The following is a 113,389-nucleotide window of genomic DNA, read 5'->3' as shown; positions in this document are numbered from 1 at the left end:
TGAGTAGTTGATGTGGTTTCCGCTCTTAACGATACCGATTCACCGCGCTGTTTCAAATCGATTTAGCTTTCACCAATCTTACGTTATTGTAAGGTAGGGATTTCCGTTGTGAAGAGGATCCGGACGATCGTTCCTTTGCCTGGTTCCGATTCCAGTTCGACAGCGTGGTCGAGACGGCTGCATATCTCACGCACGAGGTACAATCCCATCCCTGTCGACTCCGTATACTTCCTGCCGTTCTCGCCGGTAAAATAGGGCTGAAAGACGCGCTGCAGATCTTGTTTGGGAATTCCAATCCCATAATCGATGACTTCCAACGCCACGCTCGTTCCCCGTCGATAGGCGACAAAGCTTACCTTCCGGCTCTTGCCGGCTGAGTAGCGGACGGCGTTGGTGATTAACTGATTGAGCACGAAGCTCAGCCATTTCTCATCCGAAGCGACCAGCCACTGCGCGTCTACTCTCAGCTCGGGATATACCTCGTTGCGAATAAACAATCGCTTGTTTTCGGAGAGCACCTGCTGAACCAGCGAGCGCAGCGAGACCGGTTCAATCACAAAATCGCGGTCGAACCGGTCCAAACGGGATAAATAGAGGACTGTCTCCAACCCACGTTTTAGTCGGTCCAGCTCTTCACGGACACTGTCGGACTGGCTGTCGTCTTGGTCCTGCAGCAGCAGTTGGATGACGGAGAGAGGGGTTTTCATCTGATGCACCCACTGCTGGATAAAGGTATTGTGCTCTCGCTGCTTCTGCTCATAGCGATGCAGTTGTTCGCTGTAGAGGCGATAGTGTCGTTGATACGACTCATCCAAGGCTCTGGCTAACGGAGCATTCCCCAACGGCTGCATCACTTCTTCCAGAGCGTCAACGGGTGTACTCAACCGCTGATAGATGAGGCGATGAGTGAGATAGCGGATGAGCAGGTAGACAGCAGCGAAAAACAGACAGAGGAATCCCGCGTAGGCGACAACCCATGGGTTCCAATACCCGTCCAACCAGAAGATCAGCAGCAGAAGAGTGAGCTGGAACACGAACAGCAGCAGAAACCACAACTGGTCACGAATGAAGAGGCGCATCATCGTCCCCCCATGTCACCTTCAGCCGATAACCGGCACCGCGCACCGTCTCGATCACACCGTCCAGGTTTAATTCCTTCAGCTTTGCTCGCATGCGCGTAATGTAGACATTTAACGTGTTTTCATCGACAAACTGCTCGTCCCACAGCTTTTCCAACAGCCGTTCCCGACTGACTACACGAGGAGATTGGGAAAGCAGCAGTTCCAGCAGCAGCGCTTCTTTTTTGCTCAACTCCACCTTTTGCTCTTGATAGCCCAGTTCCAACCGCTCCGGATAAAGTGCCAAACCGGCCACTTCGATTTTCCGCTCTTTATTCGGGGATGCGTACATCCCGTAGGCCCGCCGAAGCTGACTGCCAATCTTAGCCAATACAACATCGTAGTCAAATGGTTTCGTGATGTAATCATCTGCACCGTTCTCCAAGGCCATCACCTGATCCATTTTGCTGTCCCGTGCAGAGATAAACAAGATCGGACAGGTGGAGACGGAACGGATCTGCCGACACCAGTAAAAGCCATCGTACTTGGGCAGATTGACATCAAGCAGCACCAGGTCCGGATTTCTCTCCGTAAAATCTTCTAAAACGCGGTCAAACTGCGTTACTTCAGCTGCATCATATCCGTACTTCTCTAACTGGGCTTTCAGCAGTTGGACGATTTTGGGATCGTCCTCTACAATCATAATGGTCGACATCGCCAGAAACTCCTCCTTACTCGCGACCGCTACGTCGAAATGCTTCCATGCAGGAGCGAGAACGTGTGCCCTTTGGGTGCTCCTTACTCGCGACCGCTACGTCACGATTTGATTCTTACTCTTACTATACCAAAAAGGGATGGCATTAGGTCTCCATCCCATATTGCTGACGTCGAAAGGCCAGCCGTCTTTGCAATTGTTTTAATGCCCGATAGTGACTCACTTTAATGGAGTTGACGCTTTTTCCGAGGATGGCTGCGATCTCGCGGGTTTTGAGACCGCGCTGATACTTGAGCGAAAGAAGCTTCGCCTGGTCGGTGGTCAAACAATATACCTGTTCCCATAGCTGGCTTCGCGATTCTTTGATTAGAAGCTGCTGCTCGGGCAGCAGGGCTTCATCCATTTCTGTCGTATCAAAACCATCTGTCCCGATGGGCTGTTCCCGTTTTTTTTCGCAAAAAATCAATCAAGGTGTTGTGGGCGATGCGATAGATCCAGGCACCAAAGGGATACCGGCCATCGTATTGCGCTCGTTTGGAATACACCTTGAGGAAAACGGTGGAGGTCAGGTCTTCCGCATCCCAATCGTTTGGTACCCGGCATCGAAAGTAGCGATATATTTTATTGGAATACTCCATGTACATTTGCTGGTATTCTCGTGCGGTCTCCATCACTGTAATCTCCCCTGGTCTCATGTCCTTGTATGTCTATTGTAGAGAAGAGGAGGCGAGGGAAGCCATTTCGTTTCATTTCAGTTTCCTTACACTTTTGTAAGGTAAGCAGTTCGGATCGATAGGCCAAATGGTTCATTCTTCCTATTAACCAGCTATCAGCGGTTGGATACAATGAGGTCGATCTATCCAATTGTTTGCGATTATGGGAGGATGTAACACAATGAGCCAGAATGGCTCTAGCCCCAACAGAAAGAGATCATATAGAGAGGTGGGGTTTCATGAGAAAAACGGCTGCCAGCTTGCTGTTTGTTGTAAGTTGCTTTGTATTGGTTTTACAGGTTGCCTTTGTTCTATCTCCCGCCGAATCGGTAGAGATGGTAGAAAATCCGATTCCTGTTTCATCCATAGATGAGGCGGAACAGAGATTGCAAGATGGTGGGATCGTCATGTTTGAGCCGCAAGTGGGAAAGATATCTGAGCTGGAAGAGGCAGGGTATTTGGGACTGAGCATCATTCAGCATGACGTGCAAATGGAATGGTTGGCTTTGGCAATGTTCACCGATCAAACCGGGTATGTACCCATTTATGTATACGCCAAGAAGGATGCTGATGTATCGCGACAAACTATTCAATCAGCTATCGCAAAAGGTGTGATTAATTCCAAACAAAAGGGGAAGAAATCCAGCGAAGCGACAAAAAGAATGGCGGACAACCAATGGGGTAGAATTCTGCGGAACGGCTTCGATGATCAGCCACAAGCCAAAGTATTGGCATTATGGGTCATGCCGGATGAAAAGGCAGCGTTTTGGCAGACAGAATATCGTGTATATAAACAGGACGAGAGTTCATCTAAGATCGATTATTATCAGTTGCGTGCTGATCATACCTTTGAACCGGAGCATGCTGCCTATCCTAACCGCATTCTATTTGGCCTCAAGGCGCAATGGTGGAAGCAGGATGCCAATCTCGATTTACTCGATCCAGAGCCTTCCGATGCGGCAGCCAGCAAAGTAAGCCTTTCGTTTGGTATCATGGAAGATGCCCGGGAGCAGGCAGATTATCCTCCTGTGCAGATTGATCTTGATTTCGAGCTTGACGATGACCATGTTGTCTGGAACTTACAGAATGACTGTCTCCTGTGCGATGTAAACCTTCCTCTCCACGTCGGGGAGTTCTTCTTTTCGCATGGCGTCTATATCGAGTCAGAACCGCAGAACGACGGATTCGAGATGAATGTCTGGTACGAAGGATGGTCATACCCCAATTTTCACTTTGATGAAGATCCTAGTTGGCGGATCGATCACAGTGTGCGATACGTAGATGATGACCCTGATCTTCAGGGTGGCGCTCAGTAGTCTGCATCTCCCGCGACAATGGGAACGGCTTTCTATACCGCGCCAATGCCTTTTGCACGTCCAGTGTCGCTTGCATTCGTCCCCTTACATACGGGCACAGTGGCAGTTGTGTCGGCAGTGATCAATGGCACGGGCCGGGGGATGTCCGCCGGCCCGCTGTCAACTGCGAATCATCGCAGCGTCAATCACGTTTGTTTACAACTGGTATATCGCTTTGTACTTGCTTTGCAGGTAGTCTACCAGATAATCGGCGTTTACCGATTCGCCAGTTACATCTTGAACCAACTGGCTTGGGCTTTTCAGTTTGCCGTACTGGTGGATGTTCTTTTTCAACCAACTGCGAATCGGCTCGAACTGGCCGTTTGCAATCAATTGTTCGTATCCGCTGATCTGCTGCTTCATTGTATGGGCGAACTGAGCCGCGTACACGTTGCCCAGCGAATAGGTAGGGAAGTAGCCAAAGCTGCCGCCTGACCAGTGTACATCCTGCAGTACACCATCGCTGTCATTTTGCGGAACGATGTCCAGGTATTCTTTCATCTTGGCGTTCCAGATCTGGGGCAGTTCGCCTACTTCGATCGTCTGATTGATCAAGCCTTTTTCAATCTCATAGCGGATCATGATGTGCAGGTTATAGGTTAGTTCATCTGCTTCTACGCGAATCATCGACGGGGTCACTTCGTTGATGGCACCATAGAACTGCTCGATGCTAACGCCTGAAAACTGTGCAGGAAACGCCTTCAGCAGGTCGGGATAGAAGTGATCCCAGAAGCCGCGGCTTCTTCCTACCATGTTCTCCCAGAAACGGGATTGAGACTCATGAATGCCCATGGAGGCACCGTCACACAGCGGTGTTCCAAACAAATCCATCGAGATGTTCTGCTCATAGATGGCGTGACCCGCCTCATGGATGCAGCTAAACAGTGCTACATTGAAGTGATTCTGGTCGTAGCGGGTGGTAATCCGCACATCCGTCGGAGCGAAGCCGGTGGCAAACGGGTGGACACTGCGATCTATGCGTCCTGCTTGGAAATCGTAACCGATCTGTTCTAGTATGTAACGGCTGAAAGCTTCTTGCTCAGCGAGAGCGAACGATTGTGTCAGGCAGCTGCTATCCGGCTTATGTGGCGATGCGGCAATGGCAGAGACAAGCGGAACAGTTTTTTCCCGCAGCGCAGCAAACATCTGGTCAAGCTGGTCAACGGTCATGCCAGGCTCGTAGATGTCAAGCAGCGTGTTGTACTTGTTGCCCTCGTAGCCCCAGTAATCGACGAATTGAATGGACATCTGTACGATTTTTTCCAGATAGGGGCGGAACAACGAGAAATCGCTCTTCTCCCGTGCTTCTTCCCAGATCGTTTCCGCCTGGTTGGTCAGCAGAACGAACTCCTTGTACAGGTGCGGTGGAAGCTTGCGGCTGCGTTCGTAATCTTTTTTGCACTCCCGAACCGTTCCCTGCAGAATCGGGTCCAGTGTATTGTAAATGGCCGGATCACTGAGCGCCTCCAGGTACTCCCCGAATTGAGGGGCAGTGGACAGGGAAAAATGTTCGCCCGCCAGCACACTGATCAATTGGGCGCGCGCTTCCATTCCTTTGCGTGGTGCCTGTGTGCGCATATCCCAATGCAAAATGGAAATGGCTTGCGTATAGCTCACCATTTTTTTCACGTATTCCTGAAAATCTCGGACCAGTTTCTCCTGATTGCCAGATGACATATGTATCCTCCTCGGTTAGTTGTTCAAAAATATTTTACCACTATTATAACGAAAGCGGTTAAAAAAACCAGTTCAGATCTCTCGGCAGTTTTTGTGTCGCTGCAGCGGAGGCAATATGACGTGATCACCTCGTGTCGATTGCAAATCCTGACGCTTTTACAGGAGCGAAAATCCCTGTATAATCGTATGCATATTACGATAAGTAGAATCGATCACATAGGAGAATGAGGATGAGTACTGAACAGGCGAAGTGGAAAGAAGAAATCGCCAAACGGCGTACATTTGCAATTATTTCCCACCCCGATGCAGGTAAAACGACCATGACCGAAAAGCTGCTCTACTACGGTGGAGCGATTCGTGAGGCGGGGATGGTGAAGGCGCGCAAGAACAGCAAGTTCGCTACCTCGGACTGGATGGAAATCGAGAAAAAACGGGGTATATCTGTCACCTCCAGTGCGATGGAGTTTTCTTACAAAGGACATCACATCAATATCCTGGATACACCGGGCCACGAGGATTTCAGTGAGGATACTTATCGGACTCTGACAGCAGCCGATGCGGCCGTGATGATTATCGATGCGGCCAAAGGGGTAGAGGCTCAGACGATCAAGCTGTTTAAGGTGTGCCGGATGCGTGGCATCCCGATCTTTACTTTTATCAACAAATTGGACCGGCACGGCAAAGATCCGTTTGAACTGCTGGAGGAGCTGGAGAGGGTGCTTGGCATCCGATCCTATCCGATGAACTGGCCGATTGGCATGGGCAGTCATCTCTGTGGCGTGTACGACCGCCAGAAATCCCGGGTCGAATTGTACGAGGAAGGAAGCGACCATCGAGAGATCTCGTTCGTTGAGGTGAGTGGTCCGGATGATCCGCGGATAGGGGAGCGTGTGGGAAGCTCACTGTGCGAGCAACTGCAGGAGGAGGTCGGACTGCTTGACGTCGCTGGAGATGCTTATGATGCTGAGCTGATAGACAAGGGAGAACTCACCCCAGTTTTCTTCGGCAGTGCGATTAACAACTTCGGCGTGCAAACCTTTCTCGACAATTTTCTCTCGATGGCTCCGGCACCTTCTGCCAAGAGGAGTTCGATTGGCCCGATCGATCCGTATACGCGGCCGTTTTCCGGGTTTATCTTTAAGATTCAGGCTAATATGAACCCGGCGCACCGCGACCGTGTCGCTTTTCTACGCATTTGTTCCGGCCGTTTTGAACGGGGCATGGCGGTTCGACATGTCCGACTGGGACGGGAGATCAAACTGTCTCAACCGCTGCAGTTTATGGCGCAGGATCGGGCGATTGTGGAGGAGTCGTATGCGGGCGATGTGATTGGCCTGTTTGATCCGGGGATCTTTCAAATCGGAGACACGCTTTGTATCGGGGAATCGTTTGAATACGAGGAGATGCCCCACTTCTCGCCGGAATTCTTCGCCAAGGTGACGGTGAAAGATGCGATGAAGCACAAGCAGTTCCAAAAAGGGATCGCGCAGTTGACGGAGGAAGGGACGGTTCAACTCTTCCGGACGTACCCGATGGAAGAATTGATCGTCGGCGTGGTTGGCGTACTGCAGTTTGAGGTGCTGGAACACCGCCTGCGGGCAGAGTATGGAGTGGAGATTCTGATGCAGCGCCTCTCCTATCAGATCGCACGCTGGCTCGACGGTGACAAGGCAACGATCGACAAGCTGCTCAACCGCAGCCAGACCATGCGCGATCGCTACAATCGTCCGGTGATGCTGTTTGAGAGTGAGTACCAGCTTCGCATGGCGCAAGAGAAGTATCCCGATCTCGCGTTCCATGAGAGTTCGCTGGGTTTGAAAGCGGCTCCGGTATAACGGTGCAAAGAGTCAGAGCTGAACGCTCCAAACGAATCTATTCAAGCTTCCCTGTTTCGCAATAATGGGGACCAGTGTGACAAGCATCTCCGCACGGATGGCGGCAGATGCTTTTGTTTTGTGCTGAGTCACAGCAGTTGAGTTGATACAGATGCTGAAAAAAAGAGAGCGTCTGAAGCGGCAGCGGGAGCGGTACGCATGCTACCGCTCTATTTTTTGAACCGGATTATACTGCTTTTTTTGCCCTCCGCCACATATACTTGGGACGAAAGCGACATAGACAAGGGGTGGAAGAAATCGTGCAGAACCGCGTCTGGCTGCTGTTTGCCATTTTGTTTCTCGCGTCGTTCGACATGCATGCTCAACTGCCGTTTCTCTCTCCGTATATTGCCTCGATGGGAGCGACATCCGTGATGATCGGCATCCTCCTGGGAGCCTACTCTATGAGTAATTTGGCGGGTAATCTCGTAGCCGGGCCGCTGTTGGACCGGTACAGCAAGAAACGATGGATTAGTGCAGGTCTGATCGCCGCTGGATGCTTGCTGGCTGGCCATGCCTATGCGACAACGCCACAGGCATTGTTTGTGCTTCGTCTTCTGCTCGGGTTTACGATGGCGTTTGTTACTCCCGCTTGTTACGCCCTGCTGGGTGCGATCGGAAAGACGGAGGAGGAGAAAGGGAGGGTCATGGCCAAAAACGGCATGGTGATCACGATAGCCTCCATTGTCTCGCCTGGCATAGGCGGGTTCCTGGCCGCTCATGTAGGCTATATCGGTTCGTTTTATACGCTTGGCGGGGTGATGCTGCTGGCCGGTCTGATCGCAGTGATGCTGCTGCCACAGGAGAATCGATACGAGAAAAGACTCCGGCGGCATGACTCGAAGCTGCAAGGGGAGAGAAGCCGGGTTGAGCCACCTCGACGGCGATCACCACGACCTGTGGAGCCTTCCTGGTTGGGGACGCGTGTTTCTCCAGCAACGATCCCAGTGTTTGCCAGCAGTTTTGCCATAACCTACGCACAGGGGACGATTATGTATGAGATTCCGCTGCTGATTCACCGTCAGGGACTGCCACCGACTGTGACCGGACTGTTGTTTAGCCTGATGGGGGTTGGCTCGTTAGCGGTATTAAGCCAGCTGTGGATCAATCGGCTTTCCACGACCTGGCGCAGTTTCATCGGGCTGGTTGGATTGGGGTTGGTTCTGTACGCATTGGCAGTTGAATCACCCCTTACGCTGCATCTGACCATGTGTCTCTTCGGAGCCGGTCTCGGTCTGTTGTTTCCGGCGATGACGACCAAGTTGATGCAGCACTCCAGCACGGAGAGTTATGGCAGTGCGTTTAGTCTCTATTCTGCCGTGTTGTCTGTAGGGGCGATCGCAGGTCCGCTCGCTGCCGGCGCACTCGCCAGCAGCAGCGACTCCTTTTTTCTCAGCTTTCTCGTGATGTTTTTGGCGGCGATCAGTCACCTCGTCTGGTTTGGCGAACAAAACGGGAAGACTGCTCCGCTGATTCGCTAAGTAAGAGGCCCCACCCGATGCAGCCATGGAATTAGGCCTTATGAACGGGAGGTGTGGCAGGGTCTCGCTGCAAATGGGCTTTTACGTGTTTGAGCTGAGCGACAATGATAAAACTGACGATGATCAGCAAAAACCACGAACTGATTTTACTCGCGTGCACCAGATCCCAGCCGCTGCGTTGGTTGGGATACTGCCAGGCACCGAGAAAAGTGGCGATGTTCTCCGCAATCCAGACAAAAAAGCCGATGAGGAAAAAGGAGAGCGAGAGCGGCATCGAAAAGCGTTGACCGGCCACCGAAAAGAGGACATGCGACCGCCAAAAGACCACGAACATCAGCAGGATCAACAACCAGCGAATATCCCAAATGAAGTGATGAGTAAAAAAGTTGAGGTAAATGGCCGCTCCCAGCGGAACGGTGAACGTCGCGACAGGCCAACGGAGAATGGCCACGTCAAGCCTCCGCTAGGCCTGACAGAGGTAGCTGGCGACGCTGGCGTACATAAAGCCGCTGTAGAGCGGGACGCCCAAACAGCTTGCTGTAGGCTGCCTCTGGATACGACCACGACCCCATGTGCACCTTGAAAATCTCCAGACCAAGACCGATCAAGTGGAACAGGGTGATCACCTTCAACTCGTCACGTGTCTCCAGCCCGCTTTTGACCATGTAGACCTGCATCCCGATGCAGAGCAGCAGCAGAAGGTCATAGCGAGGCAGCCCCGGGATGGTGATCAGTTGGGAGATGGCCAGGGACAGGAAGATAAAGGCAGGAAACAAACAGGATAAGGCCTCTTGATAGCCAAACCAGAAAAGAAGCTTGAAAAACCGCTTCATCTATACTCCTCCTTGAGATCAGTAGATATGGCAGCACAGACGAGAATGAATGGTGGCAGGTGGTACATCGATCGGCAGGAGGAGAAGACAAAGACGGCACTCCATAGAGGGGCTGGCTATTCGATGGGTAGTCAGGCGATTTGACTTCTATGGTTGGTCGCCGGTTGCCACCGGGTTGTCATACGAACACCAGTCACTCCAACTGCCGAGGTATAGTCTGGCATCAGGTCGTCCGATCTGATGCAGGGCGAGCAGATTGACACAGGCAGTCACCCCGGAGCCGCAGTAGATGATCAACTCCTGCTGATTGGCGAGAGGGGTAAACCGCTCACGCAATTCAGGTGTGGAGCGCAACGTTCCGTCTGCAGTCAGATTTTCTTTGAAGAAGTAGTGCAGTGCACCTGGGATGTGCCCCGCTTTGCGATCGATAGTCTCCTGCTGACCGCTGTAGCGTTCTTTTGCCCGTGAATCAATAAGGGCTGCCTGCTCACTTCGGTGCTTGACATCCTCGACAGTAGCCAGCATTTCGGGGCGCGGACTGGCCGTAAATCGGCGGGCAGGTCTTGTCGTGATCTCAGACGTTACGGGATACTCTTTTCGCTGCCAGGCCTGCCAGCCACCGTCCAATACGACTACTCGGTCATGCCCCATGTAACGGAGCAGCCACCACAGGCGTGAAGCCATGGCCAGATCCTGATCGTCATAGGCCACAACCGTTACCGTTTCATCAATGCCGGCACTAGAAAAGAGCCGCGACAGCGATGCGGTGTCAGGCAGTGGATGACGGCCGCCGTGTCCGTCCGCTGATTTCGGTCCGGACAGATCGTGCTCCAGGTCGAAGTAGAGTGCGCCGGGAATATGGGAAGCGGTGTACGCTTGCAGCCCTGCGCCAGGCTTGCCCAAGACAAACCGGCAGTCAATGACTGCTACATCGGGATTACTCAGATGTTCTGCCAACCAGTCTGTGGAAACGATCTGTCGATTCGTGTTGGTTTCCATGATAGATCCCTCCCTCACTTGCCTTTATAGTAGAAACGACGAGTGAAACCGTCATCGCCCTCCAACTGCTTGTAATGAACCTTGAACGTATGTTACGGGCTCTCTTTTTGCCGTTTTTCAGATTGTTGCGGGGCCTGTTTAACCATCCGAAAATTGCCTAGCTGTGAAACGTTCAGCAAACCCTAATTATTTGAAGGCCTGTGATAGCATAGAGTATTATGGAACATAAGAGGTAATCCTGCATGATTTGTTGACTATCATAATTGGGAGGACCGCGAGTGATAAAAGCAGTGCGGTTATTAATGTGCAAATGAATCTACAGGAATTGTCCTCAATGACGCTGCCCGTGAGTTGATGGAACGACCTAGTATCGGCAAACAGATCGCGGTCAGGTAGCGCTTGGACTGGCTTTAGTAAACGTGAGCGGACACACTGGCTGGAAAGGTAATATGCGGACCTATTGAAGTAGCGCGTCCATCATCTGCCAGCAAAACGATCCCAGCGTTGATCCAACGCCGAGTCGGGAAGATAGGTGTCGTGAAAGCTACAGGAGACTCCACTTTCCCGCTTGAAGACGTTGGAGTCGTAGAATTTACCCATGTACTGAATGGAAAAGGATTGAGTGAATAGTCCCCTTGCTCTAATTCAACAGTAAATCTTGTGTTAAAGGAGCTTAATGAATGGTATTAACTAATTTACTGAGCAACTCACCTTGTGGAAACACTTGAAAATAAATGATAAATACTGTAAAATGAAATAGACATTTCTAAAAAAGGTGGGGTAAAGGGTGTTTGAAATAAGACCACTTTTTGCAGTAGACATCGCTTGCATAGCAGGTTTATAGAATGATATATGACAAGCGTGACAAAAGTCAACTATGTTATCACTGAAATATTGCACGTAGGACTTCTTGTCTTATTTCTCTAAAGTTGCTATGCGGGACTGCAATTAATAACATCTATGACTGTTTCCACAGAACATTACCTCCTGTTAACCTCTATTGTTCACTTGATATAGTCTTCTACTCCCAGTTATTCAACTAACATTTGAAAATGAGAATTCCTTTACAAATTTTATAGATTAGGATGGTGTTTGCTTATATGCTATACGCACATTCTATGAAAGATACCACTTTACTTGAAGAGTTTCGGTTATATGAAAAGGCACGCGAGGCCTATGCATGGGATCCCAAAATTGACATACCATGGAACAGGCCATGGGGGTTGAGCAAAGATCAGGAGGAATTGGCATGGAAAATGGCCAGTCAGTCTGTTAGTACTGAAGAAATCGGTTTACTTATATCTGCGAGGCTTTTACAAGAGGCTGAGGATGCGCCAACTCGATTATGTCTGGCAACAGCGGTGTCTGATGAAGCTAAACATTGTGAAGTGTTCGCAAGATTTTCAATTAGTTGCGGAGGTTTTATTGAAAAACCCGCTCAATATGCTGATAATTTGCGTAATGCCCCCCCAAAAGTCCAGACAAATTTTTGCTGTTTTACGTTAGAACGTTTTCCGACCACCTGAATCGTAGGATGATCTGCGATATGCGTCAAGGAAGGCACTTGACCCATATCGCAGATCACCCTCTGTCTCGGATAGGTCGGAAAAAGCATCGTTATGCAGCATGAGCCATCTGCGACTTCCGAAACTCGGTCGGTGATTGGTACCGCAAAGCAGAGTGTGGACGCTCCTCATTATAGAATCGGATGTATTCCTCAATGTCTTGTTTCGCCTCGGAAAAAGACAGGTATTCTTGCACCCAAACCGTTTCTTCTTTGAGCGTACGAAACCATCTCTCGATGTAAGCGTTTGCATCGGGATTGTTGTAGCCCGTTCGTTCCTGTTTGATCCCTGCATCCTTGAGAGCATGTACATAGCGTTTGCTGGTCATCTGGCAACCGTTATCACTGCGAATACGTAATCCTTGCCCCTTGACACCCGTTGGAAACCGATAATCAATGGCCATGTTCACTGCTTGAAGCAGTTCATCCGTCCGGCAGAAGCGAGAAAAGCTGTAGCCAACAATCTCTCGATCATAAGCATCAATCACAGCAAAAAGGTATCCCCATCCGTCTTTCCCGCACCACACCTTGGTCATATCTGTTTGAAAATGTTGGTTGGACCGTTCGACGGGGATCTTACCTTTCTCTTTTTTACGCCGTGCGGCGTATGCCTTGGTGGCGACCAACAGATTCAGTTCTTTCATGATCCGGTAGACACGCTTATGATTGATGACACGCTGGTATTTTTTCTTCATCCACACCCGGATGCGACGATAGCCGTTGGTCGGGTGCTCTGTGCACAACTGGCGTATCTCGGCTTTGATTTCGGCTTCATCAGGACGTTAGCGCTTTTGTGTCCGCAAGGGCTTGAGCAGAGCGTAGCAATACGTTCGATTCAGTTGAAGGGCAGAAGCAATGCGCGGGATCGGATGCCCTTCACGATGGAGAGCCTGAACCAACTGACGACTTCCTACTTCCGACCCCAGTTCGTCTTTTTTCGGAGGATCTCGATCTGCATGGCTTGATCGCCCAGCAGTTTCTTTGCCTCCTCCAGCTCTTTCTCCAACTGTTGCTCACGGGTAGAAGGACCCGCGGAAAGGCCAGAAAGCCCCGCTTGGAGGAATGCTTCACGCCAACGATAATAAAGGGTTTGGGCAATGCCGTGGTTGCGGCATACCTCGGAGATGTTTGCGCCAGGAGCCATTCCCTTCAGGACGATATTCATTTTTTCTTCGGCTGTCCATTTTCTTCTCGACATAACAAAGACCCCTTTCGACCCTTCCTTGATTATAACTTACATTTTGTCTGGGGTCTTATGGGGTCAGTATATTAAACAGATACAATTAATGAGAGATAGTCAGTCCCTAGGTATAAAAATGTATTGGGAGGGAGTAGTGACGGAAAAGTTTGATTTTTACCAATTGTTTCATATGGTGCCACCAATCAAACTAGATGTGCCTGGTTACACAAATCTAATTGAAGAATGGCATCAAAATTATAGATACGGCTCTTTTTATTATCGTAAAGGCCCATCATTTCTCTTAATAAAAGACACAAGATTACCGGAAAACTCTTGCAGATTTGTAATTGATGAGTTACCACTGTTGAACATTGTTTATCAATGTCTAACTCCTCAACATCGAGATCAAATAAACGAAGGAAGTTCTTATGTGGAGCAGCTTGTTAATGAAGGAATATTGTTAGAATATCATGACTACCTAATTACATTGCCTTATAGAGTTTTAAAATGGCCAATTCCTTATGATGCAATATAACAAACTGTCATTGCTTGATAAGACCAATTAGGAATTAATAAAGAGAGGCGATATTTTTATGTGGCAAGCTCTAAAACATAAGAACTTTAGATTATTATGGCTTGGACAAAGCATTTCCGCACTTGGTGATAATGCCTTTCAGATTGCAATGAACTGGCTTATCGCCACCAATTTTGGTTCTGTCGGCTCCATGGCAATGGTTCAGTTGGCTAAAGACATCCCTTCTGCAATTACCCGCCCAATATCTGGATCTTTTATTGACAGATATAGCCCTAAAACAGTTTTTTTCTGGATTAATTTCGTTATGGCAGCTGCGATGGGGATTTTTACAGGTTTGTCAATTGGGGATTATACTAACTTCGGTGTCATTGTACTCTTTGCGGCTTTTTTTGGGATTATAGGTTCAACTATTGAACCAGCTTTTTTTACAGCAATTCCAAAGTCAACTAATAATTCAGATCTTGAATCTGCAAACGCACTGGTGATTTTTCTTTACTCTTTAACTGGTCTTATAGGTCCAGTATTTAGTGCATTCCTCATTGAAAGTTATGGGACCGCCTTTTCATTCGGTTTTAACGCATTCAGTTTTGCTGTTGCTGCAATCGTAACACTTTTTGTAAGTTTGTCGCATCAGGTTAAGACTACTTCCAAAAATCTCCCAAAACTAAAGGATGCATGGCTATGGATCCGTCAAAATCCGTGGGCAGGACGACTATTTATTTCTGAGGCACTGGCCAATTTTGCCTTAGGTTTTTTCTGGGTTAGCTTACCCATACTCCTTCATAATTCAATACAAATCAATGTTATGAAATTTAGTATTGTGTATTCACTTGTATTCCTGGGTGTAATAATCGCGACAATTTTGTCAGGGTACTATTTAAATAGGGTCAAAGATCGTGGATTATTAGCATACCTTAGTTTATTAATATTAGCGGTCTTGATGTTATTGGTTTTAATACAATCTGATATAACCTCAATCATGACCCTTGCAATGTTTATTGGTCTCAGCCTACCATGGTTTGATTTAATAACTCGCCAAGCACTCCAAGAAGTGGCGCCGGAGGAATTACTTGGCCGTCTTACATCTATTGGAGCTTTCTTAACTATAACTCCACGTTTAATGGCATATACTTTGTTATTGATCTGGAACGTTCCTCTCATGTTTTTGTCATTTGCAACGTTATTAATTTTTATATTTGTCTTTAGGTTTTTAATTACCAGGAAAACCACCAAGACTTCTCTTTCGGCCAGATTATAAAATATTCCTATTTATTCTTCTCTTATAAAAATTTATCAAGGGGATAGATATGAAGAATTTATTAGATGGAAAGATAGCAATTGTTACTGGTGGTGGGCAAGGGATTGGAAAGGCAATTTGTTTGCGACTTGCCCGAGATGGAGCGAAAATGGTCATACTAGATGTCAATGAAAGGACTGCTCTGGAAGTTGGCAAGGCAATAGAAAATATTGGAGGTGAAGTTCTAGTCATAAAAGCTGATGTTCGCGATCGAAGTACTATAAAGAAGAGTATTGCTGATGTGGTGTCCGCTTGGGGGAGTATAGACATAGTAGTAAACAATGCAGGAGTAGGGATCTTCAACCCATTGTTTGACATAACAGAAGAAGAGTTGGATGTTCACTTTGCCGTCAATGTGAAGGGATTATTTTTCACCTTGCAAGCAGCATCTGAGTACATGGTGAAGCAAGGCAGCGGCAAGATCATTAACATCGCATCACAGGCAGGGCGGCGTGGAGATGCGTTCTGTTTGTCATATTGTATGAGTAAAGCAGCCGTTATCAGTATAACACAGTCAGCAGCACTTGCCCTTGCGCCTTACAATATTAATGTCAATGCTATTGCTCCAGGTGTAGTAGACACTGACTTTTGGACACAAGTAGATAAAAAGTTTGCGAAATTACTTAATTTACCTGTTGGAGAACCTAAGCGCCGTGCAGTTAGGTCTATTCCTTTAGGAAGAATTGAACAGCCTGAAGATGTAGCTAATGTTGTATCTTTTCTTGCGGGACCAGACTCTGACTACATAACAGGACAAACATTAAATGTGGATGGAGGTAATATACTGAGTTAAGACTAAGCCAAGTATGCTCACGGTAGACTAATGTGTTTTATCTACGGTAGCAATGAGAAAAAAGCCGGATTTAAACCGGCAAACCAACTGAGTAAACCAAAGATTCGTTATGATCTGATTGATCCAAACCCTTATTATGGAGTCCATAAAATTTATTTTAAACTCTCAACCTACTAATTTCGGGTTGCTGAACATTAAATTTTCCCAGGGTTTACAAGGGTTTCAGGCTTCTTGGGTCGAATTCAAGTGTAAGGAAAATATCGTTTTCCTGCCAAAATTCGTGCACGTGGAGAGAGAAGCCATGTACCATAGACCTGAGAGTCAATTACAACTGTTTGAAGATTTTTTCTTGCCGTTTGGCGGCAAATTGAATAAAGAGAACCGCGGGGTTCAGCTCGCTGCTATGATTCCATGGTGGCGCGCAGAAGAGAAGTATGCCAAGACGTTCAGAAAATCAATGCGCGGTCAAAAGCCGAATCGGTTCGTGTTGCCCTCGGCACCTTGTACATTCAAGAGCGCCAGCAGCTAGACGACCGCGAAACGGTACAACAAATCACAGAAAACCCGTATTATCAGTACTTCATCGGTTTACCAAGCTATCAGGATAAACCGCCCTTTCATCATTCGCTCATGACGCATTTCCGTAAACGTCTCGGAGAAGATATCATCAGTCAAATCAACGAATGGATTTTGGAAGAAGAAGCACAGCGCAAACAAGGTGACAAGGATAAACATGATCCGCCACAGGAGGGTTCCTCTGACTCGGGTGATTCCTCGTCAATGCCTCCAGATAAACAAACCACGCCCATTGCCCGTAAGGGCAAGCTGTTGCTGGATGCTACTTGTGAACCTGCTGACATCACGTATCCGACGGACTTGCATTTACTCAACGAAGCACGCGAAAAACTGGAGAAAATCGTTGATGCAAGCACCAACAATACAACAAACAACAAGGCTACAAGTTCATAAAGATGATGTACAAAGGGCATACGCTATACTTCAAAATTATAGGTCATAGATCTTTACCGATGATTGGGGTGGATAATTAGGGTTTGCTGAACGTTTCATAGCTAGGCAGTTTTGGGATGCTTAAACAGGCCCCGCAACAATCTGAAAAACGGCAAAAAGAGAGCCCGTAACATACGTTCAAGGTTCATTACAAGCAGTTGGAGGGCGATGACGGTTTCACTCGTCGTTTGCAGGCGTGCTCGAATACGGCCAAGCCCATACTTGCGCTTGCCCTCGCCGAATTTGCCTTCTATAGCATTGCGTTCGCACGCATCTTGCTTTTCGACTCGCCGTTGTTCTGCGGCTGCTTCTCCTTGAGCTGGACGACCAAGCGCAGGGCCGCTCAGGCGAATGCCATGTGCCTTGCAGAATGCCCGGTTCTCCCGCGTTCGGTAAATCTGATCGGCCAGTACGGCCTTCGGGTAAAACCCAAAGCATCTCCTGTGTGCTTCAACCACTTCAACTAACGTTACACCTTCGTTGAAGTTATCCCACGACTGGCGCTCCAGAATGGCATAGCCGTTCACCATGCTTACGGATACCTTGGCACCAAACTCTACGCGAGCTTTCGCCTTACCGCGTACCATCGGGCGAACGTGTGGCTGACTGATGCGATCTTCAATCTGATGCGTCTTGCGCTCGAACATGAGGCACTGTTGTCGATACAATTCCTGAATCACAAGCAAGTCACGATACTGTTTCCGGCTCAAAAGCGTCAACGACTGCCGTAAGGCAAGGTTTTCGATGATTCGAAGGTTACGTGCAACATACTGAAGTTGCTTGCGGATGGCACGACGAATCACCTTGCCACTCGCCCGCCGTTGTTTGGCCACGGCCAGGAACGCCTTTCGCGCCTTCTCCCGATAGGTTCGTGGCTTGTGGGCATAGCCAACCAACGGAGCATGCAACGTGTCGATGACCCCCTCCAATTTCTCACGCGCTTCGTTCAGCAAGTTCAAGTCGGTCGGGTACGCCACATCCGCCGGAGCACATGTAGCATCCAGTAGCAAGACGCCCTGATTCTGATCTTCTTCGGATCCTGACTGACGCTTCGCCGTACGTTTGCCTTTCGGTTTTGTACCGGATTTCGGTTCATCGTCACGGTCAGTATCTTGGGACGTTTTAGCAGCTTCGACTGCGATGATCTCGTTGATTTCACAAAGCACTTGCTCGCCCAGACGCTTGCGAAAATGCGTCATGAGCGACGGATGGAACGGCGGATGATCCTGATAGCCTTCCAACCCAATGAAATATTGCAGATACGGGTTTTCTACGATCTGCTGAACCGTTTCCCGATCCGACAATTGCAAGCGTTCCTGAATGATGAGCGCACCAAGAGCAACGCGAATCGAAACGGCCTTTTGGCCACGAAACGTGTCACGGAAAGACTAGGCGTACTTTTCTTCCGCATACGCCCAAGGAACCCACCCAGCCAGCTTAACCCAGCGATTTTCTTTATTCAACTTGCCGCCAAACGGCAGGAAAAAATCATCAGGAAGAACCAATTGGTTTTCACGATAAGAGACGAATTCGTACATCTAGATACGCTCCATGTGCAAGGAATTTGAGGGAAAATAGTTGATTTCCTTGCACATGAATTCGATAAAAACGAGACAAAACCCTTGTGGTTACTGGATTTTTAATCTGTTCAGCAGACCCTAAGTAAGAGCGATCTACCCCTTTGGCTCACCCTGGTCAGGGAATCAGACCTTATGAGTGGGAGGTGTGGCAGGGTCTCGCTGCAAATGGGCTTTTACGTGCTTGAGCTGAGCCACAATGATAAAACTGACGATGATCAGCAAAAACCACGAACTGATTTTACTCGCGTGCACCAGATCCCAGCCGCTGCGTTGGTTGGGATACTGCCAGGCACCGAGAAAAGTGGCGATGTTCTCCGCAATCCAGACAAAAAAGCCGATGAGGAAAAAGGAGAGCGAGAGCGGCATCGAAAAGCGTTGACCGGCCACCGAAAAGAGGACATGCGACCGCCAAAAGACCACGAACATCAGCAGGATCAACAACCAGCGAATATCCCAAATGAAGTGATGAGTAAAAAAGTTGAGGTAAATGGCCGCTCCCAGCGGAACGGTGAACGTCGCGACAGGCCAACGGAGAATGGCCACGTCAAGCCTCCGCTAGGCCTGACAGAGGTAGCTGGCGACGCTGGCGTACATAAAGCCGCTGTAGAGCGGGACGCCCAAACAGCTTGCTGTAGGCTGCCTCTGGATACGACCACGACCCCATGTGCACCTTGAAAATCTCCAGACCAAGACCGATCAAGTGGAACAGGGTGATCACCTTCAACTCGTCACGTGTCTCCAGCCCGCTTTTGACCATGTAGACCTGCATCCCGATGCAGAGCAGCAGCAGAAGGTCATAGCGAGGCAGCCCCGGGATGGTGATCAGTTGGGAGATGGCCAGGGACAGGAAGATAAAGGCAGGAAACAAACAGGATAAGGCCTCTTGATAGCCAAACCAGAAAAGAAGCTTGAAAAACCGCTTCATCTATACTCCTCCTTGAGATCAGTAGATATGGCAGCACAGACGAGAATGAATGGTGGCAGGTGGTACATCGATCGGCAGGAGGAGAAGACAAAGACGGCACTCCATAGAGGGGCTGGCTATTCGATGGGTAGTCAGGCGATTTGACTTCTATGGTTGGTCGCCGGTTGCCACCGGGTTGTCATACGAACACCAGTCACTCCAACTGCCGAGGTATAGTCTGGCATCAGGTCGTCCGATCTGATGCAGGGCGAGCAGATTGACACAGGCAGTCACCCCGGAGCCGCAGTAGATGATCAACTCCTGCTGATTGGCGAGAGGGGTAAACCGCTCACGCAATTCAGGTGTGGAGCGCAACGTTCCGTCTGCAGTCAGATTTTCTTTGAAGAAGTAGTGCAGTGCACCTGGGATGTGCCCCGCTTTGCGATCGATAGTCTCCTGCTGACCGCTGTAGCGTTCTTTTGCCCGTGAATCAATAAGTGCTGCCTGCTCACTTCGGTGCTTGACATCCTCGACAGTAGCCAGCATTTCGGGGCGCGGACTGGCCGTAAATCGGCGGGCAGGTCTTGTCGTGATCTCAGACGTTACGGGATACTCTTTTCGCTGCCAGGCCTGCCAGCCACCGTCCAATACGACTACTCGGTCATGCCCCATGTAACGGAGCAGCCGCCACAGGCGTGAAGCCATGGCCAGATCCTGATCATCATAGGCCACAACCGTTACCGTTTCATCAATGCCGGCACTAGAAAAGAGCCGCGACAGCGATGCGGTGTCAGGCAGCGGATGACGGCCGCCGTGTCCGTCCGCTGATTTCGGTCCGGACAGATCGTGCTCCAGGTCGAAGTAGAGTGCGCCGGGAATATGGGAAGCGGTGTACGCTTGCAGCCCTGCGCCAGGCTTGCCCAAGACAAACCGGCAGTCAATGACTGCTACATCGGGATTACTCAGATGTTCTGCCAACCAGTCTGTGGAAACGATCTGTCGATTCGTGTTGGTTTCCATGATAGATCCCTCCCTCACTTGCCTTTATAGTAGCTTCGTAAACAGTACCTCTCTTCATCATAACAGAATGTTCCCAATACTGCCTCAGCAGGCATGAGCCCATCATAGGTAACCTTTCAAGCGGGCCAGCAGCATGCTGTGGGCAATCTCACTATCCGGCCATTCTCCCTCTGCGATCAATCGAAAAACCTCGTCTACCTCGTAGTACCGTACCTCGATCTCTTCATCGGTGTCGAGTGATTGCGGCTGTTCTGCGATGATGCTGTCGGTAAAGAAGATGTGCAGCTTCCGATTGGTCAGCCAAGCCAAAGATTGAATGGTGCCTAACGGTTTCACCTCATCACAAGCCAATCCAGTCTCTTCCAACAATTCACGGCGAGCCGCTGCCTCCAGCGTCTCGCCGGGTTCTACGGCACCTCCGGGAAGTTCGTATGTATTTTTGCTCATCAGCCTTCGATACTGCTTCACAATGGTGACTTTGCCCCGATAGAGACAGATGACCGCTACCACTTGGGCATGCTCGCTGTGCAGATAGAGTGAATCTCCGTCACAGGCATAGATTTCGTAATGGCCATGTGTGAGCAGAACCTGCTTTTTCATGTGCTTTCCTCCTCTGGGTGACCCCAATCCTTCTTAGCGTAACACACTTTTTCGCAGATGTGTCTGTGAACTCTTTTCATTCCCGAAGAAGGCCAGTACAATCGCTGATAGGAGGAGGGAAACGGTATGAGACGTTTGGCAAGGTATTTTCTGGAGGGACTTTTGTATTCCGTGCCTCTGGCTGTTACGATCTTTGTGCTGTACCAGGTATTTATCACTGTTGACAGTTGGCTGGGATTTACCGTACCGGGTTTGGGTTTCGCCGTGACTATCGTGGTTATTACGGCAATCGGCTTTCTCGCATCAGGAGCGCTGACGAAAAGCGCACTTACGCTGGTGGAACGTTTGTTTACCCGTGTACCGCTGGTGAAACTGCTGTACAACTCGCTCAAAGATCTGATTGGCGCTTTTGTAGGGGAGAAAAAAAGCTTTGACCAACCGGTGTTGGTGCGACTTAGTGCAGACAGTCAAGTAAAAGTGATCGGCTTTATCACGCGCGACTCGCTGGAAACGTTTGGGCTGCGCGATCACGTTGCCGTATACCTGCCCCAATCGTACAACTTTGCCGGAAATCTGCTGATTGTGCCCTGTGAACAGGTGGAGCAGCTTGAAGCGGACAGTGCAGATGTGATGGCCTTTCTGGTTTCAGGCGGGGTATCGGGGAAATGAGTTGTTCTTTTGACGCACAGCGTGGTTTCTTGAGATCCAAACCCACCGTATGCAATAAAAAGTTTTCTTTTTTCTTGAGCCTAACGTGACGTCATGCTATATCATACAATCACCGGTAAATAATCGCGCGAAACGAGGAGATGATCATTACAAGCAATAAAAACTGGAAGGTTGGAGAACTTGCAAAGATAACAGGACTAACCATTCGGACTTTACGATACTACGACCAGATCGGCTTGTTTTCTCCGTCCGGATATTCTGATTCCGGGTACAGGCTGTATCACGAAGCTGACATTTCGAAATTGCAACAAATCTTGGCCTTGAAGGACTTGGGATTATCTCTGGAGGAGATTAAATCGATTCTCGCGGATGAACAATACAACCCGATCGATGTCATATCACTTCAAATTGATAGGCTTAAACAAAACATCAGTGCTGAACAGATCCTTTTGAAAGAATTGCAAAATGCATTGAGAATTATGAAAATGGAACAACCATTGACGGTTGAAAATTTTACCCGATTATTGCGAATGATGAAAAAAAGCCACGAAAACTATTTTGCTGAACGACAGGCGAGAATGGAACGCCCATTTTGACCAGCTTGCAGACTTTCTCGCCAACTATCTAGAGAAACCAAACCTAGGAGAGGAATAACAGTATGGAAAAGCGATTTGTTACCCATGACACTTTTGTTATCGAAAGAAACTATGACGTCTTGCCATCACAGGTGTTCGCTGCCTAGGCCGATCCCCTACGAAAGTCTCGTTGGTTTGCGGAAGCAGATCATTTTGACTTTCGAGTTGGCGGACGTGAGACAAATCAGGGTGGCCCCCCGGAAGGCCCGATCTTCACTTTTGAGGCCCAGTATCAGGAAATAGTCCCTAATCAGCGCATTGTTTATTCTTACACAATGGACCTGGGGGAAACGCGGATATCGGTATCAGTGGTAACCGTAGAATTCCATCCACATGGAACCGGAACTCAACTTGTTTTCACCGAACAGGGTGCCTTTCTCGACGGACACGATACGCCAGCCGTTCGTGAGCATGGGACAAAACTCATGCTGGATAAGCTGGGGGAAGCGCTGCGCAACGAGTTTTAAAAAGCCAATCAGATTAGGAGGCTTTGCCATGACATTCGAGGATGCAAGCACCACTCCTTCCTCTGTTGAAGCGGTCGCAGACGGCGAGATCGTCAACACACGCATTTTTCATACTCCGCGAGCGTTGCTATTCAAAGCATGCAGCAAGCCCGATCTGCTTGCGCAATGGTGGGGGCCGAAAAACTTTACGAACACGTTTCATCAATTCGAGATGAAGCCGGATGGCGTCTGGCACTATACGATGCATGGACCTGGCGGCGTTGACTATGAAAACAAGAGCATTTTTGTCGAGATTGTGGAACCTGAACGGATCATCCTCCGTCACCTAGATCCGGACCATGAGTTCTTGCTAACGATAATCTTTGTCGAGCTTGAGGACAAGACCGAACTCACGTGGCGCATGCTCTTTGCCTCGGCGGCCGAATGCGAAAAGGTCAGGGAATTCGTTACCAAAGCAAATGAACAAAACTTTGATCGCCTGCAGGACCTGCTATCATCAATACGGCCAGCAGATACCACCGAATAAAAAAACTGCCCCTTGGCAATATAGCCTGTGAAGCAGTCGGTCCTAAAAACGGAGCAGCTAGTGTGAAACCGTATTGAAATGGAGCGTATCACAGTGTTCCTCCATGCAGGTTTGTTTAGCATCTGATGACAGACAACCACCCTTGCTGAACCCGAGCAAGGGTGGTTGTCTGCGTCTGTCATCGGTATTGGCTGCTTAATGGCCATTATAAATCATAGGGGCGCGGAAAGGATGCGGAATCTAGAGCTGAGCTTGCGACCCCTTTTGGCGTCAACTGCTCCGAATGAATATTGCCCGTCGTCCTAGGGAAAATAACGGAGGTACAGCAAAAGTGGACGGGCGGGTGATGATTCATGATCAATGTTACGCCAGAGTTCTGGACCGCACTGCTTTCGATCATTGTGATTGACCTGGTCCTGGCGGGAGACAATGCAATCGTGATTGGACTATCGGCCAGAAACGTACCGAAAGAACAGCAAAAAAAGGTGATTTTTTGGGGGACAGCGGGTGCGATCGTGATTCGCGCCCTGCTGACATTCATTGCTCTCTGGCTGTTGCGCATACCCGGACTTCTCCTTGTGGGCGGGGTATTGCTGATCTGGATTGCTTATAAACTTCTTGTCGAAGAAAAAGATCACGGGGACCTCCAATCGGGAACAAGTCTATGGGCAGCGGTCAGGACAATCCTCGTCGCCGATACCGTGATGGGGCTGGACAATGTATTGGCCGTCGCCGGCGCCGCCCACGGAGACTTTCTGCTAGTGGTGCTTGGGCTGCTGATCAGTGTGCCAATCGTGATCTGGGGCAGTACGCTGATCCTGAGATGGGTAAAGCAATATCCGATCATTCTCTATGTAGGGGCTGGCGTCCTCGCATGGACAGCGTCCAAGATGATCATCGACGAACCGTTTATCCATTCCTTTTTCATCGACTATCCACTGCTCAGATATGGGTTCAGCATAGTAATGATAGCAGGTGTACTTCTGCTTGGATTGAGGAAGAACAGAGAAAGAGAGCCGGCATAGGTATGTCCCCAGCATCGACTGCGAGTGGGTAATGTCCAACAAAAAACTGCCCCTTAAAGTACAGGGCAGTTTTTTTGGTGATCAACTGCTGAAAAAACCGCTGTGGCTGGTATATTTATGACGGTAGTGTTTGTGTCCGTAGTGATGGTGGCCGGGACCGCCACGGCGGAACTTGTAATCGCTGCTGCTGAAACGGCGACGGCCAGAGTATTTCAGGAACTTCACACCCTTTTTGAGAATCAGTCCAGCAATCGCAATGATTGCAACCAAGATCAGAAACCCAATTATCAAGATCGTAAAGAAAGCTGTCATCATCGTTATCGTCTCCTTTAGAGGAAGTCTCCTATTCTCTACGTTCAAGAATGGAGATGGTTTCATTATTTTTGTGCCGATTAGGACGCGCCGTCAACGAGGAAGCGCCCGAGTGAGATATCAGCACGTTTACGCCTTGAGCAGTTTTTCATAGGCGGAATAGTCGATCTGCTTTTCCTGCAGATGGGAGATCAGCCACTTGTGGTCGCGTTTGGGAGTAGCGATGATATACCCTTTTATGATAAGATCTTGTGTAATCTGATCTGCCTTTTCATGCAGAGCCAGTTCTCCGATCTTGGCGGCAATGCTGCGGCGAGCGACGTCCCGGAACAACTGCGGTACCGGTTCAACCAGTTCATTCAGGAAAGCTAGGCCTTCTTCGGTCCACAAGGTGCGGGTCTGATCGATATAATAATCTTGCCAATCGAGATCAGACTTGCCGTCTGCTTTTGGCATCGATTTGAGAAACTTGCGAAACATGAAGTAACCGCCTATGGCGACTAGCCCCAGTAACACGAACATCCAGAACATAATAAACCATGAAAACCATATCGACATTGTCGTCAGCACCTCAACTTTTCGTTCTGCCTGGTTTTGACATCTAGGTATTTGCACTCTGATGGGAAGCTTTGGTATTTTCCACTTCCCACGGGCTTCCTTATAAAGTATCATAAAAACAAGAGCGTATGTAAAGTCAAGAAAGGAGGATGGCGCACATGTTCAAACTTGGACAACGCGTTGTGATCGTTGCCGACTCCTTTGAGCAGGGTTTGCCCATAGGCGAACACGCTTACATCATCGGTCGCGATCGGAATCCGGACAGCGCGTTTGAGTGGATTGTCCGCGTTCCGAAAACAGATAAACAATATCCTCTTGTTGAGGCTGACATGGCTTTGGAAGAGGAGCTGCTGAGGAGGGAAGCGGAGAGAGTTCAGCGTGAGTCGTTGCTTGATCATGCGTTGGCAACTCGCAATGAGGCCCTTTTCCGGCAGATCATGGGCATTGATGAACCGGCATCCAAAGATGGCGATGCTGCCGTGAAGGAGACAGCAGAGGAATTTATCCGCAAAGTAAACATAAAAGCCTGGATCTAATAAAGGCGGTTTCCGTAACTGGAAACCGTTTTTCCCTGTACCCCTGCACAGAGCAGGGATTTCCCGCTTGTCCGCGAAAAGAATAGCGTAGGCTGTAGGTTGGAACGGAAAGAGAGGATTCGAATGTCGGAGTATATAGAGTTTACAAACGAGCATGGAGAAAAGGTTCAGATCTCGCGTGAAGAATACCAGAAAAACGTGATTCCCCATCAGCTTCACCAGTATTGGGATGACAAGGAGGCATTGCGTCAGTTTGCCATGCAGTTGGTCCAGGACAAATTTACCACAGAAGCGGCCCAGGCAGCTGATCGGCTGCTGGAACTGTACGGACCGATTGAGGGTGCGCTTGTCTTCCGCGCAGTCGTTCATATGCAGGCAGGGGAATTCCAGCGGGCCAAGGAACTGCTGAGCACCTGCATCGAGCGCTTTCCTGCTTCCGGAACCTCGTATACTAATCTCGCCAAAATATACGCTTATGAGGGAGCAGGCGAGAAGGCGTTTGAAACACTGGAAGCAGGCTTGATGAAGGAGCCGAATCAGGAAAACGGACTTGATTGGTATGTTTCCCACTTTCAAGAAAGCAACAGGAGAGACGAACTGCTGCAGCGGCTTAAGGTATTAGCTGAACGCGAGGGGGCATGGCGGCCGCAGCTGATCCTGGGTCGGCTCTTTCTGCAGGATGGCAATCTGCACAAGGCGATGGAGTTTTACCGTCAGGCGATTGAGCGTTCCGGACAGATGGAAGACGTTGTGATGAAAGTGACGGGCGAACTGGGGCAAGCCCAGTACGTCTACCAGTTGATCCAGATTGCGGAGCAGTATTGGCAGCCTACCTTTCAATTCCCGTTTGCCGGATTTAACTACGCGAATGCACTGATCGTCACGGAGCAGAAGGAGCGGGCAGCAGAGGTGTTAGAAGCGATGGAGCCGCATGTGCGGGAAGAGTACCGTCCCGCGGTAGAGAAGCACCTGGCACAGTTGACTGCTGGGAACGCTGAGCCAAGTGAGATGGAGCAGCCGCAGCAGGCGGATTCCGAGAAAAAACCGTGGTGGAAGCGGTGGAAATAGGCAGCAATGGATAAAGGTCACGCCGATAGACTGGCGTGACCTTTTTAGGTGGGCCGCACCTGGTCAGCGTGAGCTGGGTCTGATGCGGCCACTGGGGAAGGCATCTCCCCGCATCTATTTAAACTGGCTGGTAAGCTTGCGCTCCAGAATGGCAACCAACTGGTACATCACAGTTGCCACGACGGCGATGACAGCCAAGCTTACCATAACCAGGGTAAAATTAAATACTTGGAAACCGTAGACGATGAGGTAGCCCAGTCCCTCCTTGGAGACGAGGAATTCCCCGACAATGACCCCGATCCAGGATAGACCGACATTTACTTTTAAGGTAGATACGATGGTCGGAATGGTTGCGGGCAGAATGACCAGCGTAAAAATTTGCTGCTTCCCTGCGCCAAAGGTTTGCACTACTTTAATATAGTTGCGGTCAACCTCTCTAAAGCTGGTGTAGACGACGATCGTGGTGATGATGACAGAAACCGCACAAGCCATTGCGATGATCGAAAGGGCTCCTGGCCCGAGACCGACGATAAACAGCGGCCCAAGGGCAACCTTTGGCATGCTGTTCGCAATGACCAGGTATGGCTCCAGCACATTGGAGAGAAACGGAGACCACCAGATCAGCGTGGCGATCAGCGTTCCTAGCAGTGTCCCCAGTATAAAGCCGATGATCGTCTCGACAACCGTGGTGCTGACGTGAGGCAGCAGACTGCCATCCAACACTTTTTGTACAAAGAGCTCCGCAATTTTTGTAGGATGACTAAACAGCAGTACGTTGATCATCCCGGTACGTGCGGCCCATTCCCAGGCTCCCAGGAAGAGGAGGAATAATCCCAGTTGGCTGGCTAGCACGATCTGGCGCTGTCTGGACCGTCTTTTGAGGTACTCGCGGTGGATCTGATCAGGATTAATCGTCAGCATCGGCGTTCCTCTCCATTTCCATCCAGACTCGTTTAAACAGCGCGTTGAATCCTTCCTGGTTACGTGCTTGAAACGGCAGTGGTTCGCGGATTTGGTCGGGTATCTTTACCTCTGCACGGATCTTCCCCGGATTTCGCTCCAGGATGTACAGGCGATCGCCCATCGCCACTGCTTCCGAAAGATCATGGGTGACGAGAATCGCCGTTTTATTGTGATAGCGGCGCAGCATCTCAACCACCAGATCTTCCAGTTTGAGCTTGGTTTGATAATCCAGAGCGGAAAACGGTTCATCCAGCAGCAGGATGTCTGGTTGACAGGCGAGCGTGCGAACGAGTGCGACGCGCTGACGCATTCCGCCGGAAAGCTGATGAGGATATGCCAGTCGAACGTCAGCCAGCCCCATCTCATCGAGGAGGTGAAGGGCGTATTGCTCGTTCTCTTTATTGCGAATGCGCTGAATCTCCAGTCCGAGAAACACATTGTCTTGAATCGTTCGCCAGTTGAACAGGTAATCTTGCTGCAGCATGTATCCTACTTTGTTTGTAGGACCGGTCACCTGCTCGCCGTCGATCAACACATGACCGGCTGTCGGCTTCTCCAGACCGGCGATCAGCGAGAGCAGTGTCGTCTTTCCGCAGCCGCTGGGGCCGACCAAACAGATAAATTCTCCTTCCTCTACTTGCAAGTCGATCCCTTTGACGGCCGTAAAAGCGTTTGTCGGTGTGACATAGAGATGGGTGACATGACGCAGTTGGATCTTGGCAGGCGTAGCAGGAAGTTGGCTCATCGGTCAGTTCCCCTCGATGGCTGCTTTTGCAAAGGAAGTATCAACCAGTTTCGCGTAATCAGCCCGCTGCTGAAGTTCGCCTGCTTCTTGCATGATATCTTGCAAATTGTTCCATTCTTCTTCATCCAGAATGGGATCGGCTGCGTAAGAACCCTGTTCCTTGTAGCGTGCTATCGAGTTTTCCAGAATGTCCGGATCAATCTCTTGGAAGTAGGGGGTGATGACCTGGGCAATCTCCTGGACGGAATGGGATTCTACCCACTGCTGCGCCTTGTAGACGGCACGAGTGAACTTCTGTATGATTTCTTGATTTTTCTCGATATAGCTTTGTTTTGCCATAAATACGGTATAGGGAACTTTTCCGCTCTCTTTCCCAAACGATGCAATCACGTGGCCGATCCCCTCCCGTTCAAACTGTGAGGCCGTTGGCTCAAACAACTGTACAAACTCGCCCGTACCGGAAGAAAAAGCCGAGGCGATGTTCTGGAATTCCACGTTTTGGATCAACTCCAAATCTTGATGTGGGTCGATCTGGTGCTTTTTCAAAACAAACTCTCCGACCATCTGCGGCATGCCGCCTTTTCGCTGGCCAAGAAATACGGTTCCCTTTAGCATATCCCATGAAAAAGACGGGATTGGATTGCGAGAGACCAGGAAGGTTCCGTCGGTCTGCGTCAGTTGGGCGAAGTTGATAACCGGATCTTCGGCTCCTTGTTGGGCGACGTAGATACTTGTTTCTGAGCCGACCAGGGCAACGTCAATTCCGTCTGACAAGAGAGCGGTCATTGTTTTGTCTCCGCCCCAGGTAGTAGTCAGTTCCACATCCAGACCTTCTTCTGCAAAAAAACCTTTCTCCAGCGCTACATATTGTGGTGCGTAAAAGAGTGAGCGCGTCACTTCACCGATGCGCACTTGATCGCTGCTGTTGGAGCAGCCTGCAAGGATTGCCATTAGCCCCAGGGCGGTTGCCAGACCCAGGGAGATCAGTCGCTTCATCTTTTTCCCCTCCTTGGTGCTGTTCTGATGTAGGCTATGCAGAAATGAAAAAAAGGGTGAATGCCTATTGCAATTGGGAAATACTCATGAATGAAAGAAAGAAGTAGTGTTGATCCCACAGGACAGATGTGGCTGTTTTCTCGTGGTCGGGGGGCACAACAGCAGATTATGCGTTCCACACTAAAGATGAACCGACTGGAGAGGAGTGCCTTCACCCATTTACATCAAAACGATCTATATGCGGATGGATCGGCCGCTTTGCCAGCGTTTTCTGGCTTGGCTGGCACTTTAGATTATCCATCAGAATGCGGTCCACGCTGAGAGGAGCATTGTGAGAGGGAATGTGAGCAGTCGGGTTCCCCCGCAGGAGGGGTATCGCAGAGAGAGCAGGGCTCGAGAACGGGCTTTCTCTCGCGTGGGAAGACGCCCGTCACTGGGGTTATGCCTGCCCATATATGACAGAAATGCCGGAACTGCCTAGGCAGTTCCGGCCCAATGATGAAACAGCATAAACAGAAGAGACAGGATGGAAGTACTCCCGTCATTGATGAGAATGGGAAGAGGTTGTGGGCAGTTGTGACTTTGGCTGTTTCCACCCCATGAAATAAAAGCAGACAAACAACAACATGCTGGAAATCACAATCGCCAAAACCATGGGCAGGTGGGTGTGTCCCACGAACGGATCAACGATTACGTTGCACAAGGCGCCCGCAATCATCTGAATGAAAAAAAGCAAACCAGAAGCTGTCCCTGCGATTGAGGGGAACGGTTGCATGACCGCGGCGTGGCAGGCCGGAAAAATCGCTCCAACCCCGACCATCACTACCATCATAGGTAAAATGATCGCGGCGACGGACAAACCGACGAGTTCGATCACGATCAGCAAGAACAGGGAAGCAATCATGCTCAGGAGGCTGCCGTACAGAATGATGCGGTTGAGATCCCATTTACCGGACACTTTTCGGGTTAAGGTCGTGCCGGTGATATAGCCGATGACCACAAGAGCAAAACTGATTCCGTAAAAAACAGGGGTCACTCCCAACAGATTCTGCAACAAGTATGGGGAGTAACTGATAAAGGAAAAATAGGCGCACCAGGCTAAACTAATCGCCAGGCTATACGCCAAAAAATGGCGATGCGTCAGCAGATAGCCGTACGAGCGAATAATCGTGCTCAAGTTAAGGGAAGAGTTGCGATCATGATGCGTCTCCGTAAAACAAAAACAAAGCACGGCCAACATGCCGATTGAAAGAACCAACAACAGACTGAAAGGGAGTTGCCAGCCATAGTACGTTTCCAAAATTCCGCCCACGATTGGGGCAATCGCCGGGGTAATGGCGATTGCCGTTGACAGATAGGTTAATATGCGGATCTGGTCATGGTGCTGATAGATGTCCTTGGTGATCAAGCGAGCGACTACCGTTCCGCAGCAGCCGCCCAACGCCTGGAAAAACCGGCAGACGATAAACGTCTCTACTGATTTGGCATACAGGGCAACGAATGTAGCTGCTACGTAGATGACTGTACCGCTGATCAAAATCGGCTTTCTGCCAAAACGATCCGACAAGATGCCGCAAATCAACACGGAAATGGCGTACCCCACAGTGTATAAGGTGATGGTCAGCTGGATCTGGGAATGGGTCGTGTGAAAATAATGGGTCATTTTGGGTAATGAGGGGGTATACAAGCCGATTGACGCCTGCGGAAGGCAAACGAGAGCGATCAGCAGCAAGAGTAACATCGGTTGGCGTCGGGTATTTGTTTCGTTCATCGTCCGTATTCCTTTCTACACCAGTTGAGCGGTTTTTGTGGAGTGTTCAAGCAGTTCAATGGTGTTCCTGGCGATCTCTTTACACTTTTTGGCGATCATCTCAAGAGAGCCGGTATAGTAATAGTTGCCGCATGTGATGTGGCCTACTGCACGCAGGTGCAGATCAGCCTGACCATGTTGATCTACTACGGCTCCCGTCTGAAAATCTACTACGATTCCGCCATGCGGATGTTTCTGAGCATAACCGTTGTGCAGCAGAGACAGCAGCAAGCTGGAGCAATTTCCACGTTCCAGACTGTGGCTGGAGCCAGTGCCATTGATCACCCAGTCGTACGATTGGAGTTCTTCTTCGTCAAACTGGGCAAAAAAGGTGCCGCCACTAAAGGCATCCATGCCAATCTTCACCGTGTTGTCGTAGTTCCCTGCGCAACAGGCGGACAATATCATATAGTTTCACGACACCGCGTTTTTGGAGGATGTCGGTAATTGCTTGCTTTGTGAGAAATCGCGGCTGGTAGGAAGTTTGGTCATTGTTGAAGTAATCGATTGGTGAAGTATGACCAATGCAAAGAATCACCAGGTCAAACGCAGAACTCTCTCCATCACGGGTCATCAAGTGATATTGATCTTTTTTCTGGATATGGATGACCTCCTTGTTCACAATTTCTATGGGTAATGATTTTTGATCTGCCTTTAGAAGGGTTCGTTCAAAAACGTCCCGCAAATAGGTGCCGAACAAACTGCGTGAGGGGAATGATTGATGGATCCCATCGTAGAATAAATCGTGAATCGAGCGGGAACACAACCACTTGCGGAAGTGCGCCGCGTCTTCAGCTATGACGGACATACTCTGGGCCACCCTGTTTAGTAATAAAACATGGCTGTCCTGCTGGTACGCTACTCCGGGACCCACTAGCCCGTTCGCTTCAAAAACGGTAACCTGCAGTAATCCGGGACTTCCATTCTCTACTAAGTAGTGAACAAGCGAGACGCAGGCAGCACCTCCTCCTACCACAGCAACAGAAACTGGTGAATGATGTTTCACAGTTTTCTCTCCCTCCAAATTGTATCTATTTAGTTTTTCATGAAAAAATATCTATAAATAACTGTATTTGAAATTATTATGCAGGATATTCCAATCGTCAACCCATTCAACAAGATCTTAAAGAAAATGTAATAAATAGCTGGTGGGATGTAGGCACGGGGACAGCAAGGGGAGAAATAGCTGCAATGGGGAAAACTCACCAATGATAGGAGGCAGATGGAAAGGGGGAGGAGCAGGATGATCGTCACGTTTCTTGGTACCGGTTCAGGCGCCCCGACGCTGCGGCGCAATGTGAGTGCGATCGCACTATGGTTCATCCAACGAGGCAAATGGTGGCTGTTCGACTGCGGCGAGGGAACACAACAGCAGATTATGCGCTCCACGTTAAAGTTAAACCAACTGGAGAAGATCTTCATCACCCATTTGCATGGAGACCACCTCTACGGGTTAATCGGGCTTCTCGCCAGCCGCTCCCTGCGTGGCGGTGCACTTTCGCCGGTCACGGTGTACGGCCCTCCTGGGTTGGATCGTTATATTGAAGGAGTTATGATGACCAGCGGGGTGCATTTGCAGTACCCTCTCAAGGTGGAGATCGTCTCTGCGGGAAGGCAGGTTATGGAGAATGGGATTGCTGTGGAGTGCGGAGAAGTCAGTCATCGAGGCCATGCCCTTGCCTATGCAGTAGTGGAACCGGAGCAGCAGGGAGCGTTCCGGCAGGATTTGGCCAAGCAGGCAGGCATCGCTCCAGGACCGGTCTATGGCAGACTGAAACGGGGAGAGACGGTACAACTTCCAGACGGTCGGATTGTTCATGGAGATGCATTCATCGGGCCTCCACAGAGAGGCAGAAAGCTGGTTTACAGTGGGGATACTGCTCCATGTGATACGGTTGTCCGTTTGGCGGGGGGAGCGGATCTGTTGATTCATGAAGCCACCTTTGCTCATGCGCATTTGGAACTGGCGGAGCGAAGCGGCCATTCAACTGCTTTGCAGGCGGCCCAGATTGCAGACTCCGCGAAGGTACACAGCCTGATCCTGACCCATTTTAGTCCGCGATATGATGGGGAGCGAGCAGAGGTGGGGATGGCTGAATTGCTGAGCGAGGCGCAGTCGGTCTTTCCCAACACCCGATTGGCTGCTGATTTCCTATCGGTACCCATCAGGAGAAACCGAATGCAGGACAACGAGTATTCGGCCGGCTCCACAGGTGACGAAGCGGTAAAAGTGTGATAGAACTAGAGATGAACCATAGAGAAACATCGACGATGAGGATAGGAGATGGTGGAGCAAGGTGGGATCACGGGGGAAAGAGAGAGCACTGTTGATCCGGTACACGATGTTTACCCTTGGGCTTGCGGTGATGGCTTTCGGGTGCTTGTTGATGATTCAGGCCGATATGGGTGTTGCCTCATGGGATGTGCTGCATATAGGGTTGACCCAGACGCTTGGCCTAACCATTGGGATCTGGTCGCAGATCGTCGGGGGGATTGTCATTTTTCTCTCCTATTTCATTGCCAGAGTGAAGCCAGGGGTGGGAACCGTCCTGAATATGCTGTTGTTTGGACTGTTTATTGATCTGTTTGTGTGGCTCGACTTCGTCCCACGAGCAGATCGGCTTCTGCTGAAGGGATGCTGGTTCGGCGCAGGACTGCTGCTGTTTTCGATCGGGATCGGCATGTATATCTCACCGCGACTTGGCGCCGGACCGCGAGACAGTTTGATGCTTGCCTTAAATGAGCGAATGGGCTGGAGTATCCAGCGTGTTCGTTTCACTATTGAGCTGTTCATGCTGACGGTAGGTTGGCTGTTGGGTGGCCCTGTATCGATCGGAACACTGCTGGTTGCCGTCTTCACTGGGCCGTTGATTCAACGAACGATTCCGTTTTGGGAGCATCTGATGAGGGAGCCGTACGGCATGACGAGGAAGGAACAAATTCATGCGTAAACTGACGGTGGACCTAATGATGGCGGTGGTGGTCCTGGTTTGGGGAGCCAGTTATACCATTGGCAAATACGGGATGCAGTCCCTTTCTCCTGAGGTATTTACCCTTACCCGCTTTTTATTGGTCATTCCTGTACTGCTGGTGATCGTGAAGTGGAGAGACGGCAACCTGGCCATTGCAAAACGAGATATTCCCGCACTATTGTTTGCTGCTTTGGTGGGGATTGCCCTCTATCAGACGTTGTTTATTTCTGCGGTCAAATATACGACCGCAACAAACAGCTCGCTGCTCATCTCGATGGCACCACTGTTTACTGTGATGGGAGCAGTCATTGGCCGACAGGAGAAACTGGGCATTACCCTGCTCGTCGGCTCGGTATTGTCTGTACTTGGGGTCTTCTTGATCAAAGGCTTGGGAGCAGAGGCCATTTCATTTGAAGAGGATACCTTGTTTGGCGATCTGCTCGCGCTGACTGCAAGCTTGCTGTTCGGACTCTATCCATTTACCATCACCGGCCTATCAAAACGGTACTCCTCGATCAAACTCACTTTTTACACTTCTGTATTCGGAGCTGTGATGCTGGCCGTATACTGTGGGCCAGAATGGTTTCAGGTGGACTGGAGCCAGCTCCCGGCGGCAGCCTGGTGGTCTCTTCTATACGCTGCTTACCCGGTTACCGCTTACGCACTGGTTGCATGGAACTATGGGATTGAGGTACTCGGCCCCTCACGAACGATGCCCTATCTGTATCTAGTGCCGGTAACCGCGATTCTGATCGCCATGCTCTGGCTCGATGAGCAGATGAATGGCTGGCAGTGGCTAGGGGCTGGTCTGATTCTGTTTGGGGTATTTCTTGTTAGACAAGGCCACATGGTGGTGGAGATGTGGCGGAAAAAATGGAGCATCCGGGATGAAAAAAGTGCTTGAAAAAGCAAACACCACAACGTCCATCCAACCGCAGTGGTGTTTGCGTCACGATATGATTACTGGTGGGTATGCTGTGTAGCATAGTCCTGTTGAACGCGAAACCAGATATTCAAGTCGTTTATGATGCTTGCCAACTCGGCAATCTCGCTGTTGAGTCGGCAGCAGTGCCCAAAATCTTCTTCTTCCGCCAACTGCTGCTGCTTTTTAGCAATGATTGATTCCAAGTGCATGATGCGGTCGGGAATTTTTGCTCTGATCTCTTCCCAGGTAAACAGCATGTCGGCGCGTTCTTCCGCCGTATACTCGTCCCAGTCGTGGTAGAGCATGGGCAGTCTGATGCCGAGCCGATCATCGTGGACGAATTCGTAGCGCAACGCTTTTCCCCTCTCTTTCGTCTTATTATCATACCAGAAAAGGGGAAGACGTACATATTGTTCACAGATACACGTTGTTCACAGATACACGGGAGGAAGCAAATGAGCCGACGGGTACTGATCGACGCAGACGCCTGCCCTAGACAGGCGCTGAGGATTGCTGAAGAACTATGTGCAGGGAAAGGCTGGAGATGCATCACGTATGCAACCATCGATCACTACCAGGACAGGGCAGACCACATCGTGGTGGATCCTGGGCCGGAGGCGGTCGATCTGCGACTTGCAAACGATGCGACAGCAGGAGATATTGTGATCACACAAGATATTGGACTAGCCGCACTCGTCATGGGCAAGAAAGCGAGGGCGCTCTCCGTTCTTGGCCATTTGTACGATCCAGATACGATTCCGTTCCAATTGGAAGTACGCCATGAACGAGCGCGGCATCGGCGGGCGGGCGGAAAGACACCCGGTATACCTCCCCGTACAGCGGAAGACGATCGGCAGTTCGCCTTGGCGCTTCGCCAACTAATGGAAGAGGGAGGGAATAGGGAACCATGCAAAACAATCCCCACATAAGGCCGTTGGTCGGTTGGATATTATTCTGTTTGCTGATGTTTGTCACAATTGCCGTATTTGCATCACGCAGCAGCTTTGACTGGTTGGATCGTACGGGCTACAACCTGCTTTCCAGCTTGAGCACATCATTCACGACGGACGTAATGATTTTGTTTAGCACCTTGGGGAATGGCAAAGTGGTTGCCCCCATCGCGGCCTGCCTGGTCATCGCCGCCGTCGTGCTGCGACGTTTTGCAGAAGCGTTGGCGGTAGCCCTGCTGCTGCTGTTGGGGGAAAACCTGAACGACCTGCTCAAAGACTGGTTTGCCCGACCACGACCAGATGGCATAAACTTGATTGACCTGCCCGAGTCTTATTCGTTTCCAAGTGGACATGCGATGGTTAGTGCTCCCTTTTACCTGCTTGTCGGCTATCTGCTCCATCGACTGTATGGAAACCGGCTGCTGGTACGCATCCTGCTCGCTGCAGCCATCGTTACAGCTCTGCTCATCTGCTTAAGCCGGATCTACCTCGGAGTCCACTACACCAGTGACGTTCTCGCCGGCATGTTCGGGGGAGCAGCCTGGCTTCTAATCATCATCGCACTTTATGAGACAGTGATACGGAACTTCTTTTCTCGATCCCGGAAACCGAGTGCTCCCATCTCGGTTCACAGAGAGTAGCCGAACTCTCGCATCAGACCCAGCCACTTTTCCACGCTGGGTCTGTTTTTTTTCTCACGCGGCAGGACGACGTATGCCGGTCGCTGCGGCGGTTTGCTTCCGGAGATGTCGATTTGCACCAGCTCTCCTTGGGCCAGTTCCACTTTCACCGCCGAGCGGGTCATCAGGCTGACTCCGACCCCTTCCTTCACGAGATCAATCGCCAACTGAGCTTTGTCTACTTGCAGTTTTGGCACGTAGCCGGGTGGCAGGGTTTGTGATATCCATTGTTGAAAGGGTTGTCCCCAGTTGACGAACAGAAGCGGCAGGGTGGCAATCTCGCTGATGTCGATCACACCGATGCGGGCGATCGGATGATCCGGGTGAGCTACCAGAACGATTTCGTCATTGTAGAAGGGGATGACTTCAAAGTTGGGCAGGGTTGGCGGGATGTAGACGATCCCGATCTGAATGATATGGTCATGAAGATATTGAATGACATCAGAAGAGTGCCCTGTTTTGGTACGAACAGCAATTTTGGGATAGCGCAGATGGTACTCTTTGAGGATCGGCTCCAGCAAAAAGCTCCAGATAGAGTCGAGGCTGCCAATGGAGAGTCTGTCCTCGTAAGGCTGTAAGGCTGCGACTTCGCTCAACCCCTCATGGGCCAGCTTTAGAATCCGCTCGGCATATGGCAAAAGCGCCCGTCCAGCCTGGGTAATCTCCACACTCCGTTTATCCCGTATAAACAGCGGTTTGCCCACTCTCTCTTCCAATTGTTTGATACGCATGGTGACCGTCGATTGTACCAGATGCAGCAGTTCAGCTGCTTTGGTAAAGTTTTTAGTCTGAGCCACCGTGTAAAAGGCACGTAATTGATCAAAGTCCATCTCGGTTCTACCTCTTATCGTATTTATTGATTACTGTATGCAAAAACATTCGTTTCCCAAATCATAATCATTCTTTTATGCTGATCATACCGCGAAATCGTCAAATGAGGAAGAGAGAGGACCATTCATGAAGAGAGAAATATGGAAGCTGACACCTTCGTCTGTCAAGTGGCTGTATGTGCTGTCGTTTTTGATGAATATGGGCTTCTATGCTTTGATTCCCTACCTGACCCTGCATCTGACTGACAGTTTTGCCTGGACAGTGGCGATGGCTGGGCTTGTACTCGCCGTCCGTCAGTTTTCTCAGCAGGGTTTTGCTTTTCTGGGTGGGATCACTGCCGATATATTTGGCTATAAGGGGACGATGCTGCTCGGGCTAATCGTCCGTGGCGCAGGGTTCCTGCTATTCGCCTTCTGTACGGAAACCTGGCAGTTCTTCGCTGCAGCAGTACTATCCGGATTGGGCGGTTCGTTGTTTGAGCCTGCCTGCGCAGCCAGCTACGCCATCTTAACCCCGGAAACGATTCGGAAAGAGGTTTTTGCCTTTCGCAATGTGCTGACCAATATCGGTGTTGTTGGCTCCCAGATCGCTGGCACGATACTGGCTGGTGTTGACTTTTTCTGGTTGTCGATCTTTTCCGGCACGCTGTACTTCGTTGCCACACTGCTGGCGCTGGTGTTTCTGCCGCCGGTTCAGGCACAAAACACTACAGGCAAGTGGAGTGACGGGATTGTACATGTTTTGAGAGACCGACCGTTTCTGCGCTACACGGTCATCCTGATAGGCTTTTACTACTTGAACATGCAAATCTTCCTCGCTGTGCCCCAGTTTACGGAAGATGTCCTGCACAGCAAGGAAGCCGTGGGGATTGTCCTGGCTACCATCTCGATTTCGATCATTTTGCTTCAGATGAAGGTGACGCACTGGTTGGAGGGATATACTCGTCGTTTTACGTTGATCGGGATCGGAGCACTGGTGATGGGTATTGGTTTGTTCTTGCTCTCATTTGCCGATTCATTGTGGTTCATCATGCTGGACGCCTTTATCTTCGCTCTGGGAACGATGATCTCTGTTCCATACCTGGTCGACATGGTACCGCGTTTTGCACCAAAGGAACACATCGGGGCCTACTACGGATTTAACGGCTATTCCCTCGCATTTGGCGGTTCAATCGGCACATTCCTTGGCGGCTGGATGTACGATCTGGGCCGGGAGATAGGGTTTGACTGGCTGCCGTGGATGATCTGTCTCCTGGTTGGCATGGCAGTCGCGTGGAACCTGCATCAGATGGAGGAGAAGGAGAGGAACAGGGTGAATCTACCTGGCCATACGGCATGAAAAAAGGCGAACATTGTCTAGAAATTTTTCCAAAAGATTCAAGTTGGTTGTAACCTTTTAGGCGATTATCCCGTATAATAGAGTAGAGACAGATTTCTTGAAAAAGAAGGAGATGGACAAGAACATGGAGGAGCGTAAAAAACTAAAGCGTATGCTGCTAGTTACAAGCTCTATCGGATTCGTCGTCTTCACCATGGTTGTCATAACAGAGATTGTCCGGTTGTCCGTTCATACGTAATGTCGGGGCAGAGCAGAGACGACAACGAGTTCGTATGATAGGAACGAAGGACATACTAGCTAAAAATCCCCGCAACGGGGATTTTTCTATTTTGAGCAGCATCCCGCATTATATCTTTCGACAATTATCGGGTTGTTGTGGATAAGTGAATGATCATAATCCACATTGACAGAAAAGGGAAAGAGACTTTTGTACACAGATTGTACACACCTTGCTAACACCTTTTACACAGCCCTTGTGGATATCCATGTGGTTGTTCGACCTTGTGTTCCATGCTACAATGCCCATAAAAAAAGGTGGTGACAGACGTGAGATACGTAAGTGATTCGCTTCTGCTGGAAGTATATGAGCGTGCTGTCAGCCTGCAACTTGAACCAGCCTTTATTGAGCTGTTATCCAACGAGATCGAACGGCGCAATCTGCAGCGGCGTCAGGCCAGCACCCATGATCCAGCGACGAGGCCAGCATAAACCGAGATGATTGACGTCAGACCGTGACTTCACTTGTCGCTTCGCCACCCTGCGGGGTGGCGTTTTCGTTTTTTGCCGGTTTGCTGGCCTCAGGCTGGCGGCACGAGGTGAAAGGGCTGCGGCTTTCAAAGAGAGATGAGCTATGCCTCGTCTATCCTCACTTCAAATGAGGTGATGGCGTCAAGCGGCTCTTCGCCGTTTTTCACTTGTTCCGGCAAATACATTAAGACCGGGCCATTGTCACGGATTGGCTTGCCCCCCTTGGCAAACTGCAAAATGGCCCGTCGCGCTTCCTGGAGCGGCAGGGTAACCGGCTGCTTGCCTTCCCGGTGAATCACGACGGTTGTCGCCCCAGGCAGCGGTTCGGCATGATCCAGAAAAGGTGCCAGATTGATGCCATAATCACCTTCCAGCACTTTTCGTTCTGCTGCCAAGCTGCGTTGTTGATGGCTAGGCAGCGGAGCACCTTCCTGCAGCTCCTTATCCCATTGGGCTCCTGCTTCCGATGCGTACCTTTCTTGTTCGTTCTGTGACGATTCTTTTGTGAAATCATAAGAACGGAGGTCAATTTTTCGCTCATCAAAGATCCAAACACTGGGGTCCAAGGTAATGGTGTAGGCAACGGCACCACGGATCACTATCACATCGCTCATCTGCTGGTCCTCCTATCGAGATGGCCTTCTTCTCTATTTGCCTGTATCATTGTATCGCAAACCCCTCTCTCTCAGCAATCAGGCTACCGTTTGACACGTGATTTTTCCTGGACGTAGAATAGAAGAGGTTTACCCTAACTGGAAAAGGAGTGCTCGGATGGAAGGACTTTACTGGAACGAACATCAGATTATTCCTACCCTTCAACAGATAAGAGAGCGGGTCTCTCCGTACGCTGAGAAAGGAGAAGTTGCTGCATACATCCCGGAATTGTCGAAGAGCAGTCCACGCGATTTAGGGGTAAGTGTTACGTTCCTCAATGGGGCCACTTATTCCGTGGGTGATAGTGCGAAACGATTTACGCTGCAAAGCATTTCCAAGCTGTTTTCGCTGTTGATTGCCCTGATGGATCGAGGTCCTGATGAGGTCTTTGCTGTCGTCGGCAAGGAACCTACCGGCGATCCCTTCAACTCGATCGTCAAGCTGGAGACGATGACACCGCACAAACCGCTCAATCCGATGATTAATGCAGGGGCAATTGCGGTCAGCAGTCTGATCAAGGGCAGAGACGTACAGGAGCGTCTTGACAAAGTTCTTGATCTGTTAAAACAGATGTCGGGAAACCACACCCTTGGAGTCAATCAGCATGTGTACAAATCCGAGCGGGCAACAGCGGACCGCAACCGAGCGTTAGCCTACTTCATGAAGGACAGCGGCATCATCGAGGGAGATGTGGAGGAAGTACTCGACCTGTACTTTTTGCACTGTTCGATCGAGGCGACGACTGAGGACGTCTCAGCTATTGCCGTCGTACTCGCCAACAACGGCATCCACCCCCAGACCAAACAGCAGCTGGTGCCGCCAGAGTACGCACGGATCTGCAAGAGTTTCATGGTGACATGCGGAATGTATAACGCCTCTGGTGCGTTTGCCATCGATGCCGGAATACCCGCCAAAAGCGGAGTTGGCGGAGGAATTCTGGCTTCCGTACCAAACAAGATGGGAATTGGCGTTTACGGACCTGCCTTAAACGATAAAGGGAATTCTCTCGCAGGAGTTCTGTTTTTGGAAGAGCTTTCAAAAGAGTGGAATCTAAGCATTTTCTAGACATGGCGAATGTTGGAGCGCAGGGAAAAGCAGGTTCGACACCGATCTCCTCTTTTCAAATGCGAGAGAATCGCGTACTATGTATGGTAAGGATTGAGTCAAACGGAGGGATAGGTTTTGACAGAGGTTAGGATTCCCGACATGGTAAGCAAAGCTCTAGCGCTGCTGCGAGCGGATGCGGAAAAGATTTATAAGTTAATTGACGTTCAGATGGAAAACCTGACCATGCCGCAGTGCCCTCTTTACGAAGAGGTGCTCGACACTCAGATGTTCGGGCTCTCGCGTGAGATTGAATTCGCCGTACGGCTTGGATTAATCGATGACGAAGACGGTCGGGAAATCATGGGCAACCTGGAGCGAAAGTTAGCCCACCTGCACGAACTGTATAACAATACAAGCGAGGGGTAATCCCCCTTGCTTTCCTTTTTCAGGCGAAGAAAAATGCTGTACCGAGAATAATGTAGACGGCTAACAGCAAAACACCTTCGTACCAGTTGGTTGCGCCGTCACGAGAGATGGAAATGGCAATCAAGGTGCTGACACCAATTGCGGTAAGCTCAAAAGGTGTGAACACGATGTTCATGGGCGTAGAACCGAACAGCAAGCTGATCAGCACCAGTGTAGGAGCAACAAACAAGGCGATCTGCAAGCTGGAGCCGACGGCGATTTCTACGGCGGCGCCGATCCGGTTTTTCATCGCCAGGAAGAGTGCCGCGCTATGTTCAGCCGCATTCCCGATAATTGCAATCACAAATGCTCCGACAAACAGCTCTGACCAGCCCAGTTCATGGGAAACCACTTCTATGCTATGTACCAGCCATTCCGAGACGAGTGCCACGAAGAATGTGGCTGTAATCAGCATCACAACGGAGACGCCTTTTGACCAGACAGGTTCACTGTCATGAGGTTCAATATCGGACAGGAACTCTTTGTGCGTGATCATCGAGAATATGAGCCAGAGGATGTAGGCGATGATCAAGATGACTGATATGACGATGCTTAATGTACTGATTTTCCCTTCCGGCAGTCCGCCCATAAAGACGGCAGGGATAAACAGCACAACCATAGCCAAGGTCATCAGGGAGGCGTTGTGACCAGCCAGTCTGCCATTGAAGGTCTGCTCTTTGAACTTGAGTCCCCCCAGCAGCACGCTTAATCCAAGAACAAGCAGCATATTGCCGATAATGGCCCCTGTAATCGAGGCTTTGACCATATCGTAAAATCCTTCTTTCACCAGAAAAAAAGCGATGATCAGTTCGGCCGCATTTCCAAATGTCGCGTTTAAGAAGCCTCCCATGCGATCACCGGCGTAATGGGCAACGCTTTCAGTGGCTTTGCCCAGCCAGGCAGCGAGAAAAATTATCGCTGCAGATGCTGTGATGAACTTAAAGGTTTCGCTCTCTGTGAGGAAATGAGCGGCGGCGGCTAGCGCAAAACTGATTCCGACAAGTGTAAAAAACAATCGCTGGTTCACTTGATTCACCCCAGGTTCTTTTTTCCAGTCCCTTTTCACAATCATTAGTGTAACCAAAGGGACAAAGATTGTCACTATCGTTGCAGAGAAGTCAAAGAATAGCAGTCCTGAGAGGGGAAAGACTAAGCGTGATGACCGGCAATTTTACCTGATCGAGAAAGGAGGCTCAACGGATGGCATCTCCCTATCTCTGTCCCAACTGTAAATCAAACCGTATGCGTTTTAACATCGTAGAACAGGTACCACGCTCCGTCAGACTTGATCCCCAGAACGGAAATGTGGTGGCAGAACTGTCACCCGATCAACTTGATCCGTTTCACCAGCCGTACACGGGTGAATCTTATCTAGTGCAGTGTGGTGTGTGCGGCGTAATGGAGCGTGAAGAGAGTTTTATTAAAATGGCCCAACATGTGCAGTACCAGAGGTAATCAGCGCGGCGACCGGGGAACACCTGGACGCCGCTTTTTTTCCAGCGATCAGCTCAGCTATCGCTGCGAACGGAAAAAGACAGATATCCCCGGATATCTGTCAACGGCAGAAGATATGTTTGCCGATTCGTTTAATCTGAGGCCTGCTCCAGATCCAGTCAGATGTAGCAGTGTTCGGATTAAAGTAATACAGCGCCCCACTTGAAGGATCCCATCCTTTGAGTGCATCCTGCACCGCTTTCTTTGCTTTATTGTTGGGGGTTAGCCAGATTTGGCCATCTGCTACGGCAGTAAAGGCACGTGGTTCAAAAATCACCGCAGCTGGCGTATCCGGGAAGTTTGCATTTTGCACACGGTTCAAAATCACTGCCGCGATCGCCACTTGCCCGATGTACGGCTCTCCCCGTGCTTCTCCGTAGACGGCATTAGCCATTAGCTTCAGATCGTTGGCTGAGTAGCCGGATGAATGTACGACTCTGGTTGGCTGCTCACGCGCTGGTGCGGGCTGCGGTGCACGCCGTGTCGGTACACCTAGTTCCTCTGCGGTCGGGCGATAGTGTTTGGTGGCATTGTACAGTTTCAGTTTCGACTTGGGACCGAGGATGCCATCCACTTTCAAACCAAACTCGTACTGAAAGTTTCGCAGTGCCCAGTAGCTTCGCCAGCCAAACTTCCCGTCCACTTTGCCCGTGTAGAATCCCAGCAGTTTGAGCCTGCCTTGCATTTCCCGCACATCCTTGCCGGTCATCCCTACCTCGACAATCCGCTTGCTAAAGGCATCGGCTGCGTCTTGCAGCGTTGCCGTGAATGCGACGGCGGAGATCAGAACTGCGATTAACAATGCGTGCAGAGGTTTGATTCTCTTCATCGCTTGGGCCTCCCTTATCAGCTGTCTCGCCTAGTTTGTCCGATATGACAATCTTTTACGTAGACGTGAGGGAGTAAAATGTTGGAGAAAAGGAGCAAACTATCCTCGGGTTTTATCTCACGTACAGAGAGGAAGGGACAGATGGAGACGGTCAGTGTGGCACAGTATCTCAACAAGCAGCTTGTCAGGTGGGGGGTGAAGCGGATTTACGGCGTTGCGGGAGATGCGATTCTGCCGTGGATGGAGCAGTTGGGTCAGCAGCAAGACATCCAGTATGTGCACTGTCGGCACGAATCGGCTGCAGCGATGATGGCATCTGCGGAAGCAAAGCTTACGGGCCAACCAACGGTCTGTATCGCTACCAGTGGTCCCGGTACGGTAAACCTGTTGAACGGGCTGGCAGACGCCCAAATGGATCGGGTGCCGGTGGTCGCGATCACCGGTCAGGTGGAGTCTCACAAACTGGGAGGAGAATACAAACAGTACATTCAACAGCAAGAGCTGCTGGCTCCGCTCTGTGTATACACGACACTAGTAGCGAATCCCGATGCGATTAGCACGGTGCTGCACAAGGCGTTTGTCACCTCACGACAGAGAAGAGGAGTAAGCCATCTTTCGATTTGCAAGGACGTCTTCTCCAAGTCCACTAGCAGCCCATTGGTTGACCATTTGCCTCGTTCAGCCTGGCAGCTCCGGATGGACCGCATGGAGGTGGAGCAGGGACTGGAGTGGATCATGAGAGCTGAGCGACCCGTGCTGTTGGTCGGTTGGGGGGGCCGTCGCATGGCTCCTTATATCACACAGCTGGCTGAACGTACCGGGGCGGCGATCATCCTTTCCTTGGGAGCAAAAGGTGTGGTCCCAGATTCCCATCCACATGTGATCGGAGGGCTTGGCACAGGGGGCAGTGAAGCTGCTCTTCAAGCCCTGGCTGAGGCGGATCTCATGATCACATTGGGAGCCACATGGTTTCCACGTGCCTATATTCCGTCCGATATTTCGATCGTACAGGTTGACCAACAGCCGGACGCGTTTCACGCCCATCCCCGACTGCTGCCCGTTCTGGCCAATCTGGAAGATGTGCTGCCAGGTTGGCTCAAACGGCTGGAGGAACAACCTCTGAGAAACCATGAGTGGCAGCACCGTGTTGAAGAGCTGCACCAATCTTTTTGGCAGGAGACAGAGCTGGCGGAGCAGGAGGAGACGGCACCTGTCAGGCCGGAAATGCTGATTCGAAGCCTGCAGCAGACCGTGAATGATGACGCTGTGATCGCACTAGATACAGGTGAGCATACGATCTGGTTTAACCGGATGTATCGTGCAGCGCGTCAACTTCCGCTGTTCTCCGGCAAATGGAGGACGATGGGATTCGCTCTGCCGGCGGGGATTGCGGCCAAGCTGACTGTGCCGGAACGTCAGGTGGTCGTTCTTGTCGGGGACGGAGGACTGATGATGACGCCGGGGGAATTGATGACGCTAGCCGAACACCAACTAGACGTAACCGTGATTGTAGCCAACAATCGCTCTCTTGGCTTGGAAGAGGCGAAAATGACCTGGGAAGGGATGACTCCGTTTGGTACCCGGATGAAGAACCCTGCGTTCCATCTTCTCGCTGAATCATGCGGCATAACAGCTTTTCACGTCAAACAGGCAGGCGAATTGCCAGAGACCCTGCGCCAGGCCATCGGGATCAAGGGACCGACACTGGTTGACGTAAACTGTACCGATCCCACTTTGAATGAGCGTAAATCGTTTTTCCATCTTCAAACCCAAGCATAATCCCGCTATAATGAGATAAAAGTCAGAAAGTTTTCGAGCGGTCTGATTAAGAGAGATGCGCCTTTGCGAACGAGCCTCGAGGAGGTGGGGTTGATGGAGGATGGCAGCAGGGGAAAAGTGCGGATTTCCGACCATGTGATCGCCGTGATAGCGGGCTCTGCCGCTCTGGAAAACAGCGAATTGATTTCGATGACGGGAGGGCTTTACGAGGATTTCAGCAAGCGTATCAGCGGACAGCGCGCCGCCAAAGGGGTAATGGTAAAGGTTGTCGAAGATGAGGTGACGATCGACTTGCGAATCAATGTCTCGTACGGCCAAAAGATTGACGATGTCTGTAAGCAGCTTCAGTTGAAAGTGAAAGATATGGTGGAGCGGATGACCGGACTTTTGGTCAAAGAGGTGAACATTCGTGTTGAAGGGATCAAGCCGGCATGACGCGACGGCAGTACGTACGCAAGTCACAGACCTTCTTAATGGGAGGTCTCTTTTTTTGTGAAAAGGGCTATCCTCTGTGAGATAGCCCGTACACGTTGGAACAGATGCCCATTAGGTTTTTTTTGCCTGCAGCAGTTCCATCGTCTTCTGGCGGTTTACTTCCCGCGAGACACTGAGCAGAATGCCTGTACCGATCATGCAGACCAACAGGGATGAACCGCCGTAGCTGATAAACGGCAGCGGGACACCGGTGATCGGGATGCTTCCCGTGGCCCCACCGATGTTAACCAAGGCTTGCAGTCCGATCATCGTGACGATACCGATACCGGTCAGGCTGGCGAAGGTGTCTTTCGACTTCAGGCAGATAAAGAGACCCCGCAGTAAAAATGAGAGATAGATGAGCAGGAAAAGCGTGGTTCCGATAAACCCAAGCTCTTCTCCGATCACTGCAAAGATAAAATCGGTATGAGCCTCCGGGAGATAGAGATACTTTTGAATCCCTTGGCCAAAGCCGGTTCCCGAGATGCCGCCACGGGCCAGTGCATAGTAGGACTGCGACAGCTGCCACCCAGTGCCTAGACGTGAACTCCAGGGATCGAGAAAAGATTGAATCCGTGTCAAAGCGTGCGGATTCAGTGTGAGGTAACTCAGAAAGAATAAGGTGAACGGAGGCATCGTCAGTAGGAACAGATGCTTGAGATTGGCACCACCGCAAATCATCATCACACCAGCTGTACCAAGCAGGATTGCCGCTGTACCCAGATCGGGCTGCTGGGCGATCAGCAAGAAAAACGCGCCGGTCATCACTAGTGGCGGAATCAATCCCGTTTTGAACTGGCGGAATCGTTCGCCTTTTTTGGCAATAATCGCTGCCAGATAGATAATCAACCCCAGTTTGGCGAATTCGGACGTTTGCAGACTGGCCGGGCCTAGTTTCAACCAGGAACGGGCCCCGTTTGCCTCCGTATCCAGCCATGGTAGCAGCACGACCACCAATAAGGCGAAACTGATCAAACTGATCAACAAGAAATTTTTCTTGTAAAAGGAAAACGGAATGTTCATGGCGACTAGCATGGCCACAATGCCAAGTCCTACCCAGGTGATTTGCTTTTTCACAAAGTAGAGTTCATCACCGCCGCAGTATTGACAGCCGTGCATTGTGAACTGACCGGCATAGGCAAAGATGGAACTGGAACTGATGACCATCGTGATGCCGAAGCCGATCAGCAGCGCCGTCAAAAACAGCAGCAAAAAGTCAGGCACGCCCCGCGTTTTCATCGCAGAGATTCCCCCTTGACGTGAAACAGAGAGGCGTGATTCCTCTCTGTTTGACTCGTCGTGCTATGGTCTGATTAATGCGCAGAAAGTTTTTGCTTAAGCCTGCTAAGTGCTTGTTTGGCTGCTGTCATCACTTTGTCCGGAACAGGAGCTTCGTAGTCCAAGCCGTGCGGGAACAAGTGCTTGCCGATATACGGCTCTCCCAGTTTCAGCAGGGTATCCGGATCTTCCAGTGCACCTTCGGTTGCATCTGCTTGTACCCGTACGAAATAAACATCTTCTTTTTCTTCGATCTTAAAATCGTATGTAGCATGTTGATAATCCCATGCCCAGCGAACAAAACCAAGTTCTTTCATCATGTGGTCCAGTTCCGCGAGGTGAATCTCCGCATTGGCGATTCCCGTATCTGCAATTACCATCCGTCTTCCTCCTTTAACCAAAACCAGTCAATATTCCTCTTCTCTTCAGAGACTTCCTGCAAAATGCTGCAGGAAGCGGAGCTTGACTATCCTTTCTTATGATAGTAGGTTTTTCAGATTCACGCAATGAAAAAACGCCAAATGTTAGGAAGCCGTCACCGTTTTTTCAAACGGTTTTCCATCTTGCATGAAACAGGCGGTTGCTGCACAGACTACAATTGTTCACTAGGAAGGAGGAGACACGTATGACCAAAATGGAAAACCGTATGCTGAAAGAGATTATGACCAAAAACGTCGCGACCGTCACCATGCAGGATAACGTATTTGAAGTAGCCGTCAAAATGCGTGATCTGGACGTCGGTGTCATTCCAGTGGTCGATGAAAAGAACGACGTGATCGGCATCATTACCGACCGTGATATCGTCATTCGTGGTATTGCGGAAAAACGGGAAGGTTCAGCTCAAGTGAGCCAGGTCATGACCCGCGATATTGTGCTAGGTCGTCCGGATATGACGGTTGACGAAGCGGCCAAAATCATGGCCAATCACCAGATTCGCCGTCTCCCGGTAGTGGAAAACGGGAAGCTGGTCGGCATCGTCGCGTTGGCTGACATGGCGGTACGTCACTTGCACCACGACGAAGCAAGCGAAGCTCTCTATCAGATCTCCGAACCAAATCGCTCATAATCCAGGTAATCAGCAAAAGAAACGGTACCCGCCGTTTCTTTTTTTGCTTTACCTTTCCGTTGCGTCAAGGTTTACAATGGGGTCATCAGCAGATCGGAAGAGGTGGAAGATGAAGATCAAGGAATTGGCGGAATATCTGCAGACAACGCCACGAGCCATTCGCTTTTATGAAGAAAAAGGACTGCTGGCTCCTTACAAGGATCCCGAATCCGGTTATCGCTGCTTCACCGAAGAGGATGCGTGGCGGCTGCAGACGATTATCGCCCTGCGGGAGGTTGGGGTGCCCATCGAGGCGATTCGCCAACTGCTGGCACATATGGAGCAAGGAAGCGAGGAGGTGCGTCCCTATCTGGAACTGCAGCTTGCTTGCATGTACGATCGCTGGCTGGAACTGAAAGCAGCCATTCAGACGACGGAGCGGATGATCGAGCGGCTCAATCAGGAGCAGATGCTTGATCCATGCTCGCTTTACGAGCTGGCTGATGCCAACAAGCGGCTGCGGCAGACCCGGCAGGAGTGGAGTGATCGCTGGAACTTCGACCTGCAGGCTGACCAATACGATGAGTTGGTGACACGGAAGAAAAAGGGGTTTAATCCACATGACGGCTACACGCAGGTATTGAATCGAGTCGTTTCACTGCTTCAGCCGCAGGCGCACGAGACTGGCTTGGATGCGGGTACGGGAACGGGCAATCTGGCAAAGATGCTGATCGGCCGGTGTCAAAAGGTTTGTGCCTTGGACCAATCGATGGAGATGTTGAAGAAATGCAAACAAAAAAATCCCTCAGCAGAGACAAAGCTGGGCAATTTTCTGGCTATTCCTTATCTTGACCATTCTTTTGACTTTGTGGCGACCAGCTATGCGCTGCACCACTTGACCGATGAGCAGAAACGGCTCGCACTGGCTGAGTTTGCCCGCGTGTTAAAGCCGAATGGCAGATTGGTGATTGCCGATTTGATGTTTCATGATCAGGCGGATCGCGAGAGGCATCTGCTCCGTCTGCGTCAGGCTGGTCGGGAAGTGGAAGCGAACAGCATAGAAGATGAGTATTATGCAGATCGTTCTCTGTTGATCTCGGAACTGGACCGATTGGGATTTGATGTAGAAGCGGAACAGCTAAACACCTACTTGCATGTAATCAGCGCTCGCCGCAGGACAGACAATAGCGGATGACTTCACTGTTCTTTCCGTTTTGGGCTTGTCAACCAATGACATTTACCCATCTCGCTGCATAGGTTGTAGCGAAACGGAAAGGAGGATCCATATGGGTTTTTTGGATTTTCGCGATAACGAGGAGATCATCTGGGTTGTCGTCGTGATCGTCGTCCTTTTTCTGCTGTTCAGTGATCGGGATTAGAATGGAGACGACTGCCGGGAGCCTGTAACGGATAGAAGCCAGAAGCCGGTTATTTTTTGTTCATCTGGGGAACCCTGTATGCTGAAACATACCTTTCAAAGGGGGAAGACTGCAGATGAGCAAAAAGTGGCTCCGCAGCCTGCTGGTTCTTCTGACAATCGCGGTCGGAGTAGAAGTGACGCTCTATACCATGGAGTCGGTGCAAACGACGGAAGAAGCCCAGCCGAAGCCTAGGTTACAGGTGAAGCATGAAGTGAAAGGAAAGGATTTGCACCTGCAACTGTCAGTTTCTCGTTTCACGTTTTCACTGGAAAACATGGGCAAAGAAAACAAACAGGGAGAAGGACATGCCCATCTCTATGTAGACGGTAAAAAAGCAGCAAAGATTTTTGACCCACATTATGTGTACCGCAACCTGCCGCCCGGACGTCATGAGATCGTTGTGGAACTGGCCCATAACAATCATGAATCGTACGGTGTGAAGCAGTCATTTGCGATTGAAGTCAACTAAGTATGTTTTATCAGGTGAGCCAACATGGTTTGCTGAGCGGACACGAAAAAAAGCAGAGGTGGATTCCTCTGCTTTTTGCCTGTGGTCAACGCTCTACGAAAACGACATCAATCGCCTCGTCATGGGCTGGAAGGGAGATGACAAGTGACGGATAGGTTATCGCCTGTGTAGTCAGGGCCGAAGGAGCCGGTTTTTTTTCTACTACATAGACGATGATTTTACCGTTTTTGTTTTCAATACGGTCGATCTGCAGACTGTACCCGCCGGTTGGACGTTGGCCGGCACCGATGACCACGTAACGGGTCTCATTTTGGTCAATCACATCGTAGCCGCCTTCTTTGCGAATCGCTTGCCATGCCTCTTCCACTTGTTTAGGATAGGGAGGTGAGGCGATCTCGTGGGCAGCGGCTGGTTGTGGATGATCAGACGGATGACTTGTCATCTCAGGCATTCCTCCTGTTAGGAAGATCGTCAGTGAGAGCCACAGTGTGATAAGTCCTTTCATGGTTTCCCACCTCTACTTTCGCGTGAGTTTGATCGTTGAAGACAGTGCAAGATGGCGATTAGAGCAATAGGTTGAAATGGTAGCGGACAGAGTGAGGTGATACAGCAATGCTGCTAGAAGACGGGTTCCGGATGTTATCGGAAGCCACGAAACAGGCAATCGCAGAAGAACAAAACCGTCGGCTGGGCGAAATCTTGCCGACACTAGTAGGGTCTCGTCTGGTCGATCGGCAGGTGGTCCAGAGGCTATGGGAGAGCTGCACGGAGATCGAGCGGGAAGCAGCACGCTGCTTTCTCCTTGAAGCGGTTCAAGGATTTTTCACCAAAAAACAATGGGATCTATTAACGGCGAAGAGACATGCTCATCTGTCACTCGGGCTTACCGGGCTCCGCCGGATTGGCTTTGTCCTGACGGTGCGGAAGCTGTGGAGTGACATCGGCTTCCTCATGCCTCGTGAAGTTCGTGAAATATTGTTGCTGATGTTGCTGGATGAAGCGGAAGCGAGTGTTCCACTGGCCAGCCATGAAATGCTATCCTATTATACTACAAGCGGGCGAGGAATTCACCTGGATTTATTTTCATTCCTTCTTTTCGTCCGCGACCAAGATGTTCCCGTTACACGACGGCAGACAATCCACCGGCGGGTGCTGCAAAAGCTGCAGCCCCTCCTTTCCTGTGACGATCGGCATGTCGGAAGCTGGTTCGAGCGGCTGTTTTCGCCTGACTTGCAAAAGGTTTACCGTGCCGCAGAAGGAGTTATTCTCGATTTGGCACTTCGACTCGGCTTGGTCAGAATGGACGGGAGGCGACTGGTTCTGGTTGAGCAGGCGGCAGTTGACTGGCTTGCCCAATCGCAGGAGCAGCGCAGACGTGAATTGCTGTCACTGGTGATGAACTACTATCTACCGGGAGAGACATGGTTGGAAGCGGCTGCATTACACGTAGTCAACAGCGAGGAGGGGCGTTGGCATTCTCTAACCGCCCTGCTGGACCGCTTGGAAAGGGCAGGATTTTCCCTGCCGGCAGATGCCGTGGAGCGGGTTCGGGGTGAATGGCTCCATCCCTTGCTTGGATTTGATTGGATTCAACTGGGGCTAGACGGCGATGGTGAACTATGGTGGCGTCTGCCTATCCGTTGCGGCAGTGATTCGGATGATCCGGTAGAACCGACGTGGTATGTAGAGGCGACCGGGGATGTGATCGTACCGCCACTGATTCCCCTTGATCAATTATGGGCCGTAAGTCAGTTTGGGATGCTCCATTTCGAGGGAGATTTGATCCGCTGCACACTGTTGCCTGAGAAGGTACAGGCATTTGTCTTGAGCGGTGGAGAGCAGCAACAAATCGAAGCCTTGCTTGCATCTCGATGTCCCTATCCACTGCCCCCGGGCGTGTGTGCGATGATGGAGAGATGGATCAAGCAGGCTAAGCAGATTCGGGTTGAAGCATGGGCCAGGGTCAGCACCGCTGACGCACGGATTCTGGAGGAACTGCGAGAGATTCCGCTCATTAGGCCGTTTATCTGGGAGATTATCTCAGAGACTGATTTTCTTGTTCCTCTATCCCAACAGGCAGACCTGCTGGAAGCACTTCGGCAATGTGGGTATGTGCCGCAGGGGGATGGGTTGCTCTGGAGCGATCCGCAACTTGCCGGTTCTCCCACCGCACAGGCGGCAGTACCTGAGACAAAGGAGAATGCGGGACTGTTTGTTGGTTCTTCCCCCTGGCAGACGTATCAGGTAGAAAATGTCTATCCTGATCGTTTGGAAGGCATTCCACAGCTCGCTGCACTGCCGCAGATGTGGACCAAGCACTTCCAATCTTACCATCCTCAGACGATGCGCGATCTGTTCAAACGGGCAAAGGAACTGCAGTTGACGGTACGTGTCGAGACCGTCGAAGGAGCGGAGTGGGAAGGGGTGCCCCAAAAAGTAGAGGTTGAAATGGGCTACTGGTCGATTACAATGGAGGTAGAGCGGAAAAGAGAAAAAGTAAGGCTGGATGACATCAGACGTGTCCGGCTGATTCTCCCTGATTATGTGGGGGACCGTAGCTAACGGTGCATCTGCACCGCATTCTGAAACCAAGGGGGGCATGCCGATGTTGGATACCGTTGATACATTGGACATGACTTTGCTGATAGACGAGGCCTACTCGCTGGCCCAGATGATAAACGATTCGCAGGAAGTGGCCGATTACCTTTTGGCCAAACAGCAGATGGAGCAGGATTCGGAGGCACAGCGACTGCGCAGGCTGTTTGAACAAAAGAAAGAACTGTATGAAGAGGTTCAGCGGTTTGGCAAGTACCATCCCGACTTTACCCGCGTCTCAACCGAAGTGCGCGAAACCAAACGAGCCTTGGAAATGCTCGATTCGGTACAGGCATTCAAACGGGCTGAAAATCGGTTGGACGACTTGCTGTACGAAGTGAGTCGGACGATTGCCGATGCCGTTTCTCCGACGATCAAGGTTCCGAGCAACAACCCGTTCCTGGAGGCCAAGAGCGGCGGCTGCGGATCAGGCGGAAGCTGCGGCTGCGGCTCCAAGAAGAAACACGGTTAAAGCTACTGCTGCCGGTGAAGGGTGCAGTCTTCACACTGATTGCCGCAGCAAAACATTTTCTCTTCCGGGACTAGGAAACGAAAGCGAAAGACGGAACGCTGCTCCTCCGTACGGATATGGTTGCACTGGCAGCGTATTCGCGTACCTTTGACGAGCGCTTCCGCATCCTGCAGGATGACCGTAATCAGCTCGCGATGCGCAAGTGAGCTGGTTACATATAAAAAGCGATGTCCAGCGAACTCTCGCCAATCGATGCGGTCGATGCCGTCTCGGTTGGCCAGGGCTGCGGTGAGTTGTGTGTAGAACAGATCAATCAAGAGAAATCCTCCCACCGTTGCAAGGCGTTGATGCCTTTTCTTTGTTCATTATAGCTGTTTCACTTTCGTCGACCAATCACGAGTGCAATCCATCTTGTTCACGCCGGAAAAGCGTGGTAGCATAAGTATCGATATAGAGGAAGGGGATTGGATGGGAGCATGAGGGATAGACGACTGGGGTTAGCAGTTTGGATCAAAAACGTGCGGGCTGCCAAGAACTTGCGCAAGTTCGGCACCATTCACTACGTATCCAAACGGCTGAACTACGTTTCCATGTATGTCGACGCGGAGAAAATCGATGAGACCATTCGGGTGATGGAGCGCTTGAACTTCGTTACCAGGGTGGAGCGTTCTCACCGGCATGAGATTCCGATCGAGTACAACAATGCACGCCCTGACAAGGCAAAAGAGTTTGATTATCGTCTGGAAAAGTCCCAGTTGATGGCACTGACGGAGTCACTGACCACTGAACCGGGAGACAAAAACGGGCAGACGGCCGTTTCTTCCATACGGTAAGCGATAGTAGCGATGAACAGAGGCTATTCCCAAAGGTACGTTGGTTGCGAGGAATGGCCTTTTCTTGTACGAACTTCCATTGGAATCACTTTCCAAAGTTGTTTTTGACTGTTCTGTATCCTGCCGTTCTATGATATAGTTTACTAGAGAATAAATTGGAAATGAATGCGTTTTCCATTCTGTCAGGAGGTGCGGCAGGTTTGAGGTTGGATATCAACTGCGATATGGGGGAAGGATTTGGGCGTCTCCGCATCAGAGAGGATATCGGGATCTTGAAATGGGTCACGTCGGCCAACATCGCATGCGGGTATCATGCCGGTGATCCGCATGTCATTTGCAGTCTCGTAGAGGAAGCACTACGCCTGGGTGTAAAGGTAGGGGCTCACCCTGGTTATCCTGACGTGCATGGATTTGGCCGACGTCCGATGAATCTCTCACCCAAAGAGGTATATGAGATCGTTCTATACCAGGTTGCCGCACTGGACGGAATCACCAGGGCGTTTGGGGGCGAACTGCATCATGTCAAGCTGCATGGAGCATTGTACAATGAAGCCGCCGTGCGTCCTGAATTGGCTGAGGCTGTGGTGCGTGCTGTTTTAGACGTCGGTGAGGATTTGATTATTTACGCACTTTCCGGAAGCGCACTGGTACATGTTTGCCTGGAGCATGGTATAACGGTGGCTGAAGAGGTATTTGCTGACCGGGCTTACCTGCCGAACGGTCGTCTGGCTCCACGGGAGTTGGAGGGCAGTGTACTGATCAGCATGGATGAACAACTGGAACAGACGAGGCAGCTGGTGCTGGAGCAGCGTGTCCGTACAGTGGATGGCGGACAAGTGGAACTAGCTGCCGATACTCTCTGTGTGCACATTGAAAGCCCTGATATTTTGCCGTTTTTGATGGAACTGCACCGTTGGGCCAAGCAACAATCGATCCAAATCGAGCCGTTTAGCGGCCAGTGAGAGGATTCAACTGTACAATCCGTGAGGAAGTTCCGCTGCTCCAAGGGATTGATGAGCATCCCGCCGCCTGCCATTTGGTCTAGCCTTTCCGGCTGGACCTTTTTTGTTCCCTGCAATTCTCTTCTCCCGTCTGATTTGTTACAATAGAAAAACAGTCTGTGGAAAATAGATGTACATATATGGGAGAGCAAAAGATGAGTGCGATACAAAAAACAAGCATTCTCCTATGCCTCGCGATCCTGATCGTGGGCAGCGGCGTTGCACTAGTGACAAATTGGCAAAAGATTTCCGTGTTTTCCAAGACAAGCCCGGTTCAGCCGTCAGTGGAGAAGTCAACGTCTTCACCCGTCGATCCGTTCCGGTCGTCTCCGCCATTGCCGTCATTGGTCAAAGATCTTGATCCCGCTTATACCATCAAGGCCGAACTGCAAACGAATCAGGCCAAAATTGTCGGCACGGAAACGATTCAGTTTGACAATCCGGGTACGAAAGAGATTCACCTGTACGTGTACGATTACGGCTGGAGCCCGATGAGAGTTATCTCCATTCGGCATGGGGAAACCAAGATCGCGTTTCAGCGAAGAGGAAGCGTAGTCAGCCTGTCGAACAAGTTTCCGACTGACACACGGATCGCCCTGACGGTAGAGTTTGAAACAGCGATTCCTCGCAGTGCGACTCGCTTCGGTACAAAAGATGACATCTGGACATTGACCAACTGGTACCCTATGCTGGGTGCTCTAGATGGAAATGCGAAGTGGTATGAACCGCCTCGTCCGGTCGGGTACGGTGATCCGTTTGTCTACCATTACGCCGACTACGACGTCCGATTCCTTTCTCCAGAAGGATACCGATGGGTAAGCTCATGGGGCAGGGGCGAGCGGGTTCGTCTGGCGGGTGGTCAGCAGGAGATTCACTATCAAGGTAAGGAACTGCTTAACTTCTCGCTGGTTGGAAGTCCGCTGTACCATATCGAACAAATCAAGATCGGTAATCTGACGGTGGACATCGCGCTTAGCGATAAGAAGAGCATGCCCCAGGTGAAGGCAATCGCAGAATCCGCTTTAACCGCCTTTTCCGACATGTACGGAGAATTGCCATATCCGTACGTGTCGATTGCAGAGACCGGGCACACCTATGCGATGGAGTATGCCAATTTGGCGATTTTCTCCAAAAACATGTACGCCAACAACGAAATCAATCACTGGCTGCCGCATGAGATCGCCCACCTGTGGTGGTACAACAGCGTCTCTACCCTCGAAGCGGAAACAGGCTGGATTGACGAGGGTCTGGTGGAGTGGAGCGTCTACCTCTACATGCAAAAACGGCATGGACAAGCCATGGCCGATACGGTAATGGGGGAATACCAGCGGGAGTATGAGACGCTACAGCAGCGCTACCCGGATGGGAAACTGTCCAAGACCCTGCGGCAGTTTACGGATTACTATGAGTTTGACTGGACGTGGTATGCAAAAGGGGCTGTCCTATACGACCAACTTCGCCGCCAGATTGGCGAGGCCCCTTTCGCCAGCTTCCTGCAGCGTGTGCAGCGCAATTACCATGGCAAAGTGATCGGACCGCAGCATCTCGACCAGGCTCTTAGTCAGATTTTGAACGGAACAGCCGCTTACTTTGTCCCCAATCAGGAGCGGACGAACCGGCAGCCGATCGTCCCTCTGGCTGTTGAATACTATGTCGATACCGTTATCAATGGAGTTCCCTACTATCCTTCCGTTCCTGGTAGGGAAGTGGGGGAAACCGTTTATCTCCCACTGCGTGATGTGATGGAGAAAATTGGCTATCAGGTGACGTGGGTGGAGAAAAAGGGAATGATCCGCCTCCATACGTCGCAAAAGGAAGTACTGCTGTCAGAGAAGTCAGCAGAAGTTACGTTTAATGGAAAACCATACCAGCTTCCGCATAGACTGCTGGAGATTGACGATCGGACGATGGTACCGCTATCTTTCTTCGAGCAAGTGCTGGCGTATCAGGTAGAGTATGACAATCAATCCAAAGTTGTACGCATTACGGTACCACCTAAATAGAGGAGATGCTGATGAACAATATTATCCTGATCGGATTTATGGGGACGGGCAAAACAACAGTAGGCAAAGCGCTGGCCCAACGACTGGGCAGACCGTATCTCGATCTGGATCAATACATCGTAGAACGGGAACAGCGCAGCATTCCGACAATTTTTAGCGAGGAAGGAGAAACGTATTTCCGCCAAGTGGAAGCGGCACTGCTGCTGGAATCGCTTCAACCTGGCGGCAGAGTCATAACGACGGGCGGCGGGGTGGTCCTCCGCCCGGATAATGTGGCGGCGATGAAGTCGGGAGGATGGGTCATTGCGCTGAAAGCGAGTCCTGATGAAATCATTCGCCGTGTTTCTTCCGATTCCCAGCGGCCCCTGCTTGCTGGGGACGCAGCAGAGCGTGTCCATCGTCTGCTGGCCGAGAGGGACGGCATGTATGATTTCGCCCCGCTGCAGATTGATACAACAGGACGCCATGTGCAAGAGATTGTAGACGAAATCATGAGGAAGATGGTTGAACAGACGGATTTTCGGAGAGACTAGCGGTAGAGGGGGAATCCGTCATGTCATTTCAGGATTATCTCAAATACCTCATCAAACGCCTGCTGGAGTATATGGAAACGCCTGCCGATGAGCGTAAAAGGCGAAAAGAAATGCGGGAGGCATGGACAGCGCGTTGGTTTGGTATGATTCCGCTGTCGATCAAGATGTTTTTGCGCAAGTAAACCAATCGGACGGAGGTATCTATGCCGAGAGTAGCGGTAGAACACTCACTAAGCGACATTTCCAGCATGCTGCGCCAAAACGGGTATGACGTAGTCGAACTTGGCAACTGGCAGCAGATGGTGGACGCTGTGGTGATTACGGGTCAAGATGTAAATGTGCTTGGCGATCAAAGCAAGTCGATCACAGGTGCACCTGTCATCAATGCGTCCGGCATGTCCGCACAAGAGGTATTCCACGAAGTACACAAGCGTTTGTCCCCGACCCATCATCAGTAGAAAAACGGTGGTTTGATCCTTCGGCCACCGTTTTTGTTTTGCTTTCCTATTCAACTGGCAACCAACTTGCCTACCTTGGTCACATAGGAGGCAGGCAAGTAGCGCAATCCCTCGTCCCATACCCCGATATAAGCGATGGAGTCATTCCAGACGTGAATCGATCCCACTGTGAAGGGAGCAAACACCTGGTTTTGAAACAGGGAGGCAGTGACCACGATCCGCTGCTCCTTGTTCTGCCACAGACCTCTCCACCCACCACTCTCGTCGGTGGCGAGAGGCGCTGCCTTGACCCAGTCGATCCGGTCAAACGGATCGGTCGCTTCCTGTGAAACCGTATGATGCCTGGTTAGCAGCCCATCTGAGCGGATCAATTCTTTCGAGGGGAGGGTGGGCATCACCAGAGGCGGTGGGTCCTCGACGGTAGACGGATACTTTTCACCCGTCTTGGCGTCGATGTACTGCTGATGTTGTGCGTCAAGAGCTACCTCCCAATGTGAAGCAAAACCATCATAGACGGGTTCCGCCGCAATCTGCAGCGGTGCAAATGCGTCGTGAAACAAAATAAACTCACCCAGTCCGTATTCCAGCAGGACAAAGGTCGGCTTCTCCGGAGGCTGTTGGAGATCTGGATCTGGAGCCTCCCCGACAACCAGATATCCCACATAGCTATCCTCTTTGCTCAATCGGATCAACCACTGTCTCGAATGCACACCCAGCGCTTGTACTTCTGTTCTGGCTCCCTTCCACACGGCGAACTTCTCATCTTTGGACGACAAGTCTTCGATCCAGTGTTTGATTTGCTGCTGGAAATGGCTGTTCCAGTTAGAATCCGGATCAGCGTCAGCCGCAAACGTATGTGAACCTAGCGATGTGATCAACAGTAGACACACAGCCCATAATCGTACGTTCAATGGAATGCACCATCCCTTTTGCGTTAGTTACACAGCATCCTTCGTTTCTCATTCTTGCCTACGATTCGGAGGATGTTTCCTTTTGTTTTTCTTATTGTAACCAGACACAGGGAAAAGATTTGTTGCTTATTGTCAGGGCTCGTCCACTTTTTCTCGCAGTGGTTTTACATTTTTCTACGATCGTCGCGTCGATTGTCTCAACGCCCCGACCGGCGGAGTACTGTAGAGGTAAAACAGTCCACCGTTGATCAACGAGACTTCAATTCTCGGCTCGTACTGCCACTTCAATTCGGCGATTCGCCGTTCTTTTTCCTCTTGTGGCGTGCTTTGCTGCCAGTTGCTCTGATCAATCTCCTCCTTGGGTGTCTCGGGAATCGTGTACTGCCGCAGGAAGTCCAAAATTCTCCCTCCATTGGCGCGATAGGTATCCAGCGACTCAGGAGCGGATTGTTCAGACTGGGGCTGTTCCAGAGGGAGCTGTTCTGCCGCGGACTGCGGTCGTTCAGATCCGCGTTGCGAAGAAGGGGTGGAGGACTTGGAATCGGAGAGAGTTGGTTCCCCGCCATAGTCCCCTTCATCAGATTGCTGGTCAGCATCGTTTTCAGAGGAGGTCGTCATTTCGTCGTAATAGGCGGACAAGATGGCAATCTCTTCGGCTAACCGTTCTCGCGCCTCCTCTGCCCAGCGGTTATCCTGCTGCTCGATCACCTGCTCCACCTCTTGCTCTACCATCGCCATTGCTTGATCCAACGACAGCTGACGATCCAGAGTGTAGAAGTAGTCCGGGATCGATGGCCCCAGGTTTAGCGAGCATACGAACGAATAAAAGTTGCAGGAAATCCGGGATTGGTGCAGGTTGACGCCAAAGCTGAGCAGGACGTCCCGTTTTTTGTCGCAGACAAAGGAGATTTTTATATTCAGGTTCAACCAAGGGACTAGCGGTGCAGAACGGCGTTCGGCGCCTCTTCGCCCGGATAACCGGGTATCTGCTTGTTCAAACAGGCAGACGAAACGACCGTGCCTGCGCGCAGATTGAAAGATTTGATCCAGACGACCAGAGCCGAAATGGAGATATTCACTGCGAAATCCCTCTGGCTTCTGATCCGGTTCAAAGGTGAAGGTGATGATCATCGGCTGTGGCGGGATGTTCATTTTCTCCACCCAGGACCAGTAGAACGGACGATTGCCGATGTCTTTGTCCACGATTTTAGGTAGTTTCACAGTAAAATAGGCAGGATGGGATTCCATCACATGCGAAGAAAAGGCAGCAAAGTACCTTTCCGTAAAGCGGCGCACTTCCTCTTGGTTCATCGCTCATCCTCCTTGCCGGGTTACCGGGAGGCTTGTGTCTGTACTTGTTCCATCTCTGCCCGTCTGTTTTCCCGTATTGCCTGAATCACCTTGCCCATATTGTCCATTTTGAGCGCCAGTTCCCGCTCCGATTCTGAATTCATGATGATGTCAATCACGTTCTGCTCTAGGGATTTATTCAGGGCCAGCCGTTCGACGATTTCGTCCAACTCGCCGATCACCATCTCAAACAGGTCGATCTTTTCATAGAGCAGATTCAGGATATGTTCTTCGATGGTCCCTTTTGTCGACAGGTTGTAAATAAAGACATCCCGCTCCTGACCCAGCCGGTGAACACGTCCTATCCGCTGTTCCACCCGCATCGGATTCCACGGCATATCGTAATTGATCACCTGGTTGCAGAACTGCAGATTGATCCCTTCACCGCCAGCCTCTGTGGCAATCAGCACCTGTGCCCGGTTTTGGAACAGATCGGTCATCCAGTCTTTTTTGCTTCGCTTGAAACCACCGCGAAAGGGAACGGATGTGATGCCGTGCTCACTTAAGTACTTTTGCAGGTAGTTTTGCGTCGCCCGGTACTCAGTAAAAATAATCACCTTGTCGTTAATCTGTTTGATCAGCTCGACGGTCTTGGCCGCTTTGGAGTGAGTCTCGATCCGCTTGATCATTTCCACCAACTCCAGAATCGCTTGACGCTGCGGGGAGTTTTCCGCTGCACGCTGATGCATGTTGTACAGGGTCATGAACGCTGCTTCACGGCTGGAGCAAACCTCTCGCTGCAGGGTAATCAGCGCAAGTGCATTGATCCCGCCCAGCGACGAACGATAATGTTCACGCACAAAGCGGGTTACGCCATCGTAGAGCGACCATTCTTCGGGAGAAAGCTCTACCGGAACAGACTGTACCCGACGCGGGGTAAACTGGATGCCACCGTCGCTGCGCCGGTTGCGGATCATCACTTTCTCGATTTCTTTGCGCAGTTTTTCGTTGTTTTTGGCTTGGCGCTTGCCTTCTACATAGGTAGAGGTAAACGTATTGGTTTGACCCAGATGACCCGGCTTAAGCAGATTGATCAGGTTGTACAACTCATCCATCTCATTTTGGATAGGAGTTGCAGTCAGCAGCAGACAGTACTTTTTCTTGATCTCACGCACGAACTGATAGTTGCGAGTACGTTTGTTTTTAAGCTTATGGGCTTCATCGATCACCAGCATGTCGTAGTCAATCGAGAGGACATGTCGACGGTGCGGATCACGTTTTGCCGTATCGATCGAGGCGACCACGACATCGTACTGCCGCCACATATACTCTTTTTTTTGCGCCGCAGCAGGGATCCCGAACTTCTGATTCAACTCTTTTGTCCACTGGATGACCAGAGAGGCTGGGACCAGAATCAACACTTTTTTCGCCAATCCTCGAACCATGTACTCTTTTAAGATCAGCCCTGCTTCGATCGTTTTGCCCAATCCCACCTCGTCAGCCAGTATGGCACGTCCGTGCATTTCGTTTAATACTTTTTCTGCCGTCGTGATCTGATGGGGATAAGGGGTGAGATTGGGTAGGTATCTGAGAGCCTGAAGTTGATCAAACTCCCGTACTGCAAGCGCTTCTTCCGCCTCAAGCGCCAGTTGAAACAACTCCCACTTGTGCCAGGGACCGTCGTCCGCCATCAGTCGGTTTAGATCAGGAAGCCAGGAACGATCAAAGGTGACAGGAACACGTGACATCGATGGTGTCTCCTCCCGGACTGATTCTTTAAAAAACTGCTTTCAACTTTTGAACGTTCATGGTAGGATAATAACGGTAACACAATTGCTGTATAGGCTAGTATGATTCACTTGATTACAAGTTATGTACATTCCGTGCGAATGAAGGTAGCAGGGAGAGACCGTATTTATACGGCGCCGAAGGAGCAAGCCGGGCAGCGGTGAATCTCTCAGGCAAAAGTACCTCTACCGGACGCATCTCTGGAGAGAGCTCAGATGAGCCACCCAAGGGGAAACTTGCCGATCCATCGGGCAAGGCAACTCTCAGGTACCGAGGACAGAGAAGGAAAGAGTAGGACGTGCGCAAGCGTCTGACTTCTTCCTTTGCTCTGTCTTTTTTTGCGTCTTTGTGCAGACATGAATTTACATGCAACAGGAAATGGTAAAAAGGAAGAATCAGGAGGTGCAGGCTGTTGAGCGACTTGAAACGTACCCCGTTGTTTCCCGTGTATGCCCAGTATGGTGCCAAGACGATCGACTTCGGTGGGTGGGAGATGCCGGTTCAGTTTACGAGCATTTCGCAGGAGCACGAGGCAGTGCGGACCAAGGCAGGATTATTCGACGTCTCCCATATGGGAGAGGTGGAGGTAAAAGGAGCGGGTGCACTCCACTACCTTCAGCGGCTTACGACCAACGATGTGTCCAAACTGGTGCCGGGACAGGCGCATTACAGTGCGATGTGCTACCCGGATGGCGGCACAGTGGATGACCTGCTGGTCTACAAACTTGCCGAAGACCACTATTGGCTCGTGATCAACGCATCCAACATCGATAAGGATCTGGACTGGATGAAGCAGCATCTGACAGATCAGGTGACGGTTGAGAACATCTCCTCCCAGATCGCACTGCTGGCCATTCAGGGACCGCTTGCCGAAACCATTCTCCAACGCCTTGCCACGATAGACCTTTCCCAAATCGGTTTTTTCCGTTTCCAACAGGATGTCTCGCTGGATGGGATCTCCACACTGGTCTCTCGCAGCGGATACACCGGAGAAGACGGTTTTGAATTGTACGTGTCAGCCGATCAGGCTGTATCCCTGTGGGATAAGTTGATGGCTGCGGGGGAAGAAGAGGGGTTGACTCCCTGTGGATTGGGCGCACGGGACACACTCCGGTTCGAAGCGAAGCTGCCGCTGTACGGTCAGGAGCTAAGCAGGGAGATTACGCCGATCGAGGCGGGGATAGGGTTTGCAGTAAAACCGGATAAAGAGATCCCCTGCATCGGGTGTGACGTGCTGAAACAGCAAAAAGAGCAGGGAGCCCCGCGAAAACTGGTCGGGATCGAGATGATCGACCGCGGCATCCCGCGCACGGATTATCCTGTCTATGCCGGTGACAAGAGGATCGGTGTCGTGACCACCGGTACCCAGTCGCCTACGCTGAAAAAGAACGTCGGTCTGGCGCTGCTTGACAAAGCCTATACCGCACTGGATACAGCAGTAGACGTGGAGGTGCGGGGCAAACGACTCAAGGCGAAGGTGGTCGCAACCCCGTTTTACAAGCGCAGCAAATCGTGAGGCGTGAGTTGATTACAATGCTTCAAGCAAGGAGGAATACAGGTGAAGTATCGTTACTTGCCCCAGACCGACCAAGACAAGCGCCAGATGCTGGAAGCACTTGGGGTCGATTCGATTGAACAGTTGTTCTCCGATATCCCGCAAGAGGTTCGTTTTAACCGGGAGCTGAACATTTCCAAAGCGCTGTCTGAACCGGAACTGATGGCACAGATGAAAAAATGGGCCAGCAAAAATATCAGTTTTGAAACGCATGCGTGCTTCCTGGGCGCTGGTGTTTACCAGCACTACATCCCCAGCGTGGTCAACCACGTCATTTCCCGCTCCGAGTTTTATACCGCGTATACCCCGTACCAGCCGGAGATTAGCCAGGGGGAACTACAGGCGATCTTTGAGTTTCAGACGATGGTCTGTGAGCTGACCGGGATGCAGGTGGCCAACTCGTCGATGTACGATGGTCCCACTTCATTGGCGGAAGCGGCCATGATGGCCGCAGGTCACACCGGAAAAAAACGGGTGCTCGTCTCACGTGCGGTCCATCCGGAAGCGCGTCAGATTTTGAACACCTACGCTTACGGTCAGGACGTGGAAGTGGTCGAAATCGGCTATACCGGACAAGGAGTAACCGACCTTGCTCAACTGCAAGCGGAGTTGACGGACCAGACAGGTGCCGTTATCTTGCAATATCCAAACTTTTTTGGCAGCGTGGAGGATCTGGCGGCGGTTGAACGACTGGTGCATGAAGCGGGTGCACTGTTTATCGTGAAGGCCAATCCGGTCAGCCTCGGTGTATTGGAAGCACCGGGCAAACTAGGTGCGGACATCGTCGTCGGCGACATGCAGCCGTTTGGCATTCACGCTTCATTTGGCGGACCACACTGTGGTTACTTTGCTACGACGACCAAGCTGATGCGCAAAATGCCGGGCCGAATCGTCGGTCAGACCAAGGATGAAGAAGGGAAGCGCGGGTTTGTCTTGACCCTGCAGGCGCGTGAACAGCATATCCGCCGGGAAAAAGCGACATCAAACATCTGCTCCAACCAGGCTTTGAACGCGCTGGCTGCTTCTGTGGCCCTCAGTGCGTTAGGCCGTCAGGGGGTGCAGGAGATGGCGTTGATGAACCTGCAAAAAGCCAATTACGCCAAGCAAGTGATTGGAGCATTAGAGGGATTGGAAATAGTCTTTCAGTCTCCCACCTTTAACGAATTCGTGGTCAAACTGCCAAAGCCTGCAGCGGAAGTAAACGCTGCCCTGCTGCAAGCAGGCATCATCGGTGGGTACGACATGGGACGCAGCTATCCGGAATTGTCCGGACATATGCTGATCGCTGTCACCGAGTTGAGGACCAAACAAGAGATTGACACGCTGGCACAGCAATTGGAGGTGATCGGTCGTGCATAACAACAAGGAAAAAGCACTTATTTTCGAGATGAGTCGGCCCGGGCGGGTTGGATACAGCTTGCCGGAACTGGATGTTCCAGAAGTAGATGTGACGACCCTGCTGCCGCAGCACCTGCTACGGGAAACACCCGCGGCCTTGCCGGAGGTATCAGAGCTGCAGCTGATGCGTCACTATACGGAACTGTCCAACCGCAATCACGGCGTCGACTCCGGTTTTTACCCGCTTGGCTCGTGTACGATGAAATACAATCCAAAAATTAACGAGGATATCGCCCGCTTGCCGGGGTTTGCCTCGATTCACCCCTATCAGCCGGATGAAACCGTACAAGGTGCGCTGGAAATGCTGTACAACCTGCAGCAGGATTTGGCTGAGATTACCGGGATGGATGCGGTGTCACTGCAGCCTGCAGCAGGAGCAGCCGGTGAGTTTACCGGCCTGATGATGATTCGTGCGTATCACGAGAGTCGTGGCGAGAAGCGGACGAAGGTGATTGTACCCAATTCCGCGCACGGTACCAACCCGGCATCGGCCAACGTTGCCGGAATGGAGACGGTGACCATTCCTTCCGATGAACGGGGATTGGTCGACATCGAAGCACTGCGGGCGGCAGTCGGACCTGATACAGCCGGGTTGATGCTGACCAATCCCAACACACTAGGGCTTTTTGAAGAGGATATCGTAGAGATGGCCAGGATCGTGCACGAAGTAGGCGGCTTGCTCTACTACGACGGGGCCAATGCCAACGCGATTCTCGGAATTGCCCGTCCCGGAGATATGGGCTTTGACGTCGTTCACTTGAATCTGCACAAGACCTTTACCGGCCCCCACGGCGGCGGTGGGCCGGGAGCCGGTCCGGTTGGGGTAAAAGCGTCGCTGCTGCCGTTCCTGCCGGCGCCTATTGTGGCGAAAGACGAAACGGGACGCTTCCGGCTTGATTATGACCGCCCACAGTCGATCGGGCGAGTGAAAGCTTACTACGGCAACTTTGGCATTCTGCTGCGTGCCTACTCCTACATCAGCACGATGGGAGCAGAAGGTTTGCTGCAGGTATCGCAAAATGCGGTGCTAAACGCCAACTACTTGATGCGCCGTCTGGCTGAAGCATATGAACTGCCATACGACTGCGTCTGCAAGCACGAGTTCGTCCTCTCCGGCGTTCGACAGAAAAAACAGGGCGTCCGTACCTTGGACATTGCCAAGCGGCTGCTCGACTTTGGCTATCATCCGCCAACGATCTACTTCCCGCTGATCGTGGATGAATGTCTGATGATAGAGCCGACCGAGACGGAGACCAAGGAGACTTTGGATGAGTTTGCCGAGGTTATGCTGCAAATCGCCCGTGAGTGCGAGCAGTCGCCGGAGATCGTCCAGGAGGCGCCGCACACCACGGTAGTAAAGCGGTTGGATGAAGCGACGGCGGCTCGCAAGCCGGTCCTCCGCTACCAATCAGAGGGTGTGTGAACCAAGACTGTACTCAATTCATAAATGTGGTGGCTTTTGGGCGATCGGCATAAGTCACGATGATGGGAAACATCAAGTCGCGTTACTGCAGAGGTAACGCGACTTCTTTTATCGGTTATAATCCGCTTCGCTCATGATCCATCCACACCAGTCGGGTGTGCTGCTATTACTTGCCGCAAGTACAGATTAGGCCGTACAATGAACAGGCAAAGAGTTTATCTGCTATCCTGTTTGAATCGTCTGCACAGGTGAGGAGGAACAGGGCTGTTGAGGACGGTCTTTCGATGCAAGCTTTTCCCAAAAGGAGGAATCAGCGATGGAGCAGTGGCGATATGTATTGACGAAGGCGATGTCTCCCGAGATGAACATGGCCGTGGATGAAGCGATTCTCACTTTACATAGTGAAGGAAAAGTGCCGCCGACGGTGCGGTTTTACACCTGGGAGCCGGCGACGCTGTCGATCGGTTACTTCCAAAAGGCGGAGAAAGAGATTGATACAACAGCGGTCAAGCAGCTTGGACTGGGTTTCGTACGGCGGCCAACTGGCGGACGGGCCGTGCTGCACGACCAAGAGTTAACGTACAGCGTCATCGTGTCAGAGCGTCATCCCCGGATGCCGACCAGTGTAACAGAGGCGTACAAGATTATCAGCATGGGACTGCTGCATGGCTTTCAGGAGCTCGGTCTAAGAGCAGAGATGGTGTCCCTTGCGACAGAAGAAGAGAAGGCAAAATACAGCTCACCAGGATCGTCAGCTTGCTTTGACTCGCCTTCCTGGTATGAGCTGGTTGTGGAAGGGAAAAAGGTGGCAGGTAGTGCGCAGACACGACAAAAAGGTGTGATTCTGCAGCATGGGTCCATCCTGCTTGACATGGATGTGGATCTCTTGTTTTCTCTGCTTCGTTTTCCGTCAGAGCGGGTAAAACAGCGGATGATGGACAGCTTTCGAGAAAAGGCAGTTACGATTAACGAAGTAAGCGGAGCCCAGGTTGGCCTGGATCAGGCGATAGATGCCTTTTTCGCAGGGTTTGCCTCCGGTTTAGGCGTGGAGCTAATCGAACAACCGCTCACGGATGAGGAGCTGGCTCTGGCAGAAGAACTGAGCCGCACACGTTATGCCACACCAGAGTGGAACTTTCGTCGCTGACCCGGCAGCTCTCTGGGCCGTAGACGAGCCAGGCAGTCATGGAAATGGCAACGTTTTATCGTTTATACAAAAAATAGGTCTCTACAAAAAATGGATAGAGGTCAGAATTCCCCTGACCTTCTATCCATTATTGGCTTTACCGTCACATTGATTTTCTGACGTTCGAAACATGTGGTGCAATTAGCCAATCGTACCTTCAAATGCCTCCTGCAGCTTGCGGACAACCTCTCCGACCTGCCCACTTCCTACAGGCTTTCCGTCTAACGATACGACAGGCATAACTTCTACAGTCGTACCGGTGAAAAACAATTCATCAGCTTGTTTCAAAAACTCGGCATCGAACGTTTCTTCCCGTACCTCCAAAGAGAGAGTTCCGGCCAGTGCAATCACAATCTGCCGTGTAATGCCGTGCAGAATCAGGTGGTTAGCGGGGTGGGTGTACAACACATTGTCCTTTACGACAAAAAGGTTGGACGAACTGCCTTCGGTAACGGTTCCGTCGCGGTGCAAGATCGCTTCGAAGGCCCCTTGTTGTTTCGCCTGCTGTTTGGCCATGGCTGCTCCCAACAGATTCAAACTTTTGATGTCGCAGCGAAGCCAGCGAATATCGGGAATGAGCGCCGCTGCGATGCCGTTTTGCATTTCCGCGCGTGGCCGTTCCTTCTTCCTGGCAAATGCAGATAGGATCGGACGCAGTCCTTCGGGAAATTCATGCTGCCGGGGAGCAGTTCCTCTTGTTACCTGCATATACAGAATGGCATCGTCGGTTTCCGTGATGCTGTTCTTGTCCAGAAGTTGTTCAGCAATCGATTGAAGTTCACTGCTCGTCCAAGGGAATGCGATTTGCAGTTCTTTGGCGCTTCTTGCCAATCGGGTGTAATGGGCTTCCCACTGATATATTTTTCCCTGGTAGATGCGAAACACCTCGTAGATGCCGTCTCCAAACTGATACCCTCGATCCTCCGGATGGATATACGCTTCGGCAGCCTCCACCCATCTACCGTCTACATAATACATGGTTTCTCCCCCTGAATATTGTTTTTCTTGGCTATTTCTTCATCCAACATAGCAGAAGGATTCGACAAGGTCAATCCTTCTAACGGACGTCAAGATAGCCTTGGACCAGATGAAAGCAAAGCAGCTGTGGAGCATTCCGGTTGTCGCGGATGATGGTTCCTTTTACGGTGCGCTTAGCAAGCGGAGTTTGTTTGAGCTGTTTGAGAAGGGCTTGTTTCGTGGTTCTTATGAGGAGTTTATCCAATTGCCGCTTGCTGAAGGAGTGGATAGACGGGTTCCCGCCCTCACGGAGCAGCATCTGTTTGAAGATGCACTGCCGATCATCGTCCGCTACCCGTTTGTGCCTGTCGTTGACGAAGCAAACCACTTCCTGGGGATCCTGAAGCGGAAAGATGTCGAGCTTGAACTGGAATCGGCGTTCGGCATGAACATCGCTGCCACCCGAATGGTGATTGCCCAATACGAGCGTAAGGGGATTTTACAGGAGATCATGTCCACTTTGGTCAAGCATGACGCCAACGTCGTTTCTTGCATCTCCTTTGACTCCAAACATCACGGGGTGAGGCGCATCTTGACCAAGTACAAATCAACGGAGAGTGGGGAGCGGATCAAGCAGGATTTGGAGCAGCGCGGCTTTGTTGTCACTTCGCTGCTGGACAATCACTGAACATCCCTGAACATCCCTGATGATCCCAGATGATCCCAGATGATCCCTGTAAGGATCTGACGGTCGCCTGCCCAAACAGTCGGGACTGCACGGCTCTGCGGCAGCGACTGGACTGAGCATGCTGTGGACAGCGACTGCGTCATCATGCGCGAAGCTTCCTCCAGAGCAGCAGAAAAAACAGGATCAAGCCCAAAAAGGTAGCTGCTACGTAAGTGAAGGGCACAAGCGGATCCAGGCTGCCGCACAGGAGTGCGGCGGCCAGCATGGCCCCGCAAAACGAAAGCAAAAGGGCGGTTCGGTTCAACTCAAAACGTTCTGACAAGAGTGATGTAAGACAATACAACCAGACGATGACAGTGAACAGGGCATGCAGCCAGTCCAACGCCTGATAGAGCAGAAAACCAGCGGCAAGTGATTCGTGAAACACTTCATACAGCGGTGTTTGCGAATCGTGCACATCGTGCCAGTAAGAGAGGATGGCCAGGTGCCCCAGCAACAGCAGCAGAGCAAATATCCCCCCGCCCCAGATCACCCCATGTTGAAGCGACCGGTTGTCGTTCGTGCGTTTTGCCAGCATGATCGCGACAATAGCAAGCACCAAAAGATGAAGACCGATGTACTGCAGCGCAGACCACAGCCAACCCAGGTTTAACTGATACGATAAGCTGGGAAATGGTATGGGACGAAGATCGAGAAAAAAGGAACTGTGGACCACAATTCCGACGATGGGCAGCCAACTGATCCATGCGATCAGGCGCTGCCAATCAATCCGTTCAGCAAACTGCCAAACCAGTACCACCATTAGTGCAGCTGCTGCGAGAAACGAGAGGAAGCCGGCTGCCTGCAGTTTTTCCGCCAATTGCGCCATGACACCACCTGTCAATAAGAGTACGATCAGATGGATGGCAATCGAGAAGGCTGGAGCTGCTGCGTGACCTACCAGAAGCGTCAGCAATTGGCCGATATCCTGTACCTCATGCTCCTGACAAAGTTTGATCAGCTGATAACCGGCCCAAGCCAGGCTGTACGAGGCAAGTACCAGCCCAAGCATACCCCAGCTGCCGTAATACGAAAAGAAGTGAAGCACTTCCCATCCACCGAGGTATGAGGCCCCTACTGATGAGAAAGCGAAGATCCCGGCAATCTGCCATACCTGGTTTTTCATCCGCATCATCCTTTTACCGAACTGGTACAAGTGTATGAGTGGGACTGTCCCATTCAGAACTGCTCGTTGTGATGGAAGCGGGCTCGTCAGGATGATGACAGAAAACAGCAACTTTTGTAGTAGTACAGGTTTTCCTTGATCCTGGCGTGGTCACAAGGTATGATGAATTTACATGCTTTTGGGCAAGATTGGTTGAAAGAAACGAGGGATTTGTGTGCCGACACCCAGTATGGAAGACTATTTGGAGAGAATCTACAATTTGATTGAAGAAAAAGGTTACGCTCGTGTCTCCGACATAGCCGAAGCACTGGAAGTACACCCATCTTCCGTTACGAAAATGGTACAGAAATTGGACAAGGACAAATACCTGGTGTATGAAAAGTACCGTGGGTTGGTGCTGACACCAAAGGGGAAAAAAGTTGGCAAGCGTCTAGTGGACCGGCACACATTGTTGGAAGAGTTTCTACGCCTGATCGGCGTTGACGAGGAACACATCTACAAGGATGTCGAAGGAATCGAGCACCATCTCAGTTGGGAATCGATTACTTGTATTGAATACCTGGTGCAGTACTTTCAGCAAGATCCGGCAAGGGCGGCGGAGCTGCAGCGGATCCGCCGCGAAGAAGAGGGCGCGGAGGGATAGACCTTGCTTGCACAGATCGTCAGGATCTGTGTTTTTTTGCGCCAAAAAGGATGAGACAGGAAAACCTTCACCCGATTATGATAAGAAGAGGGGGTGGAGGCGATTGAATGCGGATGCGGTTTTTGAAGGTGGGGGAGTAAAAGGGATTGCTTTTATTGGTGCACTCCAGGTGATGGAGGAGCATGGATATAGATGGGAAAAAGTAGCTGGTACCTCTGCCGGCTCGATTGTTGCCGCCCTGCTGAGTGCGGGATACACCAGTCATGAACTGTACCACATTTTTGAGCGATTTAACTATCAATCCCTGCTGGTGCGGCGTGGATGGTTGCGGCGAGTGCCGCTTATCGGTCCTGCCTGGGAGTTGTTGACCAAAAAAGGATTATATCCCGGTCAGCCGATCGAGCGATTTGTGGGTGATTTGCTGCGGCGCAAAGGGATCTGCACGTTTGGTGATTTGCCCACGGGGAAGTTGAAGGTAATCGTTTCGGACATCTCAGATAATCGGATGCTGGTGCTGCCAGATGATTTAGTCGACTTTCAGCTAAACCCGGAGACATTCCCGATAGCTCGTGCCGTTCGGATGAGTTCTTCCATTCCATACTTCTTTCAACCCTACCTGCTTCGCAAGGCATCCAATGCGGTAGCCCACTATACCGTCGATGGCGGATTGCTGAGTAATTTTCCCGTTTGGTTGTTTGATGTGGAGCAACCGCGCTGGCCCACATTCGGATTCCGTCTCAGTTCGCCGTCACCTAGCGACATGGATAGAGCACCTGCTCCTGAAAACAGGATCACCGGTTTGATCTCCTACAGCAAAGCACTTGTCACCACCATGCTGGATGCCCATGACCGGCTTTTCGTAGAAAAGGCTGCAGCAGTGCGTACGATTTTCATACCGACCAAGGGAATCAGAGGAACACAGTTTGCGCTCGCATCACAGATAAGAGAGGAAATGTATCGATCGGGCCGGAAAGCTGCGGAACAGTTTTTGCAGACATGGGATTTTAACAAATACGTAGCCGCGTTTCGACAGCCTGTTCCGCCTGCTGCCCAAAACAAGAGTGGCTGCTGAGTACAGCAGCCACTCTTATTTTCCATTCAGAGAGCATGGATCAATGATAGGTCTTGGATCGCTGCTCGCTGTTTTTGCCGTCTTCCTTCCCTTTTTGTCCTTCGATCACCTGAAACGGATACTGCTTCCGGGCATGATCGGTGCTTTTTTTCTGTGTCCGTGGGGCATGTTTGATATGTTTCGTTCCCGATGAAGACTTTTTCCCTGGAGACGTTTTGCCCGGCAGGAAGCGACCTGTCTTCAGGAAGTTGTTGACAAAGAAGAGCAACAGTGCTGTCATTCCAATGATCAGGAGTGTCTGGATCGGGTCCCGGATCAATTGTTCAATGAAGCCGATTATCGCAAAGAACAGCACGATCTGGATAATCGGGTGAATGCGCATGGACATAAGGGCCTCACCTCGGACGAATTAGAAGCTTGTTCAACCGGTTGAAGCAAAACGGTTTTCTGTCAGTAGTTGATCGCTCTCACGCATTTTCTGGAAGGAAGCGATCGCCACTTCCACCTGACTGTCGTCTGGTTCACGCGTCGTAATTTTTTGCAGCCACAAACCAGGATAGCCGAGAAAACGAAGTACAGGTGTATCGCGAAAGCGGTTTGTCCATTGCAGGACTTCATAGGATACACCAATGACCACTGGCAGCAGGTAGATACGCTGGACGACGCGTTCCCACATCGTCTGGTAGTCCACTAGCGAATAGACCACTACGCCGACGAGCACGGTGAAAATGATGAAGCTGCTGCCGCAGCGGTAGTGAAGCGTGGAAAACTGCTGTACGTTTTTTACTGTTAATTCTACCCCTGCTTCGAACGCGTTAATCACTTTATGCTCCGCTCCGTGATATTGGAAGAGCCGTTTGATCAGCGGTGTCTGGGCGATCGTGAGGATGTAGGCGAGCAGCAAGATGATTTTGATCCCGCCCTCAACCAGGTTGGACCAGACTCCGTTAGGTATCCAATGACCAAACAGATAGCCGGCGAGCAGAGCAGGCACCACCGTGAACAGCAGTTTGCCGAACAAAAACGAAAGCACCCCGACTACTGCTACACCCAGGATCAGGGTTAGTTTGGACGGGCCCGCCTCACTGCCTGCTTCATCTGATTCGGCACTATACTGCTCTGTAGAGAAGTTTAAGTGTTTCGCTCCGCTCGCGCTTGCTTCGATCAGACCGACGATTCCGCGCACAAACGGGATCTTTTTTAAGGGTTTGGTCCACTTGATTTCCTTCCGCGGCTCTTCAAAAAAGGCAATATCTTGATTCTTTTTGCGAATCGCTGTGATGGTCACACGCTTGCCGCCGAACATGACTCCCTCGATGACAGCCTGACCACCATAGCTGGGTACGTTTTGTTGCGTCAAAAAAGATCACCTTCCTCCTAATCCTTATTGTAGCGTAAACACCTTTCCTCTGCTACATGGAGATTGCTGTTTTTTCCAATCCCGATTGGTGAAAATGTTGGGTTCGTGCACATACTACCAACGAGGTGATGACAGGTGTATGCGACAAAATCAAAACAGGCCCCGCGCGAACGTGACACCCGAGTAGAACCAAACCATTGGAGGAAAATCATGGAGGTATCGGTAGGTGTTACAATTGTTTGGGCCATACTGCGGATGGTTGCGACATTTTTTCACTTTACCCCCTATGGGAACTACGTCTTCTCCCGGCCATTTGTCGGTTTGCCCTCTGAAGGGACTAGCACCGGAGCGGTGATCGGACTGATCGTCTTGTTTGTGATCTCGTTTGCAGCGACGCTTGTGTATGCCATTTTATTTGCGCGGTTCAAACTGTGGTGGGGTGGAGTGCTGTATGGGGCTGCATTGTTTCTCTTGTTTGGTCTCTTGTTTGAGATGTGGCGGTGGAAGGGAGACACGCTCAGCACCGAACTGGCCTGGTTCCTAACCTATGGCTTGTTTATTGGACTGAGCTTGACGGCGGAGCGGTTCGATGAGATCTGACGCCTGTTCAAGCCCATCTACGTTATGGTAAAATGACCTGGAAAAATTCTCTTGCTGGGAGGTTTCCATGGTTTCCTTATTGGTACTGAATGGCCCCAACCTAAACTTGTTGGGGATGCGGGAACCGGACGTTTACGGCCGCGAAACGCTGGACGATATCGTAACACATCTGGCGCAGGTGGCTGAGCAGGTTGGCAGCTCGATCACGCATCGACAGTCCAATCATGAAGGCGAACTGATCGATGCGATCCACTCGGCGAAAGGGGTACATGATGGCATCATTATCAACCCAGGTGCCTTTACTCATTACAGCTACGCCCTGCGTGATGCGATCGCCGCGGTCAACCTGCCCACGATTGAAGTGCATCTCTCCAATGTCCATGCTCGGGAGGAGTTTCGGCATCGTTCTGTGATTGCACCAGTCGTATTGGGACAAATCGTCGGACTGGGCAGCAGCGGCTACGAGTGGGCTCTACGCGGGCTGGTGCGGCATCTGCAACAGAGGTCTGTTGGAAGTGCATAATCGAGATGCTTCTCAGGCAGTTTGACAGAGCGGCAAGACGTATCGATCGAAGGGGGAGAGGAGTATGAAGGGACGAATTGAGAAAGTAAGAGCGATCCTGAAAGAAAGACAGTTGGACGCGATCATTACCGGTCACGCTGTGAACCGTCGCTACATCAGCGGTTTTACGGGCTCAGCGGGTGTTGTGATTGTGTCCATGGATCAGGCTGTGCTGTTGACAGATTTTCGCTACATCGATCAGGCGCAGGCAGAAGCCCCTGATTTTACGGTAATCAACCACCAACGGGATGAGAAGGGAGCCATATTCACCCAACTACAGGCGATGGGGGTAAAACGGCTCGGCTTTGAGAAGCAGGCAGTCAGCTTCGCCCTTTACGAAGAATGGAACACTCATTTCAAAGGGATTGAACTGGTTCCCACCGAAGGGATGTTTGAACAACTGCGTATGATCAAAGACGAATCGGAGCTAGCGATCGTCAAGGAAGCTGTGCGGATCGCCGATGAAGCGTTCACCCACATATTATCTTATTTGAAACCGGGTATCCGCGAGCGCGATGTAGCGCTGGAGTTGGAGTATTTCATGAAGCGAAACGGTGCGGAGGCTGCAGCGTTTGACATTATCGTCGCGTCTGGAGAGAGGGGCGCACTGCCCCACGGCAGGGCAAGCGACAAAACGATCCAGTCTGGTGAGATGGTCACGATGGATTTCGGTGCCTTGTACAAGGGGTATTCCTCCGATATTACCCGCACAGTTGCCGTTGGCGAACCGGAACCGGAGATGAAGCAGATCTATGAAATCGTCCTTCGGGCGCAGCGGAATGGTGTGGAAAAGATTCGCGCCGGGATGACAGGCAGGGAAGCAGACGCTTTGACGCGGGACGTAATTGCAGAGGCAGGCTATGCAGAGCAGTTCGGCCACAGTACGGGCCATGGTCTGGGCCTACAGGTGCATGAGGCGCCGGGTCTGGCTATGAGCAGCACCACTGTGCTGCAGCCAGGCATGCTCGTCACCGTCGAACCCGGCATCTACGTCAGCGGTTTGGGCGGTGTACGGATTGAAGATGATGTGGTGATCACGGAAAACGGTTGTGAGATTTTGACGAGATCAACAAAAGAGTTGCTCATCCTGCCCGTCTAAGTTTATAATATTGCTGTTATTGTTCTGTTTAGGAGGCTTGTGATGATATCCGTAAACGATTTTCGTACTGGCTTGACGATCGAAGTGGATGGCAACATCTACCAAGTAGTTGAGTTTCAACACGTGAAACCAGGAAAAGGCGCGGCTTTTGTACGCTCCAAACTGCGCAATCTGCGCAACGGAAATATAACCGAGATGACCTTCCGTGGCGGTGAAAAAGTAAACCCGGCCCGCATTGAGACGAGCACGATGCAGTATCTCTACGGGAGTGGCGACGAGTTTACGTTTATGAATACGGAAACGTTTGAGCAGATTACCTTTCCTCGCAGTCAGATCGAGCGTGAACTGAATTTCCTCAAGGAAAACATGAACGTGCAGGTCATGCAGTACAACGGCGAGACGATCGGGATTCAACTGCCCAACACCGTAGAGTTGGTCGTAACCGAATGTGAGCCTGGGGTCAAAGGTGACACAGCTACCGGCGCCACCAAAAAAGCGACGCTGGAAACCGGATTTGTGGTCAACGTACCGCTGTTCGTCAACGAAGGCGACAAGCTGATCATCGATACGCGTTCGGAAGCGTACGTATCTCGCGCATAAGGTGACTCACAGGATAAAAAAGAGTTGGGGTTCTTCTTAAGGAGCGAGGAGGAACCCAGCTCTTTTTGTTTTGGATAAAATCGTACATGCAACGCGATGTGCTTTTCTCAATTGGGGCTAGACAGAGGTCGCAGAATGAGGTACTATCGTACTTGTAATTTTACGAAATGATATTCATTATCATTTTCAACTACTCATTTCTGACGGTATCAGACTGGGAAAGAACCTGAACTACTACATAAGCATGGGAGAGATGACAACATGAAAAAGCAGACAAAAACGTGGACCACCTTGCTGTTGGCTCTGTTCTTCGGGATAACGGTTCTCGCAGGGTGTGGAGGACAGGCCGGACAGGATTCATCCACCTCAGGCTCCGCTGCCGGAGAGTCGGGCACCCAGACACAGCAAATGGAAAACACCGGTCAGGAGCAACGTACCTTTCAAACTCCCAACGGAGAGTTTACCATCACAGGGGTACCGAAGCGCGTCGTAGGCCTCAGCATCCAGTCGCTTGACTCGATGGTTGCGCTTGGAATTGAGCCGGTCGGCATGGCTCTTCCTCCAACAGGTGTTCCGGAGTATTTGCAAGAAGGTTTGAAGAACAGCACCTCTGTCGGAGATCGACGCGAACCCAACCTGGAGACGATCCTGTCTCTGGAACCAGACTTGATTGTCGTTGAAGATAATTATGCTGGCCCGATCATGGACGAGTTGAAAAAAATTGCACCGACCATCTCATTCCGCGCTAATTCCTGGCAGGAGGCGATGGAGCACCACGTCCTGCTTGGCGACATCTTGGGCAAAAAGGATGAGGCGGAAGCGTTTGTCCGCGATTTTGAAGCGAAACTGGACGAAGTGAAGCAAAAAACGCCAGGGGGCGTCTCGGCACTGGGGATGTTCCTGATTGGCGATGCTTACTCGATGTGGCTGGACAATTCGTTTGTCGGTTCCATTTTGACATCGCTCGGCGCTGACTATGCCTTGAAACAGAGTATGTTAACCGGTGAAGAGATGACCGAAGAGAATAAAGAGTACGCTAGTGAAAGCCGCTTTGTGAAGCTGAATCTGGAGAAACTGATTGAACTAAATCCACAAGTGCTGTTTCTGATGTCCAAAAAGGATGATCTGATCAGTGAAAAAATGAATGGAAACCCCGTGTGGTCCAAGCTGGATGCAGTGCAAAACGAACGTACCTACGAAGTAGATCGCAACATCTGGTCGCGTGGGCGCGGTCCGCTTGCCGCCAAACTGATTGTAGAGCAAGCCCCTTCGCTCTTGTATCCTGATGTGTTCAAGAAATAAATACGATCTTGTTTTAGGACAAAAGCGCCGAGGATGACGGCGCTTTGTGTCATGGATTGACTCGGGGGTGGATCATAACATGCATGGCAAGCGACAGACGAATCCGATCATACGGGTTGTTCTTACTTTACTCATCGGACTATTTCTTTTACTGCTGGCTGTCATCTATAGTACCTTTGCCGGAACGATGCAGCTTGATGTCTCAACCGTATGGCAGGCGCTATGGCAGCCGTCTGACACCGTGGAACGGGCTGTCGTCTGGGATTTGCGTCTGCCGCGAGCACTGTTGGGCGCATTGGTCGGTGCCAGCCTCGCTGTTTCCGGAGCACTGATGCAGGGAATCACCCATAACCCGCTGGTTGAACCGAAACTAATCGGGGTGACCGCGGGTGCTTCTCTGTTTATTGTTGGACTAACCGTCTTGTATCCTGATTTTCCGATTGGGTGGACGCCATTTGTGGCATTTGCAGGAGCGGCAACCGGTGGGCTGCTGGTTTATTCGATGGCATCGCAGCGGGGTGTCACACCACTTGGCCTAACGCTGGCCGGCGTGGCTGTTTCCCTGTTCCTCAGTGCTCTGATGATGGGGATTCTCGTGATTGACTTGGAGACAGCGGGACTGGTGATCTTTTGGCTGGCTGGCGGTTTGGCTGGACGAGGCTGGTCACACGTCTCCATGATGCTCCCTTGGGCGATCAGCGGATTGGTGATCGCATGGGGGTTGTCTTCGCGGATGAATGCACTCCAGTTGGGGGATGAAGTGGCGCAAGGGTTGGGGATCTCATTGGATGCAACTCGCTTATATGCGGCACTGGTGACCGTGGTACTGGCCGGCAGTGCTGTTGCGGTTGCCGGACCGATCGGGTTTGTCGGCTTGATCATCCCACACGTGAGCAGGTCGCTCGTAGGCAGTGACTATCGGGTATTGGTTCCGGTTAGTGCGATTCTCGGTGCGTGCTTGCTGGTATACGGAGATATTGCGGCGAGGACGATTCGTGAGCCGTTGGAGTGGCCCGTGGGTGTGCTAACAGCGTTTATCGGTGCCCCGTTCTTTCTCTATCTGCTGAGAAAGGAGCGGGGACGATGAAGCAAAGACCTTTCTTGATCGGATTGCTGCTATCGTTAGTCGTTGCCATCTTGCTTGCCATCCAGTTTGGCGGTGTGGCGATGTCATTGCATGATGTGATCAACGGGCTGTTTATGGCAGACGATTCGTTGGCAGGGAAGTTGGTTTGGGAATACCGGATGCCGCGGATTCTCGTCGGGCTGCTCGTCGGTGCCAATCTAGCTGTGTCTGGAGCGATTTTGCAGGGGATTGCGAGGAACCCGTTGGTAGATACCAACATTATCGGCATGAATGACGGAGCCGGGTTTGCTGCTGTTCTGGTGATCACAATGGTGCCCAGTGCTTCCGCTTTTCTTTTGCCGTTGAGTGCGTTTTCAGGCGCACTGTTGGCTGTGACACTTGTCTATGTGTTGGCATGGAAGCGGGGAATGAGTCCGGTGCGCCTCGCCCTGGCCGGGATTGCTCTGGCCGCGCTATTTGATGCCGGGATTACGGCGATGATGATTGGGGCGACCGATCAGGTGGGAGCGGCGCTGCTTTGGCTAAAAGGCAGCTTGTGGGGCAGAGGCTGGGAACACTTTTTCTCATTACTGCCTTGGTCCCTGCTCAGCTTGTCCCTTGCTTGGCTGCTCGCCCCCCGGATGAACGCGATCTGTCTGGGCGATCAATTGAGCAGGGGATTGGGTATGAGGTTGGAGCTTGCCAGGGGAACGCTGCTTTTTGTCGCCGTTGTGATGGCTGGCAGCGCGGTTGCTGCAGCGGGGACGATCGGTTTTGTCGGATTGGTGGTACCCCATCTGGTACGTCTGTGGGTAGGTGCTGACTATCGCATCTTGATTCCGATCTCGGCACTCGCCGGGGGGTTGCTCGTGTTGGTGGCAGATACGGCAGGCCGTACCTTGTTCGCGCCGACCGAAGTGCCAGCAGGTGTGTTTACAGCGCTTCTCGGGGCACCGTACTTCCTCTACCTGTTGCGCAAGGCGCTTCGCTGAACTGTCCCAGTTGCTGCTCGTTGTCACATCGATCTGGTTAGCCATTCGTATACTTTAAGCAAAAAGGCGGTAATCCCGGCGGCCATCAATGGACCGACGGGAATCCCGCGGAAAAACACGATGCCGATGATCGAACCGATCACCAACCCGACGATCAGGTGCGGTTCGGCTTTCAGCAAATCAAGTCCTTTCCCGTTCATGTAGGTAGCCACCGCACCGCCTGTTAGCGCCAGTATACCGAGAAGTGTCGTGAAGAGCGGTGTAATGTCTTTCCACGTGACCTTCTCGCTGGCGAACGGTACGAGTACGGAGATGGTCAAAAAGAGCAGGCCGAGTTCCATGCCGCGCCGCTCGACTGCTGGGAAAAAGCGGTCCAGTGACGTCAGCTTCAGCACCAGCAGCATACTGGCTGCGGTGGCGATAATCGGCGAGCGGCCGATTAATCCTACGATGATCAGTACGACTAGCATCACTTCTCCCGACCAATAAGACATGTTGATCGCAACCCCTGTCCCTTTTCTTTCCTCCTTCACTCTATGAGACAAGGTGTGGATATATGCGTTTCTCCCGCAAGACGGGGACCAGTTGATAGAGGTCAACGCGACAGCAATGATCGATGTCGGCTGTGTACTGCTGCTGAACCAACCGTTTAGCAGTTGCACTTAGCATGACTCTTTCGGTTAATGCTTCGGCAAACTGCTGATAACTTGCTTCCAGAGCGACGCCGAGATCGCAGACCGAGAGAGTCGGTTCTCGCTGTTTGGCCCGATGGATCATCAGGCCGGCAGCCAATCCGTCTTCCAGGGCAAATTCCTGGCGGCTACCAGCACAATAGAGTGTGATGTCAGCCCGTTTGGCCAGTGCCTGCTCCATACAAGCAGTTGCGTTTAAAAAACAGCCGACCAACAGCATTTCCGCCCGCTCAGCCTTGTGGATGGCCCGGGTTCCGTTGGTCGTCGTCAGGATCAGATGCCGCCCGTCAGCTTCTGCTTTCATGAGATCGGTCGGGGAGTTATTATAGTGAAAATCGCTTATCTTTTTGCAGTGACGCTCTCCAGCCAGTAGTGAATGACTGTTGCGCAGGGCAAAGGCTTGCCCGACAGTGTCGACCGGCACGATATAGGAAAAGTCGTGGGCCAGCGCCGTCACAATTGTACTGGAGGCACGCAGTACGTCAATCACCACCACCGTTCGTTTGGCGATCTGGTCATGGCGAATCTCATCGACAGTCTCCACAACCTCTATTCGCATGTCGCTTTACTCCTCTCGTCAAGGATCCTGTGAGCTGTATCACCTCGTAACCCTCGCCGCAAGGTTTCTACGGATAGTACATCATTCGTTGCGATGTTGCCCAGGTTGGTCGCAAGTCCCAATGTCTCCAGAAGAGCCACTTGCTGCTCTTTGCGCGGCGCTTCCCAGATCAGCCGCGAAGCTTGTGAACCGGCAGAGATCTGTACATCACGTACGAATGAACGATCTGTTTCACCATTACAGTTGAACACCCCAACATTGCCGCTCTCTCGCGCTTCCACAATCACATAGTCGGCACCGGCGCGCAGGTCTTCGTCCAGTGTTTGCAGCAGGGGGTCGAGGTCGGCAGTAAAACTGGCTGCTTTTTTGCCGAATTCCGTATAGACGACCAAGCCTGCCTCCTTGGCCAAGCCGATAGCCTGCCAACGCCGTTCTTTGCTGATAGGAAGGCTCCCGTCTGAGACCTCGATTGCGGTAAATCCGAGGGACTTGATGATCGAGATATAGTGTTCCACCGATTCTGTGGTACAAGCCACTTCAAAAAACGTCCCACCCGGCATGATCTGTACATGGTGCATGCGTGCAAGGGCTATTTTACTCTGCAACAGGCTGGTCGGATACAGCACGGATGTACCGAAGCCCAGTTTGTATACATCAATGTAGTCAGCAGATACATTCATCACGTCTTCAAACGAATGAAGACCAAGGCCTTTGTCGATGACCATCGTAAGTCCCTGCTGACGCGGCTTGCTGGTACGCTCTGCGGATGGATCATGCCAGACAGGCGGCCAAAACGATGCTCCATGTCCACTCATATTGTTTCCCCTCTTCTTTAGGCGTTTGCTTCAGTCTATGCCGGACAGGCAGGAGGAGTGATACGCGCACAGTTGAAGTGGGCATTTACCCAGTCTTGGGAAGAGAATTGTGACAAGACTATTGCCTGAACACGGAGCATAAAGTGTTTGTAGGGGAGGGACGAGTATGCTTGAAAAGGCGATTATCGGTATGGCATCGCTGCGGTTTCTGTCAGGAACGATCGAGATTCTGGCAGCCGTGTTGATCCTGAAACTGAATCAAGTGGAGAAGGCGTTGCTGGTTAATTCGGGGTTGGCCCTGGTCGGCCCGATTATCCTGCTGACGACGACAACGATCGGACTGGTTGGCATTTCGGAACGGATCAGTTTCCATAAATTGCTCTGGATTTTTGTCGGTATTGCCTGTATTTTGATCGGCATACGAAAGTGACAGATGGAGCAGTTCATTTTTTCCATTTGTAAGCCGATCCCGATCGGGCACAATACAGTTGTAGTCTGCGAGGAGGGGTTGCAATGGAACAATTGGAAAAGCGTATATCATATCTGCGCGGTCTGGCGGATGGCTTTGATGTCAGCGAGACCAGTCGGGAAGGAAAAGTGTTGGTCGATATGATCCAGGTAATCGACGACATGGTTGCCGAGATGAAAGAACTACATGTTCGCGTGCAGGAAACGGAAGAGTATCTGGAGGCAGTTGACGAAGACTTGAGTGAGTTGGAATACTTGCTCTTCGATGAGGAAGCACTGTATGAAGTAGTAGATGAAGAGGATGAGCAAGCGAGCGATGAGTTTTACGATGATGAGTATTACGATCTGGACGACAGCGAAGATGCTTACATCTACGACAGGACAGACGAGGCGAGAACGGCCGCCCATGAGCATACGGGACAATCCTATGAGATTGAATGTCCCACCTGTCGTGAAGTCATGTTTTTCCACGAAGGGATTGATGACGAAGGGTATCGCCATTATGTCATAGAGCCTTTAAGCGAAGAGGGTGTAATTAACCCGACCTGACCAGATCGGTTGCAGGGTTTGGGCGAAAGCTTGTCAGCAGATATTGCTGGCAAGCTTTTTTGTTGAACGGGAGCAGCCTGTTTTTCTGGCATAATTCTCGTCCAACTCTGCATAGGATGGAGATAAGTCTGAGTGGACAAAGAGGTGGTATGCGTGAAAGAGATACTCGCCATTCTACCGGCTCCCGTCCGCAACATCTTATCTGTTTTGCCGACAGCGGTCAGAGAGAATATCGAGGAGATCCGGCTGAGACAACAGCAGCCCCTGGAGATCCGCTACGGTCAGCAGGCCAGTTATGTCACATCGAGCGGACAACTAACGGCCAACTCCCGGCAGGGGTGGGTATTTACGGAAGAGCAAGCCGCAAAACTGCTCAACCTGGTGAGTCAGCACTCGTTATACGCGCTGGAAGAAGAACTGAAGCGTGGATACATCACGATCGTTGGTGGTCACCGGATTGGCCTGGCCGGAAAAGTTGTCATGGAACGGGGAGAAGTAAAAGGGATACGCGAGATCACCAGCTTTAACATCCGCATTGCCAGAGAGAAGCGGGGGGCCGCTCAAAAGGTACTGCCTTATTTATTCGCCCAGGGGAAAGTGTACAACACCCTGGTGATCTCTCCACCGCAGTGCGGCAAGACAACCCTTTTGCGGGATATGGCCCGCTCGATCAGTTATGGCAACGAATATGCCTCCAGTCGAAAAGTCTCAATCGTGGACGAGCGTTCCGAGATTGCCGGATGTCTGCACGGTGTCCCCCAGCGTGACGTTGGACCGCGAACGGACGTGTTGGACGCCTGTCCCAAAGCACTGGGCATGATGATGATGATTCGAACGATGTCCCCTGAGGTGATCATCGTCGATGAGATCGGCAGGGCGGAGGACAGTGAGGCGATCTGGGAAGCGATTCACGCCGGCGTTTCCATCATTTGTTCGGCGCATGGTTTTGACCTGGAGGAAGCGTCTCGTAGACCGATGTTGGGCAAGCTGATCCAACAGGGGGCGTTCGACCGCTACATCGTGCTGAATCGTACGTCGGGTGTTGGCACCATTGAAGGGGTCTACGATGCCAGTCTGACGCCGCTCAAGAGAGAAGAAGTGGCATGGCCAAGCTGATCGGAGCCGTTTTGATCCTGTTTTCCGCTTCCATGATCGGATGGCAGATCAGCAAGTCCTACGCGAATCGCCCCCTGCAGCTGCGAGCATGGCTGCTTGCCTTGCAGATGCTGGAGACGGAGATTGTATACGGGTCAACCCCGCTTCATCGGGCTTTCGCCAAGATCGGGCACCGTGTCCTCCCGGCGATCGGTCGGATCTTTCTGACGGCTGCGGACCAACTGATCACAGATGAAGGACAAGCGACACAAGCCTGCTGGCAGACAGCGATGGAAAAACACTGGACAGGTACGGCTTTGCGCAAACCGGAAAAAGACGTACTGCTGGGCTTGGGCTACATTCTCGGAAATTCTGACCGTGAAGATCAGCAAAAGCATCTCAGATTGGCCGTTACGCACCTGCGCGCACTGGAAGAAGAAGCAAGAGTCGAGCAAACCAAGTATGAAAAGATGTACAAAACGCTGGGCGTTCTCAGCGGTCTCCTGCTGGTTATCCTCATGTTCTAGAAGCGAGGTGTTCGTTGTGGGTTTCGATTTGACTCCTGTCTTTCAAATCGCTGGAGTCGGTTTTATCATGGCTATCATTCACACCGTGCTGAAAGCTTCGGGCAAAGAGGATGTTGCCCACTGGGCTACCCTTGTCGGGTTTATCATCGTCTTGTACATGGTGGCGCATTATCTGGGAGACCTGTTCAACGAAGTAAAACGCGTCTTTCTGTTCAATTAGGGAGGAGGGCGCCAGCGATGGAAATCGTCCAGATTGTAGGTCTTGGCATTGTTGCCACCATCCTCGCGCTGGTGATCAAGGAGCAGAAGTCGATGTTTGCCTTTCTGCTGACAATCGTGTCTGGTGTGATCATCTTTCTGTTCTTGATCGACAAGATCGCCGAGGTGATCCGCGTTTTGGAACGGTTGGCGGTGCAGGCCGATCTGAACCTGATTTTTCTGGAGACGATCTTAAAGATTATCGGCATCGCCTACATCGCTGAGTTTGGCGCACAGATCACCCGTGATGCGGGTCAAGGTGCGATCGCCTCCAAGATCGAGTTGGCAGGTAAGGTACTGATTCTGGTGATGGCTGTACCGATTGTACAAATCATCATTGAGACGGTTGTCGGCCTGCTTCCGGCTTAGGCAGAAAGGGGGATGCCGGTGACACGTCTGCTTTGGTTCCTGCTTTTTTTTCCGTTGGTGTTGGTTCCGCAATTGGTATTCGCTGAGCCTTTCGTCGATTCGCAAAGCGGGGGCCCGATCGATCAGCTGGTCCGCCAGCAGGCAGAGCATCTGCAGACAGAGAGAATCGAGCAGTTTTGGAAAAAGACGCTGCAGGAGTACAAGGGCTATCTGCCAGATCTGCAAGCGCCGGGTCTGATGCAGCTGCTGTTTCAAGACGGTGAGCTCACCGTAAGTGGTGTTCTGAAAGGACTGTTCAAATACTTTTTCCACGAGGTGCTGACCAACGGCAAGCTGCTCAGTTCGATCATCATCATTACCGTCTTTGCGATGATCTTGGAGACGATGCAGAGTGCCTTTGAGCGAAACACCGTCAGCACCGTTGCCTATGCCATCACTTATCTGGTGCTGATGGTACTGGCGATGAACAGTTTTCATCTGGCCATTACCTACGCCAAAGATGCCATCGCCAACATGTCTGATTTCATGCTGGCTATGATCCCGCTCGTCATCGCCCTGCTTGCGTCGATGGGGAACTTTGCCTCGGCGGCACTGTTTCATCCGCTGATCGTCTTCATGATCAACACAAGCGGCATCATCATCTCGACGATCATCTTTCCGCTGCTGTTTCTGTCGGCGATGCTGTCAATTGCCAGCCTCTTCTCCGAGCGGTATCAGGTAACCCAACTGGCCGTACTGCTGCGGACGATCGCGATGGGAGCGCTTGGTTCCTTTTTGACCATCTTTCTGGCGGTAGTCAGTATACAGGGAGCTTCAGCAGCAGTTGCTGACGGCGTAACCCTGCGGACGGCGAAGTATGTGACCGGCAACTTCATCCCGATAGTCGGACGGATGTTTTCAGAGGCAGCCGATACCGTTGTCGGAGCCTCGCTGCTTGTGAAAAATGCCGTTGGACTGGCTGGAGTGATTATCCTGCTGATCCTTTGCGCGTTCCCGGCAATCAAAATTCTTGTACTGGCCCTGATCTACAACGTTTCGTCGGCCGTACTGCAGCCGCTGGGTTCCAGTCCGATCATCACTGCGCTCGGTACGATCGGCAAATGTCTGGTCTATGTGTTCGCCGCTTTGGCGACTGTTGGCCTGATGTTTTTTCTGGCGATCACCATCATTATCACGGCAGGCAATATCTCACTCATGGTTCGGTAGGTGAGACATGGTGGAATGGTTCACTTTGTGGCTAAAAAAGATCATCTTGCTCGTCCTGTTGGCAGCCTTTCTGGACTTGATCCTGCCGAACACCAGTTTACAGCGTTACGTCAAGATGGTGATGGGCTTGATCATCTTGCTGACGATCATGTCCCCCGTCTTTACCTTGTTTCGCATCCCACCCGAAGAATTGGCTCTGCGGCTCAGCAGCTATCAGCAAGAGTTTGAAGCCCGCGACGAGCCGAATCCACAGTGGGAGTCGCTGTCCAAAAAGCTGATGCAGCAGCAGGACGAGCAGATGGAAAGGTATGTTAGCGGGCAGATGGAATCGCTGATTCGTCAGCAGGTCCTCTCTGCTTATGGGATAGAGGTCTCTTCCGTCGACGTTCGATTCCGTCAATCCGGTGAGAGCACACCGGACATTGAAGCGATCACGGTGGTCGTATCCGAAGACAAAGGGGGTGAGCAGAAGTCGCCCGAAAAGGAGGATCCCGTTCGCCCCATCCGGCCCATCGAGATCGAAGTGGGGAGTGAGTCGCAGTCCAAGGAGTTCGACAGTGTCCCTGTTTCCGGTCAGCAGCATACTGCTTTGTACCGGGAGATTGCTGCGCAAGTTGCCCAGGACTGGCAGGTAGCGCCTGATCAGGTCAGGGTGATCAGTGCCAAAGAGAATGAAACTGGCTGACCGATTGGCAAAAGGGGGGATAGTTGATGCTGTCCAAGCTGAAACAGATACTGGCAGGCGATCCGGACAACAAACAGATGAAACCGATTCACTACTTTATCCTGCTGTTTTGTATCGGGGCTGCGGTCATGATTTTTACCGATTTCCTTTCCGTCGAGCCGGACCAATCCTCTACCAGCGACCTGTTTTCCGCACAGGTACCGGAGCAGGAACCGTCTGCACCGGCAAGCGGTGGCTCGGTCAGTAACGACGAAATACAGGAGTATGAAAACATGTACGAGACCCAACTGGCCGAAATCCTGGAAACGGTAATCGGGGTAGGGCAGGTGGAAGTGATGGTCAATCTGGATTCTACCCCGGAAGTGGTGGTGGAGAAAAACCGCGACATCCGCTCCGCTACGACCAAAGAAACGGATAAGGACAAGGCAACTCGCAACCAGACGGATCAGACCAGAAATGAGCAGGTTGTTGTCGTTCAAGGTTCAAAACAGGAGCATCCCGTCGTACTCAAAACGGTCAAACCAAAAGTGAGAGGAGTGTTGGTGGTTGCCAAGGGAGCAGAGAATATTCAGGTAAAAGCGTGGATCTTGGAAGCGGTACAAAAAGTGTTGGATGTACCGGCCTATAAAATCTCGGTATTACCCAAAAAAAAGTAGGAGGTTGTCAAGATGGTTGTACGCAAACAAACAGTGTGGTTGTTAACAATGTTGGCCGTAATGGTCGTACTGTCCGGGTACTACCTGGTAAAAGGCCCAAGCGAACAAACGCCTGCGCTGGGAGAACCGACAGGGCAGCAAGATTCGCTGTCCGGCGTACAGGTGGAGACCGAGCAGACAGACCAACCGGCCCCCGATGCTGCTCCTGTTGAAGGAACGCCTGATGGCAGCTTTACCGATGAGGCAGCAGCGGGGGGAGAAAGTACTACCGTCGAGGATTCGTCCATTCTGGCTCAAGCCGGTAATGAAACGTTTCAGAGCATCAAGCTCAATCGGGAAGCGTTGATTGAAAAGCAAAAAGATGAACAGATGGAGATTATCGTCAATCCGGACAGTTCGCCGCAAGCGATGGTGGAAGCAAGAGCGCGTCACGATGAACTGTCCGCCCTGCAGAACAACATAATGGCCCTCGAAGAAATACTGAAAGCGGATGGCTACAAGGATGCTGTCGTCCTAGCCCAGAACGAGAGTGTCAAGGTGATTGTCCAAGCCGACAAACTGGACCGCAAGCAGGTGGTTGATATTATCGCGATGGCTAAACAACACCTGAATGTTCCTGGATATCAAGTGACCGTTAGTTCTCGACCGTAACGTTTTACAACATGTGACGGAGAGCGCATAAGCTGATTTCTCTGCACCCACAGTGTAGAAATAAGAGTGAGTAGGCAGCCGCCACACCCCGGTTGCCTTTTTTGTGCAGGAATAGCGGCATCGATGCCGAAACGTTTACATGAGACGAATAGGAGGGGAACCCTTGCGAAAGCCGCGTATTGGTGTAATCGGACTGGGCAGCATTGCCCAGAAGGCGTACCTGCCCATTTTGTCTCAGCAGCAGGGCTGGAGCCTGGTTGGCGCGTTCTCTCCTACTCAAAGCAAGCGTGATGACATATGTGCACAGTACCGCATCCAATCGTTTCCGAATATGGCAGCACTGGTGCGGGAGGTGGACGCGGTGTTTGTCCATAGTTCGACTGAGACCCACTATGAAGTCGTTGCAAAATTGTTGTCAAAAGGCATCGATGTCTACGTGGACAAACCGCTGGCGGCAACCCTCGAGGAAGCGGAAGGGCTGGCCGTGCTTTGCGCAAAGACCGGCAGGAAAGTGATGGTCGGCTTCAACCGACGATTTGCTCCGCTCTATGTGCAAGCGAAGGCTGAAGCGGGGCGAATGGCCTGGATTCGGACGGACAAACACCGGATTGACGGGATTAGGGATGAACCTCATGAGCAAACTCTGCTTGACGATTACATCCATCTGGTCGATCTCGTCAGATGGTTGGCCGCTGATGAGGTCAAGTGCACAGGCGGCCGGATTGTGACAGACGAACGAGGACGGTTGCTGTACGCACAGCATAGCTACCTGTCCAACGTTGGGGTTGGGCTGTCGACGGCAATGCACAGGAGAGCAGGATCCAATCGGGAGCATGTAGAATGGACCGCTGATGGACATGTGATTCGGGTAACGGATCTCGAGGTCTGGGAGCGGGAAGAAAAGGGGCTGGTGATGAGAGCGAAGCCGGCGTCTTGGGATACCATTTTAAAGCGCAGAGGATTTGAAGGGGCCGTGCTTCACTTCATGGAATCGATTATCGGAGACAGTAAACCGAGTGTCGATGCGGACGAGGCTTATAAATCACAGCTATTGCTGGAGGAGTTAATCAAGCTGGGATCATCCGACTGACCAGGTTGTCAGCCGGCCGGGAAAGCATTCCTTGACGTTGTACGAGCAAGAAGTTACCATATTATTTATGGGTTCAACTGCTTTGCGAAGTCTCTTTTAAGAATTGTGAGATGAAGAACAAGGAGTGAACGAAAGATGTTCAAACTTCACGAGATTCGAGAAATGATCAAGTTAATTGACCAATCAAGCATACAAGAGTTCAAGCTCGAGTGGGAAGGTTCCAAACTAAGCATCAAAAAGAATCTCGCCCCTGTCGTTGAAACATCTGTACCTGCACCCGCTTCTGCAGCACAGCCCGCACCTGTACAGGTGCAGCCGACAACAGTTGTGGCCTCCCCTGTGCCTGATGTGCAGCCCGCACCTGTGGCGCAAGAGCAGTCGGCACAAGCGAAAGCTGCTGAAACGGCCCCTGCTGATGATGCTAACCTACATAAAATTACGGCACCAATGGTTGGCACCTTTTATCGTTCGCCGGAGCCCGGCAAACCGTCCTACGTTGAACCAGGGGATAAGGTGACAGCGAACAAAGTAGTCTGCATTCTGGAAGCGATGAAGCTGTTTAACGAGATTGAAGCGGAAGTGACCGGCGAGATCGTCAAAGTGCTGGTGGAGGATGGGCAGTTGGTCGAGTATGGTCAGCCCCTGTTCCTCGTTAAGCCAGAATAAACGGAGGGTGAAGCAGGATGTTTCAGAAAATCCTAATCGCCAATCGCGGTGAAATCGCCGTGCGGATTATCCGTGCGTGTCGCGAAATGGGGATCCGAACGGTAGCCGTCTATTCCGAAGCCGACCGCGAGTCGCTGCACGTCAAGCTGGCTGACGAGGCGTACTGCATCGGACCAACCTCTTCCAAAGAGAGCTATCTCAACATGGCGAATCTGATGAGTCTGGCTGCCAAGATAGGGGTTGACGCGATTCATCCCGGATACGGCTTCCTTGCTGAAAACGCTGACTTTGCCGAGATATGTGCCGCCTGCAACATCGCCTTTATCGGTCCAGAACCCGATGCGATTACCAAGATGGGTGACAAATCGACAGCCAAAGAGACGATGAAACAAGCAGGGGTTCCGATTGTTCCCGGTACGGACGGGCTGATCGAAAACGTGGAGGAGGCGATCGAGACGGCGCAGCAGATCGGCTATCCTGTCATGGTGAAAGCGACGGCAGGCGGCGGCGGACGCGGGATGCGTGTGGCAAACGATGATCAGGAACTGGAAAAAGCGATCCGTCAGGCGCAGAACGAAGCGAAGACCGCCTTTGGCAATCCCGGCGTCTACTTGGAAAAGTTTGTGGAAGGACCGCGCCACGTGGAGATCCAGATCATGGCGGACAAACACGGCAATGTCGTCTACATCGGGGAGCGGGACTGTTCCATTCAACGTCGTCACCAAAAGCTGATCGAGGAGGCACCCTCGCCTGCCCTGAGTGAAGAGCTGCGGGCCGAGATGGGGCTGGCAGCCGTTGCGGCGGCAAAAGCGGTCAACTACCACGGGGCGGGAACGGTTGAATTCTTGTTGGATAAACACGGCAAGTTTTACTTCATGGAGATGAACACACGGATTCAGGTAGAACACCCGGTGACAGAATGGGTGTCCGGCTTTGATCTGATCAAGGAACAGATCAACGTGGCGGCCGGTCTTCCGCTCTCCTTCTCGCAAGAAGATGTGAAACTGGACGGCTGGGCGATCGAGTGCCGGATCAACGCGGAAAACCCGGTCAAGAACTTCATGCCCTCGCCGGGGCGCATCACCCATTACCTGCCTCCTGGCGGATTTGGCGTGCGCGTCGACAGTGCCGCCTATAGTGGATATCAGATCCCGCCGTTTTACGATTCGATGATTGCCAAGGTGATCGTCTGGGGGAAAGATCGCCGCGAAGCGATCGAGAGAATGAAACGCGCTCTCTCGGAATTCGTGATCGATGGCATTTCGACGACGATTCCATTCCATTTAAAAGTATTGGATCATGAACAGTTTGTCAGTGGGGAGTTTGATACCAAGTTCCTTGACACCTATGACTTAAAGCTGGACGAAAGTAGTTTGTAAAAAAAGCCTGGCGTTGCTATAATGGAGAGTAAACCCATAGGGAGGTGCGAACGATGGAAGAGTACACGGCTGATACAGAAAAAACAGAACTTGGCAAAGTCCAGATCGCTCCCGAAGTGCTGGAAGTCATCGCAGGAATGGCCGCCTCGGAGGTCGAAGGTGTAGCGCAGATGAGCGGGGGGTTCGTCGGCGATATCGCTGAACGTCTGGGACGCAAAAACGTTGCGCGCGGCGTCCGTGTCGAGGTTGGTTCACGTGAAGCGGCTGTTGACGTGTCTATTGTTGTCAAATACGGCTACCGAATCCCGGAAGTGGCCCGAAATATACAAGACAGTGTAAGCAGTGCGATTGAGAGCATGACCGGTCTGTCGGTCGTTGAGGTTAATGTACATATCGTCGATGTTGAGCTGAAGCCGGAAGAGAAAGTGCAACCGGTTGTTGCGCAAAATCAAGCGGAGGAGTATCAGAGGGTCCGCTAACCCATTACCAAATGCCCCCAACAAAGGGGGCATTTTCTGCATGAGGAGCACCCGAAGGGCACACGTTCTCGCTCTTGCAGGGAAGCTATATCAACGTAGTAGTCGCGAGTAAGGAGCACCCGAAGGGCACACGTTCTCGCTCTTGCAGGGAAGCTATATCAACGTAGTAGTCGCGAGTAAGGAGGAGCCGATGTGAATTTGTTTGACCGCTTTATCCTAACGATCTACAGTCTCGTCTTGATCGTATTGTCCCTGATTGCGATTGGGGTGTTTTCCAATGTGATCCATCGCTCTTGGGTTGATCTGTTTTTCACGGATATTTACGGCTCGACGACGATGAATCTCCCTTATCTGATAGTTGCCGTGGTCTTCCTTGTGATCAGCATCCGCTTTTTCTTCAGCGGTTTTCGAGGACGCCGGATACGGGAAGATAAAGCGATTTATCAGCGCAATGACTACGGTCATGTCAGTATCTCCTTGGAGACGATCCGAGCTATCGCTGAGCGGGCTGCAAAAAAGGTGAGAGGGGTACGAGAGTTGAAGACGCAGGTTACCACCAAAGACCTGGGGAACATCATCTCTTTGCGGCTCAGTTTCGACGGTGAAACCCCGCTGCCCGAACTTACCCAGAATTTACAGGCGGAAGTAAAAGCCAGAGTAGAGGCGATCACCGGACTGGAAATCGCTGAGGTTTCGGTGAAGGTCATCGAGGTTGCATCGACAGACCATGTTGCCATCCGAAGCAAGCGGGTAGAATAGAAGGTGAAGGATATGATATGGGAGTTGCTTTTGGAACACAAGGGCAAATGTCTGGGGGTAGCCGCCGGTTTTTTCTTTGGTCTGATCTATCTGATTGTCGGTTTTTGGGACACCCTTGTATTCATTGTATTGGTGTCGACCGGTTACTATATAGGGCGGAAGCTGGATCAAAAAGAAGATTTGCGGGATATTCTGGATCGCATCCTGCCTGGCAAATTCAAACAGTAGGTGAACAAGCACATGAAGCGAAGAACAGCACGAGAAAAAGCGGTGCAATGTCTGTTTCAAATCGACATGTCCCAAGTTGAACTGCCGGAAGCAATCAATCTGGTCCTGGAAGAACAGGAACCTGGGGGCACCGACTATCTGATGTTTCTCGTCGAGGGGACGCTCAAGCACCTGCCCCAGATCGACGAAGAACTGAAAAAATACCTGCGGGGCTGGCAACTGGAGCGAATTGCCAACGTGGACCGGGCGATCTTGCGGCTTGCCTTTTTTGAGTTGATGTTTGAGCCGGAACTTCCGGAAAAGGTGGTATTAAATGAGGCCGTGGAGTTGGCTAAACTATACAGTGACGACCAGTCCTACCGGTTTGTCAACGGTGTGCTCTCCAGTTTTCTGCAAGAACGTCCACAAACGCAGCTGTAAAGAGTAGCTTCAGACTCGGATCAGATGGAAATCAGGTGAACGAGAATGGATAAAGTCATACTGGGGATCGATACGAGCAATTACCGGACATCACTCTGTCTGGTACGGGAAGACGGCGAGATTGCTGCTGAAGCGAGACAACTCCTCCGCGTCAAAGAAGGTAAGCGGGGGTTGCAGCAGTCAGAAGCCGTCTTTCAGCACGTGATGAACCTGCCTCAGCTGAGCGACCAACTGCAATTGGGGGACAGAGAGATTGCAGCGGTGTGCGCCAGCGAGAAGCCTAGACCGATCGAACAATCGTACATGCCTGTCTTTAAAGTAGGCGAAGGTTTGGCCAAGTGTCTCTCTGTCTATCTTGGCGTGCCGTACTACTTGACCAGTCACCAGGAGGGGCATATTGCTGCCGGGGAGCTTACGGCGGATGAACGGCCCCAAAGTGCACGGTTTTTAGCTGTTCACCTCTCTGGCGGCACCTCGGAGCTACTCGATTGTATACGGGACGAGAGCGGCTATCGGATCGAAAAGATCGGCGGGTCCATCGACCTGCATGCAGGACAGTTGGTTGATCGCGTGGGTGTGGCACTTGGTCTCCCCTTTCCCTCTGGGCCGTATCTGGAAAAGCTGGCCCAAAGGGCGGAAGGTTCGTTTCGTGTATCCTCTGCTGTGGACGGGCTAACGTTCAGCCTCTCCGGTCCGGAAGCCGCTCTACTGAGGGCTGTATCAAAAGGAGAAGTTGCTGCTGCCGAGATTGCGCGTGCGACAGAACAGTGTCTGGCCAATTCGTTGGAGAAAGTACTGCGCCATGCAGTGGAACAGGGGTGGAGCAAGGAGATATTGATCGTCGGCGGGGTGGCAGCCAATCAGTACATTCAGGATCGACTTATTCAACGACTGGAGCACCCAGCAGTTGGTGCAAAGCTGTATTTCTGTGATCCTGCTTACTCCGGTGACAACGCATATGGAGTAGCGATGCTTGGTTGGTCTATTCACAAAAACCGAACATTATGAGTGATTGGTTGTATAAAATTTCGCCTTTACATCCACTCGACACCTCGCTACACTAATGGTGAGCGAACAGTGCGAAGGGGGTTGTCATCGAGATGACAGCAACAGTGATTGACGGGAAAGCAGTGGCCCAATCGATTCGGGCCGAGATTGCTGAAGAAGTGAAAAAACTGAAGCAAGACGGAATAGAACCGGGTCTTGCGGTTGTTTTGGTTGGACAAGATCCTGCTTCACACTCCTATGTCAAGGGGAAAGTAAAAGCTTGCGAAGAAGTGGGCATCTATTCGGAAGTTCTTCGTTTACAGGAGACCATCAGCCAGCAGGAACTGCTGCAAACGATAAAGCAGTTGAATGAAAAACCGAACATTCATGGGATTCTTGTGCAGCTTCCCCTGCCGCCCCACATCTCTGAAGAGGCCGTGCTGGACGTGATTCCAGCCGAAAAAGACGTCGACGGTTTTCATCCGATCAATGTCGGCAACATGGTGATAGGCAATGACGCGTATCTACCATGCACACCGCACGGAATTGTGGAGTTGATCAAATGGACAGGCACTGATCTGAATGGCAAGCATGTCGTCGTGATTGGGCGCAGCAATATCGTCGGAAAGCCAGTTTCGTTGCTGCTGCTGCAGGAAAATGCGACAGTTACGATGTGCCATTCCCGTACGAGAAATATGGCAGAGTTGACCCGACAGGCCGACATTTTGGTCGTAGCAGTGGGGAAAGCGCATCTGATCGGCAGAGAACATGTCTCACCGGGGGCGATCGTGATTGACGTGGGTGTCAATCGCATGGAGAACGGCAAACTGGTGGGTGACGTGCGTTTTGACGAGGTAGCCGAGGTAGCCGGATACATTACACCTGTACCAGGTGGGGTCGGACCGATGACGATCACGATGCTGCTGGCCAATACGGTCAAGGCAGCCAGAGCACAGTCCCGTGTCGGTGATGAAGTGAAAGGATGAGGAGATGAGCACGCCGGAGATCTGGACGGTCAGTCAACTGACACGCCATGTCAAGCAAACATTGGAGCGGAGTCCACAGTTGACTGATGTATGGATTCGCGGAGAAATTTCCAACTTTACCCATCATACCAGTGGGCATATGTACTTTACCCTCAAGGATGCCCAGTCCCGCATAAAAGTCGTTATGTTTTCCAGCTATAATCGCTTTCTTCGCTTTCTTCCCAAGAACGGGACCAAAGCGATCGTGCGCGGCTCCATTTCCGTCTACGAACGAGATGGTAATTATCAATTGTACGCACGCGAGATGCAGCCCGATGGACTGGGTTCCCTGTACCTAGCGTTTCAGCAGTTGAAGGAAAAGCTGCAGAGTGAGGGACTGTTTGCCCCGGAGCGGAAGCGGCCGCTACCGTCTTTTCCACGAGCGATAGGCGTAGTTACTTCCCCTACCGGTGCCGCTGTGCGGGACATCGTTACCACCATCAAGCGGCGATTCCCGCAGGCTGTGATTACCGTCATACCGGCAATCGTTCAGGGCGAGGAGGCACCTGCTTCCATCGAGGCGGCCATTCGGCGCTGCAATGAGTGTGATCACCTGGAGGTTTTGATCGTCGGACGGGGTGGCGGCTCAATCGAGGAACTGTGGGCATTCAATGATGAGCGGGTAGCGCGGGCGATTGCTGCATCCCGCGTTCCGGTGATTTCTGCCGTTGGTCACGAGACGGATTTCACCATCGCTGACTTCGTTGCCGACATTAGGGCGGCAACGCCTACCGCGGCTGCTGAGTTGGCCGTTCCCCACTATCTGGAGTGGTTGGAGCGGACCCGACAGTTGGAGCATAGGCTGCACCGCGTAATGAACACACATCTGCACGAACAGCGGGAGCGGCTGAACCGCCTGTCTGCCGCTTATGGCATGCGCCTCCCACAGCGGCGGATTGAGGAATCGCACCAACAGTTGGATGAGTGGATCAACAGGCTGCGGCTAACGACGAGACAGCTCGTCAGACGAAAGCGTGAACAGTACACTCTTTTGTCGGATCGTCTACAACGCTACCGCTTCTCTCTGCGGCTAAAGCAGCATCGTCAGATTGTTTTGCGCGGCGAAACGGCATTGCGGCAGGCGATGCAGCGACGGATTCAGCAAGCCCGCCGTGACTGGAACGGTTTGGTAGGACAGCTTGACGCACTCAGCCCGCTCAAGGTGATGCAGCGGGGTTATGCCCTGGTCTACCGTGAGCAAAAACTGGTCAAGCATGCTGCTGCATTTGCCCCTGGAGACAAGCTGATGGTACGATTGCAGGATGGAATTGTACACGCTGATGTGACCGAAATCGTCCGAGAGGAGAATGAGCATGGCCCGCAAGAAAGATGAAAAAGAGTTGGAACTGCCATTTGAACAGGCAATGCAGCGTCTGGAAGAAGTGGTCCGCCGTCTGGAAGAGGGAGAAGTTCCGCTGGAAGAAGCGATTGAACTTTATCAAGAAGGCATGCAGTTGTCCCGTCTGTGCGGCCAAAAGCTGGATGTGATAGAAGCCAAGGTGATGCAGTTGGTAGAGGAAGACGGTACTCTCACGGAGAAGCCGTTCCACATCGAGGAGGAAGCGGAATGAATCAGACGCTCTCCGCTTACCTCCAAGAAAGGGCAGCGTTGATTGAGCGGAACTTGCTGTCTGCTCTGGAAAGAGAAGAGGTGCCAGCCCGCCTCTATGAATCGATGTCTTACTCCTTGATGGCCGGGGGCAAACGATTGCGACCGGTGCTGGTGCTCGCTGTGCTGGAGTCGCTTGGCGCCCCAATTGAGCGGGGCATACCCTATGCCGTTTCACTTGAGTTGATCCACACGTATTCACTCATTCACGATGACCTGCCGGCCATGGACGATGACGATTTGCGCCGCGGCAAACCGACCAATCACAAGGTGTATGGCGAAGCAACAGCCATTCTGGCTGGCGATGCCTTGTTGACGCGTGCCTTCTCCAGCATCGCCGATGCCTACCTGGAGCATCCAGAGGTGAAGCCGGAAAACGGACTCAGGCTGATCGCTGAGTTGGGGCGTCGCTGCGGTGCTGCGGGAATGGTTGGAGGGCAGATGGCCGATATGGAGGGGGAAGGTCGCCCGCTTAGCTTGGCAGAACTGGAGTACATCCACTGTCACAAGACCGGCGATTTGTTGGTAGCGGCTCTGCGTGGAGCGGCCTATCTCGCTGATGCTTCGCCAACTCTCATCGATGCCCTTACCCGCTACGGCATGGCTATTGGCCTTGCTTTTCAAATCCAGGACGACATTCTCGATGTGGAGGGTGATACCGCCCAATTGGGGAAAACGGCGGGGAGCGACCAATCTCGCCAAAAGGTGACCTATCCGTCACTCATCGGAATGGAAGCGTCGAAGCAAAAACTGGCCCAGCTCGTCTCTGACGCCAAAGAGGCACTGCGTGCTGTAGGACTGGGTGATTCGATTCTGGTGCCGCTAGCGGATTACATCATGGAGCGAAGCTGCTAGCATCCAAATCTCATACATATCAACACAATCCTAGTGCTGCACGAGCAGGCTAGGATTATTCCGTCTTTTCTCGTGTAGGAAGTGGAGTTTTTTCACGGAAACGTTTATAATGAAGCAAGTTTCAACCTCAATCGCTTGATGGACGTGATTTGGAAAGTGAGGGATTCATGTGTTGCTGGAGACGATACACAGCCCGGCTGATCTAAAAAAGCTAAGTATGGCCCAACTGCATCAACTCGCTGCGGAAATCCGCGATTTTTTGGTAGAGAATCTGGCCGCAACCGGCGGACACCTGGCTTCAAATCTGGGAGTGGTGGAGTTGACGCTGGTCCTTCACTACCTGTTTGACAGTCCACAGGACAAGCTGATTTGGGACGTTGGCCATCAGGCGTATGTACATAAAATCCTGACGGGTCGATCCGATCAGTTTCCGACCTTGCGCCAGTATAAGGGACTGTGCGGCTTTCCCAAGATGAGCGAGAGTCCCCATGATGTGTGGGAGACTGGCCACAGCAGCACATCTCTGTCGGCAGCGATGGGGATGGCTACCGCACGCGATCTCAAAGGAGAGAAGAACCATGTCGTGGCGATCATCGGAGACGGTGCGCTGACTGGCGGGATGGCCCTGGAAGCGATGAATCACATCGGGGACGAAGGCAAAAATGTGATCGTCGTCTTGAACGACAATGAAATGTCGATCGCTCCCAATGTGGGTGCGTTGCATAATTATCTCGGCAAGCTGCGAACAGGCCATAACTATCGCTGGGCCAAAGATGAACTGGAGCACCTGCTCAAAGCAATTCCCGCTGTAGGCGGAAAACTGGCCCATTGGGCAGAGCGGCTCAAGGACAGCATGAAGTACCTGCTCGTCTCCGGAGTCTTATTTGAAGAACTGGGTTTTACCTATATCGGCCCGATTGACGGCCACAACCTTGAGCTGCTGCATGATGCGATGAGAACGGCAGCCCAGACGAAAGGACCGACCCTGGTGCACGCGATTACCAAAAAGGGCAAGGGATACGCACCTGCGGAAGCGGATTCGTTTAAATGGCACGGGATCGGTACCTACAAGATCGAGTCAGGTGAGGAGATCAAATCAAAGCCAAAGGCTCCTTCCTACAGCAGCGTGTTTGCCAACACAATGATTAAACTGACCGAGGAAGATTCACGGGTTGTGGCAGTCACACCGGCCATGCCCGGTGGATCGGGACTCGTTAAATACGCGGAGGTATTCCCTGAGCGGATGTTTGATGTCGGAATTGCCGAGCAGCACGCTTGTACCTTTGCAGCAGGACTGGCTACACAAGGTCTGAAGCCGGTGTTTGCGGTCTATTCCACCTTCCTGCAGCGGGCGTATGATCAATTGGTCCATGATGTGGCGCGGCAAAAACTAAATGTGATCTTTGCGATCGACCGGGCAGGGCTAGTTGGAGCGGACGGTGAGACCCACCAAGGTGCGTACGACATCGCCTTTATGCGAGCGATACCTAATATGGTGATGATGGCCCCAAAAGACGAAAACGAGATGCAGCACATGATGAAGACGGCGGTAGCTTACGATGACGGCCCTATTGCGTTTCGCTACCCACGCGGCAACGGGCTTGGTGTGCCGATGGATGAGCAGCTTCAGGTTTTGCCCATCGGCAAAGCGGAGATCATCCAGCAAGGTCACGGTGTGGCCATCCTCTCATTTGGCCACGTGTTTGACTTGGCTGAGAAGGCGGTCGATCTGCTGAAGGCGGACGGCATTTCACCAATGCTGGTAAACGCTCGCTTTTGCAAGCCGTTAGACGAAGAGTTGCTGATCAGCCTGGCGCAGTCCGGATATGATCTGGTAACGGTGGAAGAAGGCTGTATCAGCGGCGGTTTTGGCAGCGCCGTACTGGAGTTTCTCGCCCAGGCAGGTTACCGGCATACGGTCGTAGAGTGCATCGGGATTCCCGATTACTTTGTGGAACATGGCAGCGTCAAGGAGCAGCGGCAGGAGATTGGGCTTACCGCTGAGGCGATCGCGACAAAGGTGAGGGCGCTGTATCCTGCACATAAACAGAGGGCATAACGGCGATGAGAAAAGAACGATTGGATGTCCTGCTCGTCGAGCGTGGTCACTATGCAACAAGGGAAAAAGCAAAGGCAGCGGTGATGGCTGGATTGGTGCGGGTAGGCGGTGAGCGTTGTGACAAGCCGGGGACCAAGCTGCCAGAGGATGCCGCGATTACGATAAAAGGAGAGCTTCACCCCTACGTAAGCCGCGGCGGATTAAAGCTAGAAAAGGCGCTGCAGCAGTTTCAAGTGGATCTTTCCGGCAAAGTGATGATGGATATTGGCGCGTCGACTGGCGGATTTACCGACTGTGCCTTGCAGCACGGCGCCCGTCGGGTTTATGCGATCGATGTGGGCTACGGGCAATTGGCATGGGAACTGCGACAGGATGAACGGGTAGTGGTGATGGAGCGAACCAACTTTCGTCATCTCGATCCTGACCAGTTTGCCCACGAGCGGCCGGATGCGGCTTCGATTGATGTGTCATTTATCTCACTCCGTTTGATCCTGCCGGTTCTGCACCGCTTTCTAAAAGAAGATGGGGATGTCATTGCACTCGTTAAACCGCAGTTTGAAGCAGGGAAAGAAAACGTCGGCAAAAACGGCATTGTCCGCGACCCGGCTGTTCACCGTCAAGTCTTGACAGACGTAACCGCCTTTGCCCGAGAGATCGGGTTTGCCGTGCAGGGGATCAGCTATTCCCCGATTACCGGCGGAGAAGGAAATATTGAGTTTTTGCTCCATCTGCGCAAGCAGACAGCTAACCAGGGAACGGACCATCTGCATGACTGGATCTCCCAGGTCGTGAAAGAGGCACACAATTCTCTGTGAGCGGTGCTTCCGTTGAGATCATGGTATGGAAAAGATTAAGCGTTCCGTATAGGGACGCTTTTTCTACTGATGGAAAAACAGTGTGCTAAGCAATCGGATGCAAGTGCAAGCTTCTGCAGAAACGGTTTGACACTCGACTTGTAAAAATCCAAATAACTCCTTTACGATCCAAACATTACCACAAAAAGCGTATTGGGTCGACGCATAGTTCCTTTTCATGCGAAACAGGCTTTTTTTGCCTGCATAAAAAGATGTATACTTGTATAAAAGAAACCAACCTGACAAGCTTGGGGTGGCGACGTGAAGAGAATTGGAATTATAGCCAACAGAGGAAAACCGGAAGCCCGCATCGTAGCGCGGGAGCTTCTCCACCTACTGGAAGAAAAAGGTGCGGAGGTTGTATTGGACGAAAGTATTGCGCATATACTGGGTCGCCCCGATCTGGCTTGTCCAGTCGAACAGTTTCGAGAACGTGCTGAGCTGCTCTGTGTACTTGGTGGAGACGGTACACTACTTGGGATCGCTCGTCAGTTGGCAGGACATGCATTGCCGATCCTGGGCATTAATCTGGGAACATTGGGCTTCTTGTCAGAAGCGGAACCGGATAATCTGCAGACGGCAGCAGAAAGCCTGCTGGCAGGAGCGTATCGAATTGAGCAGCGTATGATGCTGGAAGCAACCCTGCTGCGCAAGGGAGAGCCGCTAGCGACCTATACGGCGATGAATGACATTGGGATCGCCAAGGGATCGTTTTGTCGGATTATCCAGTGTGCCGTCTATCTGGACGATCAATACGTGGCCACGTTTAGCGGCGATGGTGTGATTGTCTCCAGTCCTACCGGGTCTACGGCTTACTCGTTGTCGGCTGGTGGCCCGATTGTAGCACCAAATGTAGACATGCTGCTGTTGACACCAGTTGCTCCTCACTCACTTACTGCGAGACCCATGGTTTTTTCTGCGGACCAGATGATTCGGGTCGAGGTTGACGCGGTTCATCAAGAGATGGGATTGTCCATCGACGGACAGTTCGGCTACCGGCTGGAAGGCGGAGATGTGATCTGCGTCAAGCGCTCTCCTCATGCAACACCATTGATCAAGTGGAACGACGGCAGCTTTTTTGAAGTGATTCGTAAAAAACTGCAAGGGGAATGGGAGTAGAAAAACAGATGAATAAAGGACAACGCCATATCAGGATCCGAGAAATTATCGCCAATAACGAGGTAGAGACCCAGGACGAATTGGTCGACTATCTCCGAGACGCCGGTTTTAACGTGACCCAGGCCACGGTATCGCGTGACATCAAGGAACTGCATTTGGTTAAGGTGCCGCTTGCAGACGGGCGGTACAAGTACTCACTGCCCGCGGATCAAAAGTTTAATCCACTACAGAAACTGAAACGAGCCCTGATGGACAGCTTCATCGGTGTTGATCATGCCAACAATCTGATCGTGATGAAAACGATGCCAGGGAATGCGATGTCGATTGCGGCCCTGATCGATAATCTGCAATGGCCAGAGGTGGTGGGGACCATCGGCGGCGATGATACGATTCTGATCATCTGCCGTACCGATGCACTCTCTCAAGAGGTAATACAGCGATTTTTGGACATGCTGTAGAGGAGAAGATGCGATGCTGCACGAATTGACGATTCGCAACTTTGCAATCATTAAATCGGTCACGATTTCGTTTCGTCGAGGTCTGAACATCCTAACCGGCGAAACAGGCGCGGGCAAGTCGATCATTATCGACGCGATTGGTCTGCTTTTGGGGGAACGCGGCTCTGCTGAGTTTGTCCGCCATGGGGAAAAACGGGCGGAGGTAGAAGGACTGTTCGAGCTGCCCAAGCATTCCCCGGCGTATGCCATCTGCGAAGGATTTGGGGTTCAGGTGGAGGCGGACGGGATGCTGGTCGTCAGGCGGGACATCTCGCTGCAAGGGAAAAACGTAATCAGGGTGAACGGGCAGTTGGTCACGCTGGCCATGCTGCGTGAGCTAGGTCCTTGGCTGGTGCAGATTCATGGACAACATGATGCCCACACCCTGATGCAGGCCGACAAGCATATCGGATGGTTGGATGCCTACGGTGAGTCGGAATTGAGCAAGACGAAACAAGAGTACGCCCAGCTCTACAGTGCGTATCGCAAGACCCGCCAGGATCTGGAGCGGATGGCCAAGAACGAGCGAGAACTGGCACAGCGGATCGATTTGCTGACCTATCAGCTGCAAGAGATCGAGGAAGCCTCGCTTGAGCCTGGAGAAGATGACAAACTGCTCGGTCTCCGCAAAAAATGGAGCAATGTGGAAAAAGTCTTTGCCGGAATTGAAGATGCTTACCAATCCCTTTACGGGGAACACCATGGGCTTGACTGGTTGGGTCACGCGATGAGTGAGCTGGAGCGTGTTCTGCCTTATGACGATAGTCTTGCTCCGATCGTAGACTCGATTCGCTCCGCCTATTACCAGATTGAGGATGCGGTCCAAAGTCTGCGTCAAGTGAGGGAACAGCTTGAGTTTTCACCTGAGGAACTGGCTGAGGTGGAGCGGCGGCTGGATCTCATCTCCAGTTTGCGCCGAAAATATGGGAAAACGGTAAATGATATCCTTGAGTATGCCGCGGCTGTTCAAGATGAGCTGGAAGAGATCCAGCATTACGACGACCGTCTGCAAAAGCTGGAATCTCATCTAAAGGAATTAGCCGACGACCTCGCCGTGGAAGCGTTGGAACTCAGTGTAAAACGTCGTGAACTAGCCAAACGGCTTGCTGCTGCCATTGAGCAGCAGCTTCATGAGCTGTGCATGGAGCGGGCTCGATTTGCCATTGAGGTACGCCAACAGCCGGATGAACAGGGTATCGAGGTAGAGGGAGTGAAGCGACAGATCAATGCACGAGGCATTGACCAAGTGGAGTTTATGATCGCGCCCAACCCCGGTGAACCGCTGCGTCCGCTGGCCAAAATTGCATCAGGCGGGGAGCTTTCCCGGATCATGCTGGCGATTAAGACGATTCTGGCTTCAAGCGACCAAGTGGAGACCTTCATCTTTGACGAGATCGACACTGGAGTGAGCGGACGTGCTGCACAGGCGATCGCCGAGAAACTGGCTCGGGTCGCTCAACATCGTCAAGTACTTTGTATCTCTCATCTGCCGCAGGTCGCTTCCATGGCTGACGTCCACTTTCTGATCTATAAAGAAATGGGCGAACAAGAGACGGTGACCAACGTTACGCCGCTCACAGATGAGGAGCGGGTGATTGAGCTAGCCCGTATGCTGGGCGGTGCCGAAGTGACGGAAAAAACCAAAGAACACGCGCAAGAAATGATCCTGATGGGAAAAGAACGAAAAGCTGTCAATGCGAATTGACAGCTTTTTTTCTGTTATAAACCCCATAGCCCTCGGTAACATTATAGATACGGCAAGGTGGAGATGTAGCAGTAGGGTGTAGGTAGGAGAGTAGGAGTGATTGCTGGTGATCCGTCAACAGAGAAGAAAATGGTTGGGAAGTTTGCTATTGCTCATCACCGCCCTGATCGTCAGCTCAACCCCGTTTCAAGTCCTAGCGTCTCTGCCGGATGAACTCCGTCTCTTCCAAGGGTCGCTGGCCAGATGGCAAATCTCCATGCCGGTTATGGGTACGCTAACCAACAGTAATCCCGATATTCTCCATGTCAATGGCACCGAGGCGAGGCAAGTAAACGTTGATCTAAGCAAACCGCTTTCATTTGAACCACGCAGAACGGGGGAGACCCAACTGCAGTTAAAGTGGGGAAGCATCCCGTTAAAAGCGGTAAAAGTAAATGTCCTGCCTGATATTCGCGTCATCCCGGGAGGACAGTCGATCGGGGTAAAACTACAGACAGCGGGTGTATTGGTCGTCGGACATCACCTGGTCGATACCGGAAAAGCAAAATTGTCCCCTGGAGAAAAGGCGGGGATCCATGTTGGTGACATGATTGTCAAGATAAACGACCTGTACATCAACGACATGGACGATGTGAAAAAAATCGTCAATGAAGCGGGAAGCAAGCATCAATCCCTCGACATGTTGGTTGTCCGCGGAAAAGAGAAGGTGAACCTGACGTTAACACCGGCGAAAGACGCCAAGGACAATGAATACCGTCTGGGATTGTACATTCGTGATTCCGCTGCAGGGGTGGGAACACTTACGTTTTACGAGCCGCGATCGGGTGCATACGGGGCGCTCGGCCACGTGATCTCAGATGTAGACACCGGGCAGCCAATTGTTGTTGGAGATGGACAAATCGTACAAGCAAGCGTTACCTCCATCGAGAAAGGGGAGAGCGGCAACCCTGGAGAAAAGTTTGCCCGCTTTTTCAATGAGAGCCACATCCTGGGTTCCATCACCCGCAACACTCCTTTTGGGATCTTCGGAAAAATAAAGGAGCAGCCGCAACAACACTCCCACCAGGAGCCGATTCCCGTTGCGCTGGCAGAAGAGGTACGGGAAGGCCCGGCGAAAATCCTGACCGTTGTCGATGGGCAGCAAGTAGAGGAGTTTGACATTGAGATCGTCAATGTGGTGAAACAACACTTTCCGGCGACCAAAGGAATGATCATCAAGATAACGGACAAGCGCTTGTTGGAGAAAACAGGGGGAATCGTACAAGGGATGAGCGGTAGCCCGATTATCCAAAGCGGCAAATTGGTTGGAGCGGTTACCCATGTCTTTGTCAATGATCCAACTTCTGGTTACGGTTGTTTCATCGAATGGATGTTGCAGGATGCGGGGATTCCGCTGCAGAAGAGTAAACTCAAGGCAGGATAAAAACTGCCTTGAGTTTTGATTTTTGTCGAAATATCGGAAAAATCTAACGAACTTTCGTCATTGGCAGGAACTGCTTTTTGCTTGTCGAATTGGTTTTCATGACAAAATCGTGATCTTATCTATCTGCATCCGAGTATCGGCATCCAGAAATAGGCAAAAAACAGTCAACCGAGGAGGAACGAGTTTGAGTAAGATTGATGTTGTATTGGCCGATGACAATCGAGAATTCGTAAACTTGCTGGAAGAGTACATCAATAGTCAGCACGACATGAATGTGATAGGCGTTGCTTACAATGGCAATGACGTCCTCAAAGTCCTACAAGACCGGGTTCCGGATGTATTGATATTGGACATCATCATGCCCCACCTCGATGGACTTGCCGTGCTGGAACACATGCAGCAGATGAGGCTCTCACCACCTCCAAAAATCATCATGCTGACCGCGTTCGGACAGGAAGAGGTAACCAAAAAGGCAGTCGAACTGGGGGCTTCCTACTACATTTTAAAACCATTTGACATGGACGTGCTGGCACAACGGATCAGACAGATGATCAGTCAAAACCAAACGACGTTTGTATCCACGGTAAAGAGCCAACCGTCTGCAGTCAAAGGCCGCAATCTGGACGCCAGCATCACCAACATTATTCACGAGATCGGGGTTCCGGCTCATATCAAGGGGTATTTGTACCTTCGCGAGGCCATTACCATGGTGTACAATGACGTGGAACTGCTTGGCTCGATTACCAAAGTACTCTATCCCGACATTGCCAAAAAGTTCAACACCACCGCCAGCAGAGTGGAGCGTGCGATCCGCCACGCCATTGAAGTAGCCTGGTCCCGCGGCAACCTCGACTCGATCTCCAACCTGTTCGGATACACCATCTCCAACTCCAAGGCAAAACCGACCAACTCCGAGTTTATCGCGATGGTGGCCGACAAGCTGCGGATTGAAGCTAAGATTAGCTGAGTGGAGCAGACCGATATTTCCTTCTGACCTATCTTAAAACAGGCTTTGTCCAGCATACGCTACGTGATTCAGACGCATCAAAAAGAACGGAAGAGCAGATTGTCATACAGGAGGGGAGCAACTGTTATGGTAGCTCCTCTTTGTGTAGTGTTTAGCGTTGCGTATGAGCAGGCTGACTGAAAGGGATCTTTCCCTATCAGACGGTATGCTGATATAATAAGGGAGTATTTATCCGCTTGATCGTTAGATTGTTTTCCTCTGTCAACTGATTAGACCGAGTATCAGGCTATACCTACCGCATACGCCAATCCAGTTCGCCATAAAAGCGGCAAGCTGACCGTACAAGCTTTTGGAAAAAGTGGAGGGGGAGAAAATATGTCGCGTCTCTATGAAATCATGGAGCATAACCAGCAGTTCCTTGAACAGAAGGGTTATGAACGCTTTCAAACAACCAAGTTCCCCGACAAAGGGCTGGTCGTCCTATCCTGTATGGACACGCGGCTTGTTGAGCTGCTGCCAAATGCCATGAATCTGAAGAATGGCGATTTTAAACTGATCAAAAATGCAGGAGCGATTGTATCACATCCGTTTGGCAGCATCATGAGAAGCATCCTGGTTGCGATCTATGAGTTAAATGCAAAAGAAGTATGTGTCGTGGGGCACCACGATTGCGGCATGAGCGCGGTCAATCCGGACGGGATGATGGAGAAAATGGTAGAGCAGGGCATTTCCGAAGAGACGATTCATGTCTTGGAAAACGCCGGAGTTGATTTGCGCAAATGGTTAAAAGGCTTCAATCATGTCGCAGATGGAGTCAAGAACAGTGTCCACATGATTCGCAATCATCCCCTGCTGCCTAAGCGTGTTGCCGTCCATGGACTGATCATTGAGCCTCACACGGGCAAGCTGGAGATTGTAGAAGATGGTTATCCGCACGTAAGCAATCGCTAAATCCCCTTTGCCCAACCGTGTAACCAGCGCCCCGATCCTCACGTATTTGATGATGAGGGGAGTCAGGCAAGAACAATCGTGTCTCCTTTTAAAACGTGGAATTGGGGCTGGTTGGGCTGCTGAAAACAAAGGTAGAGCGGGTGAGCCGCTTGGATTTTCTAAAACAGTTGTTCTATTGGATCACGCTGCCGGCCGGCGCTGGGGTATACGCCGTGTTTGTCGAGCGGTACTGGCCGGAGGTCCGGACTCATACCGTATACTTGGATCGACTGCCAGTTGCTTTTGACGGATTGCGGATCGTGCAGTTTAGTGATGTTCACCTTGGACATTATTACGGACCTCGACAGCTTGCGGACGTGGTTGACCAGATTCACTCCTTGCAGGCTGATCTGATCGCCTTCACTGGGGACCTGTATGATCGTGATCTTACATATGAGCGGGAGACGACAGAAATCCTCGCCCGCCTGTCGGCACCCTTAGGCAAATGGGCGGTCGTCGGCAACCACGATTACCGTGCGGGAGCAGAGGCGGTCGGCGATCTGTTGCGACGATCCGGGTTTCAGCTTCTGCATAATCGTCACAGCATGCTCAGTAAGGATGGCGCGGGACTTCTGATCGCCGGCGTCGACGATACGCTCCACGGAAGACCGGATATCGGCAGCGCGCTGCAAGGGATAACAGAAGAGATCTGCACCATTTTACTCGTACATGAACCTGATTTTGCCGATGTGAGCAAGCTGCATGGTGTAGATCTGCAGCTATCTGGGCATACACACGGCGGACAAGTGCGGATGCCGTTTATAGGGCACCTGGTACTGCCGCCGCACGGAGAAAAGTATCCTGACGGACTGCAGCAATTGGATGACTCGACGCTGCAGGTGTACACGAACAGGGGGATCGGCACGACAGGGTTACCGGTCCGTTTTTTCTGCAGGCCGGAAATCACCCTGCTAACCTTGCGGAGGAGGGATAGGTCGTGACCTACCACTTTGCCGGTATTGATCATGTCCAACTGGCAGCCCCAAAAGGATCCGAAGAACTGGCGCGTCACTTTTATCATACGGTGCTAGGTCTTGAGGAGCTACCCAAACCGGCAGAACTGGCCTCCCGAGGCGGTGTCTGGTTCCAATGCGGCGCGCAACAGCTCCACATCGGTATTGAGGAACCGTTTGTACCTGCCAAAAAGGCACATCCGGCGATTTATGTACGCGGACTGGCCATCCTAAAACACCGTTTGCAAGACAGTGGAATTGAGGTTAGGAAAGATACCAATCTGCCAGATATGACACGCTTTTATGTCGATGACCCATTTGGAAACCGCTTGGAATTCCTAGAGCGGAACAATTCCTAACAAGCACGTGCACCGTATATTTTGAACGCAACCGAACTAATTGTGAACCGTTTGTCACAAATAGCTAGATGACTTGTATCGCTGTTGGGTAGACTATATAATGGGATATGGAATTGTATGTGCGCAGATATTACTAAAGGAGTTGTCCCGCGATGAACTTGTTTGACGTTCTGATGTTTTTCTTCACCATTTTTATCGCTGCTGGCGTTTATCGCTCATTGAAAGCGAAAAACATGTTTGCGGTTGCGTTCGGGGCGGTATCGCTCGCTGTGTTTCTGTTTTCCGACGCGTTAATTATTTATTACGCATTTATTAAACCAGCAGCAGGTTAATAACACACGCCAAACGACAAAGGTTGTGCAGCCAGCACAGCCTTTTTTCTTTTGGTTGCATGAATCGCACCAGTATGAGGCATACTATGGGTGGAGGTGGGCGTGTTGAACAGACTGAAGCGAACCAACTCCTACTTCATTACCACCAGCTTGGTTGCGGATGACAAGACAAAACAATTGTGCAAGCGGATACAGCCAGGCCAGATTGCTTTGCTGTGTCACGAGGATGTAGATGAGGTAGCCGCTGTTTCTCTGTTGGAAGCCCGTGTGGGAGCGGTGATCAATACGGCGCCCTTTATGACCGGCAGCTATCCGGCGACTGGAGCCAGGCGGCTGCTGGATGCGGGGATTCCTCTGTACGAGGTGGCAGAGTCCGTTCCCCATCGGTTGATGCAGCTTCCCGACCATACCCCAGTTACAATTAAGGGTCATCAATTGTACATACAGGCGGATGAACCGATCGTGATACCCCTTCGTTTTATTACAGCTTCTACCATCGAACAAAAATCGCAGGAAGCCTATACTCGTCTGGATCAAACCTTGTCACAGTTTATTGATAACACACTTATGTATGCCCATCTGGAAAAAGATCTGTTTTTAAAACCACTAGCCAGACTGCGCTTGCCCGTAAACATGGCCAATCGTCATGTCGTGGTAGTGGTGCGCGGCAAGCATTACAGGGAAGATCTGCACATGCTTTCTTCTTATATAAAAGAGTACCGCCCCGTATTGATTGCCGTTGACGGGGGAGCCGATGCGCTGCTGGAAAAAGGCTACCAGCCTGATGTGATCATCGGTGACATGGATAGTGTGACCGACCGTGCGCTGCGCTGCGGAGCAGAGGTGGTGGTCCATGCCTACCCCGATGGACGAGCACCCGGCAGGGAAAGAGTAGAACGGCTAGGGGTTCCATTCCAGATCCTGCCCGCGCCGGGGACGAGCGAAGATGTGGCCATGCTGCTGGCCTACGAGGAGCAGGCGGAACTGATCGTCACCATCGGTACGCACACCAATATGATTGACTTCCTGGAAAAAGGGCGCAAAGGGATGGCCAGTACCCTGCTGGTCCGAACCAAGATCGGTCCCAAGCTGATTGACGCCAAGGGGGTCAGTCAACTGTATCAGCCTCGCGTTTCCTGGAGCTCTTGGGCATTGTTTGCATCAGCTGCGATCGTCCCTATCGTAGCGATTCTGGCGGTCAATCCGATCACACGTCATGCTGCTTATATGATTTGGAAGCAGTGGAAAATGTTAACCTTTTAGGAGACGAGATGATCCATATTCGTTATCACTTGGTCACAATTGCAGCGATTTTTCTTGCCCTAGGGATCGGAATCCTGTTGGGAGGAACTGCCGGTCAGTCCTGGTTTGCTGCTCGCCAGCAGGAGTTTTTGATCACGATGGAAGAGAAGTATGACCAGGCTCTGCAAAGCAATAACGAGTTGAAGCAGCAGGTGAACGAACTGATCATTCAAGTGGAGCAGAGCAACGAGGAAGTGATCCATCTGATGGCTGCCCGCTACGCCGATGATCTGCAAGGGCAGAAAGTATATGTATGGCGTCCGGAAGATCTGCAGATGGACTACTTGGAACGGGTGTTAGCCTCTGTCGGCGTGCAAACCGTTCCGTTTCAGCCGGATCAGACTGATTTTACCTACCCTTTGCTGCTGTTTGGCAAGGAACGTCCGTCGTGGGTTGCGACTCTGCCTGCCTCATGCAAATGGCTCCACGTGGAGACGGTGCCTGACACACCAGCCAAGCAGTGGAAGTTGTTGGAGAACGTGCAGCTTCTGCTCAAGGAGATGAGGTGGGAACATGAAAAGAGTTAGCATTGTCGTACCGGCTTTTAACGAAGCCCAACATATCGTCGCCACGCTGCAGGCGATACGTCATCGTGTACCTTGTGACGAACTGATTGTGGTTGACGATGGCAGTCGAGATGAAACGGCTATCCTGGCTGCCGATCTGGCTGGCCGGGTCCTGTGCCATGATGGAAACAGGGGCAAGGGGAAGGCATTGCAGACAGGATGGAACGCCGCATCCGGGGAGATCGTTGTGTTGTTGGACGCCGATTTGCGGGAAAGTGCCGGTGAGGCGCATCATCTGATCTACCCCGTGCTCGCCGGAGAGTGTGACATGGCGATTGCCCAACTACCCGCCCCCCTGCGGAAAGCGGGACTGGGGTTGGCCAAAGGGTTGGCCAGGCAGGGCATCCGCTGGCTGACCGGCTTTCACGCGATGGCGCCGTTGTCAGGTCAACGGGCTGTGCGCAGAGAAGTGCTGCATGCCGTTGGAAAACTGGATGAGGGCTTTGGTGTGGAAGTAGGCTTGACGGTGGATGCACTGCGAGCAGGGTATTCGGTGAAAGAAGTACCGGTACCCTTTACACATCGCCAGACCGGAAACGATTGGCACGGTTTTCTCCACCGCGGCCGAGAGTTTGTCGCGATTGGCCGCGCGCTGGGGCAAAAGTGGAAAGAGGGGCTGAAGGCATGAGCGGGAGTTGGAGAGACACCTCCTGGCTGCTGCTTCTCTCTGTGCTGATTCCCGTGTGCTGCCACCTCCTGTGCTATCGCCGCTTTAGGTGGGGACTAATTCGCCAGGGATTGGTGCGCAGAAATTATCGAAACAAGCGGATTCCCACTTCTGGGGGGATGCTGCTGGCCAGTGCAGCGACGCTTGCGATGCTGATCGTGACCAGTCTTGGCTGGTTGACCGGCGGCATCGTCGTAGATGGGCCGACGTTTCTCTTGTTCTGCTGCGGGTCCTTGATCATGCTGCTATTAGGCTGGCAGGATGACCGGGCCAACGATGGGAGCAACAAGGGGTTCCGCGGACATCTCCATGCTTTCTGGTCGGAGCGGCGGCTAACCAGCGGTCTGGTCAAATGTGTAGGGGGCGGATTGACGGCACTGCTGCTCAGCATCGCCCTCTCACAAGGAGTAGAGGAGGTCCTGGTTCATGCCGGGCTGTTGGCTCTATTCAGCAACTTGATCAATTTATTTGACCTGCGTCCAACACGGGCGCTCAAAGCCTTTTGGCTGTCAGCAGCCGCCTTGCTGACTACCGTTCCTTCCTTACTCTTTTCTCCTGCCGTCTGGGTATGGATCCTACCGGTGATGACAGCCAGCATTCTTTTTTTTGGTCCCGATGCTCGCGGACAGATGATGCTGGGAGATGCAGGGGCCAACTACCTTGGGTTTTTGCTAGGGTTTGGTTCGTTGCTGGTACTGCCGTTTACGGCCAAGGCAGCCGTACTGATCGTCTTGATTGTACTGCACCTGCTGGCCGAGATGATCTCGTTTACCCGGATTATCGAAGCGGTTCCGCTGCTTAGGCGACTTGATGAGTGGGGACGGCCGGTGTAAGCCATGTCCCCTTCAGTAATGGCTTTTTTCTCTCCTCTTTTTCGGAAAGACGACGTAAGATAGGGTGATGATTCCGTCTATCAATAAGACGACACTCCAGATCCGGCCGAAGAAACTAGCTGTCTCATTCTGAAAAAATCCGCTCAAGGCATACCGCACGGGCAGGGGAACGTCTGGCTCGGCAGGCAGTTCACTGATGCTGCGCAGTCCGAAGAGCAGGGCCATACCACCCATCACGACGATGTACAGCAGGAGGTGGATCGCAAACTTTCGCAATTCCTTCCGAGTAT

125 protein-coding genes, 5 pseudogenes and 2 riboswitches (1 of these 132 running past the window's edge) are annotated in these 113,389 nt (G+C 51.5%); of the genes and pseudogenes, 89 read left to right on the top strand and 41 right to left on the bottom strand.

Annotated elements, in window-relative coordinates; genetic code table 11:
* Positions 1–83: 83 nt before the first annotated feature.
* From LOK74_RS11165 to LOK74_RS24055, 4 genes are all read right to left on the bottom strand, one after another.
* On the bottom strand, positions 84–1,079 hold the full coding sequence (locus tag LOK74_RS11165; RefSeq protein ID WP_230046699.1) for a sensor histidine kinase: 996 nt from the start codon (positions 1,077–1,079) through the stop codon (positions 84–86).
* On the bottom strand, positions 1,060–1,773 hold the full coding sequence (locus tag LOK74_RS11160) for a response regulator transcription factor (protein ID WP_230046698.1): 714 nt from the start codon (positions 1,771–1,773) through the stop codon (positions 1,060–1,062). The genes LOK74_RS11165 and LOK74_RS11160 overlap by 20 nt, the downstream gene beginning before the upstream one ends.
* Before the next feature lie 145 nt (positions 1,774–1,918).
* On the bottom strand, positions 1,919–2,176 hold the full coding sequence (locus LOK74_RS24060; RefSeq protein WP_255679584.1) for an RNA polymerase sigma factor: 258 nt from the start codon (positions 2,174–2,176) through the stop codon (positions 1,919–1,921).
* Positions 2,177–2,186: 10 nt separating this feature from the next.
* The gene (locus LOK74_RS24055) at positions 2,187–2,444 is read right to left on the bottom strand and encodes an RNA polymerase sigma factor (protein ID WP_255679582.1); all 258 of its coding nucleotides are present in this window, start codon (positions 2,442–2,444) and stop codon (positions 2,187–2,189) included.
* A gap of 302 nt (positions 2,445–2,746) precedes the next feature.
* Here LOK74_RS24055 and LOK74_RS11150 point away from each other — a divergent pair, with 302 nt between their 5' ends.
* Complete coding sequence (locus LOK74_RS11150; protein WP_230046697.1) at positions 2,747–3,802, top strand: hypothetical protein; 1,056 nt, start codon at positions 2,747–2,749, stop codon at positions 3,800–3,802.
* 195 nt (positions 3,803–3,997) lie between these two features.
* On the opposite strand, the gene LOK74_RS11145 is transcribed toward LOK74_RS11150, so the two are convergent.
* Complete coding sequence (locus tag LOK74_RS11145) at positions 3,998–5,518, bottom strand: carboxypeptidase M32 (protein ID WP_230046696.1); 1,521 nt, start codon at positions 5,516–5,518, stop codon at positions 3,998–4,000.
* Positions 5,519–5,748: 230 nt separating this feature from the next.
* Here LOK74_RS11145 and LOK74_RS11140 point away from each other — a divergent pair, with 230 nt between their 5' ends.
* Together LOK74_RS11140 and LOK74_RS11135 are read left to right on the top strand one after the other, a co-directional pair.
* Positions 5,749–7,353, top strand: a complete 1,605-nt coding sequence (locus LOK74_RS11140; protein ID WP_230046695.1) for a peptide chain release factor 3 — start codon at positions 5,749–5,751, stop codon at positions 7,351–7,353.
* A gap of 299 nt (positions 7,354–7,652) precedes the next feature.
* On the top strand, positions 7,653–8,873 hold the full coding sequence (locus LOK74_RS11135; RefSeq protein WP_230046694.1) for an MFS transporter: 1,221 nt from the start codon (positions 7,653–7,655) through the stop codon (positions 8,871–8,873).
* Positions 8,874–8,904: 31 nt separating this feature from the next.
* On the opposite strand, the pseudogene LOK74_RS11130 reads toward LOK74_RS11135, so the two are convergent.
* Together LOK74_RS11130 and LOK74_RS11125 are read right to left on the bottom strand one after the other, a co-directional pair.
* Positions 8,905–9,706 (bottom strand): annotated as a pseudogene (locus LOK74_RS11130) (DUF817 domain-containing protein).
* A gap of 147 nt (positions 9,707–9,853) precedes the next feature.
* A complete protein-coding gene (locus LOK74_RS11125; protein ID WP_230046693.1) occupies positions 9,854–10,705 on the bottom strand; it encodes a sulfurtransferase in 852 nt (283 codons plus the stop codon).
* A gap of 1,223 nt (positions 10,706–11,928) precedes the next feature.
* Here LOK74_RS11125 and LOK74_RS11120 point away from each other — a divergent pair.
* Positions 11,929–12,231, top strand: a complete 303-nt coding sequence (locus LOK74_RS11120; RefSeq protein ID WP_230046692.1) for a hypothetical protein — start codon at positions 11,929–11,931, stop codon at positions 12,229–12,231.
* A gap of 91 nt (positions 12,232–12,322) precedes the next feature.
* Here the strand turns inward: LOK74_RS11120 and LOK74_RS11115 are convergent, their stop codons facing one another.
* Both LOK74_RS11115 and LOK74_RS11110 read right to left on the bottom strand, forming a co-directional pair.
* Positions 12,323–13,012, bottom strand: a complete 690-nt coding sequence (locus tag LOK74_RS11115; RefSeq protein ID WP_230046691.1) for an IS3 family transposase — start codon at positions 13,010–13,012, stop codon at positions 12,323–12,325.
* A 167-nt stretch (positions 13,013–13,179) separates the two neighbouring features.
* Complete coding sequence (locus LOK74_RS11110; RefSeq protein ID WP_230046690.1) at positions 13,180–13,467, bottom strand: transposase; 288 nt, start codon at positions 13,465–13,467, stop codon at positions 13,180–13,182.
* Between LOK74_RS11110 and LOK74_RS11105 the strand changes: the two genes are divergently transcribed.
* From LOK74_RS11105 to LOK74_RS11090, 4 genes and pseudogenes are all read left to right on the top strand, one after another.
* Entirely contained in the window at positions 13,367–13,984 is a 618-nt protein-coding gene (locus LOK74_RS11105; protein WP_338148653.1) for a DUF5825 family protein, read from the top strand. The two genes, LOK74_RS11110 and LOK74_RS11105, sit on opposite strands and share 101 nt — an antisense overlap.
* Positions 13,985–14,042: 58 nt before the next feature.
* The gene (locus LOK74_RS11100; RefSeq protein ID WP_230046689.1) at positions 14,043–15,242 is read left to right on the top strand and encodes an MFS transporter; all 1,200 of its coding nucleotides are present in this window, start codon (positions 14,043–14,045) and stop codon (positions 15,240–15,242) included.
* A 49-nt stretch (positions 15,243–15,291) separates the two neighbouring features.
* Entirely contained in the window at positions 15,292–16,074 is a 783-nt protein-coding gene (locus tag LOK74_RS11095; protein WP_230046688.1) for a glucose 1-dehydrogenase, read from the top strand.
* 301 nt (positions 16,075–16,375) lie between these two features.
* Positions 16,376–16,998, top strand: a pseudogene (locus LOK74_RS11090) (transposase); the annotation flags it as partial.
* A 146-nt stretch (positions 16,999–17,144) separates the two neighbouring features.
* Here the strand turns inward: LOK74_RS11090 and LOK74_RS11085 are convergent.
* From LOK74_RS11085 to LOK74_RS11070, 4 genes and pseudogenes are all read right to left on the bottom strand, one after another.
* Positions 17,145–18,620, bottom strand: a pseudogene (locus LOK74_RS11085) (IS5 family transposase).
* Between the two features lie 165 nt (positions 18,621–18,785).
* Positions 18,786–19,587, bottom strand: a pseudogene (locus tag LOK74_RS11080) (DUF817 domain-containing protein).
* Positions 19,588–19,734: 147 nt separating this feature from the next.
* Positions 19,735–20,586: a sulfurtransferase gene (locus LOK74_RS11075; RefSeq protein WP_230046687.1), complete on the bottom strand. Its 852-nt coding sequence runs from the start codon at positions 20,584–20,586 to the stop codon at positions 19,735–19,737.
* Positions 20,587–20,688: 102 nt separating this feature from the next.
* A complete protein-coding gene (locus LOK74_RS11070; RefSeq protein WP_230046686.1) occupies positions 20,689–21,186 on the bottom strand; it encodes an NUDIX hydrolase in 498 nt (165 codons plus the stop codon).
* A 126-nt stretch (positions 21,187–21,312) separates the two neighbouring features.
* Between LOK74_RS11070 and LOK74_RS11065 the strand changes: the two genes are divergently transcribed.
* The 5 genes and pseudogenes from LOK74_RS11065 (at position 21,313) to LOK74_RS11045 (ending at position 24,508) form a co-directional block, all read left to right on the top strand.
* Positions 21,313–21,855, top strand: coding sequence for a DUF502 domain-containing protein (locus LOK74_RS11065; protein WP_230046685.1), 543 nt, complete (start codon positions 21,313–21,315; stop codon positions 21,853–21,855).
* A gap of 140 nt (positions 21,856–21,995) precedes the next feature.
* Positions 21,996–22,451 carry a MerR family transcriptional regulator gene (locus tag LOK74_RS11060; RefSeq protein WP_230046684.1) on the top strand — a complete coding sequence of 152 codons (456 nt, stop codon included), beginning with the start codon at positions 21,996–21,998 and terminating at the stop codon, positions 22,449–22,451.
* A gap of 62 nt (positions 22,452–22,513) precedes the next feature.
* Positions 22,514–22,957: pseudogene (locus LOK74_RS11055) on the top strand (SRPBCC family protein).
* A gap of 28 nt (positions 22,958–22,985) precedes the next feature.
* Positions 22,986–23,483: an SRPBCC family protein gene (locus tag LOK74_RS11050; RefSeq protein ID WP_230046683.1), complete on the top strand. Its 498-nt coding sequence runs from the start codon at positions 22,986–22,988 to the stop codon at positions 23,481–23,483.
* A 353-nt stretch (positions 23,484–23,836) separates the two neighbouring features.
* The gene (locus tag LOK74_RS11045; RefSeq protein ID WP_230046682.1) at positions 23,837–24,508 is read left to right on the top strand and encodes a TerC family protein; all 672 of its coding nucleotides are present in this window, start codon (positions 23,837–23,839) and stop codon (positions 24,506–24,508) included.
* A gap of 81 nt (positions 24,509–24,589) precedes the next feature.
* Here LOK74_RS11045 and LOK74_RS11040 read toward each other — a convergent pair whose 3' ends face one another.
* Together LOK74_RS11040 and LOK74_RS11035 are read right to left on the bottom strand one after the other, a co-directional pair.
* Positions 24,590–24,823 carry a hypothetical protein gene (locus LOK74_RS11040; RefSeq protein ID WP_230046681.1) on the bottom strand — a complete coding sequence of 78 codons (234 nt, stop codon included), beginning with the start codon at positions 24,821–24,823 and terminating at the stop codon, positions 24,590–24,592.
* Positions 24,824–24,949: 126 nt separating this feature from the next.
* Positions 24,950–25,378: a DUF2621 domain-containing protein gene (locus LOK74_RS11035; protein WP_230046680.1), complete on the bottom strand. Its 429-nt coding sequence runs from the start codon at positions 25,376–25,378 to the stop codon at positions 24,950–24,952.
* A 158-nt stretch (positions 25,379–25,536) separates the two neighbouring features.
* On the opposite strand from LOK74_RS11035, the gene LOK74_RS11030 reads away from it, so the two are divergent.
* The gene (locus tag LOK74_RS11030) at positions 25,537–25,914 is read left to right on the top strand and encodes an ATPase (protein ID WP_230046679.1); all 378 of its coding nucleotides are present in this window, start codon (positions 25,537–25,539) and stop codon (positions 25,912–25,914) included.
* 123 nt (positions 25,915–26,037) lie between these two features.
* Positions 26,038–26,982 (top strand): tetratricopeptide repeat protein, encoded by a 945-nt coding sequence (locus tag LOK74_RS11025; RefSeq protein ID WP_230046678.1) that lies wholly within the window; start codon positions 26,038–26,040, stop codon positions 26,980–26,982.
* 114 nt (positions 26,983–27,096) lie between these two features.
* Here the strand turns inward: LOK74_RS11025 and LOK74_RS11020 are convergent, their stop codons facing one another.
* The 6 genes from LOK74_RS11020 to LOK74_RS10995 form a co-directional block, all read right to left on the bottom strand.
* Positions 27,097–27,903 carry an ABC transporter permease gene (locus LOK74_RS11020; RefSeq protein ID WP_230046677.1) on the bottom strand — a complete coding sequence of 269 codons (807 nt, stop codon included), beginning with the start codon at positions 27,901–27,903 and terminating at the stop codon, positions 27,097–27,099.
* Complete coding sequence (locus tag LOK74_RS11015) at positions 27,890–28,690, bottom strand: ABC transporter ATP-binding protein (protein ID WP_230046676.1); 801 nt, start codon at positions 28,688–28,690, stop codon at positions 27,890–27,892. Before LOK74_RS11015 ends, LOK74_RS11020 begins: the two co-directional genes overlap by 14 nt.
* A 3-nt stretch (positions 28,691–28,693) precedes the next feature.
* A complete protein-coding gene (locus LOK74_RS11010) occupies positions 28,694–29,686 on the bottom strand; it encodes an ABC transporter substrate-binding protein (protein WP_230046675.1) in 993 nt (330 codons plus the stop codon).
* Between the two features lie 541 nt (positions 29,687–30,227).
* On the bottom strand, positions 30,228–31,457 hold the full coding sequence (locus tag LOK74_RS11005) for a multidrug effflux MFS transporter (RefSeq protein ID WP_230046674.1): 1,230 nt from the start codon (positions 31,455–31,457) through the stop codon (positions 30,228–30,230).
* A 15-nt stretch (positions 31,458–31,472) separates the two neighbouring features.
* Positions 31,473–31,850 carry an FAD/NAD(P)-binding protein gene (locus LOK74_RS11000; RefSeq protein WP_230046673.1) on the bottom strand — a complete coding sequence of 126 codons (378 nt, stop codon included), beginning with the start codon at positions 31,848–31,850 and terminating at the stop codon, positions 31,473–31,475.
* On the bottom strand, positions 31,837–32,502 hold the full coding sequence (locus tag LOK74_RS10995; RefSeq protein WP_230046672.1) for an FAD/NAD(P)-binding protein: 666 nt from the start codon (positions 32,500–32,502) through the stop codon (positions 31,837–31,839). The genes LOK74_RS11000 and LOK74_RS10995 overlap by 14 nt, the downstream gene beginning before the upstream one ends.
* A gap of 237 nt (positions 32,503–32,739) precedes the next feature.
* Here LOK74_RS10995 and rnz point away from each other — a divergent pair, with 237 nt between their 5' ends.
* The 3 genes from rnz to LOK74_RS10980 all read left to right on the top strand — a co-directional run bounded on the left by rnz (position 32,740) and on the right by LOK74_RS10980 (position 35,372).
* Positions 32,740–33,732: a ribonuclease Z gene (gene rnz, locus LOK74_RS10990; protein WP_230046671.1), complete on the top strand. Its 993-nt coding sequence runs from the start codon at positions 32,740–32,742 to the stop codon at positions 33,730–33,732.
* A gap of 61 nt (positions 33,733–33,793) precedes the next feature.
* Positions 33,794–34,447, top strand: a complete 654-nt coding sequence (locus LOK74_RS10985) for a YczE/YyaS/YitT family protein (protein ID WP_230046670.1) — start codon at positions 33,794–33,796, stop codon at positions 34,445–34,447.
* Positions 34,440–35,372, top strand: coding sequence for a DMT family transporter (locus LOK74_RS10980; protein WP_230046669.1), 933 nt, complete (start codon positions 34,440–34,442; stop codon positions 35,370–35,372). Before LOK74_RS10985 ends, LOK74_RS10980 begins: the two co-directional genes overlap by 8 nt.
* Positions 35,373–35,428: 56 nt before the next feature.
* Here the strand turns inward: LOK74_RS10980 and LOK74_RS10975 are convergent, their stop codons facing one another.
* Positions 35,429–35,746: a hypothetical protein gene (locus LOK74_RS10975; protein WP_230046668.1), complete on the bottom strand. Its 318-nt coding sequence runs from the start codon at positions 35,744–35,746 to the stop codon at positions 35,429–35,431.
* Between the two features lie 102 nt (positions 35,747–35,848).
* Between LOK74_RS10975 and LOK74_RS10970 the strand changes: the two genes are divergently transcribed.
* Positions 35,849–36,322, top strand: coding sequence for a DUF188 domain-containing protein (locus LOK74_RS10970; RefSeq protein ID WP_230046667.1), 474 nt, complete (start codon positions 35,849–35,851; stop codon positions 36,320–36,322).
* Positions 36,301–36,984: a phosphatase PAP2 family protein gene (locus LOK74_RS10965; RefSeq protein ID WP_230046666.1), complete on the top strand. Its 684-nt coding sequence runs from the start codon at positions 36,301–36,303 to the stop codon at positions 36,982–36,984. The genes LOK74_RS10970 and LOK74_RS10965 overlap by 22 nt, the downstream gene beginning before the upstream one ends.
* On the opposite strand, the gene LOK74_RS10960 is transcribed toward LOK74_RS10965, so the two are convergent.
* Positions 36,972–37,853, bottom strand: a complete 882-nt coding sequence (locus tag LOK74_RS10960; protein ID WP_230046665.1) for a LysR family transcriptional regulator — start codon at positions 37,851–37,853, stop codon at positions 36,972–36,974. The two genes, LOK74_RS10965 and LOK74_RS10960, sit on opposite strands and share 13 nt — an antisense overlap.
* A gap of 127 nt (positions 37,854–37,980) precedes the next feature.
* Here LOK74_RS10960 and LOK74_RS10955 point away from each other — a divergent pair, with 127 nt between their 5' ends.
* A complete protein-coding gene (locus LOK74_RS10955) occupies positions 37,981–39,192 on the top strand; it encodes an MDR family MFS transporter (protein ID WP_230046664.1) in 1,212 nt (403 codons plus the stop codon).
* Positions 39,193–39,738: 546 nt separating this feature from the next.
* Positions 39,739–39,900 carry a sporulation histidine kinase inhibitor Sda gene (locus LOK74_RS10950; RefSeq protein ID WP_230046663.1) on the top strand — a complete coding sequence of 54 codons (162 nt, stop codon included), beginning with the start codon at positions 39,739–39,741 and terminating at the stop codon, positions 39,898–39,900.
* Between the two features lie 140 nt (positions 39,901–40,040).
* Here the strand turns inward: LOK74_RS10950 and LOK74_RS10945 are convergent, their stop codons facing one another.
* A complete protein-coding gene (locus LOK74_RS10945; protein WP_230046662.1) occupies positions 40,041–40,553 on the bottom strand; it encodes a hypothetical protein in 513 nt (170 codons plus the stop codon).
* A gap of 157 nt (positions 40,554–40,710) precedes the next feature.
* On the opposite strand from LOK74_RS10945, the gene glsA reads away from it, so the two are divergent.
* Both glsA and LOK74_RS10935 read left to right on the top strand, forming a co-directional pair.
* Positions 40,711–41,658 carry a glutaminase A gene (gene glsA, locus LOK74_RS10940; protein ID WP_230046661.1) on the top strand — a complete coding sequence of 316 codons (948 nt, stop codon included), beginning with the start codon at positions 40,711–40,713 and terminating at the stop codon, positions 41,656–41,658.
* 141 nt (positions 41,659–41,799) lie between these two features.
* Positions 41,800–42,066: an Fpa/YlaN family protein gene (locus LOK74_RS10935; RefSeq protein ID WP_420908783.1), complete on the top strand. Its 267-nt coding sequence runs from the start codon at positions 41,800–41,802 to the stop codon at positions 42,064–42,066.
* 19 nt (positions 42,067–42,085) lie between these two features.
* Here the strand turns inward: LOK74_RS10935 and cax are convergent, their stop codons facing one another.
* Positions 42,086–43,132: a calcium/proton exchanger gene (cax, locus tag LOK74_RS10930; RefSeq protein WP_230046659.1), complete on the bottom strand. Its 1,047-nt coding sequence runs from the start codon at positions 43,130–43,132 to the stop codon at positions 42,086–42,088.
* Between the two features lie 173 nt (positions 43,133–43,305).
* Between cax and LOK74_RS10925 the strand changes: the two genes are divergently transcribed.
* On the top strand, positions 43,306–43,560 hold the full coding sequence (locus tag LOK74_RS10925) for a hypothetical protein (RefSeq protein WP_230046658.1): 255 nt from the start codon (positions 43,306–43,308) through the stop codon (positions 43,558–43,560).
* A gap of 100 nt (positions 43,561–43,660) precedes the next feature.
* Here LOK74_RS10925 and sleB read toward each other — a convergent pair whose 3' ends face one another.
* Entirely contained in the window at positions 43,661–44,428 is a 768-nt protein-coding gene (sleB, locus tag LOK74_RS10920; RefSeq protein WP_230046657.1) for a spore cortex-lytic enzyme, read from the bottom strand.
* A gap of 141 nt (positions 44,429–44,569) precedes the next feature.
* Here sleB and LOK74_RS10915 point away from each other — a divergent pair, with 141 nt between their 5' ends.
* Complete coding sequence (locus LOK74_RS10915; protein WP_230046656.1) at positions 44,570–46,207, top strand: thiamine pyrophosphate-binding protein; 1,638 nt, start codon at positions 44,570–44,572, stop codon at positions 46,205–46,207.
* A gap of 93 nt (positions 46,208–46,300) precedes the next feature.
* Complete coding sequence (locus LOK74_RS10910; protein WP_230046655.1) at positions 46,301–46,642, top strand: Asp23/Gls24 family envelope stress response protein; 342 nt, start codon at positions 46,301–46,303, stop codon at positions 46,640–46,642.
* 111 nt (positions 46,643–46,753) lie between these two features.
* Here the strand turns inward: LOK74_RS10910 and ftsW are convergent, their stop codons facing one another.
* Both ftsW and LOK74_RS10900 read right to left on the bottom strand, forming a co-directional pair.
* On the bottom strand, positions 46,754–47,920 hold the full coding sequence (gene ftsW, locus LOK74_RS10905) for a putative lipid II flippase FtsW (protein WP_230046654.1): 1,167 nt from the start codon (positions 47,918–47,920) through the stop codon (positions 46,754–46,756).
* 74 nt (positions 47,921–47,994) lie between these two features.
* Positions 47,995–48,339 (bottom strand): YugN family protein, encoded by a 345-nt coding sequence (locus LOK74_RS10900; RefSeq protein ID WP_230046653.1) that lies wholly within the window; start codon positions 48,337–48,339, stop codon positions 47,995–47,997.
* Between the two features lie 245 nt (positions 48,340–48,584).
* On the opposite strand from LOK74_RS10900, the gene LOK74_RS10895 reads away from it, so the two are divergent.
* The 3 genes from LOK74_RS10895 to LOK74_RS10885 all read left to right on the top strand — a co-directional run bounded on the left by LOK74_RS10895 (position 48,585) and on the right by LOK74_RS10885 (position 50,894).
* On the top strand, positions 48,585–49,025 hold the full coding sequence (locus LOK74_RS10895) for a CBS domain-containing protein (protein WP_230046652.1): 441 nt from the start codon (positions 48,585–48,587) through the stop codon (positions 49,023–49,025).
* A gap of 109 nt (positions 49,026–49,134) precedes the next feature.
* Positions 49,135–50,199 carry a MerR family transcriptional regulator gene (locus LOK74_RS10890; protein ID WP_230046651.1) on the top strand — a complete coding sequence of 355 codons (1,065 nt, stop codon included), beginning with the start codon at positions 49,135–49,137 and terminating at the stop codon, positions 50,197–50,199.
* Positions 50,200–50,498: 299 nt separating this feature from the next.
* Positions 50,499–50,894 carry a DUF4399 domain-containing protein gene (locus LOK74_RS10885; protein ID WP_230046650.1) on the top strand — a complete coding sequence of 132 codons (396 nt, stop codon included), beginning with the start codon at positions 50,499–50,501 and terminating at the stop codon, positions 50,892–50,894.
* Between the two features lie 85 nt (positions 50,895–50,979).
* Here LOK74_RS10885 and LOK74_RS10880 read toward each other — a convergent pair whose 3' ends face one another.
* A complete protein-coding gene (locus LOK74_RS10880; protein ID WP_230046649.1) occupies positions 50,980–51,399 on the bottom strand; it encodes a protease complex subunit PrcB family protein in 420 nt (139 codons plus the stop codon).
* Positions 51,400–51,506: 107 nt separating this feature from the next.
* Between LOK74_RS10880 and LOK74_RS10875 the strand changes: the two genes are divergently transcribed.
* Together LOK74_RS10875 and LOK74_RS10870 are read left to right on the top strand one after the other, a co-directional pair.
* Positions 51,507–53,456: a hypothetical protein gene (locus LOK74_RS10875; RefSeq protein ID WP_230046648.1), complete on the top strand. Its 1,950-nt coding sequence runs from the start codon at positions 51,507–51,509 to the stop codon at positions 53,454–53,456.
* Positions 53,457–53,499: 43 nt separating this feature from the next.
* The gene (locus LOK74_RS10870; RefSeq protein WP_230046647.1) at positions 53,500–53,961 is read left to right on the top strand and encodes a YlbF/YmcA family competence regulator; all 462 of its coding nucleotides are present in this window, start codon (positions 53,500–53,502) and stop codon (positions 53,959–53,961) included.
* Between the two features lie 2 nt (positions 53,962–53,963).
* Here the strand turns inward: LOK74_RS10870 and LOK74_RS10865 are convergent, their stop codons facing one another.
* On the bottom strand, positions 53,964–54,278 hold the full coding sequence (locus LOK74_RS10865; protein WP_230046646.1) for a hypothetical protein: 315 nt from the start codon (positions 54,276–54,278) through the stop codon (positions 53,964–53,966).
* A gap of 159 nt (positions 54,279–54,437) precedes the next feature.
* Between LOK74_RS10865 and LOK74_RS10860 the strand changes: the two genes are divergently transcribed.
* The 6 genes from LOK74_RS10860 (at position 54,438) to LOK74_RS10835 (ending at position 58,789) form a co-directional block, all read left to right on the top strand.
* On the top strand, positions 54,438–54,794 hold the full coding sequence (locus tag LOK74_RS10860; RefSeq protein ID WP_230046645.1) for a YlbG family protein: 357 nt from the start codon (positions 54,438–54,440) through the stop codon (positions 54,792–54,794).
* Positions 54,795–55,018: 224 nt separating this feature from the next.
* Positions 55,019–55,756: a LamB/YcsF family protein gene (locus LOK74_RS10855; protein WP_230046974.1), complete on the top strand. Its 738-nt coding sequence runs from the start codon at positions 55,019–55,021 to the stop codon at positions 55,754–55,756.
* A gap of 194 nt (positions 55,757–55,950) precedes the next feature.
* Positions 55,951–57,798, top strand: a complete 1,848-nt coding sequence (locus LOK74_RS10850; RefSeq protein WP_230046644.1) for a stalk domain-containing protein — start codon at positions 55,951–55,953, stop codon at positions 57,796–57,798.
* An 11-nt stretch (positions 57,799–57,809) separates the two neighbouring features.
* Positions 57,810–58,331, top strand: a complete 522-nt coding sequence (locus LOK74_RS10845; RefSeq protein ID WP_230046643.1) for a shikimate kinase — start codon at positions 57,810–57,812, stop codon at positions 58,329–58,331.
* Between the two features lie 20 nt (positions 58,332–58,351).
* Positions 58,352–58,513 (top strand): YqzE family protein, encoded by a 162-nt coding sequence (locus tag LOK74_RS10840; RefSeq protein WP_230046642.1) that lies wholly within the window; start codon positions 58,352–58,354, stop codon positions 58,511–58,513.
* A 21-nt stretch (positions 58,514–58,534) separates the two neighbouring features.
* Complete coding sequence (locus LOK74_RS10835) at positions 58,535–58,789, top strand: YkuS family protein (RefSeq protein ID WP_230046641.1); 255 nt, start codon at positions 58,535–58,537, stop codon at positions 58,787–58,789.
* A gap of 50 nt (positions 58,790–58,839) precedes the next feature.
* Here the strand turns inward: LOK74_RS10835 and LOK74_RS10830 are convergent, their stop codons facing one another.
* From LOK74_RS10830 to LOK74_RS10820, 3 genes are all read right to left on the bottom strand, one after another.
* The gene (locus LOK74_RS10830) at positions 58,840–59,700 is read right to left on the bottom strand and encodes a hypothetical protein (RefSeq protein ID WP_230046640.1); all 861 of its coding nucleotides are present in this window, start codon (positions 59,698–59,700) and stop codon (positions 58,840–58,842) included.
* 174 nt (positions 59,701–59,874) lie between these two features.
* Positions 59,875–61,011, bottom strand: a complete 1,137-nt coding sequence (locus LOK74_RS10825) for a YqhG family protein (protein WP_230046639.1) — start codon at positions 61,009–61,011, stop codon at positions 59,875–59,877.
* Positions 61,012–61,031: 20 nt separating this feature from the next.
* Positions 61,032–62,738, bottom strand: a complete 1,707-nt coding sequence (locus LOK74_RS10820; protein ID WP_230046638.1) for a DEAD/DEAH box helicase — start codon at positions 62,736–62,738, stop codon at positions 61,032–61,034.
* A 141-nt stretch (positions 62,739–62,879) separates the two neighbouring features.
* Positions 62,880–62,973, top strand: a riboswitch (glycine riboswitch).
* Positions 62,974–63,068: riboswitch (glycine riboswitch) on the top strand.
* Positions 63,069–63,190: 122 nt separating this feature from the next.
* On the opposite strand from LOK74_RS10820, the gene gcvT reads away from it, so the two are divergent.
* From gcvT to LOK74_RS10800, 4 genes are all read left to right on the top strand, one after another.
* Positions 63,191–64,294, top strand: a complete 1,104-nt coding sequence (gcvT, locus tag LOK74_RS10815; RefSeq protein ID WP_230046637.1) for a glycine cleavage system aminomethyltransferase GcvT — start codon at positions 63,191–63,193, stop codon at positions 64,292–64,294.
* Between the two features lie 42 nt (positions 64,295–64,336).
* Positions 64,337–65,692, top strand: a complete 1,356-nt coding sequence (gene gcvPA / locus LOK74_RS10810) for an aminomethyl-transferring glycine dehydrogenase subunit GcvPA (protein ID WP_230046636.1) — start codon at positions 64,337–64,339, stop codon at positions 65,690–65,692.
* Positions 65,685–67,154 (top strand): aminomethyl-transferring glycine dehydrogenase subunit GcvPB, encoded by a 1,470-nt coding sequence (gcvPB, locus tag LOK74_RS10805; protein ID WP_255679577.1) that lies wholly within the window; start codon positions 65,685–65,687, stop codon positions 67,152–67,154. Before gcvPA ends, gcvPB begins: the two co-directional genes overlap by 8 nt.
* A 316-nt stretch (positions 67,155–67,470) precedes the next feature.
* Positions 67,471–68,301, top strand: a complete 831-nt coding sequence (locus tag LOK74_RS10800; RefSeq protein ID WP_230046635.1) for a lipoate--protein ligase family protein — start codon at positions 67,471–67,473, stop codon at positions 68,299–68,301.
* A 180-nt stretch (positions 68,302–68,481) separates the two neighbouring features.
* Here the strand turns inward: LOK74_RS10800 and dat are convergent, their stop codons facing one another.
* On the bottom strand, positions 68,482–69,318 hold the full coding sequence (gene dat, locus LOK74_RS10795; RefSeq protein ID WP_230046634.1) for a D-amino-acid transaminase: 837 nt from the start codon (positions 69,316–69,318) through the stop codon (positions 68,482–68,484).
* A 109-nt stretch (positions 69,319–69,427) separates the two neighbouring features.
* Between dat and LOK74_RS10790 the strand changes: the two genes are divergently transcribed.
* Positions 69,428–69,985: a CBS domain-containing protein gene (locus LOK74_RS10790; protein WP_230046633.1), complete on the top strand. Its 558-nt coding sequence runs from the start codon at positions 69,428–69,430 to the stop codon at positions 69,983–69,985.
* Positions 69,986–70,127: 142 nt separating this feature from the next.
* Here LOK74_RS10790 and LOK74_RS10785 read toward each other — a convergent pair whose 3' ends face one another.
* On the bottom strand, positions 70,128–71,150 hold the full coding sequence (locus LOK74_RS10785; RefSeq protein WP_230046632.1) for a hypothetical protein: 1,023 nt from the start codon (positions 71,148–71,150) through the stop codon (positions 70,128–70,130).
* A gap of 214 nt (positions 71,151–71,364) precedes the next feature.
* On the opposite strand from LOK74_RS10785, the gene mntR reads away from it, so the two are divergent.
* A complete protein-coding gene (gene mntR / locus LOK74_RS10780; RefSeq protein WP_230046631.1) occupies positions 71,365–71,793 on the top strand; it encodes a transcriptional regulator MntR in 429 nt (142 codons plus the stop codon).
* Positions 71,794–71,896: 103 nt separating this feature from the next.
* On the top strand, positions 71,897–72,865 hold the full coding sequence (locus tag LOK74_RS10775; RefSeq protein ID WP_230046630.1) for a patatin-like phospholipase family protein: 969 nt from the start codon (positions 71,897–71,899) through the stop codon (positions 72,863–72,865).
* Between the two features lie 40 nt (positions 72,866–72,905).
* On the opposite strand, the gene LOK74_RS10770 is transcribed toward LOK74_RS10775, so the two are convergent.
* Together LOK74_RS10770 and LOK74_RS10765 are read right to left on the bottom strand one after the other, a co-directional pair.
* A complete protein-coding gene (locus LOK74_RS10770) occupies positions 72,906–73,253 on the bottom strand; it encodes a hypothetical protein (RefSeq protein ID WP_230046629.1) in 348 nt (115 codons plus the stop codon).
* A gap of 33 nt (positions 73,254–73,286) precedes the next feature.
* Positions 73,287–74,225: a DUF1385 domain-containing protein gene (locus tag LOK74_RS10765; protein WP_230046628.1), complete on the bottom strand. Its 939-nt coding sequence runs from the start codon at positions 74,223–74,225 to the stop codon at positions 73,287–73,289.
* A gap of 210 nt (positions 74,226–74,435) precedes the next feature.
* Between LOK74_RS10765 and LOK74_RS10760 the strand changes: the two genes are divergently transcribed.
* From LOK74_RS10760 to LOK74_RS10730, 7 genes are all read left to right on the top strand, one after another.
* Positions 74,436–74,825 carry a YqhR family membrane protein gene (locus LOK74_RS10760; RefSeq protein ID WP_230046627.1) on the top strand — a complete coding sequence of 130 codons (390 nt, stop codon included), beginning with the start codon at positions 74,436–74,438 and terminating at the stop codon, positions 74,823–74,825.
* A 67-nt stretch (positions 74,826–74,892) separates the two neighbouring features.
* Positions 74,893–75,348 carry a type II 3-dehydroquinate dehydratase gene (gene aroQ, locus LOK74_RS10755; protein WP_230046626.1) on the top strand — a complete coding sequence of 152 codons (456 nt, stop codon included), beginning with the start codon at positions 74,893–74,895 and terminating at the stop codon, positions 75,346–75,348.
* Positions 75,349–75,412: 64 nt separating this feature from the next.
* A complete protein-coding gene (locus tag LOK74_RS10750) occupies positions 75,413–76,486 on the top strand; it encodes a M24 family metallopeptidase (RefSeq protein ID WP_230046625.1) in 1,074 nt (357 codons plus the stop codon).
* 42 nt (positions 76,487–76,528) lie between these two features.
* A complete protein-coding gene (gene efp / locus LOK74_RS10745) occupies positions 76,529–77,086 on the top strand; it encodes an elongation factor P (RefSeq protein WP_230046624.1) in 558 nt (185 codons plus the stop codon).
* Positions 77,087–77,347: 261 nt separating this feature from the next.
* Positions 77,348–78,388 carry an ABC transporter substrate-binding protein gene (locus LOK74_RS10740; RefSeq protein ID WP_230046623.1) on the top strand — a complete coding sequence of 347 codons (1,041 nt, stop codon included), beginning with the start codon at positions 77,348–77,350 and terminating at the stop codon, positions 78,386–78,388.
* 79 nt (positions 78,389–78,467) lie between these two features.
* A complete protein-coding gene (locus tag LOK74_RS10735; RefSeq protein ID WP_230046622.1) occupies positions 78,468–79,475 on the top strand; it encodes a FecCD family ABC transporter permease in 1,008 nt (335 codons plus the stop codon).
* The gene (locus tag LOK74_RS10730; RefSeq protein ID WP_230046621.1) at positions 79,472–80,446 is read left to right on the top strand and encodes a FecCD family ABC transporter permease; all 975 of its coding nucleotides are present in this window, start codon (positions 79,472–79,474) and stop codon (positions 80,444–80,446) included. The genes LOK74_RS10735 and LOK74_RS10730 overlap by 4 nt, the downstream gene beginning before the upstream one ends.
* A 23-nt stretch (positions 80,447–80,469) precedes the next feature.
* On the opposite strand, the gene LOK74_RS10725 is transcribed toward LOK74_RS10730, so the two are convergent.
* From LOK74_RS10725 to comA, 3 genes are read right to left on the bottom strand one after another with little or no spacing between them, the layout of a single operon-like run.
* Positions 80,470–80,940 (bottom strand): DUF441 domain-containing protein, encoded by a 471-nt coding sequence (locus LOK74_RS10725; RefSeq protein ID WP_230046620.1) that lies wholly within the window; start codon positions 80,938–80,940, stop codon positions 80,470–80,472.
* Positions 80,941–80,980: 40 nt separating this feature from the next.
* Positions 80,981–81,697: a 2-phosphosulfolactate phosphatase gene (locus LOK74_RS10720; protein WP_230046619.1), complete on the bottom strand. Its 717-nt coding sequence runs from the start codon at positions 81,695–81,697 to the stop codon at positions 80,981–80,983.
* Positions 81,688–82,512: a phosphosulfolactate synthase gene (comA, locus tag LOK74_RS10715; protein ID WP_230046618.1), complete on the bottom strand. Its 825-nt coding sequence runs from the start codon at positions 82,510–82,512 to the stop codon at positions 81,688–81,690. The genes LOK74_RS10720 and comA overlap by 10 nt, the downstream gene beginning before the upstream one ends.
* Positions 82,513–82,678: 166 nt before the next feature.
* On the opposite strand from comA, the gene LOK74_RS10710 reads away from it, so the two are divergent.
* The 37 genes from LOK74_RS10710 (at position 82,679) to LOK74_RS10530 (ending at position 113,099) form a co-directional block, all read left to right on the top strand.
* On the top strand, positions 82,679–82,942 hold the full coding sequence (locus tag LOK74_RS10710; RefSeq protein ID WP_230046617.1) for a YqhV family protein: 264 nt from the start codon (positions 82,679–82,681) through the stop codon (positions 82,940–82,942).
* A gap of 83 nt (positions 82,943–83,025) precedes the next feature.
* A complete protein-coding gene (locus LOK74_RS10705) occupies positions 83,026–83,529 on the top strand; it encodes a CD1247 N-terminal domain-containing protein (RefSeq protein WP_230046616.1) in 504 nt (167 codons plus the stop codon).
* A gap of 153 nt (positions 83,530–83,682) precedes the next feature.
* On the top strand, positions 83,683–84,645 hold the full coding sequence (gene spoIIIAA, locus LOK74_RS10700; protein ID WP_230046615.1) for a stage III sporulation protein AA: 963 nt from the start codon (positions 83,683–83,685) through the stop codon (positions 84,643–84,645).
* The gene (gene spoIIIAB, locus LOK74_RS10695; RefSeq protein WP_230046614.1) at positions 84,633–85,151 is read left to right on the top strand and encodes a stage III sporulation protein SpoIIIAB; all 519 of its coding nucleotides are present in this window, start codon (positions 84,633–84,635) and stop codon (positions 85,149–85,151) included. The genes spoIIIAA and spoIIIAB overlap by 13 nt, the downstream gene beginning before the upstream one ends.
* 16 nt (positions 85,152–85,167) lie before the next feature.
* Positions 85,168–85,371, top strand: a complete 204-nt coding sequence (gene spoIIIAC / locus LOK74_RS10690) for a stage III sporulation protein AC (protein ID WP_126427545.1) — start codon at positions 85,168–85,170, stop codon at positions 85,369–85,371.
* A gap of 17 nt (positions 85,372–85,388) precedes the next feature.
* Positions 85,389–85,778, top strand: coding sequence for a stage III sporulation protein AD (gene spoIIIAD / locus LOK74_RS10685; protein WP_230046613.1), 390 nt, complete (start codon positions 85,389–85,391; stop codon positions 85,776–85,778).
* 12 nt (positions 85,779–85,790) lie between these two features.
* Positions 85,791–86,984 (top strand): stage III sporulation protein AE, encoded by a 1,194-nt coding sequence (gene spoIIIAE, locus LOK74_RS10680; protein ID WP_420908758.1) that lies wholly within the window; start codon positions 85,791–85,793, stop codon positions 86,982–86,984.
* Positions 86,985–86,994: 10 nt separating this feature from the next.
* Positions 86,995–87,669 (top strand): stage III sporulation protein AF, encoded by a 675-nt coding sequence (spoIIIAF, locus tag LOK74_RS10675; protein ID WP_230046612.1) that lies wholly within the window; start codon positions 86,995–86,997, stop codon positions 87,667–87,669.
* 26 nt (positions 87,670–87,695) lie between these two features.
* Positions 87,696–88,325, top strand: a complete 630-nt coding sequence (gene spoIIIAG, locus LOK74_RS10670; RefSeq protein WP_230046611.1) for a stage III sporulation protein AG — start codon at positions 87,696–87,698, stop codon at positions 88,323–88,325.
* A gap of 12 nt (positions 88,326–88,337) precedes the next feature.
* Positions 88,338–88,976 (top strand): SpoIIIAH-like family protein, encoded by a 639-nt coding sequence (locus tag LOK74_RS10665; RefSeq protein WP_230046610.1) that lies wholly within the window; start codon positions 88,338–88,340, stop codon positions 88,974–88,976.
* Between the two features lie 163 nt (positions 88,977–89,139).
* Entirely contained in the window at positions 89,140–90,066 is a 927-nt protein-coding gene (locus tag LOK74_RS10660) for a Gfo/Idh/MocA family protein (protein WP_230046609.1), read from the top strand.
* Between the two features lie 135 nt (positions 90,067–90,201).
* Entirely contained in the window at positions 90,202–90,732 is a 531-nt protein-coding gene (gene accB / locus LOK74_RS10655) for an acetyl-CoA carboxylase biotin carboxyl carrier protein (protein WP_230046608.1), read from the top strand.
* A 17-nt stretch (positions 90,733–90,749) separates the two neighbouring features.
* The gene (gene accC, locus LOK74_RS10650; RefSeq protein ID WP_230046607.1) at positions 90,750–92,111 is read left to right on the top strand and encodes an acetyl-CoA carboxylase biotin carboxylase subunit; all 1,362 of its coding nucleotides are present in this window, start codon (positions 90,750–90,752) and stop codon (positions 92,109–92,111) included.
* Positions 92,112–92,164: 53 nt separating this feature from the next.
* Positions 92,165–92,590: an Asp23/Gls24 family envelope stress response protein gene (locus tag LOK74_RS10645; RefSeq protein ID WP_230046606.1), complete on the top strand. Its 426-nt coding sequence runs from the start codon at positions 92,165–92,167 to the stop codon at positions 92,588–92,590.
* 192 nt (positions 92,591–92,782) lie between these two features.
* Positions 92,783–93,349 (top strand): alkaline shock response membrane anchor protein AmaP, encoded by a 567-nt coding sequence (amaP, locus tag LOK74_RS10640; RefSeq protein ID WP_230046605.1) that lies wholly within the window; start codon positions 92,783–92,785, stop codon positions 93,347–93,349.
* Between the two features lie 12 nt (positions 93,350–93,361).
* Positions 93,362–93,577, top strand: coding sequence for a DUF2273 domain-containing protein (locus tag LOK74_RS10635; RefSeq protein WP_230046971.1), 216 nt, complete (start codon positions 93,362–93,364; stop codon positions 93,575–93,577).
* 12 nt (positions 93,578–93,589) lie between these two features.
* Entirely contained in the window at positions 93,590–93,997 is a 408-nt protein-coding gene (gene nusB, locus LOK74_RS10630) for a transcription antitermination factor NusB (RefSeq protein WP_230046604.1), read from the top strand.
* Between the two features lie 45 nt (positions 93,998–94,042).
* Positions 94,043–95,005, top strand: coding sequence for a tRNA (adenosine(37)-N6)-threonylcarbamoyltransferase complex transferase subunit TsaD (locus tag LOK74_RS10625; protein WP_230046603.1), 963 nt, complete (start codon positions 94,043–94,045; stop codon positions 95,003–95,005).
* 92 nt (positions 95,006–95,097) lie between these two features.
* Positions 95,098–95,970, top strand: coding sequence for a bifunctional methylenetetrahydrofolate dehydrogenase/methenyltetrahydrofolate cyclohydrolase FolD (folD, locus tag LOK74_RS10620; RefSeq protein ID WP_230046602.1), 873 nt, complete (start codon positions 95,098–95,100; stop codon positions 95,968–95,970).
* Between the two features lie 4 nt (positions 95,971–95,974).
* Positions 95,975–97,342, top strand: a complete 1,368-nt coding sequence (xseA, locus tag LOK74_RS10615; protein ID WP_230046601.1) for an exodeoxyribonuclease VII large subunit — start codon at positions 95,975–95,977, stop codon at positions 97,340–97,342.
* Positions 97,323–97,580 (top strand): exodeoxyribonuclease VII small subunit, encoded by a 258-nt coding sequence (gene xseB, locus LOK74_RS10610; RefSeq protein ID WP_230046600.1) that lies wholly within the window; start codon positions 97,323–97,325, stop codon positions 97,578–97,580. Before xseA ends, xseB begins: the two co-directional genes overlap by 20 nt.
* Complete coding sequence (locus LOK74_RS10605; RefSeq protein WP_230046599.1) at positions 97,577–98,473, top strand: polyprenyl synthetase family protein; 897 nt, start codon at positions 97,577–97,579, stop codon at positions 98,471–98,473. Before xseB ends, LOK74_RS10605 begins: the two co-directional genes overlap by 4 nt.
* Before the next feature lie 169 nt (positions 98,474–98,642).
* Positions 98,643–100,532 (top strand): 1-deoxy-D-xylulose-5-phosphate synthase, encoded by a 1,890-nt coding sequence (gene dxs, locus LOK74_RS10600; protein WP_230046598.1) that lies wholly within the window; start codon positions 98,643–98,645, stop codon positions 100,530–100,532.
* Positions 100,533–100,537: 5 nt separating this feature from the next.
* Positions 100,538–101,347 carry a TlyA family RNA methyltransferase gene (locus LOK74_RS10595; RefSeq protein ID WP_230046597.1) on the top strand — a complete coding sequence of 270 codons (810 nt, stop codon included), beginning with the start codon at positions 100,538–100,540 and terminating at the stop codon, positions 101,345–101,347.
* 300 nt (positions 101,348–101,647) lie between these two features.
* Positions 101,648–102,505, top strand: coding sequence for an NAD(+)/NADH kinase (locus tag LOK74_RS10590; RefSeq protein WP_230046596.1), 858 nt, complete (start codon positions 101,648–101,650; stop codon positions 102,503–102,505).
* An 8-nt stretch (positions 102,506–102,513) separates the two neighbouring features.
* A complete protein-coding gene (gene ahrC / locus LOK74_RS10585) occupies positions 102,514–102,963 on the top strand; it encodes a transcriptional regulator AhrC/ArgR (RefSeq protein ID WP_230046595.1) in 450 nt (149 codons plus the stop codon).
* Between the two features lie 13 nt (positions 102,964–102,976).
* Complete coding sequence (gene recN, locus LOK74_RS10580; RefSeq protein WP_230046594.1) at positions 102,977–104,707, top strand: DNA repair protein RecN; 1,731 nt, start codon at positions 102,977–102,979, stop codon at positions 104,705–104,707.
* 106 nt (positions 104,708–104,813) lie between these two features.
* Positions 104,814–106,130, top strand: a complete 1,317-nt coding sequence (spoIVB, locus tag LOK74_RS10575) for a SpoIVB peptidase (protein ID WP_230046593.1) — start codon at positions 104,814–104,816, stop codon at positions 106,128–106,130.
* A 184-nt stretch (positions 106,131–106,314) separates the two neighbouring features.
* Complete coding sequence (spo0A, locus tag LOK74_RS10570) at positions 106,315–107,097, top strand: sporulation transcription factor Spo0A (RefSeq protein WP_230046592.1); 783 nt, start codon at positions 106,315–106,317, stop codon at positions 107,095–107,097.
* A gap of 375 nt (positions 107,098–107,472) precedes the next feature.
* Positions 107,473–108,048, top strand: coding sequence for a beta-class carbonic anhydrase (locus tag LOK74_RS10565; RefSeq protein ID WP_230046591.1), 576 nt, complete (start codon positions 107,473–107,475; stop codon positions 108,046–108,048).
* Between the two features lie 140 nt (positions 108,049–108,188).
* Positions 108,189–109,028, top strand: coding sequence for a metallophosphoesterase (locus tag LOK74_RS10560; RefSeq protein ID WP_230046590.1), 840 nt, complete (start codon positions 108,189–108,191; stop codon positions 109,026–109,028).
* Positions 109,025–109,399: a VOC family protein gene (locus LOK74_RS10555; RefSeq protein WP_230046589.1), complete on the top strand. Its 375-nt coding sequence runs from the start codon at positions 109,025–109,027 to the stop codon at positions 109,397–109,399. The genes LOK74_RS10560 and LOK74_RS10555 overlap by 4 nt, the downstream gene beginning before the upstream one ends.
* 152 nt (positions 109,400–109,551) lie before the next feature.
* On the top strand, positions 109,552–109,731 hold the full coding sequence (locus LOK74_RS10550; protein WP_230046588.1) for a DUF2759 family protein: 180 nt from the start codon (positions 109,552–109,554) through the stop codon (positions 109,729–109,731).
* Between the two features lie 102 nt (positions 109,732–109,833).
* The gene (gene steA / locus LOK74_RS10545) at positions 109,834–110,994 is read left to right on the top strand and encodes a putative cytokinetic ring protein SteA (protein WP_420908757.1); all 1,161 of its coding nucleotides are present in this window, start codon (positions 109,834–109,836) and stop codon (positions 110,992–110,994) included.
* A gap of 8 nt (positions 110,995–111,002) precedes the next feature.
* Entirely contained in the window at positions 111,003–111,560 is a 558-nt protein-coding gene (locus LOK74_RS10540; protein WP_230046586.1) for a copper transporter, read from the top strand.
* Positions 111,547–112,227 (top strand): glycosyltransferase family 2 protein, encoded by a 681-nt coding sequence (locus LOK74_RS10535; RefSeq protein WP_230046585.1) that lies wholly within the window; start codon positions 111,547–111,549, stop codon positions 112,225–112,227. Before LOK74_RS10540 ends, LOK74_RS10535 begins: the two co-directional genes overlap by 14 nt.
* Complete coding sequence (locus LOK74_RS10530; protein ID WP_230046584.1) at positions 112,224–113,099, top strand: UDP-N-acetylmuramyl pentapeptide phosphotransferase; 876 nt, start codon at positions 112,224–112,226, stop codon at positions 113,097–113,099. Before LOK74_RS10535 ends, LOK74_RS10530 begins: the two co-directional genes overlap by 4 nt.
* A 12-nt stretch (positions 113,100–113,111) precedes the next feature.
* On the opposite strand, the gene LOK74_RS10525 is transcribed toward LOK74_RS10530, so the two are convergent.
* Positions 113,112–113,389: the end of a hypothetical protein gene (locus LOK74_RS10525; RefSeq protein WP_230046583.1), read on the bottom strand. The gene runs 376 nt beyond the window's last position; 278 of the gene's 654 nt are visible here — the last part of the coding sequence; its start codon lies beyond the right edge, outside the window; the stop codon is at positions 113,112–113,114.

The sequence above is a fragment of the Brevibacillus humidisoli genome (assembly GCF_020923435.1).
Taxonomy (GTDB): domain Bacteria; phylum Bacillota; class Bacilli; order Brevibacillales; family Brevibacillaceae; genus Brevibacillus_E; species Brevibacillus_E humidisoli.
This window is presented reverse-complemented; position numbering and strand designations above follow the sequence as displayed.

Coding starts and splice junctions, on each gene's coding strand:
- LOK74_RS11165 (WP_230046699.1), bottom strand. CDS start 1,079: ATGCGCCTCTTCATTCGTGACCAGTTGTGGTTTCTGCTGCTGTTCGTG.
- LOK74_RS11160 (WP_230046698.1), bottom strand. CDS start 1,773: ATGTCGACCATTATGATTGTAGAGGACGATCCCAAAATCGTCCAACTG.
- LOK74_RS24060 (WP_255679584.1), bottom strand. CDS start 2,176: ATGGATGAAGCCCTGCTGCCCGAGCAGCAGCTTCTAATCAAAGAATCG.
- LOK74_RS24055 (WP_255679582.1), bottom strand. CDS start 2,444: ATGGAGACCGCACGAGAATACCAGCAAATGTACATGGAGTATTCCAAT.
- LOK74_RS11145 (WP_230046696.1), bottom strand. CDS start 5,518: ATGTCATCTGGCAATCAGGAGAAACTGGTCCGAGATTTTCAGGAATAC.
- LOK74_RS11140 (WP_230046695.1), top strand. CDS start 5,749: ATGAGTACTGAACAGGCGAAGTGGAAAGAAGAAATCGCCAAACGGCGT.
- LOK74_RS11125 (WP_230046693.1), bottom strand. CDS start 10,705: ATGGAAACCAACACGAATCGACAGATCGTTTCCACAGACTGGTTGGCA.
- LOK74_RS11105 (WP_338148653.1), top strand. CDS start 13,367: ATGCCGTGGTTGCGGCATACCTCGGAGATGTTTGCGCCAGGAGCCATT.
- LOK74_RS11110 (WP_230046690.1), bottom strand. CDS start 13,467: ATGTCGAGAAGAAAATGGACAGCCGAAGAAAAAATGAATATCGTCCTG.
- LOK74_RS11100 (WP_230046689.1), top strand. CDS start 14,043: ATGTGGCAAGCTCTAAAACATAAGAACTTTAGATTATTATGGCTTGGA.
- LOK74_RS11095 (WP_230046688.1), top strand. CDS start 15,292: ATGAAGAATTTATTAGATGGAAAGATAGCAATTGTTACTGGTGGTGGG.
- LOK74_RS11075 (WP_230046687.1), bottom strand. CDS start 20,586: ATGGAAACCAACACGAATCGACAGATCGTTTCCACAGACTGGTTGGCA.
- LOK74_RS11070 (WP_230046686.1), bottom strand. CDS start 21,186: ATGAAAAAGCAGGTTCTGCTCACACATGGCCATTACGAAATCTATGCC.
- LOK74_RS11065 (WP_230046685.1), top strand. CDS start 21,313: ATGAGACGTTTGGCAAGGTATTTTCTGGAGGGACTTTTGTATTCCGTG.
- LOK74_RS11060 (WP_230046684.1), top strand. CDS start 21,996: ATGATCATTACAAGCAATAAAAACTGGAAGGTTGGAGAACTTGCAAAG.
- LOK74_RS11050 (WP_230046683.1), top strand. CDS start 22,986: ATGACATTCGAGGATGCAAGCACCACTCCTTCCTCTGTTGAAGCGGTC.
- LOK74_RS11045 (WP_230046682.1), top strand. CDS start 23,837: ATGATCAATGTTACGCCAGAGTTCTGGACCGCACTGCTTTCGATCATT.
- LOK74_RS11040 (WP_230046681.1), bottom strand. CDS start 24,823: ATGATGACAGCTTTCTTTACGATCTTGATAATTGGGTTTCTGATCTTG.
- LOK74_RS11035 (WP_230046680.1), bottom strand. CDS start 25,378: ATGTCGATATGGTTTTCATGGTTTATTATGTTCTGGATGTTCGTGTTA.
- LOK74_RS11030 (WP_230046679.1), top strand. CDS start 25,537: ATGTTCAAACTTGGACAACGCGTTGTGATCGTTGCCGACTCCTTTGAG.
- LOK74_RS11025 (WP_230046678.1), top strand. CDS start 26,038: ATGTCGGAGTATATAGAGTTTACAAACGAGCATGGAGAAAAGGTTCAG.
- LOK74_RS11020 (WP_230046677.1), bottom strand. CDS start 27,903: ATGCTGACGATTAATCCTGATCAGATCCACCGCGAGTACCTCAAAAGA.
- LOK74_RS11015 (WP_230046676.1), bottom strand. CDS start 28,690: ATGAGCCAACTTCCTGCTACGCCTGCCAAGATCCAACTGCGTCATGTC.
- LOK74_RS11010 (WP_230046675.1), bottom strand. CDS start 29,686: ATGAAGCGACTGATCTCCCTGGGTCTGGCAACCGCCCTGGGGCTAATG.
- LOK74_RS11005 (WP_230046674.1), bottom strand. CDS start 31,457: ATGAACGAAACAAATACCCGACGCCAACCGATGTTACTCTTGCTGCTG.
- LOK74_RS11000 (WP_230046673.1), bottom strand. CDS start 31,850: ATGGATGCCTTTAGTGGCGGCACCTTTTTTGCCCAGTTTGACGAAGAA.
- rnz (WP_230046671.1), top strand. CDS start 32,740: ATGATCGTCACGTTTCTTGGTACCGGTTCAGGCGCCCCGACGCTGCGG.
- LOK74_RS10980 (WP_230046669.1), top strand. CDS start 34,440: ATGCGTAAACTGACGGTGGACCTAATGATGGCGGTGGTGGTCCTGGTT.
- LOK74_RS10970 (WP_230046667.1), top strand. CDS start 35,849: ATGAGCCGACGGGTACTGATCGACGCAGACGCCTGCCCTAGACAGGCG.
- LOK74_RS10965 (WP_230046666.1), top strand. CDS start 36,301: ATGCAAAACAATCCCCACATAAGGCCGTTGGTCGGTTGGATATTATTC.
- LOK74_RS10960 (WP_230046665.1), bottom strand. CDS start 37,853: ATGGACTTTGATCAATTACGTGCCTTTTACACGGTGGCTCAGACTAAA.
- LOK74_RS10955 (WP_230046664.1), top strand. CDS start 37,981: ATGAAGAGAGAAATATGGAAGCTGACACCTTCGTCTGTCAAGTGGCTG.
- LOK74_RS10945 (WP_230046662.1), bottom strand. CDS start 40,553: ATGAGCGATGTGATAGTGATCCGTGGTGCCGTTGCCTACACCATTACC.
- glsA (WP_230046661.1), top strand. CDS start 40,711: ATGGAAGGACTTTACTGGAACGAACATCAGATTATTCCTACCCTTCAA.
- LOK74_RS10935 (WP_420908783.1), top strand. CDS start 41,800: ATGGTAAGCAAAGCTCTAGCGCTGCTGCGAGCGGATGCGGAAAAGATT.
- LOK74_RS10925 (WP_230046658.1), top strand. CDS start 43,306: ATGGCATCTCCCTATCTCTGTCCCAACTGTAAATCAAACCGTATGCGT.
- sleB (WP_230046657.1), bottom strand. CDS start 44,428: ATGAAGAGAATCAAACCTCTGCACGCATTGTTAATCGCAGTTCTGATC.
- LOK74_RS10915 (WP_230046656.1), top strand. CDS start 44,570: ATGGAGACGGTCAGTGTGGCACAGTATCTCAACAAGCAGCTTGTCAGG.
- LOK74_RS10910 (WP_230046655.1), top strand. CDS start 46,301: ATGGAGGATGGCAGCAGGGGAAAAGTGCGGATTTCCGACCATGTGATC.
- ftsW (WP_230046654.1), bottom strand. CDS start 47,920: ATGAAAACGCGGGGCGTGCCTGACTTTTTGCTGCTGTTTTTGACGGCG.
- LOK74_RS10900 (WP_230046653.1), bottom strand. CDS start 48,339: ATGGTAATTGCAGATACGGGAATCGCCAATGCGGAGATTCACCTCGCG.
- LOK74_RS10895 (WP_230046652.1), top strand. CDS start 48,585: ATGACCAAAATGGAAAACCGTATGCTGAAAGAGATTATGACCAAAAAC.
- LOK74_RS10890 (WP_230046651.1), top strand. CDS start 49,135: ATGAAGATCAAGGAATTGGCGGAATATCTGCAGACAACGCCACGAGCC.
- LOK74_RS10885 (WP_230046650.1), top strand. CDS start 50,499: ATGAGCAAAAAGTGGCTCCGCAGCCTGCTGGTTCTTCTGACAATCGCG.
- LOK74_RS10880 (WP_230046649.1), bottom strand. CDS start 51,399: ATGAAAGGACTTATCACACTGTGGCTCTCACTGACGATCTTCCTAACA.
- LOK74_RS10875 (WP_230046648.1), top strand. CDS start 51,507: ATGCTGCTAGAAGACGGGTTCCGGATGTTATCGGAAGCCACGAAACAG.
- LOK74_RS10870 (WP_230046647.1), top strand. CDS start 53,500: ATGTTGGATACCGTTGATACATTGGACATGACTTTGCTGATAGACGAG.
- LOK74_RS10860 (WP_230046645.1), top strand. CDS start 54,438: ATGAGGGATAGACGACTGGGGTTAGCAGTTTGGATCAAAAACGTGCGG.
- LOK74_RS10855 (WP_230046974.1), top strand. CDS start 55,019: ATGGGGGAAGGATTTGGGCGTCTCCGCATCAGAGAGGATATCGGGATC.
- LOK74_RS10850 (WP_230046644.1), top strand. CDS start 55,951: ATGAGTGCGATACAAAAAACAAGCATTCTCCTATGCCTCGCGATCCTG.
- LOK74_RS10845 (WP_230046643.1), top strand. CDS start 57,810: ATGAACAATATTATCCTGATCGGATTTATGGGGACGGGCAAAACAACA.
- LOK74_RS10840 (WP_230046642.1), top strand. CDS start 58,352: ATGTCATTTCAGGATTATCTCAAATACCTCATCAAACGCCTGCTGGAG.
- LOK74_RS10835 (WP_230046641.1), top strand. CDS start 58,535: ATGCCGAGAGTAGCGGTAGAACACTCACTAAGCGACATTTCCAGCATG.
- LOK74_RS10825 (WP_230046639.1), bottom strand. CDS start 61,011: ATGAACCAAGAGGAAGTGCGCCGCTTTACGGAAAGGTACTTTGCTGCC.
- LOK74_RS10820 (WP_230046638.1), bottom strand. CDS start 62,738: ATGTCACGTGTTCCTGTCACCTTTGATCGTTCCTGGCTTCCTGATCTA.
- LOK74_RS10800 (WP_230046635.1), top strand. CDS start 67,471: ATGGAGCAGTGGCGATATGTATTGACGAAGGCGATGTCTCCCGAGATG.
- dat (WP_230046634.1), bottom strand. CDS start 69,318: ATGTATTATGTAGACGGTAGATGGGTGGAGGCTGCCGAAGCGTATATC.
- LOK74_RS10790 (WP_230046633.1), top strand. CDS start 69,428: ATGAAAGCAAAGCAGCTGTGGAGCATTCCGGTTGTCGCGGATGATGGT.
- LOK74_RS10785 (WP_230046632.1), bottom strand. CDS start 71,150: ATGAAAAACCAGGTATGGCAGATTGCCGGGATCTTCGCTTTCTCATCA.
- LOK74_RS10770 (WP_230046629.1), bottom strand. CDS start 73,253: ATGTCCATGCGCATTCACCCGATTATCCAGATCGTGCTGTTCTTTGCG.
- LOK74_RS10760 (WP_230046627.1), top strand. CDS start 74,436: ATGGAGGTATCGGTAGGTGTTACAATTGTTTGGGCCATACTGCGGATG.
- aroQ (WP_230046626.1), top strand. CDS start 74,893: ATGGTTTCCTTATTGGTACTGAATGGCCCCAACCTAAACTTGTTGGGG.
- LOK74_RS10750 (WP_230046625.1), top strand. CDS start 75,413: ATGAAGGGACGAATTGAGAAAGTAAGAGCGATCCTGAAAGAAAGACAG.
- efp (WP_230046624.1), top strand. CDS start 76,529: ATGATATCCGTAAACGATTTTCGTACTGGCTTGACGATCGAAGTGGAT.
- LOK74_RS10740 (WP_230046623.1), top strand. CDS start 77,348: ATGAAAAAGCAGACAAAAACGTGGACCACCTTGCTGTTGGCTCTGTTC.
- LOK74_RS10735 (WP_230046622.1), top strand. CDS start 78,468: ATGCATGGCAAGCGACAGACGAATCCGATCATACGGGTTGTTCTTACT.
- LOK74_RS10730 (WP_230046621.1), top strand. CDS start 79,472: ATGAAGCAAAGACCTTTCTTGATCGGATTGCTGCTATCGTTAGTCGTT.
- LOK74_RS10725 (WP_230046620.1), bottom strand. CDS start 80,940: ATGTCTTATTGGTCGGGAGAAGTGATGCTAGTCGTACTGATCATCGTA.
- LOK74_RS10720 (WP_230046619.1), bottom strand. CDS start 81,697: ATGCGAATAGAGGTTGTGGAGACTGTCGATGAGATTCGCCATGACCAG.
- comA (WP_230046618.1), bottom strand. CDS start 82,512: ATGAGTGGACATGGAGCATCGTTTTGGCCGCCTGTCTGGCATGATCCA.
- LOK74_RS10710 (WP_230046617.1), top strand. CDS start 82,679: ATGCTTGAAAAGGCGATTATCGGTATGGCATCGCTGCGGTTTCTGTCA.
- LOK74_RS10705 (WP_230046616.1), top strand. CDS start 83,026: ATGGAACAATTGGAAAAGCGTATATCATATCTGCGCGGTCTGGCGGAT.
- spoIIIAB (WP_230046614.1), top strand. CDS start 84,633: ATGGCCAAGCTGATCGGAGCCGTTTTGATCCTGTTTTCCGCTTCCATG.
- spoIIIAD (WP_230046613.1), top strand. CDS start 85,389: ATGGAAATCGTCCAGATTGTAGGTCTTGGCATTGTTGCCACCATCCTC.
- spoIIIAE (WP_420908758.1), top strand. CDS start 85,791: ATGCCGGTGACACGTCTGCTTTGGTTCCTGCTTTTTTTTCCGTTGGTG.
- spoIIIAG (WP_230046611.1), top strand. CDS start 87,696: ATGCTGTCCAAGCTGAAACAGATACTGGCAGGCGATCCGGACAACAAA.
- LOK74_RS10665 (WP_230046610.1), top strand. CDS start 88,338: ATGGTTGTACGCAAACAAACAGTGTGGTTGTTAACAATGTTGGCCGTA.
- accB (WP_230046608.1), top strand. CDS start 90,202: ATGTTCAAACTTCACGAGATTCGAGAAATGATCAAGTTAATTGACCAA.
- accC (WP_230046607.1), top strand. CDS start 90,750: ATGTTTCAGAAAATCCTAATCGCCAATCGCGGTGAAATCGCCGTGCGG.
- LOK74_RS10645 (WP_230046606.1), top strand. CDS start 92,165: ATGGAAGAGTACACGGCTGATACAGAAAAAACAGAACTTGGCAAAGTC.
- LOK74_RS10635 (WP_230046971.1), top strand. CDS start 93,362: ATGATATGGGAGTTGCTTTTGGAACACAAGGGCAAATGTCTGGGGGTA.
- nusB (WP_230046604.1), top strand. CDS start 93,590: ATGAAGCGAAGAACAGCACGAGAAAAAGCGGTGCAATGTCTGTTTCAA.
- LOK74_RS10625 (WP_230046603.1), top strand. CDS start 94,043: ATGGATAAAGTCATACTGGGGATCGATACGAGCAATTACCGGACATCA.
- folD (WP_230046602.1), top strand. CDS start 95,098: ATGACAGCAACAGTGATTGACGGGAAAGCAGTGGCCCAATCGATTCGG.
- xseA (WP_230046601.1), top strand. CDS start 95,975: ATGAGCACGCCGGAGATCTGGACGGTCAGTCAACTGACACGCCATGTC.
- xseB (WP_230046600.1), top strand. CDS start 97,323: ATGGCCCGCAAGAAAGATGAAAAAGAGTTGGAACTGCCATTTGAACAG.
- LOK74_RS10605 (WP_230046599.1), top strand. CDS start 97,577: ATGAATCAGACGCTCTCCGCTTACCTCCAAGAAAGGGCAGCGTTGATT.
- LOK74_RS10595 (WP_230046597.1), top strand. CDS start 100,538: ATGAGAAAAGAACGATTGGATGTCCTGCTCGTCGAGCGTGGTCACTAT.
- ahrC (WP_230046595.1), top strand. CDS start 102,514: ATGAATAAAGGACAACGCCATATCAGGATCCGAGAAATTATCGCCAAT.
- recN (WP_230046594.1), top strand. CDS start 102,977: ATGCTGCACGAATTGACGATTCGCAACTTTGCAATCATTAAATCGGTC.
- LOK74_RS10565 (WP_230046591.1), top strand. CDS start 107,473: ATGTCGCGTCTCTATGAAATCATGGAGCATAACCAGCAGTTCCTTGAA.
- LOK74_RS10550 (WP_230046588.1), top strand. CDS start 109,552: ATGAACTTGTTTGACGTTCTGATGTTTTTCTTCACCATTTTTATCGCT.
- LOK74_RS10540 (WP_230046586.1), top strand. CDS start 111,003: ATGATCCATATTCGTTATCACTTGGTCACAATTGCAGCGATTTTTCTT.
- LOK74_RS10535 (WP_230046585.1), top strand. CDS start 111,547: ATGAAAAGAGTTAGCATTGTCGTACCGGCTTTTAACGAAGCCCAACAT.
- LOK74_RS10530 (WP_230046584.1), top strand. CDS start 112,224: ATGAGCGGGAGTTGGAGAGACACCTCCTGGCTGCTGCTTCTCTCTGTG.